Origin of the sequence: Paraburkholderia caffeinilytica (assembly GCF_003368325.1) — a bacterium.
GTDB classification, from domain to species: Bacteria; Pseudomonadota; Gammaproteobacteria; order Burkholderiales; family Burkholderiaceae; genus Paraburkholderia; species Paraburkholderia caffeinilytica.
In genome coordinates this window covers 1,202,758-1,317,313 of sequence record NZ_CP031466.1, presented here as the reverse complement: position 1 = coordinate 1,317,313, position 114,556 = coordinate 1,202,758, and the positions used below count along the sequence as shown (strand labels likewise).

Annotated in this window: 100 protein-coding genes and 1 pseudogene (2 of these 101 running past the window's edge); 40 read left to right on the top strand and 61 right to left on the bottom strand. The window is 63.3% G+C overall.

Annotated features, from left to right (window positions below; all coding sequences use genetic code 11):
* The 5 genes from DSC91_RS05950 to DSC91_RS05930 form a co-directional block, all read right to left on the bottom strand.
* Positions 1-1,999: the 5' portion of an ATP-dependent DNA helicase gene (locus DSC91_RS05950; protein WP_115777272.1), read on the bottom strand. Its footprint begins 278 nt before the window's first position; only the first 1,999 of its 2,277 coding nucleotides appear in the window; its start codon is at positions 1,997-1,999; its stop codon lies off the left edge, out of view.
* Entirely contained in the window at positions 1,996-3,924 is a 1,929-nt protein-coding gene (locus DSC91_RS05945; protein WP_115777271.1) for a VRR-NUC domain-containing protein, read from the bottom strand. The genes DSC91_RS05950 and DSC91_RS05945 overlap by 4 nt, the downstream gene beginning before the upstream one ends.
* A 164-nt stretch (positions 3,925-4,088) precedes the next feature.
* Entirely contained in the window at positions 4,089-5,897 is a 1,809-nt protein-coding gene (locus tag DSC91_RS05940) for a S10 family peptidase (protein WP_115777270.1), read from the bottom strand.
* Between the two features lie 258 nt (positions 5,898-6,155).
* Positions 6,156-7,343 carry a pyridoxal phosphate-dependent aminotransferase gene (locus tag DSC91_RS05935; protein ID WP_115777269.1) on the bottom strand — a complete coding sequence of 396 codons (1,188 nt, stop codon included), beginning with the start codon at positions 7,341-7,343 and terminating at the stop codon, positions 6,156-6,158.
* Positions 7,344-7,480: 137 nt separating this feature from the next.
* Complete coding sequence (locus DSC91_RS05930) at positions 7,481-8,959, bottom strand: RNA polymerase factor sigma-54 (protein WP_115777268.1); 1,479 nt, start codon at positions 8,957-8,959, stop codon at positions 7,481-7,483.
* A 412-nt stretch (positions 8,960-9,371) separates the two neighbouring features.
* Between DSC91_RS05930 and DSC91_RS05925 the strand changes: the two genes are divergently transcribed.
* Both DSC91_RS05925 and DSC91_RS05920 read left to right on the top strand, forming a co-directional pair.
* Positions 9,372-9,710 (top strand): BON domain-containing protein, encoded by a 339-nt coding sequence (locus tag DSC91_RS05925; protein WP_115777267.1) that lies wholly within the window; start codon positions 9,372-9,374, stop codon positions 9,708-9,710.
* A gap of 231 nt (positions 9,711-9,941) precedes the next feature.
* A complete protein-coding gene (locus DSC91_RS05920; RefSeq protein WP_115779711.1) occupies positions 9,942-10,511 on the top strand; it encodes an FUSC family protein in 570 nt (189 codons plus the stop codon).
* Here the strand turns inward: DSC91_RS05920 and DSC91_RS05915 are convergent.
* Positions 10,508-11,461 (bottom strand): cupin domain-containing protein, encoded by a 954-nt coding sequence (locus DSC91_RS05915; RefSeq protein ID WP_115777266.1) that lies wholly within the window; start codon positions 11,459-11,461, stop codon positions 10,508-10,510. The genes DSC91_RS05920 and DSC91_RS05915 overlap by 4 nt on opposite strands.
* A 118-nt stretch (positions 11,462-11,579) precedes the next feature.
* Here DSC91_RS05915 and DSC91_RS05910 point away from each other — a divergent pair, with 118 nt between their 5' ends.
* On the top strand, positions 11,580-11,936 hold the full coding sequence (locus DSC91_RS05910) for a carboxymuconolactone decarboxylase family protein (protein ID WP_115777265.1): 357 nt from the start codon (positions 11,580-11,582) through the stop codon (positions 11,934-11,936).
* 13 nt (positions 11,937-11,949) lie between these two features.
* Here DSC91_RS05910 and DSC91_RS05905 read toward each other — a convergent pair whose 3' ends face one another.
* Entirely contained in the window at positions 11,950-12,999 is a 1,050-nt protein-coding gene (locus tag DSC91_RS05905; protein WP_115777264.1) for an aldo/keto reductase, read from the bottom strand.
* Positions 13,000-13,217: 218 nt separating this feature from the next.
* On the opposite strand from DSC91_RS05905, the gene DSC91_RS05900 reads away from it, so the two are divergent.
* Together DSC91_RS05900 and pdeR are read left to right on the top strand one after the other, a co-directional pair.
* Positions 13,218-17,765: a DEAD/DEAH box helicase gene (locus DSC91_RS05900; RefSeq protein WP_229758246.1), complete on the top strand. Its 4,548-nt coding sequence runs from the start codon at positions 13,218-13,220 to the stop codon at positions 17,763-17,765.
* Positions 17,766-18,035: 270 nt separating this feature from the next.
* Positions 18,036-20,039 (top strand): cyclic di-GMP phosphodiesterase, encoded by a 2,004-nt coding sequence (pdeR, locus tag DSC91_RS05895; RefSeq protein WP_115777262.1) that lies wholly within the window; start codon positions 18,036-18,038, stop codon positions 20,037-20,039.
* 84 nt (positions 20,040-20,123) lie between these two features.
* On the opposite strand, the gene DSC91_RS05890 is transcribed toward pdeR, so the two are convergent.
* Together DSC91_RS05890 and DSC91_RS05885 are read right to left on the bottom strand one after the other, a co-directional pair.
* Complete coding sequence (locus DSC91_RS05890) at positions 20,124-21,011, bottom strand: crotonase/enoyl-CoA hydratase family protein (protein ID WP_115777261.1); 888 nt, start codon at positions 21,009-21,011, stop codon at positions 20,124-20,126.
* Between the two features lie 455 nt (positions 21,012-21,466).
* Positions 21,467-22,930 (bottom strand): M20 family metallopeptidase, encoded by a 1,464-nt coding sequence (locus DSC91_RS05885; protein WP_115777260.1) that lies wholly within the window; start codon positions 22,928-22,930, stop codon positions 21,467-21,469.
* A 163-nt stretch (positions 22,931-23,093) separates the two neighbouring features.
* Here DSC91_RS05885 and DSC91_RS05880 point away from each other — a divergent pair, with 163 nt between their 5' ends.
* A complete protein-coding gene (locus DSC91_RS05880; RefSeq protein WP_115777259.1) occupies positions 23,094-23,405 on the top strand; it encodes a superinfection immunity protein in 312 nt (103 codons plus the stop codon).
* A 138-nt stretch (positions 23,406-23,543) separates the two neighbouring features.
* Here DSC91_RS05880 and DSC91_RS05875 read toward each other — a convergent pair whose 3' ends face one another.
* The 9 genes from DSC91_RS05875 to DSC91_RS05835 all read right to left on the bottom strand — a co-directional run bounded on the left by DSC91_RS05875 (position 23,544) and on the right by DSC91_RS05835 (position 32,427).
* Positions 23,544-23,816 (bottom strand): YodC family protein, encoded by a 273-nt coding sequence (locus DSC91_RS05875; RefSeq protein WP_115777258.1) that lies wholly within the window; start codon positions 23,814-23,816, stop codon positions 23,544-23,546.
* A gap of 485 nt (positions 23,817-24,301) precedes the next feature.
* Complete coding sequence (locus DSC91_RS05870; RefSeq protein WP_115777257.1) at positions 24,302-25,858, bottom strand: MFS transporter; 1,557 nt, start codon at positions 25,856-25,858, stop codon at positions 24,302-24,304.
* Between the two features lie 29 nt (positions 25,859-25,887).
* On the bottom strand, positions 25,888-26,526 hold the full coding sequence (locus tag DSC91_RS05865; RefSeq protein ID WP_115777256.1) for a TetR/AcrR family transcriptional regulator: 639 nt from the start codon (positions 26,524-26,526) through the stop codon (positions 25,888-25,890).
* 155 nt (positions 26,527-26,681) lie between these two features.
* Positions 26,682-27,524, bottom strand: coding sequence for an isocitrate lyase/PEP mutase family protein (locus tag DSC91_RS05860; protein ID WP_115779710.1), 843 nt, complete (start codon positions 27,522-27,524; stop codon positions 26,682-26,684).
* 170 nt (positions 27,525-27,694) lie between these two features.
* Positions 27,695-28,120 (bottom strand): OsmC family protein, encoded by a 426-nt coding sequence (locus tag DSC91_RS05855; RefSeq protein ID WP_054035350.1) that lies wholly within the window; start codon positions 28,118-28,120, stop codon positions 27,695-27,697.
* A 308-nt stretch (positions 28,121-28,428) separates the two neighbouring features.
* On the bottom strand, positions 28,429-28,983 hold the full coding sequence (locus DSC91_RS05850; protein ID WP_115777255.1) for a carboxymuconolactone decarboxylase family protein: 555 nt from the start codon (positions 28,981-28,983) through the stop codon (positions 28,429-28,431).
* Positions 28,984-29,011: 28 nt separating this feature from the next.
* Complete coding sequence (locus DSC91_RS05845; protein ID WP_115777254.1) at positions 29,012-30,340, bottom strand: aspartate aminotransferase family protein; 1,329 nt, start codon at positions 30,338-30,340, stop codon at positions 29,012-29,014.
* Positions 30,341-30,381: 41 nt separating this feature from the next.
* Complete coding sequence (locus tag DSC91_RS05840) at positions 30,382-31,422, bottom strand: C45 family autoproteolytic acyltransferase/hydrolase (protein ID WP_115779709.1); 1,041 nt, start codon at positions 31,420-31,422, stop codon at positions 30,382-30,384.
* 150 nt (positions 31,423-31,572) lie between these two features.
* Complete coding sequence (locus DSC91_RS05835) at positions 31,573-32,427, bottom strand: MurR/RpiR family transcriptional regulator (protein ID WP_115777253.1); 855 nt, start codon at positions 32,425-32,427, stop codon at positions 31,573-31,575.
* Between the two features lie 354 nt (positions 32,428-32,781).
* On the opposite strand from DSC91_RS05835, the gene DSC91_RS05830 reads away from it, so the two are divergent.
* Complete coding sequence (locus DSC91_RS05830; RefSeq protein WP_115777252.1) at positions 32,782-35,064, top strand: amylo-alpha-1,6-glucosidase; 2,283 nt, start codon at positions 32,782-32,784, stop codon at positions 35,062-35,064.
* A gap of 163 nt (positions 35,065-35,227) precedes the next feature.
* Here the strand turns inward: DSC91_RS05830 and gltA are convergent, their stop codons facing one another.
* Positions 35,228-36,526: a citrate synthase gene (gene gltA, locus DSC91_RS05825; protein WP_115777251.1), complete on the bottom strand. Its 1,299-nt coding sequence runs from the start codon at positions 36,524-36,526 to the stop codon at positions 35,228-35,230.
* Positions 36,527-36,959: 433 nt separating this feature from the next.
* On the opposite strand from gltA, the gene DSC91_RS05820 reads away from it, so the two are divergent.
* Positions 36,960-37,361 (top strand): hypothetical protein, encoded by a 402-nt coding sequence (locus tag DSC91_RS05820; protein ID WP_115777250.1) that lies wholly within the window; start codon positions 36,960-36,962, stop codon positions 37,359-37,361.
* 14 nt (positions 37,362-37,375) lie between these two features.
* Here DSC91_RS05820 and DSC91_RS05815 read toward each other — a convergent pair whose 3' ends face one another.
* The 3 genes from DSC91_RS05815 to DSC91_RS05805 form a co-directional block, all read right to left on the bottom strand.
* Positions 37,376-38,161, bottom strand: coding sequence for an alpha/beta fold hydrolase (locus tag DSC91_RS05815; RefSeq protein WP_115777249.1), 786 nt, complete (start codon positions 38,159-38,161; stop codon positions 37,376-37,378).
* A gap of 277 nt (positions 38,162-38,438) precedes the next feature.
* On the bottom strand, positions 38,439-39,491 hold the full coding sequence (gene mreB / locus DSC91_RS05810; RefSeq protein ID WP_115777248.1) for a rod shape-determining protein: 1,053 nt from the start codon (positions 39,489-39,491) through the stop codon (positions 38,439-38,441).
* Positions 39,492-39,682: 191 nt separating this feature from the next.
* The gene (locus DSC91_RS05805) at positions 39,683-40,342 is read right to left on the bottom strand and encodes an alpha/beta hydrolase (protein ID WP_115777247.1); all 660 of its coding nucleotides are present in this window, start codon (positions 40,340-40,342) and stop codon (positions 39,683-39,685) included.
* Between the two features lie 275 nt (positions 40,343-40,617).
* On the opposite strand from DSC91_RS05805, the gene DSC91_RS05800 reads away from it, so the two are divergent.
* Positions 40,618-42,207 (top strand): DHA2 family efflux MFS transporter permease subunit, encoded by a 1,590-nt coding sequence (locus tag DSC91_RS05800; RefSeq protein WP_115779708.1) that lies wholly within the window; start codon positions 40,618-40,620, stop codon positions 42,205-42,207.
* 23 nt (positions 42,208-42,230) lie between these two features.
* Here DSC91_RS05800 and DSC91_RS05795 read toward each other — a convergent pair whose 3' ends face one another.
* Positions 42,231-42,983, bottom strand: coding sequence for an AraC family transcriptional regulator (locus tag DSC91_RS05795; RefSeq protein ID WP_115777246.1), 753 nt, complete (start codon positions 42,981-42,983; stop codon positions 42,231-42,233).
* Between the two features lie 146 nt (positions 42,984-43,129).
* Between DSC91_RS05795 and DSC91_RS05790 the strand changes: the two genes are divergently transcribed.
* On the top strand, positions 43,130-44,044 hold the full coding sequence (locus tag DSC91_RS05790; protein ID WP_115777245.1) for a glutaminase: 915 nt from the start codon (positions 43,130-43,132) through the stop codon (positions 44,042-44,044).
* Positions 44,045-44,092: 48 nt separating this feature from the next.
* Here the strand turns inward: DSC91_RS05790 and DSC91_RS05785 are convergent, their stop codons facing one another.
* Positions 44,093-44,629 (bottom strand): hypothetical protein, encoded by a 537-nt coding sequence (locus DSC91_RS05785; protein ID WP_115777244.1) that lies wholly within the window; start codon positions 44,627-44,629, stop codon positions 44,093-44,095.
* Positions 44,630-44,647: 18 nt separating this feature from the next.
* Positions 44,648-45,289, bottom strand: coding sequence for a cysteine hydrolase family protein (locus DSC91_RS05780; protein WP_115777243.1), 642 nt, complete (start codon positions 45,287-45,289; stop codon positions 44,648-44,650).
* 148 nt (positions 45,290-45,437) lie between these two features.
* On the opposite strand from DSC91_RS05780, the gene DSC91_RS05775 reads away from it, so the two are divergent.
* Positions 45,438-46,049, top strand: coding sequence for a winged helix-turn-helix transcriptional regulator (locus tag DSC91_RS05775; protein ID WP_115777242.1), 612 nt, complete (start codon positions 45,438-45,440; stop codon positions 46,047-46,049).
* A gap of 42 nt (positions 46,050-46,091) precedes the next feature.
* Here the strand turns inward: DSC91_RS05775 and DSC91_RS05770 are convergent, their stop codons facing one another.
* The 3 genes from DSC91_RS05770 to DSC91_RS05760 form a co-directional block, all read right to left on the bottom strand.
* On the bottom strand, positions 46,092-46,577 hold the full coding sequence (locus DSC91_RS05770) for a universal stress protein (RefSeq protein WP_115777241.1): 486 nt from the start codon (positions 46,575-46,577) through the stop codon (positions 46,092-46,094).
* A gap of 152 nt (positions 46,578-46,729) precedes the next feature.
* A complete protein-coding gene (locus DSC91_RS05765) occupies positions 46,730-46,915 on the bottom strand; it encodes a hypothetical protein (RefSeq protein WP_115777240.1) in 186 nt (61 codons plus the stop codon).
* A 582-nt stretch (positions 46,916-47,497) separates the two neighbouring features.
* Positions 47,498-48,448 carry a phosphatidylinositol-specific phospholipase C gene (locus DSC91_RS05760; protein WP_229758229.1) on the bottom strand — a complete coding sequence of 317 codons (951 nt, stop codon included), beginning with the start codon at positions 48,446-48,448 and terminating at the stop codon, positions 47,498-47,500.
* Positions 48,449-48,513: 65 nt separating this feature from the next.
* On the opposite strand from DSC91_RS05760, the gene DSC91_RS05755 reads away from it, so the two are divergent.
* Complete coding sequence (locus DSC91_RS05755; protein ID WP_115777238.1) at positions 48,514-49,542, top strand: LacI family DNA-binding transcriptional regulator; 1,029 nt, start codon at positions 48,514-48,516, stop codon at positions 49,540-49,542.
* Positions 49,543-49,557: 15 nt separating this feature from the next.
* On the opposite strand, the pseudogene DSC91_RS05750 reads toward DSC91_RS05755, so the two are convergent.
* The 4 genes and pseudogenes from DSC91_RS05750 to DSC91_RS05735 all read right to left on the bottom strand — a co-directional run.
* Positions 49,558-49,983, bottom strand: a pseudogene (locus DSC91_RS05750) (ATP-binding cassette domain-containing protein); the annotation flags it as partial.
* Positions 49,984-50,079: 96 nt separating this feature from the next.
* Positions 50,080-50,934 carry a carbohydrate ABC transporter permease gene (locus DSC91_RS05745; protein ID WP_115777236.1) on the bottom strand — a complete coding sequence of 285 codons (855 nt, stop codon included), beginning with the start codon at positions 50,932-50,934 and terminating at the stop codon, positions 50,080-50,082.
* A complete protein-coding gene (locus DSC91_RS05740; RefSeq protein ID WP_115777235.1) occupies positions 50,931-51,800 on the bottom strand; it encodes a carbohydrate ABC transporter permease in 870 nt (289 codons plus the stop codon). Before DSC91_RS05740 ends, DSC91_RS05745 begins: the two co-directional genes overlap by 4 nt.
* A 22-nt stretch (positions 51,801-51,822) precedes the next feature.
* Positions 51,823-53,061, bottom strand: coding sequence for an ABC transporter substrate-binding protein (locus DSC91_RS05735; RefSeq protein ID WP_115777234.1), 1,239 nt, complete (start codon positions 53,059-53,061; stop codon positions 51,823-51,825).
* A gap of 507 nt (positions 53,062-53,568) precedes the next feature.
* Here DSC91_RS05735 and DSC91_RS05730 point away from each other — a divergent pair.
* From DSC91_RS05730 to DSC91_RS05720, 3 genes are all read left to right on the top strand, one after another.
* The gene (locus DSC91_RS05730) at positions 53,569-54,552 is read left to right on the top strand and encodes a PadR family transcriptional regulator (RefSeq protein ID WP_115777233.1); all 984 of its coding nucleotides are present in this window, start codon (positions 53,569-53,571) and stop codon (positions 54,550-54,552) included.
* Positions 54,553-54,634: 82 nt separating this feature from the next.
* On the top strand, positions 54,635-55,459 hold the full coding sequence (locus tag DSC91_RS05725; protein WP_115777232.1) for a siderophore-interacting protein: 825 nt from the start codon (positions 54,635-54,637) through the stop codon (positions 55,457-55,459).
* Positions 55,460-55,635: 176 nt separating this feature from the next.
* Positions 55,636-56,892, top strand: a complete 1,257-nt coding sequence (locus DSC91_RS05720) for an MFS transporter (RefSeq protein WP_115777231.1) — start codon at positions 55,636-55,638, stop codon at positions 56,890-56,892.
* Between the two features lie 113 nt (positions 56,893-57,005).
* Here the strand turns inward: DSC91_RS05720 and DSC91_RS05715 are convergent, their stop codons facing one another.
* The 6 genes from DSC91_RS05715 to DSC91_RS05690 all read right to left on the bottom strand — a co-directional run bounded on the left by DSC91_RS05715 (position 57,006) and on the right by DSC91_RS05690 (position 64,421).
* Positions 57,006-58,163 (bottom strand): enoyl-CoA hydratase/isomerase family protein, encoded by a 1,158-nt coding sequence (locus DSC91_RS05715; protein ID WP_115777230.1) that lies wholly within the window; start codon positions 58,161-58,163, stop codon positions 57,006-57,008.
* Positions 58,160-58,978 carry an enoyl-CoA hydratase gene (locus tag DSC91_RS05710; RefSeq protein WP_115777229.1) on the bottom strand — a complete coding sequence of 273 codons (819 nt, stop codon included), beginning with the start codon at positions 58,976-58,978 and terminating at the stop codon, positions 58,160-58,162. The genes DSC91_RS05715 and DSC91_RS05710 overlap by 4 nt, the downstream gene beginning before the upstream one ends.
* Positions 58,975-59,880 carry a 3-hydroxyisobutyrate dehydrogenase gene (mmsB, locus tag DSC91_RS05705; RefSeq protein WP_115777228.1) on the bottom strand — a complete coding sequence of 302 codons (906 nt, stop codon included), beginning with the start codon at positions 59,878-59,880 and terminating at the stop codon, positions 58,975-58,977. Before mmsB ends, DSC91_RS05710 begins: the two co-directional genes overlap by 4 nt.
* Before the next feature lie 41 nt (positions 59,881-59,921).
* Positions 59,922-61,439 (bottom strand): CoA-acylating methylmalonate-semialdehyde dehydrogenase, encoded by a 1,518-nt coding sequence (locus DSC91_RS05700; RefSeq protein WP_115777227.1) that lies wholly within the window; start codon positions 61,437-61,439, stop codon positions 59,922-59,924.
* A gap of 59 nt (positions 61,440-61,498) precedes the next feature.
* On the bottom strand, positions 61,499-63,190 hold the full coding sequence (locus tag DSC91_RS05695; protein WP_115777226.1) for an AMP-binding protein: 1,692 nt from the start codon (positions 63,188-63,190) through the stop codon (positions 61,499-61,501).
* Positions 63,191-63,287: 97 nt separating this feature from the next.
* A complete protein-coding gene (locus DSC91_RS05690) occupies positions 63,288-64,421 on the bottom strand; it encodes an acyl-CoA dehydrogenase family protein (protein WP_115777225.1) in 1,134 nt (377 codons plus the stop codon).
* A 290-nt stretch (positions 64,422-64,711) separates the two neighbouring features.
* On the opposite strand from DSC91_RS05690, the gene DSC91_RS05685 reads away from it, so the two are divergent.
* The 4 genes from DSC91_RS05685 (at position 64,712) to DSC91_RS05670 (ending at position 68,787) form a co-directional block, all read left to right on the top strand.
* The gene (locus DSC91_RS05685; RefSeq protein WP_115779707.1) at positions 64,712-65,767 is read left to right on the top strand and encodes an AraC family transcriptional regulator; all 1,056 of its coding nucleotides are present in this window, start codon (positions 64,712-64,714) and stop codon (positions 65,765-65,767) included.
* Between the two features lie 82 nt (positions 65,768-65,849).
* A complete protein-coding gene (locus tag DSC91_RS05680; RefSeq protein ID WP_115777224.1) occupies positions 65,850-67,619 on the top strand; it encodes an NfeD family protein in 1,770 nt (589 codons plus the stop codon).
* Positions 67,616-68,389, top strand: a complete 774-nt coding sequence (locus DSC91_RS05675) for a slipin family protein (RefSeq protein WP_115777223.1) — start codon at positions 67,616-67,618, stop codon at positions 68,387-68,389. Before DSC91_RS05680 ends, DSC91_RS05675 begins: the two co-directional genes overlap by 4 nt.
* Positions 68,390-68,529: 140 nt before the next feature.
* Positions 68,530-68,787: a DUF4148 domain-containing protein gene (locus tag DSC91_RS05670; protein WP_115777222.1), complete on the top strand. Its 258-nt coding sequence runs from the start codon at positions 68,530-68,532 to the stop codon at positions 68,785-68,787.
* Between the two features lie 251 nt (positions 68,788-69,038).
* On the opposite strand, the gene DSC91_RS38170 is transcribed toward DSC91_RS05670, so the two are convergent.
* The 3 genes from DSC91_RS38170 to DSC91_RS05655 are packed head-to-tail and all read right to left on the bottom strand — an operon-like array spanning position 69,039 to position 70,540.
* Positions 69,039-69,362, bottom strand: coding sequence for a hypothetical protein (locus tag DSC91_RS38170; protein ID WP_229758230.1), 324 nt, complete (start codon positions 69,360-69,362; stop codon positions 69,039-69,041).
* On the bottom strand, positions 69,359-69,991 hold the full coding sequence (locus tag DSC91_RS05660) for a type VI secretion system amidase effector protein Tae4 (protein ID WP_115777220.1): 633 nt from the start codon (positions 69,989-69,991) through the stop codon (positions 69,359-69,361). The genes DSC91_RS38170 and DSC91_RS05660 overlap by 4 nt, the downstream gene beginning before the upstream one ends.
* A 3-nt stretch (positions 69,992-69,994) precedes the next feature.
* Positions 69,995-70,540 (bottom strand): PAAR domain-containing protein, encoded by a 546-nt coding sequence (locus DSC91_RS05655; RefSeq protein WP_115777219.1) that lies wholly within the window; start codon positions 70,538-70,540, stop codon positions 69,995-69,997.
* Between the two features lie 487 nt (positions 70,541-71,027).
* Here DSC91_RS05655 and DSC91_RS05650 point away from each other — a divergent pair, with 487 nt between their 5' ends.
* Positions 71,028-72,329, top strand: a complete 1,302-nt coding sequence (locus tag DSC91_RS05650; RefSeq protein ID WP_115777218.1) for an NCS2 family permease — start codon at positions 71,028-71,030, stop codon at positions 72,327-72,329.
* A 428-nt stretch (positions 72,330-72,757) separates the two neighbouring features.
* On the opposite strand, the gene DSC91_RS05645 is transcribed toward DSC91_RS05650, so the two are convergent.
* Entirely contained in the window at positions 72,758-73,048 is a 291-nt protein-coding gene (locus tag DSC91_RS05645; protein WP_007177602.1) for a DUF1488 family protein, read from the bottom strand.
* A gap of 419 nt (positions 73,049-73,467) precedes the next feature.
* Between DSC91_RS05645 and DSC91_RS05640 the strand changes: the two genes are divergently transcribed.
* Both DSC91_RS05640 and DSC91_RS05635 read left to right on the top strand, forming a co-directional pair.
* Positions 73,468-75,483, top strand: a complete 2,016-nt coding sequence (locus DSC91_RS05640) for a sigma-54-dependent Fis family transcriptional regulator (protein WP_175171833.1) — start codon at positions 73,468-73,470, stop codon at positions 75,481-75,483.
* A 172-nt stretch (positions 75,484-75,655) separates the two neighbouring features.
* On the top strand, positions 75,656-75,964 hold the full coding sequence (locus DSC91_RS05635) for a 2Fe-2S iron-sulfur cluster-binding protein (protein WP_115777216.1): 309 nt from the start codon (positions 75,656-75,658) through the stop codon (positions 75,962-75,964).
* A gap of 143 nt (positions 75,965-76,107) precedes the next feature.
* Here the strand turns inward: DSC91_RS05635 and DSC91_RS05630 are convergent, their stop codons facing one another.
* Both DSC91_RS05630 and DSC91_RS05625 read right to left on the bottom strand, forming a co-directional pair.
* Entirely contained in the window at positions 76,108-76,302 is a 195-nt protein-coding gene (locus DSC91_RS05630) for a YqaE/Pmp3 family membrane protein (protein WP_115777215.1), read from the bottom strand.
* Positions 76,303-76,388: 86 nt separating this feature from the next.
* Positions 76,389-76,583, bottom strand: coding sequence for a DUF1653 domain-containing protein (locus DSC91_RS05625; RefSeq protein WP_115777214.1), 195 nt, complete (start codon positions 76,581-76,583; stop codon positions 76,389-76,391).
* A gap of 48 nt (positions 76,584-76,631) precedes the next feature.
* Here DSC91_RS05625 and DSC91_RS05620 point away from each other — a divergent pair, with 48 nt between their 5' ends.
* On the top strand, positions 76,632-77,036 hold the full coding sequence (locus DSC91_RS05620) for an OsmC family protein (protein WP_115779706.1): 405 nt from the start codon (positions 76,632-76,634) through the stop codon (positions 77,034-77,036).
* Positions 77,037-77,120: 84 nt separating this feature from the next.
* Here DSC91_RS05620 and DSC91_RS05615 read toward each other — a convergent pair whose 3' ends face one another.
* Positions 77,121-77,765, bottom strand: coding sequence for a helix-turn-helix transcriptional regulator (locus tag DSC91_RS05615; protein WP_115777213.1), 645 nt, complete (start codon positions 77,763-77,765; stop codon positions 77,121-77,123).
* A gap of 349 nt (positions 77,766-78,114) precedes the next feature.
* Between DSC91_RS05615 and DSC91_RS05610 the strand changes: the two genes are divergently transcribed.
* The 3 genes from DSC91_RS05610 to infA all read left to right on the top strand — a co-directional run bounded on the left by DSC91_RS05610 (position 78,115) and on the right by infA (position 79,608).
* Positions 78,115-78,333, top strand: coding sequence for a hypothetical protein (locus DSC91_RS05610; protein WP_028194708.1), 219 nt, complete (start codon positions 78,115-78,117; stop codon positions 78,331-78,333).
* 583 nt (positions 78,334-78,916) lie between these two features.
* The gene (locus DSC91_RS05605) at positions 78,917-79,198 is read left to right on the top strand and encodes a hypothetical protein (protein ID WP_115777212.1); all 282 of its coding nucleotides are present in this window, start codon (positions 78,917-78,919) and stop codon (positions 79,196-79,198) included.
* A gap of 128 nt (positions 79,199-79,326) precedes the next feature.
* On the top strand, positions 79,327-79,608 hold the full coding sequence (gene infA, locus DSC91_RS05600) for a translation initiation factor IF-1 (protein WP_115777211.1): 282 nt from the start codon (positions 79,327-79,329) through the stop codon (positions 79,606-79,608).
* A 211-nt stretch (positions 79,609-79,819) separates the two neighbouring features.
* Here infA and DSC91_RS05595 read toward each other — a convergent pair whose 3' ends face one another.
* Positions 79,820-80,572: a GntR family transcriptional regulator gene (locus DSC91_RS05595; protein WP_175171830.1), complete on the bottom strand. Its 753-nt coding sequence runs from the start codon at positions 80,570-80,572 to the stop codon at positions 79,820-79,822.
* Between the two features lie 261 nt (positions 80,573-80,833).
* On the opposite strand from DSC91_RS05595, the gene DSC91_RS05590 reads away from it, so the two are divergent.
* Positions 80,834-82,072 (top strand): cyanate transporter, encoded by a 1,239-nt coding sequence (locus DSC91_RS05590; RefSeq protein WP_229758231.1) that lies wholly within the window; start codon positions 80,834-80,836, stop codon positions 82,070-82,072.
* Positions 82,073-82,508: 436 nt separating this feature from the next.
* Here the strand turns inward: DSC91_RS05590 and DSC91_RS38000 are convergent, their stop codons facing one another.
* On the bottom strand, positions 82,509-83,030 hold the full coding sequence (locus tag DSC91_RS38000) for a hypothetical protein (protein WP_208645733.1): 522 nt from the start codon (positions 83,028-83,030) through the stop codon (positions 82,509-82,511).
* Here DSC91_RS38000 and DSC91_RS05585 point away from each other — a divergent pair.
* From DSC91_RS05585 to DSC91_RS05570, 4 genes are all read left to right on the top strand, one after another.
* Positions 83,029-84,660, top strand: coding sequence for a S8 family serine peptidase (locus tag DSC91_RS05585; RefSeq protein ID WP_208645732.1), 1,632 nt, complete (start codon positions 83,029-83,031; stop codon positions 84,658-84,660). The genes DSC91_RS38000 and DSC91_RS05585 overlap by 2 nt on opposite strands.
* A gap of 78 nt (positions 84,661-84,738) precedes the next feature.
* Positions 84,739-86,553 carry a tetratricopeptide repeat protein gene (locus tag DSC91_RS05580; RefSeq protein WP_115777209.1) on the top strand — a complete coding sequence of 605 codons (1,815 nt, stop codon included), beginning with the start codon at positions 84,739-84,741 and terminating at the stop codon, positions 86,551-86,553.
* Positions 86,554-86,713: 160 nt separating this feature from the next.
* The gene (locus tag DSC91_RS05575) at positions 86,714-87,289 is read left to right on the top strand and encodes an ANTAR domain-containing response regulator (protein WP_115777208.1); all 576 of its coding nucleotides are present in this window, start codon (positions 86,714-86,716) and stop codon (positions 87,287-87,289) included.
* A 10-nt stretch (positions 87,290-87,299) separates the two neighbouring features.
* On the top strand, positions 87,300-88,457 hold the full coding sequence (locus DSC91_RS05570) for a CmpA/NrtA family ABC transporter substrate-binding protein (RefSeq protein WP_115777207.1): 1,158 nt from the start codon (positions 87,300-87,302) through the stop codon (positions 88,455-88,457).
* Positions 88,458-88,491: 34 nt separating this feature from the next.
* Here DSC91_RS05570 and DSC91_RS05565 read toward each other — a convergent pair whose 3' ends face one another.
* Together DSC91_RS05565 and DSC91_RS05560 are read right to left on the bottom strand one after the other, a co-directional pair.
* Positions 88,492-89,910, bottom strand: a complete 1,419-nt coding sequence (locus tag DSC91_RS05565; RefSeq protein ID WP_115777206.1) for a sensor histidine kinase — start codon at positions 89,908-89,910, stop codon at positions 88,492-88,494.
* Positions 89,907-90,602, bottom strand: coding sequence for a response regulator (locus tag DSC91_RS05560; protein WP_115777205.1), 696 nt, complete (start codon positions 90,600-90,602; stop codon positions 89,907-89,909). Before DSC91_RS05560 ends, DSC91_RS05565 begins: the two co-directional genes overlap by 4 nt.
* 115 nt (positions 90,603-90,717) lie before the next feature.
* Here DSC91_RS05560 and DSC91_RS05555 point away from each other — a divergent pair, with 115 nt between their 5' ends.
* The 7 genes from DSC91_RS05555 (at position 90,718) to DSC91_RS05530 (ending at position 98,386) form a co-directional block, all read left to right on the top strand.
* A complete protein-coding gene (locus DSC91_RS05555) occupies positions 90,718-91,806 on the top strand; it encodes an ABC transporter substrate-binding protein (protein ID WP_115777204.1) in 1,089 nt (362 codons plus the stop codon).
* A 100-nt stretch (positions 91,807-91,906) separates the two neighbouring features.
* On the top strand, positions 91,907-93,676 hold the full coding sequence (locus DSC91_RS05550) for an ABC transporter permease (protein WP_115777203.1): 1,770 nt from the start codon (positions 91,907-91,909) through the stop codon (positions 93,674-93,676).
* Positions 93,669-94,736 carry an ABC transporter ATP-binding protein gene (locus DSC91_RS05545; RefSeq protein WP_115777202.1) on the top strand — a complete coding sequence of 356 codons (1,068 nt, stop codon included), beginning with the start codon at positions 93,669-93,671 and terminating at the stop codon, positions 94,734-94,736. Before DSC91_RS05550 ends, DSC91_RS05545 begins: the two co-directional genes overlap by 8 nt.
* A gap of 110 nt (positions 94,737-94,846) precedes the next feature.
* Positions 94,847-95,923, top strand: a complete 1,077-nt coding sequence (locus DSC91_RS05540) for a porin (protein ID WP_115777201.1) — start codon at positions 94,847-94,849, stop codon at positions 95,921-95,923.
* Positions 95,924-96,192: 269 nt separating this feature from the next.
* Positions 96,193-96,336, top strand: a complete 144-nt coding sequence (locus DSC91_RS37815; RefSeq protein WP_167470489.1) for a hypothetical protein — start codon at positions 96,193-96,195, stop codon at positions 96,334-96,336.
* Positions 96,337-96,531: 195 nt separating this feature from the next.
* Positions 96,532-97,587, top strand: coding sequence for a Dyp-type peroxidase (locus DSC91_RS05535; RefSeq protein ID WP_115777200.1), 1,056 nt, complete (start codon positions 96,532-96,534; stop codon positions 97,585-97,587).
* Complete coding sequence (locus tag DSC91_RS05530) at positions 97,580-98,386, top strand: family 1 encapsulin nanocompartment shell protein (protein ID WP_115777199.1); 807 nt, start codon at positions 97,580-97,582, stop codon at positions 98,384-98,386. The genes DSC91_RS05535 and DSC91_RS05530 overlap by 8 nt, the downstream gene beginning before the upstream one ends.
* A gap of 69 nt (positions 98,387-98,455) precedes the next feature.
* Here DSC91_RS05530 and DSC91_RS05525 read toward each other — a convergent pair whose 3' ends face one another.
* Positions 98,456-99,445 carry a LysR family transcriptional regulator gene (locus tag DSC91_RS05525; protein ID WP_115777198.1) on the bottom strand — a complete coding sequence of 330 codons (990 nt, stop codon included), beginning with the start codon at positions 99,443-99,445 and terminating at the stop codon, positions 98,456-98,458.
* Between the two features lie 273 nt (positions 99,446-99,718).
* On the opposite strand from DSC91_RS05525, the gene DSC91_RS05520 reads away from it, so the two are divergent.
* Positions 99,719-101,146 carry an aminotransferase-like domain-containing protein gene (locus DSC91_RS05520; protein WP_115777197.1) on the top strand — a complete coding sequence of 476 codons (1,428 nt, stop codon included), beginning with the start codon at positions 99,719-99,721 and terminating at the stop codon, positions 101,144-101,146.
* A gap of 86 nt (positions 101,147-101,232) precedes the next feature.
* On the opposite strand, the gene moaD is transcribed toward DSC91_RS05520, so the two are convergent.
* The 9 genes from moaD to DSC91_RS05475 form a co-directional block, all read right to left on the bottom strand.
* A complete protein-coding gene (gene moaD, locus DSC91_RS05515; protein WP_115777196.1) occupies positions 101,233-101,490 on the bottom strand; it encodes a molybdopterin converting factor subunit 1 in 258 nt (85 codons plus the stop codon).
* Between the two features lie 55 nt (positions 101,491-101,545).
* Positions 101,546-102,097, bottom strand: a complete 552-nt coding sequence (locus DSC91_RS05510; RefSeq protein ID WP_115777195.1) for a molybdenum cofactor biosynthesis protein MoaE — start codon at positions 102,095-102,097, stop codon at positions 101,546-101,548.
* A 45-nt stretch (positions 102,098-102,142) separates the two neighbouring features.
* Positions 102,143-103,243, bottom strand: coding sequence for a GTP 3',8-cyclase MoaA (gene moaA, locus DSC91_RS05505; RefSeq protein WP_115777194.1), 1,101 nt, complete (start codon positions 103,241-103,243; stop codon positions 102,143-102,145).
* Positions 103,244-103,515: 272 nt separating this feature from the next.
* Positions 103,516-104,427, bottom strand: a complete 912-nt coding sequence (locus DSC91_RS05500; RefSeq protein ID WP_115777193.1) for a bestrophin family protein — start codon at positions 104,425-104,427, stop codon at positions 103,516-103,518.
* A gap of 59 nt (positions 104,428-104,486) precedes the next feature.
* Positions 104,487-105,494 carry a cytochrome d ubiquinol oxidase subunit II gene (cydB, locus tag DSC91_RS05495; RefSeq protein ID WP_115777192.1) on the bottom strand — a complete coding sequence of 336 codons (1,008 nt, stop codon included), beginning with the start codon at positions 105,492-105,494 and terminating at the stop codon, positions 104,487-104,489.
* 4 nt (positions 105,495-105,498) lie between these two features.
* On the bottom strand, positions 105,499-106,887 hold the full coding sequence (locus DSC91_RS05490) for a cytochrome ubiquinol oxidase subunit I (protein WP_115777191.1): 1,389 nt from the start codon (positions 106,885-106,887) through the stop codon (positions 105,499-105,501).
* 128 nt (positions 106,888-107,015) lie between these two features.
* A complete protein-coding gene (locus DSC91_RS05485; RefSeq protein ID WP_115777190.1) occupies positions 107,016-109,292 on the bottom strand; it encodes an FdhF/YdeP family oxidoreductase in 2,277 nt (758 codons plus the stop codon).
* A 253-nt stretch (positions 109,293-109,545) separates the two neighbouring features.
* The gene (locus tag DSC91_RS05480; RefSeq protein WP_115777189.1) at positions 109,546-112,356 is read right to left on the bottom strand and encodes an ATP-dependent Clp protease ATP-binding subunit; all 2,811 of its coding nucleotides are present in this window, start codon (positions 112,354-112,356) and stop codon (positions 109,546-109,548) included.
* Between the two features lie 454 nt (positions 112,357-112,810).
* Positions 112,811-113,194, bottom strand: coding sequence for a TraR/DksA family transcriptional regulator (locus tag DSC91_RS05475; RefSeq protein WP_115777188.1), 384 nt, complete (start codon positions 113,192-113,194; stop codon positions 112,811-112,813).
* 260 nt (positions 113,195-113,454) lie between these two features.
* Between DSC91_RS05475 and DSC91_RS05470 the strand changes: the two genes are divergently transcribed.
* Positions 113,455-113,769 (top strand): DUF6566 family protein, encoded by a 315-nt coding sequence (locus DSC91_RS05470; protein WP_115777187.1) that lies wholly within the window; start codon positions 113,455-113,457, stop codon positions 113,767-113,769.
* Positions 113,770-113,879: 110 nt separating this feature from the next.
* Here the strand turns inward: DSC91_RS05470 and DSC91_RS05465 are convergent, their stop codons facing one another.
* Together DSC91_RS05465 and rhaS are read right to left on the bottom strand one after the other, a co-directional pair.
* Positions 113,880-114,239, bottom strand: a complete 360-nt coding sequence (locus DSC91_RS05465; RefSeq protein WP_229758233.1) for a host attachment protein — start codon at positions 114,237-114,239, stop codon at positions 113,880-113,882.
* Positions 114,240-114,474: 235 nt separating this feature from the next.
* Positions 114,475-114,556, bottom strand: partial view of a rhamnose ABC transporter substrate-binding protein gene (gene rhaS / locus DSC91_RS05460; RefSeq protein ID WP_115777185.1) — the 3' end only. The gene runs 926 nt beyond the window's last position; the window shows 82 of its 1,008 coding nt (coding positions 927-1,008); the start codon falls outside the window, past its right edge; its stop codon occupies positions 114,475-114,477.

Here is a 114,556-nt window from a genome sequence, read left to right as displayed (position 1 = left end):
CACCCTCGGAGAATGCGCCGCCCAGCACCGCGAAGCCGACACCTTCGTTCATGGTGCGAAAGCGCGCGAGGAACGCATCGCGCGCGGCCTCGTCCATGCCCGGTTCCTGCACCCACACCGGGAGCGCCGGATGACGCTCGCGCATCATCGCCACCACCTGTTGCAGGTACTCGAAGCTGCTCAGGAACCCGAGATAATTGCCCGGTTGCCCGGCGTACTGTCGCGCGATCAGGTCGACGATGGGCACGAGCGAACGCTCGCGATCGCGCCAGCGCGTGGATACGTTGCCGGCCACCCGCACCTGCAATTGTTCGGCGCGGAACGGCCCTTCCACGTCGAGCCAGTTGGTCTGCTCCGGCAGACCCAGCGTGTCGCGATAGAAATGATGCGGATTGAGCGTGCCCGAAAACATCACCGTTGTGCGCGCGGCAGCGTAGCGCCCCGCGAGGAATGGCGCCGGGATGACGTTGCGCACGCACAGCGTGGCGCCCGTTTTGCCGCGCGGGGCGGTGCGATCCGCGGCAAGCGTGATGTCGAAAATCGAATGGTCGCCGAACTGCTCCGCCAGCGCGACGAAATGCATGGCGTCGAAGAAAAACCGCAGCGACGCTTCGTCGATTGAAAGCGGTGCTTCGGCGAGTTGATCCGTCACCGCGCCGATCAGATTCTGCGCGGCCGAGAGCAGGTTGGCGGGGACGTCGGCATAGACCTGATAGGTGTCGGTCTGTGCGCGCTTGACGCCGTTCCATGCGCGCTGAAGCCGTTCGAGCGGCCTCTTCAACGTCGCGGGCGCGGTTTTGCGGGCGAGCCGGAACGCCGCCTGATCGAGCGACGCGCTGTACATGCGCCGCGCCCGGTCGAGCAGGTTGTGCGCCTCGTCGACCAGCACGCCGACGCGCCACTGATTGATCTGCGTGAGCGCGTACAGCATCGCGCTGCTGTCGTAGTAGTAGTTGTAGTCGCCGACCACCACGTCGCACCAGCGCGCCAGTTCCTGCGCGAGATAGTACGGGCAGACGTCGTGCCGGAGCGCCGCTTCGCGCACCGACGCCCGGTCGAGCCGCGGCCCGGCCAACGCCGCGCTGCGGGCCGCGTCCAGCCGGTCGTAGAAGCCGCGGGCAAGCGGACAGGACTCGCCATTGCAAGCCTTGTCGGGATGCTCGCAGGACTTGTCGCGCGCAACCAGTTCCAGCGTTCTCAACGGCAAGCGCGCGGAGGACGGCGCGGCGCTCCGATGGAGCGTTTCGATCGCATCGAGGGCGAGCGCGCGGCCAGGCGTCTTCGCGGTGAGGAAGAACACGCGGTCGATCTGGTCCGATGCACACGCCTTGAGCAGCGGAAAAATCGTCGCCAGCGTCTTGCCGATGCCGGTCGGCGCCTGCGCCATCAAGGGCTTGCCGTCACGCGCCGCGCGATACACCGACACCGCCAGTTCACGCTGACCGCTGCGAAACCGGCCATGCGGAAATGGCAAGGCGCTGAGCGCGGCATTGCGCGCGGCGCGATGCGCCTCTTCCTGCACCGCCCAATCGAGAAAGCGCTCGCATTGCTCGACGAAGAAAATCTCCAACTCGCGCGCCGTGTGCGTTTCGGTCAGCAACGTCTCCTTCTGGCTGCCGATATCGAAGTACACCAGCGCGACCGTCAATTCGGCCAGCCCGCGGGCACGGCACAGCAGATGGCCGTACACCAGCGCCTGCGCCCAATGCAGAGCGCGATGATTGGCGGGGATCCGTTCAAGCGCGCCACGATGGGTCTTGACCTCTTCCAGCCGGTTCGACGCCGCGTCGTAGCCGTCGGCCCGGCCCCGCACGGTCAGGCCGCGATGCGTGCCGGTCAGCGTAATCTCGGTTTCGTAGCCGCTCGCGCGACGCCCGGCGACAGTCACGTGGCCGGCCATGCCTTCCAGCGAGGTGGGCGCGGGCGTGAAGCGCAGATCCAGATCGCCGCGCCTCGCGGTGAATTCGCACATCGCCCGCACGGCGACCACGTAGGTCATGTTGCGGCCTCTTTCGGAACCGCCGTCACGACCTCGGCCGCCGATCCGTTCGGAACCGCTGTTGTGCCCTCGGTTGTGCCCTCGGTTGTGCCCTCGGTTGTGCCCTCGGTCGTGCCCGCTGTCGCGCCCATTTCCGCGACCTCAGCCGCGCCCTCAGCCGTCAACCCCGCCGCGGCTTCCGCCGCCATGCCGGACGCGGCGACGTCGTCATCGGCCCATCGCACGTCGAGCACGCGCACCGGCATGCCGTGCTGCGCGCAGTACGCGAGCCAGCGGATCTGGTTGTCCTGCAGACGATCGCCGGGGCCTTTCACTTCGATCAGTTCATAGCGACGCTCGGCTGGCCAGAAACGAATCAGATCCGGCAGGCCGGAGCGGTTGCCGCGGATGTCGCGCAGCAGACGCTCGAACCATAGTTTCAGATGCGCGGCAGGCAGGCAATCGAGCGCCAGCGCGACCAGTTCCGGCGTCAGCAAGCCCCAGAATACGAATGGCGATTGCAGACCCGCCTTGCTTTGCAGATGCCGCTGAATCGTCTCGCGATAGGCACTGCTCTCGAGTTGCGCGAGACACGCGGCAAACTGTCCGGCGCGGCGCGCGTGAAAATCCGGCGCATGCAGATCAGCCGGCCCCCGCTGGAACGGATGGAAAAACGCGCCGGGCAGCGCCGCGAACACCGGCTCCCAGCACAGCAAGCCGAACAGCGAGTTGATCAGCGCGTTTTCGACGTAATGAACCGGCGCCGACTCGCAAGTCAAATAATCGCGCGCGACGTATTCGACCGGTTGCGGCGCGTGCGGCCTCGGCAGCACCAGCGTGCTGCGCTCGACCGGCCGTGCGGCAGACACACGCGCCACCGGCTCGCCACGCTTGCGCTGCAAACGCGGCAACATGCGCGCGACGCGCTGCGCTTCCTCTTCGCTTTCAGGTCCGGCAGCGGCTTGTGAAGCGAGGGTGAAGGCTTCGTCGAATCGTTCGCTGCGCTCAAGCACACGCAGGCGCCGATGACGCGCGCCGGGCCACGCGCAGCGCGCATAGACAGCGAGCGCAGCGGGCCAGTTCTGCCGACGCTCGCAATGCTGGCCGAGACGAAACAGCAGTTTCGCGCGACGCGTTTCGAGCCAGGGGTTCGAGGTTTCGATCGCGCCGATCGCGGCAACGAGTGCCTCGATCGCCCCGGACTCCGCGTCATCCGTGGGCAGCCATTCGAGCGCTTCGCGGCACGCATGCAACGCAAGATAGACGTCGACGTCCGCGCGTTGCTGGAATGCACGCGACGACGGCGCGAACGCAACCTTCTCGTACTGGAACACGCCGAGGTCGGCAAGCACGAACTCCGACCAGTCCTGTTGCAGATTGCCGAAGAACATCAGGCGCAGACGTTCGCAAAGAGGCGCGATGGCGACGTGGAAGACACGGTCGGCCGTTTGCGTGTGCCATGCGGACAATGGACGCGCAGTGGCGCCTTGTTCCTCGCCTTCGCTGTTGCCTTCGTAAAACGGCCTCAACGTTTCCAGCAGCTCAGGTTTGCGCAAACCCTTCGCGCCGGGGATCGACGCGATGGCGTCCGCAAAGATCTGCAGCAACTCGGGACGCGTGGTGAGCGCGAACAGCTCGTCGAGCGACAGGTCCGGTTCGGTATCGACCCAGCCGAGCGCGGCCAGCGGCGCCACTGCCTGGACGGGGCAGCCGATCTCGCCGTAAGAAAGACGGCTGGCGCGGAACAGCGCGCCCTTGCGCATCAGCATGCGAACCAGCAAGGTGCGCGACGGCTGCGGCAAAGCGGAAAAATCACGCAGGAAGCCGTGTTCGTGCGCGTCCAGCAAGTCGGCGTAACGCTCGGCGAGCCACGCCAACGCACGCTCGAAATTCAGCAGGTAATAAAGGGCATCAGAGCGGATGTCTGACGGAGCATCTGTCGCCACGGGGGTTTTCACGAAACCTGTATGTTTATACAGTCATGATATCAAAACCGGTGGAGGGGACGGCCGATCCGGAGGCAAAGTCACGGTTGACGGGGTGGTTGCCCCGATTTCTTAGGCGGCCACCCACACCACCAGATGCCGCACGCCGCACCCCAGCGCGCCGACTACCTACTCGCGCCCGCCGCATAGAAGCTCGCCAGGTCGCGCTTGAGCGCATGCAACGCGGCATCGTCGAGATAGATCATGTGGCCGGTCGGGTAATAGGCGATGTGCACGTTGGCGCGCAGCGGCGCATCGATGCCCAGATGCGCGAGCGCGTACTCGGTCGCATAGAACGGCGTGGCAAGGTCGAAATAGCCGTTCAGCGACAGCACGCGCAGGTGCGGATTCTGCCGCATCGCTTCGGCGAGATCGCCCGCCGCATACGGCACGGACAAGTGTTCTCCCCACCACGCACGGTGTTTCCAGTCCCACTGCGTCAACGCGTCGTCGTTGAAGACGCGATAGCGGTCAGCGGGCGTGAAGTGCAGGTCTTCCCCAAGATGCTGGTGAAGCGCCGCGTCGAAAGCGCTCGCCACGCTGCTCACCGAGGCGTCGTAATCGGGACGCTCGGACACGCCGTCGTACTCGAGTCCTTTGAAGCGTGCATCGAAACGGCCGATGCTGCGTGACTGATCGCGCAGCAATTGATCGCGAAAGCGCGATGGATAGAGACGCAGGCGGCTTCGCTTCACGTAGTCGACGTCGAGTCCGGTGAACTGCGCGACACGTGCGGCGATCTCGTCGCGCTCAGCGTCGGGCAACGCGTCGCCTTGCGCGAGTGCCTGCGCATAAGGCCCGCGTGCGAACGCGCGGGCCTCGTCGAGAAAGGCCGGCAGGCTGGCCGGTTTCGGCACGATCTTGTCGTGGTACCACGCGATGGCCGCGAAGCTCGGCAAGTAGCTTTCGCTCTTGAAATCGAAGCCGGGTGAGAACGCGGATGAATCGAGTACGGACGACATCAGGATCACGCCATTCAGCGCGATATTGTTTTGCCCAAGCTGATACGCGAGCATCGCGGCACGCGCGGTGCCGTACGATTCGCCGAGCAGGTACTTCGGCGAATTCCAGCGCTGGTTGATCGTCAGATAGCGGTCGATGAATTGCGAGAACGCGTCGAGGTCTTTATCGACACCCCAGAAGTCCTTCCCCGTGCCGTGTCCGACGACCCTCGACAGGCCCGCGCCGACGGCATCGATAAAGACCAGATCGGTGGTGTCGAGCAGACTGTCGGGGTTGTCGTCCAGCGCATACGGTGCGGGCGGTGTAATCGCGGGACTCGCCGTGCGTACCCGTTTCGGTCCGAAGGAGCCGATCATCAGGAACACGCTGCCCGAACCCGGTCCGCCGTTGAAGAGGAAGGTGACGGGGCGCGTCGACGGCGCTTTGGTGGCGACCGTGTAGGCGACATAGAAGACGCTCGCATTCGCCTGGCCGGTTCTGTCACGCAGCAGCAGGTTGCCCGCGGTCGCCGTGTAGTCGATCTTGCGGCCGTTGAGCCGGATCGAATGCTGCGTCACGGCAGCGCTTTCCGGCGGCACGGGAATCGCCACGGCGTCGGGTTTGGCGGCGTGCTGCGGGTTGTCTTGCGCATCGTTCTGGGCAGCCGCCGAAGCCCGCGGCGGATGACCGATACGCGATGGATTGGCGCGCGGCGTCTTGCTTGGCTGGCCGTTCGCATCGGTGGCCTGGCCGGCCGTCTCAGCCTGAGCCTCGGGTGCGCCGGGCAAGCCCGGCACGTTCACCGAGCTGGCCGGCGACGTGCCGGGTTCCGTGCTGGCGGTTGCAGCGGACGAGTCGTCCAGTTCGGCCGCCGCGCACATCTGACTGAACGTGGCGACAATAGCGAGGACAAGCGCCATCGCGACCAGAGCGGCCGCCATGGTCCCTGCCATCAGCGATCGGCGCAACGAGAGGTAGAAGTGAATGGCCATGGGGTTTCCGGCTGCGAGTCGATAGGCATCGATGTCCCGATTGCCCAGGTTAAGACGAATCAGGCGACCGATTCTTGACGCAGGCATCGAGGACCGTCAATCGAAAACTGGCTCTAATATGCGCGTTTCCCAAGACGCATCTTTTCACAGAGGGAAACGAAAGCAATACGAAATACATGAGAAAGCCGCGCCGCTTTTGCGATGCCAGCAGGACAACGCCTACGGTTCACGGTTCGGGCGGCCTTCCCTGTTCCGCGCCTACGCCGTCGCGCGCACCGGCAATCCGCCGACGAACGTAGCAATCCGTTCGCACGCGTCGATCAGGCTTGCTTCGTCGACCACGAAACCCAGCCGCACAAAGCCGTTCGCGGTCTCGCCGAATGCGCTGGCGTCGAGCAGCGACACGCCTTGCGCGCGAAACAGTTGCCAGGTGAAGTCGACCGTGTCGAGGCCCGTGCCGCTGACGTCGACCATCATGAACATGCCGGCTTCCGGCAACAGGCAACGCAAGCCCGGCACACGGTGCAAACGCTCGAACACGACGTCGCGGCGGCGCCGGTAAATCTCGCGCATCTCGGCGACGATCGGCGCCTTGTTCTGCAGCGCCGTCAACGCGGCCTGCTGGATGAAGCCCGGCAAGCCATACAGCATGGCCAGCGCCAGCCGCCCCATATGCTCGATCAGCGTGGCGGGCCCGATCGCCCAGCCCACGCGCCACCCCGCCATTGCATGCGATTTCGACAGACTGCCGAGCGTCACCGTGCGCGCCGCCATGCCTGGCAATGCGGCGATGCTCACGTGCCCGCGCTCGAATGTGAGATCCGCATAGACTTCGTCGGACAGCACCCACAGGTCGTGCTCGCAAGCAAGCCGCGCGATGCGTTCGAGGTCGGCGCGCGGCATCACCACGCCGGTCGGATTGCAGGGCGTGGCAAAGAAAATAGCCTGGGTGCGCGGCGTGATGGCCGCTTCGAGCGCATCGCAGTCGAGGTGAAACGCGCGCTCGGGATCGACCGGCACCGGCACGAGCGTGGCGCCCGCGGCGCGCACGCAGGCTTCGTAGGTGAGATACATCGGTTCGGGGACGATCACTTCGTCGCCCGCTTCCAGCAGGCATAGCGATGCGGCAAACACGCCGTTCTGCGCCCCCGCCGTCAGGATCACGTTGGCCGCGCTGACGACGCAACCGGTGCTGCGCGCATGGTCTTCGGCAATCGCGGCTCGCACCGGCTCACGCCCCGACACCGCGCTGTAGTGCGTATCGCCGCCGCGCAACGCCTCGATGGCGCGCTCGACGATCGGCGCGGGCGTCGCGAAATCGGGGTCGCCAACGCTCAACACGATCACGTCTTCGCCATTGGCGCGCGCCTGCTGAGCGACACGATGGATTTCCCAGGCCGACGTGCGCCGGCCTTGCAAACGCTCGACCAGATTCGAGTACTTCATTGACTCACCCCGTTTCGACTTGAGCCGCCAATGTAAAGGGGCGCAGGCGAAACGTCCAGATACGAGAAAGAGTCACGCGAGCCCTCAGTCTCGCGCGACGCTTCGATGAAGCCTCGTTTTGATGGGGCGAAGCGCGCCTACACCTGGCGGCGCAGTTCCGCCGGAGGCACCTTCATCAGATGGCGGTATTTCGCCACGGTGCGCCGCGCCACCAGCACCCCCATATCCGCGAGCATCCTGGCGAGCGTCACATCCGACAGTGGATCGTGCGTGTTCTCCGCGGCGATCATTTCCTTGAGCAGCGCGCGCACGGCCGCGGCGGAACAGGTGCCGCCGCTTTCCGTGCCGAGCTCGCGCGGGAAGAAATGCTTGAACTCGAAAATGCCGCGCGGCGTGGCCATATATTTATTGCCGGTCGCTCGCGAGATGGTGGACTCGTGCAGGCCGAGTTCGTCGGCCACGTCGCGCAGCACCATCGGCTTGAGCGCGATTTCACCGTACTGGAAGAAGGCCCGTTGATGCGCGACGATGCACTCGGCCACGCGTTGAATCGTATCGAAGCGCTGCTGCGCATTGCGGATCAGCCAGCGCGCTTCCTGCAGTTGCTGCGCGAGCGGCGAGCGGCTCGCACCGGCCGACTGCGCGAACAGCTCGGCATACATGCGATGGATGCGAGCGCGCGGCTGCACTGCCGGATTGATCGTCACCATCCATTTGTTGCGCACCTGACGCACGATCACGTCCGGCACCACGTAGTTGTCCTCGATACGGCCGTAGTTGTTGCCCGGTTTCGGATCGAGCTTGCGCACCAGCGCACAGGCCACCCGCAGTTCCCCGGCGCTGCAGCCGATCTGCTTTTGCAGTTCGGCCTGCTCGCGGCGCGCGAGCCGCTCAAGATGATGGTCGACGATTTGCCGCGCCACATCGCGTCCCGGCGTATCTGCGGCCAGGGCGTTAACTTGCAGCGACAGGCACTCCGACAGCGAGCGGGCACCGAGACCGGGACGATCGAGCGATTGCACGAGCCGCAGCGCCACCAGCAATTCTTCTTCGGTCAGCTCGGGTTCGAGGTCGACGCTGGCCGCGAGCTCGGAGAGTTCCTGGCGCAGATAGCCGTCGTCGTCGAGCGCCTCGATGATGAAGCGGGCTATCGCGCGGTCACGCTCGTCGAGTCGATATAGACGCAGCTGGTCGTGCAACTGCTCGCGCAAGGTCGGTTGAGCGCGCGCCCATTCAGCGGGATCGCGACTCTCGGATTCGTCGTTCCGGCGAATCGAACCGCGGCTGCTGTAGTCGCCCGAAAAATCGCCGGGTACGTCGTCCTGCCCCGCGCTTTCCATCGTGTCGGCGCCGGTGTCCGCCGCTGACGAGTCAGGTTCGGCCGCGGCGACCGTGTCGGTAGCGGACGTCGCGCCGGCGTCGCCGCCGGGGGTCGTGGTGGCAAGCGCCACGTCCTCCGTGTCCGTCGAGTCGTACTCGAGGAACGGATTGGTGTCGAGCGCGGTGCGCAACTCCTGCTGGAATTCAAGAGACGACAACTGCAGCAGACGCACCGATTGCTGCAGACGCGGCGTGAGTGCGAGGGACTGTCTTGCGCGTAGTTCGATTGACGGCATTGTAGTGAGGTCCCGTTGATGGCTGACAAAAAGTAGATGGGTAGACGGGGTAGATGGCCTCTGCGCAGCAACTGTCATACCAACTTGCCCAACACACTGTTTCTTTTAAGTTATGCGGTTTCAGGCCCGCCAATTGCGCAGTCGGCGGGCGCCATTTTTACAAGGACCCGGCAATTTCCGGTCGTGAGCCTTGCGGCCTGCCGCACAGCGCGTCGCACGCGGCCGCCCCGCTATTCATCAGCCTAAACGCAGGGGCCGAAACGGCTTTTTCGGCACTGGGCGTTCGTGCGGCGTGCCGGGCACACACCTTGCGGATCAACACGGCGACTCCACGCGAGTCATCAACGGTTTCGGCCGCGATCGACCGCGGGCAACAAGACCGCATTGTTCATCCACACCCGAAGGAGAAACCATGAAGACCGTCCAGCTTCTGAAGACCGCGGGCAGCATCGCCTGTGTCGCATTCGCACTGAACGCTACGGCGCAAACCAGCGGCTCGGCCCCGTCGGCAGCATCCGAAACCATCGGCCAGCACGTCGACGACGGCACCATCACCACCAAGGCCAAAGCCGAACTGCTCAGTGCGAAGAACGTCAAATCGACCCACATTCACGTGAAGACCCGCAAGGGCGTGGTGTGGCTCACGGGTTCGGTGCCGTCGGCTGACGACAAGGCCGCGGCGGGAGAAGTCGTCAAAGGCATCGATGGCGTCTCGAGCGTGAGGAACCATCTGAAGGTCGCAGCGGATTAAGCGCGGCGTTCCAGTTTGAAATGCAAAACGGCCCGACATATGTCGGGCCGTTTTGTCGTCTATCGCGCTTCGCTCAAACGAAGGCGATCGCCCCGCTCAAGCATGCCGTTCGGTGAATTCGCCGAGCGGCTCGGGCGTTCTGAGCGGGTCGAAGCCGGCCCAGCGCCCTTGCTGCCGGCGACCTCGCTAGAATACGAATCCCTCATGCTGCAACAAGCGCCTCCCCATCCGATGACCGCTCCCGACGAATCACGACGTGCCGCGCGGACGAACGCCGCCAACTCGCTGTTTGCTTTTCTCAAGGCGCTACCGCTGGGCGACCGGCTGGCTGAAGGCAGCGTGATGGCCGCGCAGGCGGTGGCCGGCGCGAGCCTCGCCTTCGTGATCGGCCGTTGGCTGCATACCGAGCAAGCCTTCTGGGCCGCGATCACGGCGATCGCGGTCAGCCAGCACAGTTATATCGACACCCGCAATCTCTCGCGCGATCAGTTCATCGGCGCGATGGTCGGAGCCGTTTGCGGGCTCGCCGGCGCAACTCTCGGCGGCGGCAATCTCGCCGCTTACGCGGCCACCGTTGCCGCGGCAATCGTGATTTGCTGGGTGGTCAACGTGGGCAGCGCCGCGCGTCTGGGCGGCATTACGGCGACCATCATGCTATTGGTGCCGGGCGTCGGTTCGCCGTGGGACAGGGCCTTGCTGCGCCTCGGCGAAGTCACGCTGGGCACGGTCTGCGCACTGCTGGTGACCTTCATCATGTCGCGGATAGAGAAGTACTGGTTCGGCAGACCCGGCAAAGCCTAGCCGGATTTCCGATCGTTCTCTTGCGGTTGACGCCGGTAACGTCCCGGCGTCACGCCGACGCTCTGCTGAAACGCCTTGCCGAAGGCGGCTTCCGATTGGTACCCCACTGCCTCACCGATTTCCGCGGCGCTGCGCTGCGTGCGCAGCAGCAGATCGCACGCGATCGTCATGCGGATCTGCGTGAGGAAGTCCATCACCGTCATGCCGGCGCGTTCGTTGAAGTGGCGTGCGTAAGTCGCGCGGGACATCGCCGCGAGTTCGCCGAGCTCGGCGATCGTCCACGCCCGCTCGGGTGTGCTCAACATACCTTGTACGGATGCACCCAGACGCGCATCGGCCAGCAGCGCCAGCACGCCGGAGCCCGAAACGTTCTGCTCGCCATGCACGCGCAAGGCCATCGCGAAGAGTGCGTGGCTCAATGCGGTGACGATCGCGAGCGCGCCGGGTTGACGCTGCTCGGCTTCGGTTCGCATCAATGCAATCACGGTCTGCAACGCGCCGAGCGTTTGCACGCCGCCGAGCGACACATGAAACGGGTCCGGCAACGCGTCGAGCAGCAGCGCGGAAGAACCGGGCGCGTAGACGAACCGGCCGCATAGCAGATCGAGATCGGCGCCGTCGTCGCGATCATCATTGCGCTCGTCGTTGCGGCGCAACGGCAACATGCCGTCATCGCTCAACGTCAGCGGCGCCGTGACCGCTGTCCGCTCGACATCGCGCACCCGATGCGCGGCGCCACGCGGGAACAGCATGAAATCTCCCGCGTGCAGCGCAACCTGCCCGCCACCCGCAGTCTCGACGACGCACGCGCCGTCCAGCACCAGATGAAACGGTGCGATGCCCGCCTCCATCGGCGCGTGATCGATGTCGAAGCCGCCCGTGAACAGGCAACGCAGATCGAGGCTGGCTTGCGGCCGGGCGAGGTCGATCAGTCGGCTGAGCGTATCCATGAGACGGGCGCGCTAAAAGTTGAGCGAATCGAGTATTCAGGATATCGCGGCTCAGCGCAATACTTTGCCTAACGACACCGGCACCCCGCCGGCGCGTGGCAAACAAAGGAGCACTGTCATGTTGAACTGGATCGATTACCGCAAGGAACTGTTCGGCCGCATCGGCGAAATCGCCAAACTGTCGCCGGATACCGTGAAGGCCTATCAAACGATGTCGAGCGCGGGCCAGAAGGCCGATCTGCTCGGCGCGAAAGCGCGCGAGCTGATTTCGCTGGCGGTGGCCGTGACCGTGCGATGCGACGGCTGTATCACCGTGCACACCGCCGAAGCACTGAAACACGGCGCGACACGCGAAGAGATCGCCGAAGCGCTCGGCGTGGCGGTCGCCGTGAACGCGGGCGCCGCCATGGTGTACTCGGCACGCACGATGGACGCCGTCGCCGCTTATGAAGTGGACAGCAAGCCGGCGGCGTGAGCGAAGTGGCGCGTTACGCCGGATGACGCGCCTCTTCAAGCTGCTTGCGGCGCACCTCGCCCTGGCGTTCCAGCATCCAGCCCGGATACTCGGCCGGCAGCGTGCTGACCCGATCGAGCTTTGCCAGCTCGTCGGCGGTCAACGTGACGCCGGTGGCGGCGATGTTGTCGTCGAGTTGCTCGATTTTCTTCGCACCGACGATCACCGAGGTCACCACGCGCTGATGCAACAGCCACGCAAGCGCGATCTGCGCCACCGACACTTTTTTCGCTTCCGCCATATCGCGCATCACGTCGATACAGTCGTAGGCGCGCTCGCGATTCACCGGTGGAAAATCGAAAGTCGTGCGGCGGCTGCCCGCTTCGCCCTGCTGCTCGCGTCCATACTTGCCGCTCAGCAAGCCGCCCGCGAGCGGACTCCACACCATCAGTCCAAGCCCTTCGCTGCGCAGCATCGGCACGAGTTCGCGTTCGAGATCGCGGCCCGCCAGCGTGTAATACGCCTGGAGCGTTTCAAAGCGCGCGAGACCGAGGCGCTCCGCGATCCCCAGCGCCTTCACGATCTGCCACGCGGCCCAGTTCGACACGCCGACGTAGCGCACGTGACCATGCTGAACCAGCGTATCGAGCGCGCGCACGGTTTCTTCGATCGGCGTGGCCGGATCGAAGCCGTGGATCTGATACAGATCGATATGATCGAGTTGCAGACGCTTCAGGCTCGCCTTCACTCCGTCGATGATGTGATAGCGCGAGGCCCCACGCGCGTTCGGAAACGCTGCCGTCTGACCGAAAACTTTGGTCGCGACGACAACCTTGTCGCGTGGCACCTGAAGGTTCTTGAGCGCCTGGCCCGTAATCTGTTCGGATAAGCCTTCGGCATAGACGTCGGCCGTGTCGATGAAATTGATACCCGCGTCGAGCGCCCGGCCGACCAGCCGCTCCGCGTCCTGCTGCTGCAAATCGCCGATCTGCCTCCAGATGCCCTCGCCACCACCGAAGGTCATCGTGCCCAGGCACAGCTCTGAAACAAACACACCGGTACGGCCTAATGGGTTGTATCGCATCGTCGAGACTCCATCGTGGGTTCGCGGGTCGGTAAGCCGTACAGAGTACCGCACCTGGAAAATTTCGACAGGACCCGGTGCGATACCGGGACCACCGCTCGGCACACGTCTGTTTCAAACACCTTGCGATTCGCGCGGCAACATCGGCAGAGCGGCTGAAAACCTGCCAGACTGATCGCTGACCTTCGAAACAGGCCGGCGCTTGCCGTCCTATGGATATGGCACGCCGCGTCCCCATTTATGCCAGCATGACTTCGGCCTCGACATCCGCCACCGAATTAGGTGTGCCCGCTGATTCTTCGGGCTTCGATCCGGCCTTGCCGACGGCTTCAGATGCCCCTTCGCGCCCCGCTTCGGGCGACGCTTCTGCCTGTGCTTCCGCCACCGCTTCTGCCCTTTTTACGGCCAGCGCGCTGGATGATTTTCATCCGGCGGTTGCCGGCTGGTTCCTGAAGACGTTTCCCGCCCCCACCGACGCCCAGGCCGCCGCGTGGCCGCAGATTCGCCTTGGGCGCTCGACCCTGGTGGCCGCGCCCACCGGTTCGGGCAAAACCCTCACCGCCTTCCTGTCCGCGCTCGACGAACTCGTCCAGCAAGGCCTCGCCAACGGCGGCGTCCTGCCCGACGAAACCCTGGTGGTCTACGTCTCGCCGCTGAAAGCGCTCTCCAACGACATCCGCATCAATCTCGAGGCGCCATTGCAAGGCATCGCCGCGGAACTCGATGCGCGCGGCCTGCCGCCGCTCGACATCCGCACCGCCGTGCGCACCGGCGACACCACGCAGCAGGAACGCAACACGCTGAAAAAACGCGCGCCGCATATTCTCGTGACCACGCCGGAATCGCTGTACGTGCTGCTCGGCTCGGATTCCGGCCGGCGCATGCTGTCGACGGTGCGCACGGTGATCGTCGATGAAATTCATGCGCTCGCCGGCAGCAAGCGCGGCAGTCATCTGGCGCTCAGCCTCGAACGGCTCGACGCGTTATGTCAGCGGCGCCTGCCACGGATTGGCCTGTCGGCGACGCAAAAACCGGTCGGCGCTGTCGCGCGCTTCCTGGTGGGCGGCGCGAGCATCGAAAGCGGCGCACCGGCGGACTGCGCGATCATCGACGTCGGCCACATCCGCGAGCGCGATCTCGCGCTGGAGATTCCGCCCGTGCCGCTCGAAGCGGTGATGCCGAACGAAGTGTGGGAGCGGGTCTACGACCGCCTCGCCGAACTGGTGGCGATGCATCGCACCACGCTGATTTTCGTCAACACGCGCCGCATGGCAGAACGCGCGGCACGCCATCTGACCGAGCGGCTCGGCAAGGACGTGGTCGCCGCACACCACGGCAGTCTCGCCAGGGAACATCGCTTCGACGCCGAACAACGTCTGAAACGCGGCGAATTGCGGGTGCTGATCGCGACCGCTTCGCTGGAACTGGGAATCGATATCGGCGATGTCGACCTGGTCTGCCAGATGGGTTCGCCACGCGCGATCGCGCCGTTCCTGCAACGTGTCGGGCGTTCGGGCCACCATGTCGGCGGCATGCCGAAGGGCCGGCTTTTCCCGGCCTCGCGCGACGATCTGATCGAATGCGCGGCGCTGCTCGATTGCGTGCGGCGTGGCGAACTCGACGCGTTGCGGATTCCGCGCGCGCCGCTCGATGTGCTTGCGCAACAGATCGTCGCCGAAGTATCGAGCGCCGAGTGGAGCGAAGACGCACTGTTCGAGATGCTGCGGCGCGCGGCCCCCTATGCCGGCCTCGAACGCGAGCAATACGACGCCGTGCTGCACATGCTGGCCGTTGGCTATACGAGCCGCCACGGCCCGCGCGGCGCCTATATTCATCGCGACGCGGTGAGCGGCACCTTGCGCGGCCGGCGCGGCGGCAAACTGGTCGCCGTGACGTCGGGCGGCACGATCCCCGAGAACGCCGACTATGCGGTGGTGCTCGAGCCGCAGGCGATCAATATCGGCACCGTCAACGAGGATTTCGCCGTCGAGAGTCTGGCCGGCGATGTGTTTCAACTCGGCAATGCGTCGTACCGGATTCTGCGGATCGAGAGCGGCCGCGTGCGGGTCGAGGACGCGCAGGGACAGCCGCCGAATATTCCGTTCTGGCTCGGCGAGGCGCCGGGGCGCAGCGATGAATTGTCGTTCGGCGTGGCGCGCCTGCGTGAGCAGATTGGGCGCCTGCTCGATGGGAATGAGGTCGCGACCGCGCGCCTCCAACACGCAATCGACTGGCTCGTCGACACGCTCGGTCTCGACGAAGCCGCCGCGCGGCAAATCGTCGACTATCTCGCGCGCGCACGTGCCGCGCTCGGCGTGCTGCCGACGCAAAACAGGCTCGTGATGGAGCGTTTCTTCGACGAATCCGGCGGCACGCAACTCGTGATCCATGCGCCGTTCGGCAGCCGCGTGAACCGCGCGTGGGGTCTCGCGTTGCGCAAGCGTTTCTGCCGGACCTTCAACTTCGAGCTGCAAGCCGCCGCCACCGAAGACGCGATCATCCTTTCGCTGACCGGCAGCCATTCCTTCATACTCGACGACGTGTGGCGTTATCTGCATTCGAACAGCGCCGAGCATCTGCTGATCCAGGCACTGCTCGACGCGCCGCTGTTCGGCGTGCGCTGGCGCTGGAACGCGACCACCTCGCTCGGCCTGCCGCGTTATACCGGCGGGCGCAAGACCCCGCCGCAAGTGCAGCGCATGCGCAGCGAAGATCTGCTGGCGAGCGTGTTTCCGGAACAGGCCGCGTGCCTGGAGAACATCGTCGGTGAACGCGAACTGCCGCGCCATCCCTTAGTGAACCAAACCGTCGACGACTGCCTGCACGACGCGATGGACAGCGAAAGCTGGCTAGCCTTGCTGCGCCGTATCGAACAGGGCGAGGTGCAACTGGTCGCCCGCGATCTGCCGGCGCCCTCGCCGCTTGCCGCCGAAATCCTCACCGCCAAGCCCTACGCCTATCTCGACGACGCGCCGATCGAAGAGCGCCGCACGCAAGCGGTGCAGAACCGCCGCTGGACGGATCCGTCCAGCGCCGACGATCTCGGCGCGCTCGACGCCGATGCGATCGACAGCGTGCGCGACGAAGCATGGCCGCAGGCGCGCAACGCCGACGAGATGCACGAAGCGCTTACCGGTCTCGCCTGCATCGCCGAAGCCGAAGCGCGCAACGGCGAAGGCTGGCCCGCATGGCTCGCTTCGCTTGCCGAATCCGGCCGCGCGACCCGCCTGCGCATTGCCGCCGACGACGCGCTGTGGCTGCCCGCCGAGCGCCTGACCTGTTTCCAGGCGCTTTACCCCGACGCCCCGTTTGAACCGCCGCTCAGCGCACCGAAGGGCTACACCGACACGTGGAGCGCCGACGACGCCCTGCTCGACGTGCTGCGCGCCCGGCTGACCGGCTTTGGCCCGCTGCCGGCGCACGCGATAGCGCAGACGCTGAGCTTGCCCGCGGCATCGGTCGAACACACGCTGACGCGCCTCGAAGCGGAAGGCTACGTGATGCGCGGCCGCTTCTCGCCAGGCGCAACCGAAGAGGAATGGTGCGAGCGCCATTTGCTTGCGCGGATACACCGCTACACGGTGAAACGCCTGCGTCGCGAGATCGAGCCGGTGGAGCGGCACGACTTCATGCGTTTTCTGTTCGAATGGCAGCATTTGACGCCGGACACGCGCAGCGAGGGACGCGACGCTTTGGCTGCCGTGCTCGACCAGATGGAGGGTTTTCAGGCTGCGGCGGGCGCATGGGAAGAAGATATTCTGCCGGCGCGCGTGCGGGCATACGCGAACGTTTCGCTCGACGAACTATGCCGTGCCGGCAAGATCGTGTGGACTCGCCTGACCGAACGGGCACGCAGCGCCGCGGGACCGGTGCGCAGCACGCCGATCGTGCTTTTGCCGCGCGCCCAGGTGCGTGCATGGCGCGCGCTGATCGACCCGTCGAAACAACCGGAGCTATCGGCGCGCGCACAGAGCGTCCACGACACCTTGTCGCAGCATGGCGCGATGTTCTTCGACGAATTGCTGGCCGAGGCAGGCGGTTTGCGCATGGAACTGGAAAACGCGCTGGGCGAGCTGGTTGCGGCGGGCCTCGTGAATTCCGACAGTTTCGCCGGCTTGCGTGCATTGTTGAAACCCGTTGCAAAACGCAGTGCTCATGGCGCCTACGCAAATGGCCGGCGAGTCAGGTCGAGTGCATTGATCGGAGGAATGGACGACGCGGGACGTTGGGCCCTGGTCAGCCGACCGCCCGTTGCTGCGGCTGGGGCAGTGGAAACATCGCCGGCGCGCCGTCAACAGTTCGCCCCCGAGGTACTCGAGCATGTCGCAATGACTCTGCTGCGCCGTTATGGCGTCGTATTCTGGCGTTTGCTCGAACGCGAGGCCGAGTGGTTGCCGCCGTGGCGCGATCTGTTGCGCATGTTTCAGCGGCTCGAAGCACGCGGCGTGATTCGCGGCGGGCGGTTCGTGAACGGCCTCGCCGGTGAGCAATTTGCTTTGCCTGAAGCGATTCCGGTACTGCGCGAGATCCGAAGGCATGCGAACGATGGTGCTTTTGTATGCGTGGCGGGAACGGATCCTCTGAATCTTGCCGGCACCTTGCTGGTCGGCGAACGCGTGCCTGCTGTTGCCGGAAATCGGGTCCTGTACCGGGATGGAATCGTTATCGCGACCCTTGTTGCGGGGGGTTTCTGGTTTGCCCCCTCGCTGGAAGCGACTCCCACAGAGCGGGAGCGCGCCCGAAGCATGCTGGCGCGGCGGTTTTGAGGCAGTCCTGAGGCAATATCAAGGCAGTTTCAATGCGGTTTCAATGCAATTTCAATGCGGTTTCGAGGCTTCACACCGGCTTCACACCGCTTCACACCAATACGCATGCCAAAACAAAAGCTTCAAGACAAAGGCCATCACGGCCGTTAATGTTTACAGTCCCGAACGCCAGCCGCTTCGCTACAATGGGGACAGTCTTTAAGTATGATGAAGACTGTTTGCCGCCCCCACCTTCATGGTTGGCTCATCGGCACACCGCTCGGGGATCTCATGAACGACGATCAACACGATCAGGTGCTTTTTGCCCAGTTCGGCACAAGCAGCCCTTGCTGGCGCCTGTCGAACGACAGCAACGCGCTGGAGCTCACGCCGGTCACCGGAGACGTGCCGGCCAACGTCGCCATTCCACTGAATCCCCAACAGGCCTCGCAAATCCGCTGCCTCACCGGCATTACCTCGCACCTCATCCTCGACGTACGGCTGTTCGGCGAGCCGCTGCGCCTGCACCTCGTCGGCAAAAAACTCGCCAGCAATACGTGGGCCGGCACAGCCTCGGCCTACGACGACACCGAATCCGTCGCGCGCGATCTGGTCCACGGGCTGTCTTTCGCCGAACAGGTCGTTTCCGAAGTCAACTCGGTCGTGGTCATCGTCGACAGGCACGGCCGTATACAGCGTTTCAACCGTCTCGCGGAGGAACTCACCGGCGTCAAGGAAGAGGACATCGTCGGCCGCAATGTTTGGGCGCTGTTCATGAGCACCGAATCCGGCGCGGCGTCGAGCCAGAACATCACGGGTTTCTTCAATCGCGGCGTCGCGTACGAAGTCGAGCGGCGCGTGAAGACCCTCCGCGGCGAACGGCTGTTCCTGTTTCGCAACAAGTTCGTTCACAGCGGCAGCGGCGTCGAAGAGCAGTTTCTGATCTGCTCGGGCACCGACATCACCGAAGAACGGCTCGCGCAGGAACGGCTCACCGAACTGGCCAACACCGATTCGCTCACCGGCCTCGCCAATCGCAATGCGATCCAGGACAAGATCAGTGCCGCGATCGAAGCAGCCGCCCCTGGCGAATCGGTCGGCGTACTGTTCCTCGATCTCGACAACTTCAAGAAGGTCAACGACCACTACGGCCATGTCTTCGGCGACCGGCTGATCCGCGATGTCTCGGCCACCATCAGCACCTGCCTGAACGAAGGCGACACGCTCGCGCGCCTCGGCGGCGACGAATTCATCGTGCTCGCCGCCCAAGGCACCGCACACGATCTCGAAGCCACCGCACAGCGCATTCTCGAACGCCTGCGCAGGCCGTTCAGCCTGGGACTCGTCGAGGTCTACACGGGCTGCTCGATCGGCATCGCGCGGTATCCGGAACACGGCAACGGCCTCGAATCGCTGATCCGTTCGGCGGATACCGCAATGTACGTTGCCAAAGACGAAGGCAAGCGCACCTATCGTGTGTTCTCGCCCGAGATGAACCGCAAGGTCGCCGAGTACATGTGGCTCGACACCAACCTGCGGCGCGGTCTCGAAGAGGGCCAGCTAACGCTGCACTATCAACCCAAACTCGTGCTCGCCACCGGCGTGGTGCAAGGTGCCGAGGCGCTGGTCCGCTGGAACTCGCCGGAGCGCGGACAGATCATGCCGACCGAGTTCATCCGTTATGCGGAAGAATCCGGGCTGATTGGCGTGCTCGGCCGCTGGGTCATGGAAACGGCCGCGAGGCAGGCGGCCAAATGGAAGGCGGACGGCTACGACCTGCGCATCGCGATCAACGTGTCCGCACGGCAACTTGTGGATACCGCCGTGGTCCGCCATTTCAACGACGCGCTGCAGCGCGCGAGTCTCGATCCGTGTCTGATCGACCTGGAGCTCACCGAGAGCTGCCTGATCGAGGACGAAGCGGCCGCGATCGATCTGATCAAGCAGTTCCGCCAGCTCGGCGCGCAGGTTCACCTGGACGACTTCGGCACCGGCTATTCGTCGCTCTCGCAGTTGGGCCGCATTCCGCTCGACGTCATCAAGCTCGACCGCAGTTTCGTCCGCTCGATCAATGCCGACACCAAAGCGCAGGCACTCGTGCGCTCCATGGTGGTGGTCGCGCAGGAGCTGAATTTCAAGGTGGTCGCCGAAGGCATCGAAACCGAATCGGAAGAGGTGTTCATGAGGGGGCTGGGCGTCGACTACGTGCAGGGCTTCCTGTACGGCCAGGCCATGCCGGTCGCGGAATTCGAACGCTGGTTGCAGGATAGGCAGAAGCTCAGACTGATCGCCTGAGCTTCCGCACGCTGCGAAGGATGTCCCGTTGGGGGGCTGAGGGACCGTTCGCCGCGGCTCGATAGGGTTGGGAGTCGGAGCGGTTCAGGCGAAATTGGCCGCGCTCGCGGCCGTCTGGCGCAGGTTCGAAGTACGGCGGTTCTGCAGCATCACCAGCCGCTCCATAAAGACGAGGTCCTTCTCCTCGATCGTGAACGCGGCGTCCACCCAGTCTTCGGTAATTTCCATCAGCTCGGCGCGCGAGAGTTGCAGCACTCGCTGGCGCGCCCGCAGCATCGCGCGGATCCCGTTTACCTTTGGCCGAAGCGTGTCGATGAAGGTGCGCGTCGCCATATAGGCGTCGCCAGGTTCGAACAGCTGATCGACCAGTCCCTTGCCGAAGTACCACTCGGCCGTGTGCGATTCGCCTAAGCCGATCAGCTCCTCGGCGAGACGCATCCCCGCTTTGCGCGAAACCAGCGAATAGCCGCCCATGCCCGGGAACAGATTGAACGCGATTTCCGGGAAGCCCATGCGTGCGTCGTTCTGCGCCAGCAGGAAATGATGCGCGAGCGCCGCCTCGAACCCGCCTCCAAGCGCCGTGCCCTCCACCATCGCGATCGAAATCGCCCCCGTATCGAAACCGCGCGCCGCCGCGTGCACGCAATCGACGCAGGCGCGCGCGTACGCCATCAGCGCGTGGCGCTTGCCGGAGCGGATCGCCTCGGCGAAGAAATCGAGGTCGCCCCCGACATTGAACATGGAAGGAATCAACGAGCCGGTCACCCAGAAGTCGATCGGCAAGCCGGACTCTCGTGCTGCCTGCGCGAGACCCAGAATGTCATGCACCAGATCGAGATTGAAACAGGGACGCGGCTGCGCCCGCAACATCATCCACATGATGTTGCGGCCTTCTTCGTAGTAAGCGGAGACTTGCGACAAATTGCCGGCTTCGAGAAACGGGCGGCAGGCGTGGTGATTTTGCAGATTCATTTTGAACGGTCCTTTTAAGGTTAAACACCGGTATTGCAATGCGAGCCTAAAACAGACCGGAATCGGATGGGAGCGGGGTAACCAACAGATGACCGCAATACGCGTGTGAAACCACAGCTGACGGCGCTCCGCGGCGCGGCGATCCGACTGGCCGAAGATGTCGCGCACGCAAACGCTTGCGCACCGAAGAAGGGCGAAATTAGCCTGCCAATGAACACCCGGCTCGCAATGAATTAGCGAGCGAACAAAGCTTGAATTTCCTGCCGGATTTGAAACAAAAAGAAATAGTCTTCGATTAGGTAATGCAATCGAAAATAGGACTTGCGGAGGTTAGTTTTTTTATTTGTGGGCCAACAGACGGACTATTCAATTCGCATATTAAAACGCGGGCGCACCAGAGCGCCCGCCGATTCGCCTGCAACGTCATTGCAGGAAAGGCTAAGGTGAAACGCTCGTCAAGGCGCGGCGGCGATCACCTGCGCAACGGCTGCCGTCAGCTTCTTGCCGTACGGCACGTGCAGGAACTCGTTCGGTCCGTGTGCGTTCGACTTCGGTCCGAGCACGCCGCACACCATGAACTGCGACTTCGGGAAGCCGGACTTCAGCACGTTCATCAAGGGGATCGTGCCGCCCTGCCCCATGTACGCAACGTCCGCGCCGTAGTGCGCGCGCGACGCGTCGTTCAGCGCGGTGGCGAGCCATGGCGCGAGATCGGGGGCGCTCCAGCCGCTCGCCGCGCCGGCGTCCGGTTTGAAGGTGACCTTGGCGTTGTACGGCGGATCGAATTCGAGCAGCGCCTTCAGTTCGGCGACGGCCTTGTCCGCTTCGATCAGCGGCGGCAGGCGCAGCGACAGCTTGAACGCCGTGCGCGGACGCAGCACGTTGCCGGCGTCGGCAAGCGCGGGCAAGCCGGCCGCGCCGGTTACCGACAGCGACGGACGCCAGGTCGAGTTAAGCAAGGCCTCTTGCGGATCGGTGGTGGTGGGCAGCACCTGACGGCCGTCCTGGCCGCAAGCCCACGGCAGTTTCTTCCAGACGTCGTCGCCGAGAATCCGGGCGGTTGCTTCCGCTTCGCGCAGACGGTCAGCCGGAATCGGAACGTGGAAACCCTTCGGCAATAGTGTGCCGTTGGCCGAGTCTTCGAGACGGTCGAAGAGTTGCCGCATGATGCGGAAGCTCGACGGCGCGATGCCGCCGTAGCCGCCCGAATGAATGCCTTCGTCGAGCACCTGGACTTCGAGGTCGCCGGCAACCAGCCCGCGCAATGACGTAGTGAGCCACAGTTGATCGTAATTGCCCGCGCCCGAGTCGAGGCACACCACGAGCCCGACTTTGCCGAGCCGTTCACGCAGTGCGTCGACGTAGGGCAGCAGATCGTAGCTGCCCGATTCCTCGCAGGTTTCGATCAGGCCGACGCAGCGCGGACGCTCGATGCCCTGCGCGTCCAGCGCGGCCAGTGCCGTGAGGCTCGCATAGATCGCGTAGCCGTCGTCGGCGCCGCCGCGGCCGTACAGCTTGTCGCCTTCGAGTTTCGGCGTCCAGGGGCCGAGGTCGTTGCGCCAGCCGTCGAATTCAGGCTGCTTGTCGAGGTGACCGTACAGCACGATGGTTTCGTCGCTGCCCGACCGGGTTGCGGCCGTTTCGAAGAAAATCACCGGCGTGCGGCCCGGCAAGCGAATCACTTCGAGCTTCAGACCACGCACGGGTTGCTGTTCCGCCCATTGCGCCGCGTCGGTGACCACGTGCTCGAGATAGCCGTGCTTGACCCACTCGGGATCGAACGCCGGACTCTTGGCGGGCACGGCGATGTAGTCCGTGAGCGCAGGGACGATCTCATCGTTCCATTTGCGGTCTACGAATTCGCGTAGCGTGTCCTGATTGATGCGCTGGGTCTGCTGGGTCGTATCGTCGGAGATCATGGTGGCGGTCCGTGGCGGCTCTGTTCAGTCGAAACGTCCATGATAGTCCTGATGCGCGACGCGCTGAACCCCTCGCCGCGCATGCACGGCTCGCGGCGAGGATGCGCCAGGCAAACAATCGCGCGACAATTGGGGCATACGTCGAGTCCTGAGGAGCGAGTCTATGAGTGGCAACGTCGTGGTTCAGGCCATCGCCGCAGTGCTCGCGCTGGCGCTGTATTTTCTGCCGAGCATTCTCGCGGACCGGCGCAAGCGTCATGACGTGCTGACGCTGGCGCTCTTCAATGCATGCATCGGTTGGACGGGTTTTGGCTGGCTGCTCGCACTCTACTGGTCGCTGCAGCCTAACCCGCCGAAGAACGTGGCCGGCGAAGTGGTAGCGACGCGGAAGATCGTGCGGATGCGGGCGTTTTCGTCGGCGCTGCTGATGCGCGTGCAAAGACGCGCCACGCTGCGTGACCGGGAAGAGAAATAATCAGGCGGAAAGAGTCAGGCGCACTAACCCTGCACAATAGGCCGGCGCAAAAGGCAGACGAAAAAACAGGCGCGATAAACCGGCGCAACAATCGGGCGCAATAATCGTGCGCAATAAGCAAGCCGAGCAGACGGCCGATCAAGCCGCCCGGCCCATTCTGCCCCACATCACCGAGCCGGCGGGAATCGAGCGCGGCTCGGCCCGCACGCTCTCGTGCGCGAACATTTCGCGGCGCAGTTCGCCATATTCGTCGAACCACTCGCAGATCAGCCAGTCGCCAGGATTGAGCGCCACCGGACCTGCATACGTCACGGTCATGCGCGAACCGCCTTCCTTCAGCGTGACAACATCGCCGACGTTGAAGCGTGCGGCTGGCGGTGTTTCGAATACCTCAATGGTAGCGGTCAGCATATTCAATCCCCTACGGAACCCGTTGAGCGGAATTAAGTCATCGCATCGTGCTTTGCAACATTGAACCCTGCCGAAGGAAAACTCTAAAAAGTTGGCCAAGATTAACAATCGAAATTAACCGCGGCAAGTGCTTTTTATTGATACCGTTTTCATTGGCATGGGAATAGTGTTTCCCAGCCCACACAGTGGACAAGGAGACCCGGGAAAACCCTTCATAACGACGCCAAGCCCCACCCGTGCGGCATTGCACGATGGCAAAACTTACGGTGGCAAACCTGCTCCGCAAGTAGAAAATGCGAACTTGATTTACCGCATCTAAACCACCCCGACAAACCCGATTCGGGTTTATTCCAATCACCCACAAGCGCAATTACCTATGAACCGAAAACTCATCGGTAAATGCATCCACTCCAAAACCGGTTTTGTTTAAAGTGCATAATAGTTTTTAGCGGCCACCGTTGAAAACGATCTCCCGCCCGCTATTTTCAAACCGCCTGTGCCGCCCGGCGCAGTGCGAGTTGCTGATGCCGCACCAGCAGCACGCTCAAGCCGATACACACGAACATCAGACAGGCGTTAATCGCGAGGCTGTACTGGAACGCATGCGCGTAGGCAGCCGGCGTCTCGCGGCCGCCGATCACGCCGAAAAACGCGCCGCTGATAGCCGCCGTGCCGAATGCCGAACCGATCTGCAAAGTCGACGACACCACGCCCGAGGCAAGCCCCGCCTTCTCCGGCGCGACCTCCAGCAGCACGATGCGCATGATCGACGGCAACAGCAAACCGTGACCGACGCCCGCGCATACCAGTCCGCAATAGAACAGCAGGTCAGGCGTAGCGGCATGGGTCGCGGACCAGCCGGTGACCGTGAAGCCGACCGTCATCATCGAGAAGCCCAGCGCCAGCACATGGCCGCCGATACGCTTGACCACTGCGGGCGACGTCAGCGGCCCGACCACGAAACCGATCGCGAACGGCATGATGGCCATGCCCGAGGCAAGCGGCGTCCAGTGCAGACCGGTTTGCAGAAAGATCCCGTAGGTCAGGAAAAACGCGCTGTTGCAGTAGAACAGGAACGCGAGTACGAGACCCAGTGCGAAGGCCGGATTGCGGAACAATTGCAGATCCACCAGGGGATGGCCGCCGCCGCGCTCGACGCGCCGCTCGGTTGCCACGAATAGCGCGAACGCCGGCACGGCAAGCGCGAACATCGCGAAGGTCCACGCAGGCCAGCCGGCTTCACGGCCGTGCGTCATTGGATAGATCACCAGCAGCAGCACGATCGAGAGCAGCGCGACGCCCTTCAGGTCGATGCCGGTGCGCGTGGCCGGCTGATTTTCCGGCACGAACTTCCAGGTGCCGATGAAGGCCACGATGCCGATCGGAATGTTGATCAGAAAAATGATGCGCCAGTCGAGCCCGAACGGGTGATAGGTGATCAGCGCGCCGCCGCCCAACTGGCCGACGATCGACGAAAGCCCGAAGACGAAACCGTAGAGGCTCATGACCTTGGTCTGCCGATGCAGCGGCACGACCGCGCGGATGGTCGCGAGCACTTGCGGCGCCATGACCGCGGCGGCGATGCCCTGCACGATCCGCGAGATCACCAGCATGTGGCCGCTGGTGGCGAAGCCGCACAGCGCGGAGGCGACCACGAACGCCGCCATCCCGGTCATGAACATGCGACGCCGGCCGAACAGATCGCCGAGACGCCCGCCCGTGATCAGCAACACCGCATAAACCGATGCGTAGGCGGACACCACGAGTTGCAATTGCGCGTTGGTCGCGTTCAGGCCGGTGTGAATCGACGGCAGCGCGAGGTTGACGATGAAATAGTCGAGCGGTGCGAGGAAGGCGCCGACGAACAGCACAGCGAGCGCGAGGCCCTGGCGCTCGAAGCCGGACGCAGCCTTCCCGCCACTGGCTGACGCAGTCTTCCCGGCGCCGGCGACCACGGCACCCACGCCTGGACAAACGGCGGCAGGTCCGCCTGCCGCTCCAGCAAATGCCGCCGGAGCGGGCTTGATGGCGTCTCTATTCATGACCGATCGTTCAAAAATTAGGTAAAAAATTAGACGAGCGCGCGCATGGCGACGTCGACGATTCCAATCAGCGCATCTTCCTTGTGGGCGACTCGCCCCAATACGCGCAGCCCTTGCATCACGCACAGGAGGAAATCGCCCACGGCTTTTTCGTCGAGCGTGGAATTGAAGGCGCCGCTCGCCTGCCCGCGAATCACCGACGCCGCCAGCAATGTCGCCATGCGGCGTTGAATAGCCGCGACGCGAGTGCGCAGTTCCTCGTCGCCGGGTTGCATCTCCAGCGTGGTGTTGGTGATGAAGCAGCTGCGCTCGCCGGTCAACGCGCAGGCGACCCGGGCGTAATGCAGCAAAGCGTTGCGCAGCGCCTCGTCCGCCGGCACCGGCGCGTTCAGCCGTTCGGCCAGCCGGGCGACCGACCCTTCCGCGTAGTGATCGAGCGCGGCGAGCATGATGCCGTGCTTGTCGCCGAACACGCCGTAGAGGCTGCCGCGCAACAGGCCGGTGGCCTTGCAGAGATCGTCGATCGAGGTGGCGTGGTAGCCGTGATTCCAGAAAACCTGGCTCGCGCTCGCCAAAACGGTGTCCGTGTCGAACTCGCGCGGACGCCCCCGAGAGCAGACCTCACCGTCTTTTTTCGCGAATTGCTTCGAATTGCCAGATTGCTTCATGTGACGGATATTATGACTAACCGTTCAACAAAGCAAGGCAAGATTGGAAATTGACGCTGCGTCCTCCCGGTAGGCTCACGCGCGCCTGCTTCCTGCGTCAGTGACTCGGCCGGCCCGGCCTTCACGGGCCGGGGCCGGACCACGGTCCACAACGTCTATTTACCCCACTTCTGCGCAGCGCTCGTGAAGAGCCGGTTAATCTCATTGCCGCTGGCGGCTTCCTTCGTATAGTTGAAGGTGCCGTGATCGCGCATTTCGTGCGCGGCACGCAGAAATGCGCCCAAGGCCGCACGCGCCAGCGAGCCGCCCACACTGACACGCCGCACACCCAGCGCGCGCAGATCCTCGAAACTGAGCAGGACGCCCTGCAAGCCCATCAGCACATTGACCGGCCGGTCGAGCGAACTGACCACGGCGGCGATCTCGTCGCGCGTCTTCAGGCCGGGCGCGTAAAGCACATCCGCCCCAGCCTCCTGGTAAGCCTGCAGACGCCGGATCGTATCGTCGAGATCGGGCCGGTCGACCAGGTAGTTCTCGGCGCGCGCCGTCAGCGTGAAGGGAAACGGCAGAGCCCGCGCCGCCTCGGCCGCCGCGCGCACGCGCTCCACAGCCGCTTCGAACGGGTAGATCGGTGCGTCGGCGCGACCGGTTGCATCCTCGATCGAACCGCCCACCACGCCCGCAGCCGCGGCCTGCACGATCGTTTCGGCGCAGTCTTCCGGGCTGTCGCCGAAACCATTTTCCAGATCGGCGCTGACCGGCAAATCGGTCGCACCGGCGATTTCGGCGAGATGCACCATCATCTGCGCGCGGCCGATGGCGTTATCCGGCAAGCCACGCGAAAACGCGTAGCCCGCGCTACTGGTGGCGAGCGCCTTGAAACCGGCCAGCGCCAACAGCCGTGCGGTGCCAATATCCCAGGGATTCGGGATGATGAAGGCCTCGCCCGCTGCGTGATATGACTGGAATTGCCGTGCTTTTTCGGTTTGCGTTGTCATCGACGGTCCCATTGAAGGCGGCGACCGGCGTAGTGCGCCCATGCGCTGCCGGATCGTCGTCGTGTGCGTTGAAGGGAAAGTGAGTGGAAAATGAACGGAACGTCGCGGCCGGCGGTGGGCTACGCCCGCCAGCCGAGCCTTCATGTGTCCGTAATCGACCAACCGCGCGCTCAGGTTTCGAGCTTCGCGTCCATCGTGATGGTGGCGTTCAGTACCTTGGAAACCGGGCAGCCGGCTTTGGCGTCCGCGGTGGCCTTCTCGAACGCGGCCTTGTCGCCACCGGGGATTTTCACGGCCACATCGAGATGCACCGCGGTGATCGAAAAGCCGCCGCCGTCCTTGTCGAGCGTGACGGTGGCCGTGGTGCCGATGCGTTCCGGCTTGATGCCGGCCTTGCTCAGTTCGGCCGATAGCGCCATCGAGAAACAACCCGCGTGCGCAGCCGCAATCAGCTCTTCCGGATTCGTGCCGATGCCGTCCGCGAAGCGTGTGGCAAACGAGTATTGCGTGTCCTTGAGGACACCGCTGTCAGTGGAAATCGAGCCCTTGCCGTCTTGCAGGCCGCCTTGCCAGACTGCCGATGCCTTGCGCTTCATCGCTCTCTCCTGTTTGTGCCCTGCTTCGCGCCGCTCCTCAACCTTACGTGATGCCGTCCACAACGGTCCAGCCCGGGTATTCGTAGTATCGGCATCGGTCGCGAGTGCCCCAAGGGGATGTCCTTCGGGATGTGCCGCGCGGCGCAAGAGGCGCGGGCGTGGACCGAACTTCATCATAGGCGCTTCCGTGTGCCAGTGTCATGACGACACCAGGCAGCGGTTCGCCGATGCGCGCGCACCGCGCGCCGGACTGGTTGCCGGACTGGTTGCCGGGCAAAAAGCGGGCCTCGCGCCAGGCGGCGCGGCCGCTACTCGGCGAACGGCAGGCTCTCCTGCCCCACCGCGCGCATGTCGAACACGTTCAGCGTCATCGCCACGAGGGCGTAGTAGCCGAGCAGGCCCACCAGGTTAATCACCACCTGGTGACCGAAGCGCCCGACCGCCTTTGCATAGGTGGCATCCGAGACCCGCTTCGTATCGTACAGTTCGCTCGCGAAGTCATGGATCAAGGCGTCGTCGGCGTCCGCGAAGGACGGGCGATGACCCTGGCGAATCGCCTCGGCATCCGCCTCGGCCACACCGGCCTCCAGGGCGATCGGATAATGGATGTACCACTCGGCCTGCGCCTGCCAGCGCGCCGCGGTCACCAGAATCGCCAGTTCCGACAGACGCAGCGGCAAGCCGGTGCGATAGCGGCAGAACGCACCGAGCCGCTGCGCCTGCTGCGCCAGTTCCGGACTATGAATCCAGCCCAGAAACGGGCCGTTCAGATTGCCGCGCGGACCGGACAAAATCTCGTCGAGTACGGCCTTTTGCTCGGGCGTGGCGTCGGGCAATTCGAAATGAGGCAAACGCTCGGTCATCGCGGATCTCGCAGGAAGGGAAAGGGTGTCAGATGGCGGTCAGCGCGCCTTCGATCGCATCCGACAAGCGGCTGACGATCTCGTCGATGTCGCGTGCGGTGCAGATGAACGGCGGCGCCAGCAGCACATGATCGCCGATCTTGCCGTCGACCGTGCCGCCCATCGGATACACCATCAAACCGCGCGCGAAGGCTTCGCGCCGGATCGCCGCGTGCAGTTTCAGTTGCGCGTCGAACGGCGTTTTGTTGGCTCGGTCCCGCACCAGTTCGACCCCGACAAAGAGCCCTCGCCCGCGCACGTCGCCGATATGCGGATGTTGCGCATAGTGCTCGCGAAGCCGGCCACGCAACTGTTCGCCGCGTGCCTGTACGTTCGGCAGCAGGTTGTCGTCGGCAATCACGCGTTGCACTTCGAGCGCCGCGGCGCAGGCGGTCGCGTGGCCGATATAGGTATGCCCGTGCTGAAAGAAGCCCGACCCGCCGACGATCGCCTGATAGATCCGGTCGCTGACCAGCGTCGCGCCGATCGGTTGATAGCCGGCGCCGAGCCCCTTGGCGATGGTCAGCATGTCCGGCGCGACGCCGTCTTCTTCGCACGCGTACAGGTAGCCCGTGCGGCCCATGCCCGACATGATCTCGTCGAGGATCAGGAGCACGCCATAGCGATCGCACACCGCGCGAATCTTGCGAAAATATTCGCGCACCGGCGGCACGGCGCCGGCCGTCGCGCCCACCACCGTCTCCGCAACGAACGCGGCCACCGTGTCGGCGCCGAATTCGAGAATCTTCTGTTCGAGTTCGTCGGCGAGACGCTGCGCGAACTGCTCTTCGGTTTCGTCGGCGCGCTGCTCGCGATACGCGAAACACGGGCTCACGTGATGCGCTTCGATCAGGATCGGCAGAAACGGCTCGCGCCGCCACGCATTGCCGCCGATCGCCAGCGCCCCCAGCGTGTTGCCGTGATAGCTCTGGCGCCGCGCGATGAAATGACGGCGCTGCAACTCGCCCTTCTCCACGAAATACTGGCGCGCGAGTTTCAGCGCCGCCTCGATCGCTTCCGAGCCGCCCGACACGAAGTACACGTGTTCGAGTCCTTGCGGCGCGCTCGCCACCAGACGGTCCGCGAGTTCCTCCGCGACCTGGGTCGTGAAAAACGACGTGTGCGCATACGGCAATTGCTGCGCCTGCCGCTTGATCGCGTCGATCACGCGCTGGTTGCTGTGGCCGAGGCACGAGACGGCTGCACCGCCCGAGGCGTCGATATAGCGCTTGCCGGTGGAATCGATGATTTCGATGCCGTCGCCGGCGACAGCTACCGGCAGTGACTGTTTCGGCGAGCGATGGAATACGGTGGACATGGCTTTCCCTTTCCTTTCTATTCTGTTGGCGGCGGCTCTGCTCAGGCGCCGGTCTGTGCCGGCGGCATGCGTGCAATGACGGTATCGAACGCGCATTGCCCCTGTCGATAGACTTTCATCGAGACACTGTCGCTGCCGATTTCGAAGAGCGCCGTGGCGAGCGTGTTTTCGTCGTCGGGATCGAGCGGATCGTCGCGGTAGATGGGCAGGCCGGCAGGTGCGCGGTCCTGCAGCACGTCGAGCAACGCAGCGGCGGTAATTGGACTGTTGGAGGTGCTCAGCAGATAGTCGACACGCGCCTGCCGGTCACGCGAAGAATCGGTGACGATTTGCGCTTCGGCTTCGCAGCCGGGATGAATCAGATGGTTTGCGTGGCCGGCGATCGTGGACACCGTTTGCACGGCGCATCGCTTTGCGCTTGCCTCGACGCTGAGGAGACGCTCGTCTCCCGCACAGCCGAGCGTGTGGTGAAAGCCGCTCGCAGCCGGCGTGTCGCGCAGGATGTGCAACGTCTCGTCGAGCGAGGCCGCATCGAGCACTGCGCGCGCGAGAATCATGCGCGGCACGCCGGCTGCGGGTACGCGGATGCGTAGATTGTTGATCGCCTGTACGAGACCGGCACGGTTGGCGGCGAAGGTGTGCCCCGGCAGCGATCCCGGATAATAGAAGCTCACGAAGCCAGGCTTGCCGGCAGGCTGCACCTCGACCAGCGAGCAACGCTCGCGCAGGAAGGGGTCGCCGTCTTCATTGTGCGCAATGAAACGCGCATGGCCTTCGACAGCGGCCAGCGTCGTGCAACCGTCCGGCGCGTTGTGAATCAACTCGCCGCGGCAATTCCACAAAAAGAGGTCGTCCGCCGCCCAGCCCAGTCCCGCCGCCATGCCGTCGAGTTCGGTCAGCAGCGCCGGAAAATGTGCCTGGGCCGCATCGCGCAGTTGCTGCACGAACGGATCGCCGCGCCAGCGCCGAACCGCTCGCCACGCGCTGCTCTGCTCCATGTACTCGGCGAACACCGGCCTCGCGAGTTCACCCAGCCGGTAGCCGATGTCATACGGCTCACCGCTCACCTGAAAAAGACTCAAATCCTGCTTCGACGCCACGGCTCGCACCCATTCAACAATCGGTACGCATTTATACTTCTAAACAACATTTGTTGTCAAACGATGTGTCGATGAAGCAAACGGAGCGCCGATGCTCCGCGACCGATGCCCGCGTGGCTCAAACGGAAAACATCAAGGCACGTACGCGCCCTTGTCATGCAGCGATTGCTCGGCGATGGCGAGCTGCTCGACTGCGCCCGCCCCTTCGAGCGCGAGCAGATGCGCGACCAGCGATTCGGAAATCGCCGCGGCCGCCACCAGCGAAGGAAAGAACGACGGGCTTTCGTGCGAAAAAATCAGCACTTTGTCGGCGTTCAACGCGATCGGCGAAACCGCGCTGTCCGTGATCGCGATCAGCTTGCTGCCCTTTTCCAGTGCGGCCTCGGCCACGCGCGCCGCTTCGACCGAATAGGGCGCGAAACTGATGACGATGGTGGCGCTGTCGCGCTCGACCGTGCGCAGTTGCATCTCGAGCGTGCCGGCTTCGCCGTTGAGCAGCGACACCGACGAACGGAACAGCCGGTAACCGTAGACAAGGCCGAATGCCACCGCATAGCAGGAGCGAAAGCCCGCGACATGCACATGCGGTGCGCGCCGCAACAGACGCGCCGCTTCCACGATCACGCGGCCGCTATGCGCGGCGGTGACCTCGAGATTGTGTTGTTGCGCGACCAGCAGGTCGTTAGCCAGCGCGTCTTTCGATTTGACGAGCGAACGGGCGCGGCTGGTGAGCGGCTCGGGCCTCGTGCGTACGCGCGCGACGAACAGATTGCGCAATTCGTTCCAGCCGGGAAAACCCAGTTGCTGCGACAGGCGTACCAGCGAAGCCGGCTGCACTTGCGCCCGCTCGGCCACTTTGCGCATCGACGAGACCGCGACTTCGTCGGGATGATCGAGCAGGAACCCTGCTCCCATCTGGAACTGCGGACTCAGTTCGGAGAAGCGCGCCCGGATCAGGGCGGCGAGCTGGTCAAAACTGTCTGGCATGCGATATACCGGGCGAACGGTCGATAAGAATGACAACAAATGTTACCACCCGGTGCATCGCATCCAACAGAACTTCGAGCGTGCGCGTCATACCCGGCAAAGAAAGCAAGTGCCGCCCCGCACAGGGAACATAACCTCATCCCACCTGCACATCCCATGCCAAACAAAAAAGCGGAAACTCCCACGTGATAAGTTCGTCTGACGCGGACAGACCCTCTACAATCGGAAGCGACCCGTCCGCACCCAACGGCGAAGGAAACGGGAAGTGAGCGCGAAAGCGAACACACCGGTCAACGCCCCGCAGAAACCGAACCTGAAAGTCACCGCGAAAGCGAACCCATAGGAGCGACCCTGATGCAGCAGCCAGAAGCCCTCGGCGGCCTGTCCCACTCGGGTGGAATCGACCACCGCGAACCCGAGCCGGACGGCGCATTCATCCCGACGGAAAATCTCAACGTCGCGAGCGCCACGCAGCATGTGCTGAAGTCTGGCGACACCTTTATCGTCAACGACCCCCTCGGCGATATCACAGGCCACGACGACGGCCTGTTCGTCAACGACACGCGCGTTCTCTCGAGCCTGCGCCTTACCTTCGGCGGCCGCGCGCCCTCGCTGCTGTCAGGCAGCGTCAGCAGCGACAACACTTCGTTTACCGCGCATCTGACCAACCGTCCCCTGCCGCCGCTCGGCGGCGACAGCACACCGGAAGGCGTGATCCACGTCGAACGCGTGCGCGTGCTCTCGGGCACGGTGCTCAACGAAGCCATCGAACTCACCAACTACGGCACGAGCGACGCCGTCGTGCCGCTGTCCATCTCCTTCGCCAGCGACTTTCGCGACATGTTCGAAGTGCGCGGCCTCAAGCGCGACAAACAGGGCCGTGTCGAAGCGGCGCGCATCGAGAACCGTGAAGTGCTGCTCGGCTATATCGGTCTCGACGACGTGGCGCGCAATGTGCAGATCGCCTTCTCGCCGGAGCCGGACAAGCTCTTCGCCGATCGCGCGGACTACACCGTCAAGCTGCCCGCGCAGGCATGCGTGTCGATCTATCTGTCTGTCTCGGTGCAAGTCGTCGCGCAATCCGGCAAGCCGTCCGCGGGCGTCGCACAACCCACGCACGCGGTGAGCGAAGCCCATCTGTCGCAAATCGATGCGAAGCGTCCGCGCGTCGGCCGCGCGGCCGTGCGCGCCGCACTGGTCGACGCCCACCTGGTGATGCGTGAACGGCGCCGAGTCACCGCGCGGGTGCGTTCGAGCAATCCGCTCTTCAACGCGTGGATCGACCGCTCGCTTGCCGACCTCGGTTTGCTGACCACCGATCTCGCCACCGGCCCCTATCCCTACGCCGGTATCCCGTGGTTTTCAACGCCGTTCGGCCGCGATGCGATCATCACATCGTTGCAGACGCTGTGGCTGCAACCGAATCTGGCCGCGGGCGTGCTGCGCTTTCTCGCCGAACATCAGGCACGCGAGAATTCGCCGTTTCGTGACGCGGCGCCCGGCAAGATCATGCACGAGATGCGCAAGGGCGAAATGGCCGCCACCGGCGAAGTGCCCTTCGCGTTGTACTACGGCGGCGTCGACAGCACGCCGCTCTTCATCGTGCTGGCCGGCGCCTACGCGGCACGCACGGGCGATCTCACGCTGGTCGACGAGTTGTGGCCGGCGCTGGAGCGTGCGGCGCAGTGGGTCGCGGGCGTGTGCGACAAGAATCGCCATGGTCTGCTGGACTATCAGCGCGAGTCCGACGGCGGTCTCGCCAATCAAGGCTGGAAGGACAGCCACGATTCGGTCTTCCACGCCGACGGCCGTTTCCCCGACGGTCCGATCGCGCTCGTCGAAGTGCAGGCATATGCGAGTGCCGCCTTCGATACGATGGCTCACTTCGCCAAGCTGCGCGGCCTGCACGATCAGGCAAAGCAATACAGCGAGCGCGCAAAGAAAATCCGTCAGTGCGTCGAAGAAAAGTACTGGATGGAAGAGTCCGGTTTCTATGGCATCGCGCTCGACGGCCATGGCGAACTGTGCCGCGTGATGGCGTCGAATGCGGGGCACTTGCTGGCCTTCGGTCTGCCGTCGCGCGAGCGCGGCGAAGCGGTGGTGCACGCACTCGACTCCACGCTGTTCCATACCGGCTGGGGCGTGCGCACGCTGGCCGCAAGCCAGGCGCGCTTCAACCCGATGGCATACCACAACGGCTCGGTCTGGCCGCATGACAACGCGCTCTGTGCACGCGGCTTGTCGCGCTACGGCGGCAAGGCGGCGGCCGTGCGGCTGTTGCAGGCGCTGTTTCAGGCGGCGGTCAATTTCGACATGCGCCTGCCCGAGCTGTTCTGCGGTTTTCCGCGGCGGCGAGGCGAGCCGCCCACCGCCTATCCGGTCGCTTGCCTGCCGCAAGCCTGGGCAGCGGGCTCGCCGTTCATGATGCTCGAAGCCTGTCTGGGCATCACGATCGACGCGGAGCGGCGCGAAGTCGTGATCGAGCAGCCCATGCTGCCCGAGGGCATCGACTGGCTCGAAGTCGGCGATCTGAAGGTGGGCGACTCGTCGGTGTCGATCACGTTCCGGCGGATCGGCGACAAGGTGGTCGCGTCGGCCGCCGAACAAGGCGACGTGCGGGTGGTCGCCCTTCTGTAGAACCTCGCCTTCGCGGCGGCAAGGAAAGTAAGCGCCGCCCCGCATAGGGGCGGCGCTCATGGACCACTAACAACTCAAGGAAAGCCCAGCGCCGCTGGCATACAGACTAAAAGCGAGACTAAAAGCGAGACTAAAAGCGCAGCAGAGGCAAAACCCCGCTTCTTTATCGCTTGCCAAGCGGCAAAGCCTCGCGCTGCGTCTCTCCGACAAACAACTGCCGCGGCCGGCCAATCTTCTGCTCGGGATCGGCGATCATTTCGTTCCACTGCGCAATCCAGCCAACCGTGCGCGCCATCGCGAAGATACACGTGAACATCGACGTCGGGATACCCAGCGCGCGCTGCACGATGCCCGAGTAGAAGTCGACGTTCGGGTACAGCTTGCGCGACACGAAGTATTCGTCTTCCAGCGCGATCTTTTCCAGCGCCATCGCGAGCTTGAACAGCGGGTCGTCGTGCAGGCCCAGCTCTTCCAGCACTTCATGGCAGGTTTCGCGCATCAGCTTCGCACGCGGATCGTAGTTCTTGTAGACGCGGTGACCGAAGCCCATCAGCTTCACGCCGGAGTTCTTGTCCTTCACTTTCGCAATGAACTCAGGAATGTTGTCGACCGAGCCGATTTCTTCCAGCATGTTCAGTGCGGCTTCGTTCGCACCACCGTGCGCCGGGCCCCACAGACACGCGATACCGGCCGCGATACACGCGAACGGATTGGCGCCCGACGAACCCGCCAGACGAACCGTCGAGGTCGACGCATTCTGTTCGTGGTCCGCATGCAGAATCAGAATGCGATCCAGCGCGCGCACCAGCACGTCGTTGACCTCGTACTCTTCCGCCGGATTGGCGAACATCATCCGCATGAAATTCGCACTGTACGACAGGTCGTTCTTCGGATAGACGAAGGGCTGGCCCACGGTGTACTTGTACGCCATCGCGACCAGCGTCGGCAGTTTCGCGATCATGCGGATCGCGGATACGTCGCGATGCTGCGGATTATTGATGTCGAGCGAGTCGTGATAGAACGCCGACAGTGCGCCAACCGCCGCGACCAGAATCGCCATCGGGTGCGCGTCGCGACGGAAACCGCGGAAAAAGAAATGCATCTGCTCATGCACCATCGTGTGCAGCGTGACGGTGTTGACGAATTCTTCCTTCTGCTGCGCATCCGGCAGCTCGCCCTTCAGCAGCAGGTAGCAGGTTTCGAGGAAGTCGGCGTTTTGCGCCAGATTGTCGATCGGATAACCGCGGTACAGCAGCTCGCCTTTGTCACCGTCGATATACGTGATTTCGGAATTGCATGCCGCCGTCGACATGAAACCCGGGTCGTACGTGAACTTGCCGGTCTGGCCGTACAGCTTGCGGATGTCGATGACATCCGGCCCGAGCGTGCCCTGATAAATGGGCAAATCAATCGTCTGATCGCTGTCGGAAAAGCTCAGCGTTGCGTGTGTCTTCGAGTTCATCTACACATTCCTTTTACTTTCACATCGCACACATGCCGGCATGCGCGATCGTCGGGTCGCCGCGTGGCATGCTCAGGCTCCGCTGCGCATTCTACGGTTCGAAAGCGCATTGATTGCGGCGATTGATCGCAACAATCCATCTCGGCTGGCGCAACATTCGTTGGCGGAAGAATCGGCGTAATCGCCAGAAACACGCGGAAACAAACGGAAGTACGCGGTACGGAACCACACGCAATCTACAAAGCGGTCTCGCCAACCAGATGAAAGTGAGTGCGCGTACTGCAACAATGTTTTGCTGTAGCCAGGCTGCGCAAGCAACGCCGCTCTGCGATACTGAATCCGTGTTTTGCTTCCCCTGCGAACACATCGCTGTCTTTGGCCCGCCGTCCTTCGGCGGGCCTTTTTAATCAGCCAGAAGAACAGGAAGGACCAGATGAATGCCTCTCTCGAAACGCTGTTTCCGGATCATGTCCACAACGAAGACAAGATCGTCACCGCGCTGAATCATCAGGACATCGTCGTGGCGTTGTCGGCGGCGCTGAAGACACAAGACGTGGCGGTGCTGCATATGCTCTACCCGCGTACCGACGCGCGTACCCATCGCAGCCTCGATACGCTAGTGGATGTGCTGCACGGCCACGGCCTGCATGAAGTCGCGGATCTGATCGCGCAGGAAGCGCACTATCTGCTGTTCAAGGACCCCGTGAAGGCATGGAAAGCCTTCCACGAAATTCGCAACGACTCGCTCGCGATCGGCGTGCATCTGTACTACCACGGCCTCGTTGGCGAAGCGGCGGAACTCGCGCTCGATAAAGACGCGCATCGCAAGGCTTGAACTGCACCGGTGATTCAAACGTCCACTGAACGAATGAACTCGTCGACGTAGCGATTGAACGCAGCCGGATGCGCGAGGTTCATCCCGTGCGAGGCGCCACGCACCGTTTCGCGGCGCGAATCCGGCAGCCACGTTTGCAGCGCCGCCGCCGTGCGGCGGAACATGTCGGGGCTTTTTTCGCCGTCGATCAACAGTACCGGGCAGCGCACTTCGGCCGCCTGCCCGGGTACGTAAGCCGGCAACGGGTCGCGAAATTGACGTGCGAGGGTGTGCGCGTTGTCGGTCGCCATCCTGCGAAAACCCGGCGTGCTCATCGCCCAGAAACCAGGGCGGCTCACCGAATCGACGAACAGTTGCAAGCCGGCTTCCACCTCGCCTGTTTCGATCAGTTGCGCGGCTTTTGCGCGCAACGCGTTCACGGTCTCCGGCAAACTCGCGGGCGCTCGCCCGGCGATCTGCAACGGACCGCCCGGGTCGGCGAGCGTCAACGTGCGCACGTACTGCGGATGGCGCCGCGCGAAATGAAATGCGACGCACCCGCCGCGCGAATGACCCACCACGTGCGCCGGCCCGGCGCCGAAACGATCGATGAATTCGGCCACGTCGTCCGCATGTTCGCTCCAGCTGAACGGCTGGCCAGGCTCGGTATCCGTCACCGGCCAGTAATGCGTGAGACTCACCGATACGCAGCGGTATTGCTTCGACAGACCCGCGAGTTGCGGCTGCCAATAGCGGTAGTCGCACAGCGAGCCATGCACGAACAGCAGCAACTCGCCCTCCCCGGCTTCCACATAGGGCATGCGCAGGCCGCTATGCAGTTCGATAAAGGACGGTGAAGCAGACGAGGACGAGGACGAAGCGGAAACGGATTGATTCACGGGTGGTCACGGACGGCACGGCAACGGCTAAAACCGTCGGCGGCGCCGGCTGGAAATGGATTCGACGAGGAAAGCGCGTTCACGTCCCGGAAATTGGGATGCGGAGCGTATTGTCACACAGGCATTCAACATGCGCCGAGGCTCGTTCGGCTCCCTGCTCCCTGCCCGCTACACGGCGCGCGGCACGTTCTCCGTCAAATCATTCGTAGGCACTGTCGTCGAGCAAACCTGCGGCGGCTGCCGCGCCCGCGCCACGTACCGCGCAAGTGAGCGGTTCATCGGCGACGCGGACCTCGAGCCCGAGTTCGTTGGTCAGGCGGCGGCCCAGATTGCCGAGCAGCGCGCCACCGCCGGTCAGCACGATGCCGCTGTGGGCAATATCGGTCACCAGTTCGGCCGGCGCCGTTTCAAGCGCGCGCTTCACAGCGCCGATCACCTGACGCAGCGGGCCCTCGATCGCATCGGCGACGTCGTGGTTGCTCAGTTGAACCGTGCGCGGCAAACCATCCTCGACGCTCCGCCCGGTCGCGTTCATATGTTCGACCGGCACGTCGCGTACGGCCGAGCCGATGCCTTTCTTGACGTGTTCGGCGGTTTGCTCGCCGAGCAGCACGCCGTACAGGTTGCGCACGTAGCTGACGATCGCCATGTCGAAACTGTCGCCGCCCACGCGAATCGCGCCGCTATACGCGAGGCCGCCGAGCGAGATCACGCCGACTTCGGTCGTGCCGCCGCCGATGTCGACCACCATCGAGCCAGTCGCCTCCGACACCGGCAGGCCCGCTCCGACCGCCGACGCCAGCGATTCGCCGATCAGACTGACCTTCCACGCGCCGGCCGCCACCGCGGCTTCCTTGATCGCGCGACGCTCGACCTGGGTTGCGCCCGCCGGCACGCACACGGTGAACGCGGCGCGCCGGCTGAACAGCGGCCGCGGGCGGGCCATGTCGACGAATTGCCGGATCATCTGCTCGGCGGCGGAAAAATTGGCGATCACGCCGTGCCGCATCGGCCGTATGGCTTCGACGTTACCCGGCGCGCGGCCGAGCAGCTGGCGCGCCTCGGTGCCCACGGCCGTCACGCGTTTTTGCCCGGCGGCGGACTCTTTCTGGAACGCCACGACGGACGGCTCGTTCAGCACGATGCCGCCGTTGTCGGTATAGATGAGGGTATTGGCCGTGCCGAGGTCCACCGCCACGGAATGACGGAACAGTCGATCGAAAAGCGGGTAATACGGCGTCGGTCTGGCCATAGGGAGGCTCTGATGTGTCGTTATCCGCCCTTTGCGGGCAGTCTGAAAAATGCGCCCCCGGTTACCCGAACCGCTTGGCACGCCTGGATGGGCGTTGCGCGATCCGCGCGGCGGGGGTGATTTTCATGCTAATGACTAGTTAACGGCAAGCAGATCAGAATCTTTAGGGCCACTTTTCAATTGGGACCGTGTCAGTCGCGCGACAAAGTGCCAAGCGCATGTTCCAGCGCCTGTTTGCCGAGCTCGACGCCGTCCGCGTCGATGGTGTGGCCGATGCCGGGCAAGGCGTAGGCGTCGACGGCATAGCCGGCGTTGCTGAAGGCATCCGCGGCGTATTCCAGTTCCCGGACCGGGATCACTTCGTCTGCTTCGCCGTGCACGAGCGTGAGCGGCGTGCCGTTTTGCGCGACGATCGACGAGGCGAGCCGCCCCGAATACGCGACGACGGCGGCCGCACCTTCCGCGCTGGTCGCCACGTGATGCATCGCCATGATCGAGCCTTGCGAGAAACCGACCAGTGCAAGGCGATCGAAAGAAAGACGCCAGTGCGCCAGTTCCGCCTCGAGCATGCGCCGCAATGCCGGATAGGCGGCCGCCACGCGCGCCTCGCGATTGCCCTCGCTGACGTCGCGCAGGCTGAACCACTGGCGTCCGCCAAAGCCGCCGTCGAACGCGTCGGTGCCGTCGAGCGATGTAAACGCCACGTCCGGCAGGCTCTCGCTCCAGATGTCCGCGAGCGGCATCAGATCGCGCGCGTTGCTGCCCACGCCGTGCATCAGCACCACCAGCGCCTTGGCCGGCGTTGTCGCCGGCGCGCGCCGCCAGCCGTGTTCGAATTGCTCCCAGGCCATATTCAATCCCTTTCTCTGTACTCGCTGTACGTGTGGTTCGTGTTTTCGCAGGCGCGGGCGGCCCCACGCCGCTTCGTGCCGCTCCATGCAGCCTCAGCCGGGAGCATACGCTGCCGGGCCGGTTTCTGCCGTCCGGCCTGCATGGATCGACGACGCCAAAACACGAATGCAGGTATGCTTTTTTGCGAGCATTCGATCGGCCGCCCGGCTCATTGCCCGGGTGGTGAATGGAACGCCGCGCCCAACGTTCGTCGCATCGCCATCCGGAGAATCGTTTGAGCCAGCCCGCTTCCGCGCCTGCCGCCCCACCTGCACCACCTGCACCGCCTGCGCCGCCCCCGCCGCTGCACGGCGGCAAACTGGTTCTGGCGACCATCGCCGTTGCGCTCGCCACTTTCATGAACGTGCTCGACACGTCGATTGCGAACGTCGCGATTCCGACCATTTCGGGCAACCTCGGCGTCTCGGTCGATGAAGGCACGTGGGTCATCACCGTGTTCGCCGCGGCCAATGCCGTCTCGATTCCGCTGACCGGCTGGCTCACGCAACGCATCGGCCAGGTCAAGCTGTTTGTCGGCGCGATTCTGATGTTCGTGCTGGCTTCGTGGTTGTGCGGCATTGCGCCTACGCTGCCGATCCTGCTGGTCGCACGGGTGTTCCAGGGCGCGGTGGCCGGCCCGCTGATTCCGCTCTCGCAAGCGATTCTGCTCGGCTCGTATCCCAAGGAGAAATCGTCGACCGCGCTCGCGCTATGGGCCATGACGGCCACCGTCGGCCCGATTGCGGGTCCCGCGCTCGGCGGCTGGATCACGGATAGCTACAGCTGGTCGTGGATCTTCTACATCAACATCCCGGTCGGCATTTTCGCGGCCGGCGTGACGTGGATGATCTATCGCACGCGCGAGTCGGCAACCCGCAAGCCACCCATCGACGTGGTCGGGCTCGGCCTGCTGATCACGTGGGTCGCCTCGCTGCAGATCATGCTCGACAAGGGCAAGGATCTCGACTGGTTTTCGTCGCCGGTGATCGTGATTCTCGGCATCACGGCGCTGATCAGTTTCGCGTTCTTCCTCGTGTGGGAATTGACCGAAGAAAATCCGATCGTCGATTTGCGTCTGTTCCAGCAGCGCAATTTTCTCGGCGGCACGATTGCGATTTCGGTCGCGTACGGCGTGTTCTTCGGCAATCTGGTGCTGCTGCCGCAATGGATGCAGGAATATCTGAACTACCGCTCCGTGGATGCCGGCCTCGTCACCGCGCCGCTCGGCGTCTTCGCGGTGCTGCTCGCGCCGGTCATGGGCCGCGTGCTGCCGCGCTCGGACGCGCGCATCATCGCGACCCTCGCGTTTATCGGCTTTGCGATCGTGTTTTATATGCGCTCGAAGTACGTGATCGAAATCGACACGTGGCACCTCGTGCTCCCCACGCTGCTGCAAGGCATTCCGATGGCGCTGTTTTTCGTGCCGCTGACGGCGATCATTCTGTCGGGCCAGCCGCCGCACAGGATTCCGGCGGCCGCCGGCCTGTCGAATTTCGTGCGGGTGTTTTGCGGCGCGGTGGGCACGTCGATCGCCGGCAACGAGTGGAACAACCGCACAGTGCTGCACCATGAACGGCTCACTGAACAGGCTACCGTGAACAACCCGCTGTTCAACCAGCAGATCGATTCGACCCAGTCGCTGCTGCAGCTGAATCCGCAATCGGCGCACGCGCTATTCGATTTCACGGTGAACACCCAGGCCGCGATGATGGGCCTGAACGACATCTTCTATGTGTCGGCGATCATTTTCATTCTGATCATTCCGCTGATCTGGATCACGAAGCCGGCCAGGGGTGGCGGCGCGGGCGCGGCGGGCGCGCACTGATTGCGGTATTTTTCGGCGCTGCGTCAGCGGAAATAGCGCGCGGGCGTATCGCCGAAGGCATCGCGAAATACCGCGATAAACGACGACACGTCGTTGTAGCCGACGTCGAGCGCCACCTGCGTGACGCTCGCCCCGCCGCCCAGGTGCTCCAGTGCAGCCAGCAACCGCAGTTGTTGCCGCCACTGGCCGAAGGTCTGCCCGGTTTCCTTGACGAAAAGCCGAGCCGCCGTGCGAGCGGTTACGCCGGCGGCCCCAGCCAGATCGTCGAGCACGGCCGGTTGCGCCGGGTTGGCGTTCAGTGCTTCGGCGATCCGCTGGATTCGTGGATCTTGCGGCCAGTGCAGTGCGAGAGGCGCTGTGGGCAACCCCGCCAGGCGATCCAGCAAGACTTGCAGAAGGCGCTCAGCGGGTTCGTCGAGCGGTTTGTCGTGCGGCAGATCGGCTGCGGCGCCCAGCAAGGCTTCCGCCAGACCGTCGAGCGCCAGCGCGACGCTTTGCGCGGGCAGCGGCGCGGCATCCGCATCGGCATACAGCGAATGCAGCCGCACCGGCTCGACAGCCGACAGGCAATGCTGCACGTTCGCCGTCAGCCAGAGCGCGTGACCCGGCGGCACGACCCATCGTCCGGTTTCGGTGCGTACCGTCAGCACGCCGGCGCTCACATGGATCAGCCGCGCGCGACGGTAGGCGCGCCACAGTTCGTCCAATGTGTCGGTACGCTCGTCGACCACGAATACCGGACGCTCAACACCGTCCGGGTCGAAGGCTTGCATCATCAATGTCTGTTTTGCCCTGTTGCAACAGAAAACACAGCAAGACTAACACAAGCTTCGCACAACGCTCCTCGAACCCGGCCGTGCCTTGCGTCATACAATTCGCGCCAGGTTGCCAGTAGAATCGCGGCTCCAACGGTCCGAGCCCCATGAACTACGCATCCATCCTCGAACAGATTCATCGCGATCTTCAGCCTTATCTGGGCACCGGCAAGGTCGCCGATTACATTCCCGAACTCGCGAATGTCCCCGCCGACAGTTTCGGCATGGCGATCGTCACGGCCTCCGGCGACGTGTTCCGCACCGGCGCCGCCGACACGCGCTTTTCCATCCAGAGTATTTCGAAGCTGTTTGCCTGCACCATGGCCTTCCGGCTGCTCGGCGACGCGCTGTGGCAGCGCGTGGGGCGCGAGCCGTCCGGCAATGCCTTCAATTCGCTGGTCCAACTCGAAGCCGAACACGGCAAGCCGCGCAATCCGTTCATCAACGCGGGGGCGCTGGTCGTCACCGACGTGCTGTGCCGGCGCTTCGTGCAGGCCGAAACGGCGCTGGTCGAATTCATGCGGCGTCTGACGGGCGAAATCAGCATCGACTACGATTTGCGCGTCGCGCAGTCGGAATTGCAGCACGCCCATCGCAACCGCGCGATGGCGCATTTCATGGCGAGCTTCGGCAACATGGAGATGCCGCCGGAAGTGGTCATCGACGCTTATTGCCGGCAGTGCGCGATTTCGATGAGCTGCGTGGAACTGGCGAAGGCGGCGCTATTTCTGACCAATCATGGGGTAGTGCCCGCCACCGGCGAACGGATTCTCGACACCAGTTCCGCCAAGCGGCTCTCCGCGCTGATGCTGACCTGCGGCACGTATGACGCGGCGGGCGATTTCGTCTACCGGGTCGGCTTGCCGGCGAAAAGCGGCGTGGGTGGCGGGATCGTTGCAGTGCTGCCAGGCGAGATGGCCGTGTGCGTGTGGTCGCCGGGGCTGGATGGCAACGGCAATTCGCTGGCAGGGGTCAAGGCATTGGAATGGCTGACCACACTCACCGGGCAATCGATCTTTTGATACCGCCGACGCGGCTCGCGTCACGACGGCGATCCCACTGGCGCTATCTCACCCCCACCGTCCGGCGAGAGCTTTGCGCTCGATGTCCTTCGCGAACAACGGTGTCTCTTCGGCATTGTGGGCGGTTAGGGCCTGCTGCGCGAGCTCGCTCGCTTTGGCGAAGGGCACGCCACGCTGCTCGAGCACCTGGAGATAGTCTGGCGTGGCGCGGACTTCCACGCTGTTGGTCAATCTAGTCGTGTCGGCATCGACAGCGTCGACGTTGAAAGACCAGATCACGACGATCTTGACGCGGCTGCCGATGTCCGGACCGATTGAGTCCGACAACGACACGAGACGGCAATGGCTGCGCCCCGCGATGTCTTCGACATAGTGCTGCACCATCAGATTGCCGACGTGCTCCACATTGATGGACATGCGCTTGCCTTCAGGCGTGAGCGTTGCGGCCGCGGCAATGTGATTCTTCGAACAGGCCTGATATTCGCTGTCGGTCAGCGTGAACACCCATTCGGTCAGATCGATGGGCGCAAGCGGCGCATGAATGGTGGCTTCGGCGGTCGAGCTGGCGATGACTTCATGGGTCATTTGTCGTTCTCCGGAATGTCAGACTGACAGCTGCGCAACGATTTCGTCGGTCGAAACAATGGCGTTCGCGTAAGCCGGCATATTGAACCGGAGCGAGGCGTCCATCTCGGCCTGACCGAAGCTGCCGATCGCATCCTTCACGAGCGTGACTTCGTAGCCGAGCTCGGCGGCAAAGCGCACGGTGGACTCGATGCACGTGTTGGCGCGCATGCCGATCACGATGAGCTTGCGCACGCCGTGCTTCTTGAGCTGGAGGTCGAGATCCGTATTGGCGAATCCGCTCGAGAGCCAATGTTCCTGCGCGACGACCTCGCCGGGACGCGGCTCGAAATCGGGGTGAAAGCTGCCGCCCCACGTGCCGTCGGCAAACACGCGCCCCTTGTCGGCGGAGGCCCCGATGGGCGGAATCGTCTTCCAGTGACTGTGCAGATCGCATTCGCGCCAACGGTGGTGAGGGGCGATGAAGACCTGCAAGCCCGCCGCCCGAGCTGTAGCGAGAACCTGCCGCATATGCTCGACGACGCGGTTCGCTTCGAGGGTCGAGCGGCTGAGTTCGTAAAGCTTGCCGCCCTCCGACAGAAAATCGTTGTAGGGATCGACGATCAACAGCCCCGTCAATTCAGACTCGTACGTCAGCTCGGACGTCGACTGGTTTGCCATATCCCATGCTCCTCTGCTTCGTTGATCGTGTCGCTACAATATTTGAAGTCACTAGATTTGTAAAGGACATCACGGCGATGCACGACGGTGGCGATCTTGGATTGCACAGCGGACAGGTTCACAATGCGGGGTTCAGTGAGAGACCGAGATGAAACAACAGACTACTGGCGAGACGCTTTGCCCCCTCGCCCGCGCGGCTGCCGTCATTGCGGACCGCTGGACGATCCTGATCCTGCGCGAGCTGAGAATGGGGAATGACCGCTTCGACGGCATTCAGGCACAGACCGGCATGTCGCCCAACCTGCTTACCCAGCGCCTCAAAACCATGGAGGACAACGGGCTCATCGAGCGCCGGCTCTATCAGGAGCGACCCAGGCGGCACGCTTACTGCATTACCGACAAGGCGCGCGAGCTCGACGCAATGATGCTGACCCTTCGCTTATGGGGGATGCGGCACTGCGGGCTGGATCCGCAGGCTGAAGGCGCTGTGACGATGAAGCATCGTCGGACCGGCGCGATCATCGGTAACGACTGGCAACCCGAAGAAGCGGATTTACCTTTCAGCTTCAGCCAGGTCGAAACCCGGATAAATGCAGCATGGGCCGCCGAACGCGCCGCTCGCGCGGACGCTTTCGCCGCAGGGCGGCGCATTCAGGTTGCCAACCGCACGCCGCGGAAAAAACGTGCCGAGGCCGCGTCGAAAACCGAAAGCGAAAAACGCGCTCCGCGAAAACGCAATGCTGTTTCCGCGAAGAACTGACCTTTACGCCGCCCCACGTGCAATCCTGCCCGCCTGCTGCATTCAGACAAGCGGTGCGTCGTCAGTCGCCTGTCGCCCGGTCTTCGCGTGGCCTTTTTTAATCGTCGCTGGATCGCGCACGATCGTAACGGCACACGGGGCATAGGCGAGAACCTGGCGGGCGACTGAGCCGATCAGCCAGCGATCGAACGGCGTATGGCCGCGATGCCCGACGACAAGATGATCGATCTCGTGCTGCTCCGCATAGAGCACGATCTCCTTCGCGGGCTGCCCTACCACGAGGTCGAACGCGGGACGTTCACCCCAGGAGGTGAGCTTCGCCTTGATGTCGTCGAGGATTTCGTTGGCGTGGCGCACCTCGTAGTCGACGATTTCCGTTCTTTCCAGTTCGATTGCGCCCCAATCCGGCGCGCGCGCCACCACAAGGACATGCAGCCGCGCATCGAAACGCTTCGCGAGGTCGACCGCGAAAGTGACAGCATGTCGCGCGGACGGCGACCCGTCATAACCCACCAGCACATTTTTCATGGTCTGCTCCCGTCCGGCTTAGACCGGAATACGCTTTGAGTGAGCCGCGACCGTTCTTCGACATCGCCGCGCCGACGCCACAGCGCGTGTCGTTACCTCGCGGGCATGCCGTGAAGATCATGGCGAACGACGTCGATACGCATGGCGTTCGATCAGTTGTCGTCGCTGCGGCTCGGAAGATGTTCGTGAGGAACGGGCTCTGCCGCGTTAGCGTCGGGAAGGTCGTCTTTCGCGGGTTTCGACGAGCCCGGCGAGCCGGTCTTGCGGGTCGTCTCCAGTGACGGCTGTGCGGGGTCGAGCGGCTTGTCGGTCGACCTGGGGGAAGGATCGGAGGGCATGGTTTGCTCCTACGCCGATGAGACTGTTTCTACCATGATAGACCCCATCGACACCGCGATGGGACTGGCGCGAAAGGCGTGGCATGGACCGCCGCGCCGCTCATTTGCCCTCTCACGCCGGCAATCGCATACATGTTCGTCGCTTCTGGCGTTCGGCCAACGCCGCTCCGGATGCGACTCTCAGCGTTCGCCACTGAGCTCGCGAAGGCATGAACGTCATAATGCCCGCGATTTTATTGTTGCAATGCACCGCCGAGGCAGAAGGCTCCAGGGCAAGTTTCTGTGAAGACGGGGAAGCGGGGGAGCCAAAAACAGGTGGCGCCCCTCCTCTACCGGCTTGCGGACAATCGCTGTTTCACCACGGCCCGCGGCGGTGATGGCGATATTGAGCATCGGATGCATAGACCTGAATCCTTTTGCGGACAGGCGTGGCGACCGTCCGGTAGCAAAGTTGACTGGAAACAATGGGGAAACAACGTGGCATCACGGGTTATCCGGACCCGCCCGAAACCTCTCCTTAGAGGTCTCGCAGTAGCGCCTGTTGCATATGACGCGTGACGTTCCGGATAAGTCGAGCTACGTCTACGTCGGAAGCCGGCTCACATTGCGTGCCACCAGCGCACGAACCAGCGCCCAGTCCGCGTACTCGCAGAAGTCGATCATCATGGTTCCGCACGGCCCCTCGTAAGTCACGAGGCGCTCAACCAGCATGTCATTGATACCGCGACGCCGGCCGCTTCCGCAGGCGACCCTGCGTGGGTTGGCGCCCATCCCCGTACCGCTGCAGAAATTGACGATCCAGCGATCCAGCGCGCTCTGCCCGGTGAGAACGAGCAGTGCCTCAATCGCACGATATTTGTAATCTATCGAGGCCTCGACCGGCACGCGGAATTCGTCCTGAATGGCAAAGAGCGCCCCCCGCCGGTCGAGTTCGAACGTGGCATTGTCAGGCCACATCGACAGATCAATCCCCAGCACGGATTCGCTTGCGAACCGTCGCAATAGCACGATCGAGCCGCGCACGTCGCCCAGACGAGGAATGGTGTCGCCCAAATACCAGCGTACCTCCGCATAGCGCTCAGTATACGACTCAAACGTCTGCGCGAAGCTGCGCGTGCAGTCCTGGTCGCCGCATTCGTCCTTCACCGACATCACGATGCATTCGCCGGGATGCAGCACCAGAAATTCCGCGCACACGGCGATGACATCGTCGAACATCAGGCCAAGCGGAATGCGCGCATGATTGATGTGAAATACATCGCCCTCATGCCGGCAGCGAATATCAAGCACCCGCACGCCATGCTTCAATTGCTCCGCCAGGGTTGCGCCCTGCGTCTTCGCGAGCGAATCTTCGACGGTATAGGCGCAGCTGTCGTGGCTGCCCGGCAAAGTCAATTGGCTCAATGCGGAATCGTCGGAAAGGGTCGACATCCAGCACGCCAGCGCCGGGGCGGCAATATCAGTGTTCATAGGGTGTAGTGGGTTGAGTGGCCTGTCATCACTTTCTTCCGTTGTATATTGTTTGACGGTCATCTTCTTGTCCTCTTGATCGGGCAAGCTGGGCGAAGCTTGCTTCGCGTCCCTTCACTCGTTAATACATGCCGAAGAAACAAACACTTTGGGTTACCGCCGCCGATGTTGCGCGCCGCGCCGGTGTGTCGCGTTCTGCCGTATCGCGCGCCTTCTCGCCGACCGCCAGCATCGCACCCGAGACACGGGAGCGCGTGATGGAAGCTGCCCGCACCCTCGGCTATCAGGTCAACCTGATCGCGCGGGAAATGATCATGCAGCGCAGCAGCCTGGTCGGCGTCGTCACCGCGGGTTTCGAAAACCCGTTTCGCGCGAAGCTGCTTTCCCAGATCATCGCGGCGCTCGGGCGCCACAAGCTCACACCGCTCGTGATGAACGCGGAAGATCCCGTGCAAATCAAGCACTCGCTCGACATGCTGCTGAGCTACCGGATCGCCGGCATCGTCATGACCTCCGCCTCTCCTCCGCTCGGCCTCGCTCGCCAGTATCTCGAAGGCGAGATTCCTGTGGTGATGATCAACCGCGCATCGAATCTGCCCGGTGCGGACGTCGTGGTGAGCGATAACATGGCGGGCTCCGCGCTGGCCGCGCAAATGCTGGTCGATGCCGGTGCTACTCGGCTTGCTTTCGTTGGCCCGACGAAGACCAGCTACAACGGAAAAGCGCGCGGCACCGGTTTTACTCGTGCAGTCCAGCGCATTGCGAAGCAAAACCCGCACGTCGCCCATCCGGTCGAGACGCACGTCACGGCGGCCGATACCTACGAATGCGGCATAGCGGCCGCTCATGCGCTGCTGAAACAGAAATCGCGGCCCGACGGCGTGTTCTGCTCGTCCGATTTGCTCGCACTGGGTTTTATCGATGCCGCACGCCAACACTTCGCGATACGTGTGCCTGAGGAACTTCGGGTAGTGGGTTTCGATGATATCCCCGCCGCCAGCTATGAAAACTACCAACTCACCACCATCCAGCAAGACACGCGCTATCTGGCGAATGCCGCGATCGACATGCTGGCCGACCGTATGGACGCGTTCTCCGGCGCCTCCCGCACCTGTGTGGTGCCGGTGGCAGGCGTGGTGCGAAAAAGCTGCGCCTGAACGCCGCTCAAGCTACGCGCCGGCAATGGAAATCCTCGGTCCATCGTTGACGTGGAAATGCAGCCGGTCATCAGACAGGCGGCCGTGCAGCAGATTCATCGCGGGCGCGCCCATAAAGCTGGCTACAAAGGTGCTCTGCGGGCGTTCGTAAATTTGCTCCGGAGTCCCGATCTGTTCGATGCAGTCTTGATTCAGCACGACGATGCGTTGCGCGAGCGTCATCGCCTCAACCTGATTCACGATGCGCGAGCCGATCCTGATGTCGCTGGACGTGATGCTCTCGAGTCCGGTCGTCATCCTCAACAAGGTCGATTTACCGCAACCCGACGGACCGACCAGCACGACAAATTCGCCGTCCGCCACATCGAGATCGATGTCGCGCAAAACCTGCTGCCGACCGTGCCGCGTCTTGCAGACCCCACGGAGTGTGAGTGTAGCCACCCTGTATTCCTTGTCGTATTACCGTCGATTCCCGCCACGGAGCAATGCCGCTGCGCATGGCGGCCTCCCCTGCCTCGTACGCGGCGATTATTCGATCTACTTCAGCCCGCCGGAAAAACCGCGCAACAGGTAACGCTGCACGTATCCCGCAACCGCCAGCGTCGGCAACGAGGCAATCATTCCGACGCTCATCAAATCGCCCCAATCGATTCCGTTTTCCGTGACATAGCCCGCCACGGCGAGCGGCAGTGTGAAGCGGCTCGGCGTGGAGAGAAACAGCAGTGCAAGCAGAAATTCATTCCAGGCGGCAATCAGCACGAAAATCGCCGTGGCGACCAGCCCAGGCGCGCACAGCGGCAGCACGATATGCACGAGCCGCCGGGTGAGGCCGGCGCCATCGAGGCAGGCCGCCTCTTCATACTCGATGGGCACTTCGCGCACGAACGAAAGCAGCATCCAGATCGATAGCGGCAGCGTGTACACCTGGTAGGCGAGCATCAGTCCGAGCTCGGAATCGAGCAGATGCAGGTTTTTTGCGAGCGTGAACAACGGCACCGCCACCGTAATCGGCGGCATCAGCTTGACCGCGAGCACCAGCATCAGGAACAGCAGGTCGAGGCGGCCCGGAAACCGCAGGCGTACGAGTGCGTAGGCGGCTGGAAACGCGAGCGTCACCGATAGCAGCGTGGTGCCGCAACTGACGAGCAGCGAATTCAGCAACGGGCGGCCGATGCCACTTGCCCAGACCGACTCGAAGTGCTGCAGGGTCGGCACGCGCGGCCACAGTGCAAGCGGATGATCGAGACGCTCGAGGGTCGGCGTGAACGCGGCCCCGAGCATCCAGATGCAGGGCAGCAGCAATGGCACCAGTGCGGCGGCCCGCAGCAGCCAAAGCACCGCATGCCGGCCCGTCGGACGAAAAGCACGCGATGACGCAGCGGAATTCATCATGCGCCTGCCTTGCGGATCGACAACCATACGTTGGCCGCGACCAGCACAGCCGAGACCAGCAGCATCATCACCGAAGCCGCGCTGGCCGGCCCCATATTGAAGAAGCGGAAGCCTGTGTCATAGATGTAGGTCGACAGCGTCTGGGTCGCGTTCCCTGGTCCGCCGCCCGTGAGCGCGTAGACCTTGTCGAACAGCTTGAAGGTGTCGATCGAGCGCAGCAGCATCGCCAGCACGATCTGCGGAACGATAAGCGGCAGCGTGATGTGGCGCAGGCATTGCCACTCGCTCGCACCATCGGTACGGGCCGCTTCATACAGCTCGGGGGCGATGGACTGCAAGCCAGCGAGAATGATCAGGAATGCCATCGGTGTCCATTGCCAGACGTCCACCAGAACGAGCGACCAGATCGCCAGGTTCGGATCGGACAGCCATTGCACGCCCGGCAAACCGAACACCGCGAGCAAGGCATTCAGGAACCCGCTGTAGTTCAGCCAGTTGCGCCAGATTGCCGAACACACTAGCGTCGACAGCATCATCGGCAGAATGAGGAGCGGTATGACGAAGCGGCGGCCACGAAACGCACGAAAAAACAGCAGCGCCAAAGCGCCGCCCAGCACAACCTCGCTAACCGATGCCACGACCGTGAACTGCAGCGTATTGAAGAAACTGGCCGCAAATTCACTGTCCGCGAGCACCGCACGATAATTTTCCAGCCCGGTAAATGTGCGCTGCCCCGACGCGTAGTCGACGTTGAAGAATGAATCGGCCAGCACTCGCAGAATCGGGTACAGCGCCAGTACGCCGAGTACCAGCACAGACGGCCCTACCAGCAAGACCAGTGGCAAAAAACGGCGCACGGCGTTCATGGGATGGTTCAATGTAGCGTCGTTATCTGGCTACCGCGGCCATCGCCGGCGTGATCTTTTGGGCTGCCTGATGCAATGCTGCGTCAGGCGCGAGCTGCCCTGTCAGCACAAGTTGCAAGGCGTCTCCCAGAATGCTCTCGATCTGCTGCCAGTCCTTCACGCGCGGGCGGGCACGGCCTGCCTCGAGCGCCTTGAGCTGATCCGGATACCAGCGGAATTGCTGCACGAGTGCCGGGTCCTCGAAAACGCTCTTGCGGGTCGGCGGAATGCCCATCGCGGCGAGGCGCGTCTGCGTGTCGCGCGCGGTCAGATAGGTGAGGAATTCCTGTGCAAGCGGTGCATGCGGCGCGTCTTTCGGAATGGCCATCTGCCAGATGCCTAACATCGGCGACGGCCCTTTGACTTGTCCGGGCGGCGCCTGCAGCGCAACCTCGCCGACCACGCGAGACTGCTTCGGATCGTCGAGCGCCGGAATCCATGCCGGCCACACCTCGAGCGCTTGCGCCGCCGCACCCTTTTGCAAGGCGTCGCGCACTTCGGCTGCGCCGTAAACCGCGACGTCCTTCGGCGCATAGGCTTTCAGCGCAATGAACATCTTCAATGCCGCCAATGCTTGCGGGGAATCGATCGTCACCTTGCCGCCCTGGTCGATCACGTCGCCACCGTACGCCCACAGAATCGGCATGAAACCCGTCACGATCGGGTTACCCTTGGTGCCGCGAAACACCACCCCGGATACGCTCGCATCCGCGCCACCCGTGACCTGCGCGATCTTCAGCACCTCGTCCCAGTTGCGCGGCGGCTGCAGCTTGTATTTCGCGAGCAGGTCGCGACGGTAGGCGAACATCTCAACGTTGCCGACCACCGGCAACGCATACAGGCCGCCCGACGGCGCACGGCCGAGCGCGACAGTCGACGCGAGCATATCCGTATCGGCCAGCGTGGCCGGCAGTGGCTTCAGCCATCCGTTCGCGATGAATTCGGGCGACCAGGTGTCGTCCATCATAACGAGGTCGTATGCGCCGGTTCCTTCACGCATCGACAACTTCAGCTTCTGATAGAGGTTCGCATTCGGCAGCTTCAGCAGCTCGATGTCGGCGCCGGGATGCAGCTTCGTGAAGCCGGCGACGGCCTCCGCCAGGCCACGGCCATAGATGTCGTCGCGGCCCGCGATCACGAGATCGGCTGCGCTGACGCTCAAGGTCACGACAGATAGAGCGACCGCCACGGATACGGCGCGCAGGCTACTGAACAGTTTCATGCGATATCTCATTGAATTTGCGGAGTCGTCACGGCGTTTTGCACACGTGTGCAAAACGGGCTGAAAAAAATGCCCCCGAGGCACGAGCGTCATTCTCGCTGTGGATCGTTAAAGATTTGTGGCAAGCAAACGGAAAGCTTCGATAGTGGGTGAGCCGCCCGGGAATCATGTAACCCGGCCGGTACGGCGCGGTACCTTCCGGCACCGACCGCGCACTCGCGATCACCGCGGCCCGCTTCAATGCGCCCGAACCGGCGGACGGTCGATTGAAGCAAACCGACCACCCACGCGCTATCGAATTCAGAAAACAGCAGGTAACACCACCTTTAAATTGTGCAGCGCACAACGGTTCTTTGGAAAGTAGCAGACTTTGTTGTACACGAACGACCAACCTTACGTTCCTGCAGACGTTGCTGTGCGCCGATAAATACAAAAAATAGATTTGACAAACTATCTTTAGATATATATCTTATGACACATCTTAAGACACAAATGGGAGTACCCAACATGCGTCATCAACATCGTTTTTCCCGTTCGCGTGGCGCGGATGAAGGTTTCTTCTCTGGGCATGACCGCCCGTCGCTGCATGCGCTTTGGCATGCGTTCGCCCGTCATTACGCGTTCCGCGGCGAGCGCCTCGGCGAACAGCGCGGCGGCTGGCACGAGTTTCATGGCGACGAACGCCGCCACGGCGGCCGACACGAGTTCCAGGGCAATGAAACCCGCCACGGCGAACGCAGTGAGCGCGACAGCTTCGGTCACGGCCACCGCTTCGGCCATCATGGTCACGGCCGTTTTGCCCTGCACGCACTGTGGCACGCCATCGGCCGCCATCACGAGTATCGCGGCGGCGGCCCCGGCGGGCGTTTCGGCGGCGGCGGTCCGGGCGGCTTCGGCGGCGACGGCGACGGTTTTCCGCGCGGCCGCAAATTCAGCTCCGACGATCTGCAATTGCTGCTGCTCTCGATGATCGACGCGCAGCCGAGCCACGGCTACGAGCTGATCAAGGCGCTCGAAACGCGCTCGAACGGCTTCTACAGCCCGAGCCCGGGCATGGTCTATCCGGCGCTCACGTATCTGGAAGAACTCGGCTACGTGACCGTGCAACTCGAAGGCAACCGCAAGCGTTACGAACTGTCGGAAGCCGGCCGCGAATACCTGGCCGCCAACCGCGAGCGCGTCGAATTGATGCTCGCCAAACTGACCCATATCGCCCGCAAGATGGATTCCGTACGCCGCGCGTTTGCCGGCGAGGAACCGGCCGACATCAGCGAAGGCGGCTGGCTGCCCGAACTGAGCGAAGCACGCCGGGCGCTGAAGCATGCGCTCCTGCGCCGCGACAATGTGCCCGCTGCCGAGCAGCGCCGCATCGCCGCGATCCTGAAGCGCGCGGCGAATGAAATCGAAGGCGAAGGCAATCCCGGTGGCGAACAAGGCGGCGACCAAGGCGGCAATCCCGGCGGCGATCAAGGCGGCGAACCGGCGGCTTGAGATCGCGCTACCCGACACCCGCGTTCGAAGGTGCCCGTGAGCACCTTCGCGCGCCAATCAAACCAACAGGAATAGCACCCTTATGTTGACAAACGACAACCGAGCCGACCTGGCCGTCCATCGCGTACGGCATCCGCTGAAATTCAGTCTGTTGCAGGTGAAAGAGGTGCGCGCGCTGACGCCGCATCTGATTCGCGTCACCTTGACGGGCGAGGATCTGCACGACTTCGTCTCCGCTTCTTTCGACGACCATATCAAAGTGTTCTTCCCCGAGCCCGGCGCCGACAAACCCGTGCTGCCGGAAGCCGGCCCTGACGGTCCCGTCTTTCCCGCAGGCCAGCGGCCGACGGCCCGCGATTTCACGCCACGCCGCTTCGACGCCGAGGCGCGCGAACTGGACATCGAGTTCGCCCTGCACGAGGCCGGCCCGGCTGCAACGTGGGCGGCGCAAGCCAAAGTGGGCCAGTATCTCGGCATTGGCGGCCCGCGCGGCTCGCTGGTGATACCGACTGGCTTCGACTGGCATCTGCTGATCGGCGACGACACCGCGTTGCCGGCCATTGCTCGCCGCCTCGAAGAACTGCCCGCCGGCACACGCGTCGCGGCGGTGATCGAAGTGGCCGATCCGTCGGCGCAGATCGAATTCGCAACACGGGCCGAACTGCACCTGATCTGGCGCCATCGCAACGAATCGGGCTATCGCGGCGAGGCCTTGCTGCAAGCAGTACGCGAAATCTACTTGCCCGAAGACGGTGAAGGCTACGTATGGGCCGCCGGCGAATCCGCGACGATGCGCGCGGTGCGCTACCACCTGTGCACGGAACGTGGCGTCGACAAGTCGCGCATTCGCGCGGCCAGCTACTGGAAACAAGGCGCCGTAGCGGTACATGAAACGCTCGACGACTGACCATTCGAAGGCTGTGCGGAAGGAACTGCGTACGTTGATGCGTTGCGCGGACTGTCTGGGCCGCGCGAAATGCGGCGCTCACGCGGAGATGCGCGAAGCGCACCGGCCGCGCGAGTCCCGCAAGATGCGTTAGCCGGACAAACCGCGTGCTTCGAACAAAAACAGGGAATTTGCCAATGTATTCAATCAGCACAAAGCACGAGCGCCGTTTGCTGTGGCTGCTTGCGCTGACGCAGTTCACGATCATCATGGACTTCATGGTGATGATGCCGCTCGGCCCGCAGATCATGCACGCGTTCAGCATCACGCCGGCCGCGTTTGCAACAGCCGTATCGGCGTACTCATGGTGTTCGGGGCTGTCGGGCCTATTCGCGGCGACCTATATCGACCGCTTCGACCGGCGTCGTTTGCTGCTGAGCGTCTATGCGCTGTTCGCGCTGTCGAACCTGGCGTGCGCGCTGGCGAGCAGCTTCCCCCTTCTGCTTGTCGCGCGCGCCTTTGCGGGCATTACGGGTGGCGTGCTGGGTTCGGTGATCATGGCGATCGTCGGCGACGTGATCCCGGTTCAACGCCGCGGCGCCGCGACGGGCACGATCATGACCGCCTTTTCGTTGGCGGCGATTGCCGGCGTGCCGGCCGGCGTGATGCTGGGCGCGCACTTTACCTGGGCGGCCCCGTTCTATTTGCTGGTGGCGCTGTCGTTGCTCGTCTGGGTTGTGGGGTGGCAACTGGTGCCGTCGCTTGCGGAGCATTTGAGCCGCCGCCAGCCGGCGCTCGGCGAAGTGCTGCCCGATTTGTGGCGGCTGTTGAGCAACCCGCGGCATATGAACGCGTTTGCGCTGACTTTCATGATGATGGTCGCGCACATGCTGGTGATCCCCTTTATCTCACCGGTATTGGTCGCCAATCATGGCGTGGCTCCCGCGCAGCTGTCGTGGCTGTACATGGCAGGCGGCGCGGCGACGTTCTTCACGTCGCGCCGGGTGGGCCGGCTTGCCGATCGGTTCGGCGCCTCGCGCGTATTCCGGATTGCAGCGGCATTATCGTTTCTGCCCGTCCTGTTCGTGACGCATCTGCCGAATCTGCCGTTCTACGCGCTGGTGATGTTTTTCCCGTTTTTCATGGTGCTGATGTCAGGGCGGATGGTGCCGATGCAGGCACTGCTGACAACCGTGCCGGAGCCCGCCCGCCGGGGTGCTTTTCTGAGCGCCAACAGCGCGCTGCAGGCATTGGGCACGGGGTGTGGCGCGTGGATCGGCGGCTTGATGCTGAGCAGTTCGCCGACGGGACAAATCGTGGGATACGGAACCGTTGGATGGGTCGCAGTCGCCGTCGCGCTGATCGGGGTGTTCTGGATTTCCCGGGTTCAGGGCGTGCAAGGCGCATTGCCGCCGACCGGCGTATTGAGGGGCGACACGGTCGGCGAAGGTTGAGGATCAGGCACGCCGGTGCAGTCTGAAACGCCGCGCCGGCGCGCGCAGCGCCGCCGGAAGAATGACTGCCTTCTCGCGCAGAATGCGCAGGGAGGCACATTCCGGATGCGCCACTACCCCGTTCGATCTTCTTCAATCCCTAAGGCAACCAGCGGATGCGCTTCCCGCTTCCACGGCGACGCCAGAAAATGCCGCACGCGTTCCGGCCGCACTTCCGCGAGCGTCGCGGGCGCCCAGCGGCTCTTGCGATCCTTGTCGATCAACTGCGCCCTCACGCCCTCGCAAAAATCGCCTTCCTCGATGACCCGTTTGACGATGCCCAGTTCCATCCGGAAGCACTCCGCCAGCGTCATCTGACGCCCGCGCAGCAATGCCTCGCGCGTGACATACAGCATCGTGGGCGAGTGCCCGGTCATCGCGTCATACGCAGACTGCAGCCACTGCTTCACCTCACGCGCAGGCTCGCGCTCCAGATCGTGGCGCAGCGTCGCGACGATCCGCTCGATGCTCGAACGCCGGTCGAAATGGCGCAGGATCAACTGGGTAAACGGCCCCAACGCGGCATGCGGGATGATGTTGCAAGGCGGCTCGAATACCCCGCGCAATGCCGGCATCAAGTCCCCCGCGTGCGACATGCGCTGCAGGCGCTCTTCGAAAGTGCCAAGCCACTCCGACGGCACGCACAGATCCGCCAGTTGCAGGCGCAACGCGTCGGCGCCGGATAACGTCACCCCGGTGAGCCCGACATACAGTTCGACCTCCGTCGGCATCACACTCAGGAAACGCGTCGCGCCGACGTCGGGCAGGAAGCCGATGCGCGTCTCCGGCATCGCGATCTTGCTGCGCTCCGTGACGATGCGCAGCCGCGCCGCCTGGCCGAGCCCCATGCCGCCGCCCATCGAAATACCGTCGAGCAAGGCGACCACCGGCTTCGGAAACGTGTGCAGCGCGTAGTCGAGCCGGTATTCGTCGACGAAGAACGCAAGCCACCGGCTATCGCCGTTCTTCGCGAGCCGCTGCACCTCGCGCACGTCGCCGCCAGCGCAAAAACCCTTGGTGCCCGCGCCTTTCAGCACGAGGGCCACGATGCCGTCGTCGGTGCGGCAATGTTCGACCAGCACGGCAAGCTCGCGCACCATCGCGTGCGATAGCGCATTGAGCGCGGCCGGCCGGTTCAGCGTGATGATCGCCACACGGTTGACGACGCGAAACAGAATCTCGCGCTCCGCTTCGACGCCCGTATCGGGCACGGCGCTTTGCAAGGCGCTCATCGATGGGTCTCCGGCCCGGCGTTTGCAGTCTGCTCGGCCTGCGCCACCTGCCAGCGTGGCGCGCGCTTCTCGAAGAATGCATTGACGCCTTCGCGCTGATCGGCGCCGTCGAACAGATCGACAAAGCGTTCCCGCTCCACCGCCAGCGCCGCAGCACGCGGCACGCCGTTGCGGCCCTGGTGAATCAGCGTCTTGCTGAAGCCGACCGCTTGCGGGCTGAGGCTCGCGACACGCGCCGCCATCGTCAGCGCGGCTTCGCGCGCGGCGCCCTTTTCCACCACTTCCTCGACCAGGCCGATGCGCAATGCGGTCGCTGAGTCGACGCGTTCGCCGGTCAGGATCATCCGTTTGGCCCAGCCTTCGCCGACCAGCCACGGCAGCGTCTGCGTACCGCAGCCGCACGGCAGCAAGCCCACCGCCGTTTCGGGCAAGGCCATCACCGCGTGTTGTTCGGCGATACGGATATCGCAGGCCAGCGCGCATTCCAGGCCGCCGCCCATCGCGTAGCCGTTGATCGCGGCGATCACCACCGGCCGCGCATTCTGCAACGCCTCGAATGCCGAACCGAAACGCGTCGCCGCCGCGCGCGCGACTTCGCGATTGCCGTCGGCGAACGTGTTCAGGTCGGCGCCTGCGCTGAAGAACCTGGGGCCATCGCCCGTGATCACGACGGCCCGCACGCGCGCTTCGCTGTTCAGGCGCTCGACCGTTCGTTGCAACAGCAGCAGGCCATCCGGCGTGAACGCGTTCGCGGGCGGCCGTTTGAGCGTCAGCAGCGCGACGGCGCCGTCGTGTGCGTAGTCGAGTTCGATCATGACGCGTCTCCGTCCTTGCTGTCCTTGCGATAGAGCTTGATCACCGCCGAGAAGTCCAGACGTCCCGCGCCCTTCGTGCTCATCGTCTGGTAAAGCTGTTGAGCCAATGCGCCGAGATACACCGGTTGACGCGCGAATTTCGCGGCGTCGGTGGCGAGGCCCAGATCCTTCAACATCAGATCGGTGCCGAAGCCGCCGGTATAACCGCGCGTGGACGGCGCGGTCTCGATCACGCCGGGCATCGGGTTATACGTGTCCGAGCTCCAGCAGCGGCCCGTCGAGGTATTGATGATGCCGCCCAGCACCTTCGGGTCGATGCCAAGCGCCTCGCCCAGCGACATCGCCTCGGCGACGCCCGCCATGGTGATGCCGAGCACGAGGTTGTTGCAGATCTTCGCGACCTGGCCGGTGCCTGTCTCGCCGCAATGCACGATGTTCTTGCCCATCGCCGACAACACGGGCTTGACCTGCTCGTACGCGCGCGCGCTGCCGCCGACCATGAAGGTCAGCGTACCCGCCGCCGCGCCGCCGGTGCCGCCCGAGACCGGCGCGTCGACGAAGGTATTGCCGCGTTGCTCGGCAAGTTCGGCAAACGCCTTCACACTCGCCGGGTCGATCGTGCTCGAATCGATGATCGTCACACCTTCCGGGATGCCGGCGAAAACGCCGTCGTCCGCCATCAGCACGCTGCGCACGTGACTGGCAGCGGGCAGCATCGTCACCACACACTCGGCGTCAGTCACCGCCGCTTTCGGCGAACTTGCAGCTTTGGCGCCCGCATCGACGAGTGCTTGCACGGCCTGCGCGTTGAGATCGAATACGTTGACCGTGTGGCCCGCCTTCAGCAGGTTGAGCGCCATCGGCGCACCCATGTTGCCGAGTCCGATAAAGCCTATTTTCATGATGTCTTCTCCAGTCTCCAGTCTCCAGTCGCCGCATCGACTCAGCGCAAGCTGATGGTCGTGTTGACGCCGTCGTTGACGGTATCGTCGTCGAACCAGCGGGCCGTGACGGTTTTGGTCTGCGTGTAGAACTGCACGACCTGCTTGCCATAAGGCCCGAGGTCGCCGAGCTTCGAGCCGCGCGAGCCGGTAAAGCTGAAGAACGGCACGGGCACCGGAATCGGAATGTTGATCCCGACCTGGCCGATATCGATCTCGCTCTGGAATTTGCGCGCCGCCGCGCCGCTTTGCGTGAAGAGGCCCACGCCGTTGCCGAACGGATTGGCGTTGACGAGCGCGATCGCGTCATCGAGCGTCGCTGCGCTCAGCACCACCAGCACCGGGCCGAAAATTTCCTGGCGATAGATTTCCATCTCGGTGGTGACGTCGGTAAAGATCGTCGGGCCGATGAAATTGCCTTGCGCGTAGCCCGGAACCTTCACGTCGCGACCGTCGAGCGCCAGCGTCGCGCCCTCTTTCACGCCCGTTTCGATCAGGCCGAGAATGCGTTGCTTCGCGGCGCGCGAGACCACCGGACCGATGTCCGTATTCGGCTCGTTGCCCGCGTTGACCTTCAGCGTCTTCGCCTTCGCGACCAGATCCGGCAGCCATTGCTGCGCCGCGCCGACCAGCACGACCACCGAGGTCGCCATGCAACGCTGTCCCGCTGCGCCGAACCCCGCGCCTGCCAGCGCATTCAAGGTCTGCTCGCGATTCGCATCGGGCAGCACGACCGCGTGATTCTTTGCGCCCATCATCGATTGCACGCGCTTGCCGTGTTCGCTGCCGAGGCGATAGACATGCGTGCCCACCGCGGTCGAGCCGACGAACGAAATCGCTTTCACCAGTTCATGCGTGCACAGTGCATCGACCACCTCCTTGCCGCCGTGCACGACATTCAGCACGCCCTTCGGCACACCGGCTTCAAGCGCCAGTTCGACCAGTTGCATCGTCGACAACGGATCCTGTTCCGACGGCTTCAACACGAAGGTATTGCCGCAGACAATCGCCATCGGAAACATCCACAACGGGATCATCGCGGGGAAATTGAACGGCGTGATGCCGGCGCATACGCCGATTGGCTGACGCAACGTGTAGGTATCCACACCGCCCGCCACGTTCTCGGCAAATTCGCCCTGCTGCAAGGTGCCGATCGAGCAGGCATGCTCGACCACTTCAAGCCCGCGGAAGATGTCGCCTTCCGCGTCCGGAATCGTCTTGCCCTGCTCCGCGCTCAGGGTCCTGGCGACGCGCGGCGAATGCTCGCGAATCAGCGCCTGGAACTTCAGCATGATGCGCATGCGCGCACCGACCGGCGTGTCCTTCCACGTCTTGAACGCGGCATGCGCGGAGCGGATTGCTTCGTTCACTTCATCGGCGGTGGCGAACGGCACGCGTGCGAGCACCTCCTGCGTGGCCGGGTTGACGATGTCGCGCCATTCGGTGGTTTTGGATTCGACGAACTCGCCGTTGATCAGCAGTTTGACGGTGGCGGCCTGGTTCGAAGCAATTGCGCTCATGCTGGAACTCCTGTGCAGTGGCCGCGTGGCGGCCGGACAGTGATGTGGAATAAAAATAATCAACGCAGATCCGGGAAGTCCTCTTCCCAATACTCGCCCGGCAGGCGCGCGGGTTCGGCTTCGCGCTCCATTTCGCGGCGCCGCAATTCGACGCGGCGGATCTTGCCGGAGATGGTTTTCGGCAATTCGCTGAATTGCAGGCGGCGAATCCGCTTGTACGGCGCGAGTTTTTCGCGCGAGAACGCGAAGACCGCGCGTGCCAGTTCAGGGCTGGCTTCATAGCCCTGACGCACGGTGACGAACGCTTTGGGAACCGACAAACGCAGCGCGTCGGCGCTCGGCACCACGGCTGCTTCGCCGATCGCCTCGTGTTCGATCAGCACGCTTTCGAGTTCGAACGGGCTCAGCCGGTAGTCGGACGATTTGAAAACGTCATCGGCCCGGCCGACGTAGACGTAGTAGCCGTCATCACGCCGCAGTGCGACGTCGGAGGTGTGATAGAAGCCGTTGCGCATGGCTTGCGCGGTGGCGTTGGCGTTGTTCGCGTAGCCGGTCATCAAACCCAGCGGACGTTCGGCCAGGGGCAGCGAAATTTCGCCCTCGGTGACGGGTTGATCGTCCGCATCGAGGAGCTCGATCCTGTAGCCCGGCAGCGGACGGCCCATCGAACCCGGCACCACCGCTTGCCCCGGCGGGTTGCCGATCTGGCAGGTCGTTTCGGTCTGGCCGAAACCGTCGCGTATCGTGATACCCCACGCGTGCCTGACGCGTTCGATGATCTCCGGATTCAACGGCTCGCCCGCGCCGACGATCTCGCGCAGCTTGACCGGATAGTCGGCGAGATGCTCCTGCACCAGCATGCGCCAGACCGTCGGCGGCGCGCACAACGTGGTGACGTTGAAACGCACCAGCACGTCGAGCGTGTCTTTCGGCACGAAGCGCGGAAAGTTGAAAACGAACACGCAGGCCTGCGCATTCCACGGCGCGTAGAAGCAGCTCCACGCGTGCTTGGCCCAGCCCGGCGAGCTGATATTCCAATGGATGTCGTTCGGCTGCAGGCCGATCCAGTACATGGTCGACAGATGACCGATCGGATAACTCTGGTGCGTATGCTCGACGAGTTTCGGCTTGGACGTGGTACCTGAAGTGAAGTACAGCAGCAACGGATCGGTGGCGTGCGTGATGCCGTCGGGCGCGAATTGCGGCGATGCGTCGTAGGCCGCGGCAAGATCGATCCAGCCGTCGCGCGGCGTGCCGACCGAGATGCGCGTGAGCGGCGCGTCGAGTGCTTCGAACTTGGCCAGTTCCGCGCTATCGACCACCACGAACTGGGCGCCGCCGATCTGCACACGGTCGCGCACGTCGTCGGCGGAAAGCTGGGTGGTGGCCGGCAATACGATCGCGCCGAGCTTCATGGCCGCGAGCATCACGTCCCACAGTTCGACGCGATTCGGCAGCATCAGCAGCACGCGGTCGCCGCGCCCCACCCCGAGGCCGCGCAGGAAGTTCGCCATGCGCGACGAGCGCTCCGACATCTGCGCGTAGGAGAGACGCAGGCCGTCGCTTGCCGGATCGTCGACGATCCACAACGCCGGGTTGTCGTTATCTCGCGCGATCACGTCGAAGTAGTCGAGCGCCCAGTTGAACTCGCCTGGCGTCGGCCACGCAAATTCACTGTAGGCGCGGTCGTAGTCGGTTCGATGGCGCAATAGCAGGTCGCGCGCGTCGAGAAAGCCCTTCGCTGCAGTCATCGTCGTCTCCAAGTGGCGCGATATGCGCTCTGATTTTTGCCTGTGCATTTGCGCTGCCGGCAGGCTATTTTGCGCTCAAACGCCGTCTAACTTGCGTTTAAACATGCCGCGCGATAACCATCCGCTGCACTTCGCTGGTTCCTTCGTAAATCTGTGTGATGCGGGCGTCGCGATAGTGGCGCTCCACCGCATAGTCCTCCAGATAACCGTAGCCGCCATGAATCTGGATCGCATTCGAACAGATTTCCTCGGCGAGTTCCGATGCAAACAGCTTGGCCTGCGACGCCTCGGACAAACACGGCTTGCCCGCCGTGCGCAGCCGCGCCGCGTGATGCACGAGCAGACGCGCGGCGTTCAGGCGGGTCGCCATGTCGGCGAGCATGTTGGCGATGGTCTGGTGGTCCTTCAGCGCCTTGCCGAACTGGATGCGTTCGTTCGCATAGCGGCGTGCGGCATCGAACGCGGCCCGCGCGATGCCGACCGCCTGCGCCGCAATGCCGATGCGCCCGCCCTCGAGATTCGACAACGCGATGCGCAGGCCCTCACCCGGTTCGCCGAGCAGATTGGCTTCGGGCACCGCGCAATCGTCGAACGAGATCGGGCAGGTGTCCGAGGCGCGGATGCCGAGCTTGTGCTCGGGCTTGCCCACGTTGAAGCCCGGCGTATCGGTCGGCACGATGAAGGCGGACAGGCCGCGCTTGCCGCGGTCGGGATCGGTGACGGCGAACACGATCGCGAGGTTCGCGCGCGCCCCATTGGTCACGAACTGCTTGTTGCCGTTGAGAATCCATTTGCCGTCGCGCAGCACCGCGCGGGTGCGCAGATTGTTCGCCTCGGAGCCGGCTTGCGGCTCGGTCAGGCAGAACGCGCCGAGGCGGCGTCCGGTGGCGAGGTCGTGCAGATAGCGGTCTTTTTGCGCGTCCGTGCCGAAGTTCAGGATCGGCCCGCAGCCGACCGAGTTGTGCACGCTCATCAGCGTGGCGCAGGCGGCGCAGCCCGCGGCGATCTCTTCGAGGGCGAGCGCATAAGCTACGTAGTCCGTATAGGAACCTCCCCACTCGGACGGCACGATCATGCCGAGAAAACCCAGCTCGCCCATTTGCGTCACGACTTCCGCCGGCAGTGCCGCGTCGCGGTCCCACTGCCCGGCGTGCGGCGCGAGGCGCTCGGTGGCGAAGTCGCGGGCGGCGTCGCGGATCATCCGCTGTTCGTCGGTGTAGAAGCTGTCCATGGGTTCGGTCCTGTCATGTGCGTCGAGCCGCGGCGGCGAGGTGCTGCCTTGTTGCCCGCGACTCATCGCGGGCGGTGGCCGGCCTCGCCGTGGCATCGCCGGCCAAGGCGTTCCCGCGATGGGTTCAGGCCCAGTGTAAGGAAGCTGCTGGACAGGTTCGATGCTCAGCCCGATCATTCTGGTTGAGCGCATTTGCCATACCGGTATTGCGCAAACCCGATTCAGGCCGCATTTTCAAGGGCTTAGCGAATCGCCACAAGGAAAATGCTGAGCGCGTTTGCCAGATGACCATGAAAAACCCCAAAAACGCAAAGAACGACAAGGGCACGATTTCCGTCAGTCTCGTCGAAGAAGCGCTGGCGCTGGCGCGAGCGCGCGGTTTCGAAGCGCTGCCGCTCGCCGAAGCCGCCGGCATCGCGGCGCCGATGCTGGCGTCGCCGAAAAGCCGGGTCTCGTCGGCGCAGTACGGCGCGCTGTGGGCCGGCATCGCCCGCGCGCTGGACGACGAGTTCTTCGGGCAGGACTCGCACCGTATGAAAAGCGGCAGCTTCATCGCGATGACCCAATCCACGCTAAGCGCGCGCAATGGCGCGCAAGCGCTTGCGCGGGCGGTCGGCTTCATGCGGCTCGTGCTGGACGACCTTGGCGCGCAGATCGAAACGGATGCGCAGCGTGTGCGGTTGCGGTTTGTCGAACGCGAGGGCGCGAGGCCGCCCGCCATGTTCGCTTATGCGACCTACTTCATCGTCGTCTACGGCCTGCTGTGCTGGCTGGTCGGGCGGCGCATTCCGTTGCTCGAGGCGCGCTTTCGCTGCGCCGAGCCGCCTGCCGCCCATGAATACCGTCTGATGTTCTGCGACGACATGATGTTCGACCAGGCCGGCTCGTACGTCGATCTGTCGCCGGCATTTCTCGACCTGCCGGTGATCCAGACCACCAAGTCGGTCAAGCCGTTCCTGCGCGATGCGCCCGGCAGCTTCATCGTCAAGTACCGCAATCCCGGCTCGCTTGCCGCACGCGTGCGCAAGATGCTGCGCGCGCTGCCGATGTCAGGATGGCCGGCCGCCGACCAGATGGCGCTGCGCCTGCACGTCGCGGAGGCCACCATGCGGCGGCGTTTGAAACAGGAAGGCTATACGTATCAGTCGATCAAGGACGACTTGCGGCGCGATATCGCAATCGGCGAACTGCAGGACACCGATCGCACGATCGCGGACATCGCCGCCGCCGTGGGTTTTGCCGAGCCGAGCGCGTTTCATCGCGCGTTTCGCAAGTGGACCGGCATGCGGCCGACCGATTACCGGCCGGCGCGTGCGGATTTCACGCACCGCACGGAATCGGACTAAGCTGTAAGAAGCAGGCCAGCCTTTTTGGGGTATCGGCCCGCGCCGGTCGATACCCGTCGGCACGGCGCGGCAGCCGTCAGCGATGAGCACGTATCCGCGCCTCCCGTTCCGGCAGTCTGGTCCGCGCTTTGCGCTTATCCGTGGCGGAGTCGTGGGCCGGTTGATGCGCGGCATGACCGCGCTCGGCGTACTTTTGGCATTTGGATTCGCATTGTGCGAAAGCGCACCGCGAGTTGGGGTCGCCGAGGCCGCCATGGCGCCGAATAGCGTTGTCGTGATCCCGGTGAACGGCGCGATCAGTCCGGCAAGCGCCGACTTCATCGTGCGCAGCCTGCAGCGCGCCGACGACGAGCACGCGCAACTCGCCGTGCTGCAACTCGACACGCCCGGCGGACTGGATACCTCGATGCGGCAGATCATCAAGGCGATCCTCGGCTCGCCGGTGCCGGTCGCGACCTTTATCGCCCCGAGCGGCGCGCGAGCGGCGAGCGCCGGCACCTATATCGTCTACGCCAGCCATATTGCGGCGATGGCGCCGGGCACCAATCTCGGCGCGGCGACACCGATTCAGATGGGCATCGGCGGCGCGGAACCGCCCGCGGGCGGCGGCGGCATGCCTGGCTTGCCCGGCACGGGCGCGGGATCCGGCTCCGGTGCGCCGAAGAACGGGCCTGGCATGCCGGCGTCGGCGGATTCCGCGAACCCGGGTAACCCAGGTAACGCGGCTAATTCGGCTAATTCGGCTAATTCGGCTAATTCGGCTAATTCGGCTAATTCGGCTAACTCGGCTAACTCGGCTAACGCCGCAGCTGCCGCAAACGCCGCCAACTCGGCCAGTTCAACGCCCCCCGCGAACGCCGGCAACTCCGCCAGCGGCGCCCTGCCGCTCGACACCCAATCCACCGAACTGCGCAAGCAGGTCCACGACGCGGCCGCCTACATCCGCGGCCTCGCGCAAATGCGCGGACGCAACGCCGACTGGGCCGAGCGCGCCGTGCGCGAAGCCGTCAGCCTGTCGGCCAGCGAAGCGCTCGCGCAGCACGTAGTCGATCTGAATGCGCGCGACATTCCCGACCTGTTGCGCCAGGTGAACGGCCGCACGATCGGCACAAGCCGTGGCGACGTCAAGCTCAGCACCGCCAACGCCCCCGTCGTCACCCTCGAGGCCGACTGGCGCAGCCAGTTCCTCGCGGTGATCACCGATCCGAACGTCGCGCTGGTGCTGTTGATGATCGGCATGTATGGCCTCTTCTTCGAATTCGCCAATCCGGGCTTCGTGCTGCCTGGCGTGGTCGGCGCCATCAGTCTGCTGATGGGACTCTTCGCGATGCAGATGCTGCCGGTCAATTACGTCGGACTCGGCCTGATCTTTCTCGGCATCGCATTCCTGATCGGCGAGGCGTTTCTGCCGACCTTCGGCTCGCTCGGCTTCGGCGGCATAGTCGCGTTCGTCATCGGCTCGCTGATGCTGATCGATACCGACGTACCCGGCTACGGCATTCCGCTGCCCCTGATCGCGGCCGTGGCCGTGTTCAGCGTCGCGTTCGTGTTCGGGGTGTCGAGGCTCGCCCTGCGGGCACGCCGCCGGCCCGTGGTGACGGGCGCGGAAGGGCTGATCGGCAGTCTCGGCGTCGTGCTCGACGGCGGTCTGTCACCGGATGGCGGCCTGCCGCCTGGGGACGCGGCGGCGGGCGGCACGCTGGCCGGCTGGGCGCAGGTGCATGGTGAACGCTGGCGGGTGTCCAGCACGGCCCCGGTCGCGGCCGGTCACGCGGTGCGCGTCACGGCGCGGCGCGGACTGACGCTGACCGTGGTGCCCGCGGAAGCAGAACAACAAGGAGAACGCTCATGATCGGTTTCACATTCGGCTTCAGCAGCATTCTGATTCTGCTGGCGGCCGCGCTGATTGCTTCATCGATACGGATTTTTCGCGAGTACGAACGCGGCGTGGTGTTCATGCTCGGGCGCTTCTGGAAGGTCAAGGGGCCGGGCCTCGTGTTGATCATTCCGATCGTGCAACAGGTGGTGCGCATCGATTTGCGCACCGTCGTGTTCGACGTGCCGCCGCAAGACGTGATCACGCGCGACAACGTGTCGGTGAAGGTCAACGCCGTCGTGTATTTCCGCGTCGTCGATCCGGAGAAGGCCGTCATTCAGGTGGCGCGCTATTTCGAGGCGACCAGCCAGCTATCGCAAACCACGCTGCGCGCGGTGCTCGGCAAGCACGAACTCGATGAATTGCTGGCGGATCGCGAGCAACTCAACGCCGACATCCAGAAGGTGCTCGACGCACAGACCGACGCGTGGGGCATCAAGGTGGCGATCGTCGAGATCAAGCATGTGGACATCAACGAAACGATGATCCGCGCCATCGCCCGCCAGGCTGAAGCCGAACGCGAGCGGCGTGCCAAGGTGATTCATGCGGAAGGCGAATTGCAGGCCTCGCAGCATCTGCTGGAGGCGGCGCAGACGTTGGCGAGACAGCCGCAGGCCATGCAGTTGCGTTATCTGCAAACTCTCACGACGATCGCCGCCGACAAGAATTCGACGATCGTTTTTCCGTTGCCGATCGATCTGTTGAGCGCCGTGCTGGATCGCTTCAGCAAGCCGTCGGCCTCCTGAACCGGGGGGGCGCGCCGCTTCACTTTGGCCCGCTTTGGATCGCGGGGTGAAATGGTGCATTGCCTTTAATCGACTTACTCGGAATGCCCATCAAAATTAAGATTGTGGGGTCGCTTTTAACCGCTCCTTAGGAGCCGATCATGAAAATCGTTTCTCTGGTTGGACTCGGCGCGCTGTTGGCCGCCGTGAGTATGAGCAGTGCGTTCGCGCAGACTTCGCGTGCCTACGACCCGGCGGCACCGCTGACGCGTGCCCAGGTCAAGGCCGATCTGGCCGACTGGCGCGCGGCCGGCTACGATCCGCTCGACTGGATCGACTATCCGGACAACGCGCAGCGCGCGGGCCGCATCGTCGCCGCGCGGCGGGCGCAGCAGATGGGTGGGCGCATGACGCAGTAGTCGGTCTCAGGTCTCATCCGGGCCTTGAAGCGGCAGGCCGGGTCGCAGCCGACTGCAAGGGTCGCTGACGACGCCGGCCCTGGATGCTCTACCCATCCTGAAGCCGCGCGCGATAAATGCGGGTCGGCGGCCAGATAATCGCTGCTCGCCATTAGTTTGGTAGGTTGCAAAAGAATTGCAGGTTTTCATGAGCCGCGCCGACTTCCGGTTACCGGAGGTCCGGGAGCAGACGCCGATAACTCATAAGCCCCCTAAAAGCGAGGCATGGCGAAGCCCGCAAGATAGAACAAAACCACAAGAATGCTTCCAACCCCGAAACTGATGGTCCATTTTCGCGTCGACCAGCGCCTATACGCTACCGCATTGAGGATCGCGAAGCTCAGCGCCGGCGTGGACAGCGTCCCTAAAAGTGCCGAAATCACGACGACGCGCGGGCTGCAATGCTCCATGTCAGAGCAGCCGGAAGCTTTTGCGTGTGCTGCCGGCCAATCGAGATGGCTGAGTGTGTAAAGGGAAAGCCACGTCAATAGTAATCCCCAGAGGAAGCCCGATAAGGCGACCAGGAAACGTCTCACCTGACCTCCCAAAACAGGATTTGCCTAGAGTCTGAGAGGTTCGAGTATATGTTGTCTCTTCGCCCGCTCAACCAAGACAAGGGGTTGGGAATTTCCGGCATTCCGATCCGAAACCGCAGAAACGACTCCGCCGAAGGTGTAAGCGTGTCTTTGTTCCAGAGGTCAATGTGCCCGCCCGTTAGCTCGGGTCCCGAATCCCCATCCTGTCGCCAGTAGCCATAGAAGAAAATAATGCCAGTCCGGCCTTTCACCTTGCCTTGCCAGTCCGGGCCAGTTACGTCTTCGGCTGCTGGGACGCCGGCAAACGGCCTCAGTTGCAGCCATTCAGCCAGCTCGTATGCTCTCGTCGCGGTCGGTTTTTCATCGATCAGGATTCGACCCAAGCTGGACTTACCGGGCATTGGGTGGACGAGCTTCTGCGAGAATGACTTCATTTCGCTACCCACGCGATGGAATGTCACGCTCAAGCGAATCGCGCATTGGTTCGTGTAGTTGCCGTTGGGATCGTCGTAAGGATCGCTTGACGGGTAAGCGCTCCAGAGCTCCTGGAACGTCACGGCCTTCAGCGGTACCTCCTTGATCGAATTGGGCGTCGAGTTAGTCCGGACGACGGTTTTCTTGTTCGGCATACGTCAGGCACCATCCTGCATTACAAGGGCTTCGTCGCCCCAACACACGTTGTAGTTGTCCTGGAGGTCGGTGTAGACGCGCGGCAATTGGCCGTTGCGGTCAAGGCGACCCGAAAACATTCGGCCGTCCGCTGTCTCGATGAAATAGGGATAGCCTTCCGATGCGCCATGTCCGATCGCCCTGATCTGCTCATCGAACGCGCCAGATTCCTTTGGCATGGGACTGCCATCTGGCCGAAAGCCCATTGCCGCGAGTTCGTCGGACTCAAAGAACATCGAGGCGTTGTTCTGCGAAGCAATCAGCCGGGGCGCCGGGCTGCATTCGCAGATGCAAATGTCGTTTTCTAGTGCTGCCTGATTGCCCATGAGGAGCATCGTCCGGTAGGGCGGCACATTGCAGATGTAGCCCGTGGTCTTGCACGCGTGGCAGTATATCTGCGCTCCGTGATATGACAACGGTTTTCCATGATTCCGACAGGACTCTTCGGGCTGGACCACTACACCACCCGCCGTCGTTTGATCGCCCAGCACAATGAAGTAACGTTTCACGTCAAACGCCTCCGTTAGTCAAATTACCTTTCTAACCAACGAAAGTGATTTGCACAATATTCGAGATGGCGGCCCGACTATCCCTGACATGTGTCGCGCTTGCATGCCGCTGCAGCCTCCATGGAGCCTTCTAGAAGAAGACGACGTTTTTTCACGGCTGGCTTCCGTCCGAATCTTCGCAATTCACGCCGTCCCACCAGGCTCCGCCTGTCCCCGTGCCCCCGCAAGCCCACCGTCTCCGGCCACAACGTCGTAAATTCGCTTGCCGCGCCGCCGCGCGCGCTGGCAAGGTATCATCTCGCCCCTTCGGCAAGGCCGCAGTCGCGCAAACCGGTCCGGCGCCGCCAATCGTGATTACAATCCGCCCGTAGGCGTGGGCCACGTGGCGCATCGGTGGCGTGCCGGACGGCACGGTCGCCCGCTGATCGCCACGCATTGCCCGTATCAACCACAAGAAACGCTTTTTGAACAACGAGAGACCCGCCTCATGGACTCCATAAAACGATACTTCGGCTTCGACGCCGCCGGCACCAACCTGCGCACCGAAGTGCTCGCCGGGCTGACCACCTTCCTGACAATGGCCTACATCATCTTCGTCAACCCGGCGATTCTCGGCGACGCCGGCATGCCGAAGGACGCGGTGTTCGTCGCGACCTGCATCGTGGCCGCGCTGGCCTCGCTGATCATGGGTCTCTACGCCAACTACCCGATCGCGCTCGCGCCCGGCATGGGCCTGAATGCGTACTTCGCGTACACGGTCGTGAAGGGCATGGGCTTCACGTGGCAAGCGGCGCTCGGCGCGGTGTTCGTCTCCGGCTGCCTGTTCCTGATCGTCACGCTGTTTCGGGTGCGGGAGGTGATCGTCAACGGGATTCCGCATTCCATCCGCATTGCCATCACCGGCGGCATTGGCCTCTTTCTCGCGATCATTTCGCTGAAATCGGCCGGTGTCGTGGTCGGCAATCCGGCCACGCTCGTCACGCTCGGCGATCTGCATAACCCGCATGTGATTCTCGCGGTGATCGGCTTCTTTGCGATCGTCACACTCGACTATCTGCGGGTGCGCGGCGCGATCCTGATCGGCATTGTCGGCGTGACGGTGCTGAGCTTTTTCTTCGGCGGCAATCAGTTCCACGGCATCGTCTCCGCGCCGCCGTCGATTGCTCCGACGCTGTTCCAGCTCGACATTCGCGGCGCGCTCTCGGGCGGCGTGCTGAACGTGATCCTGGTGTTTTTCCTCGTCGAACTGTTCGACGCGACCGGCACGCTGATGGGCGTGGCCAATCGCGCCGGGCTGCTGGTCGAAGGCAAGATGTTCCGACTGAACCGCGCTCTGCTCGCCGACAGCACGGCGATTCTGGCCGGCTCGATGCTGGGCACCTCGTCGACCACCGCGTATATCGAGAGCGCCTCGGGCGTGCAAGCCGGCGGCCGCACGGGGGTGACGGCGCTCACCGTCGCCGTGCTGTTCCTTGCGGCACTGTTTTTCGCGCCGCTGGCGGGCGTGGTGCCAGGCTACGCGACGGCGCCGGCCCTGCTGTACGTCTCGTGCCTGATGCTGCGCGAAATGCTCGATCTGCCGTGGGACGACGCCACCGAAGTCGTGCCGGCCGCATTGACCGCGCTGCTGATGCCATTCACCTACTCGATCGCCAACGGCGTCGCGTTCGGTTTCATCTCGTATGCCGGCCTGAAACTACTGACTGGCCAGGCGCGCAAAGTGAAACTGGTGGTGTGGATCATCGCTGCGATTTTCCTGTTCCGCTATTTCTACCTCGGCAGCGAATGAGCGCGCCGGCCACGCCTAAGGCGAAGGCACGGGACACGGCTTGGCTTGGCTTGGCTTGGCTTGGCTTGGCTTGGCTTGGCTTGGCTTGGCTTGGCTTGGCTTGGCGCTGCACGATGCCACACCGCGCAACGCGTCGCAGCCTGACTGAAAACACTGCGGCATCGTCGCGGTGTCTGACCACGATGCCGCCTGGTTCAACAATCATTTTTACAGCCGCGCGAGTGCGGACCTGGGCGGCGCGAAGGGCCGCGGCCAGTGGACTATCCGTCTGAGGATCCGTTGAAGTGCGGACGCCGCGCCTGGGTTTGCGTCTCGTGTTGCTCTTGCGCGGCTGGTTCTGCTTTTCTGCTCTGCCCGCTCAGTGGGCCTACCTTTGAGCTTGCTGCCGGGCCTGTTTTCGGGCGGGTTCCCGCCAGGCGCCGATTCGCTCAGTTGCGCCAGTTCGCTTCATAGAAGCGCACGTAGCCGCTCCTCAGCACCAGACATTGCGCCCGCGTTTCCGATAGCAAACGGCGCGTGGCCGCTTCGATGCGGGCCCGGTGCGTGTCGAATGCGCCGACCATGTCCTCCAGACGCGGCGATGCGGCACCGAAGTGATCTTCCAGCGCTTCAGCGGTGATCATGCACTCCACCCTTTGCCCATCAACCATCGCCGGGAACGCCAAGGTAAGTTCGCGACCTGAATATTCAGGAGTTTCGTTCGGGAATAGGATCTGCATGGGAGTCACCTGAGAGGTTGGGTGCTGCGCATGGGTCGATTGGTACTGCGCACGCTGGTTGAGTCTGGTCGCACCTGCAGCGCTTTTTCCTCCTTGTCGAATGCCGGTGGCGCGGGTCCGTCACCCCACGATTGCGAGGGCGCCGTACTTCGCGCCCTGTGGAGGTGATTGGATTTACTGTAGACGAGTTCGGGCGCGGTGCAAGTTTTCCTTTTCGTTTGCTCGAATTCTGGTGCCTGACCGGGTGTTTTGAGCAGATGATTCTCCATTGCGCGACCCGGTTTTTTCCTGCCGCGCGGCTTGCGCCTGGGCCGCGCTTCGTCCTGTAATATCGGTGTTCGGCCGCAGTCGCGTATGTTGCACTGCGGAACGCAACCGCGGGCAACGCACCCGCCGGATCCGATAACCGGAGACATGCTTTGAGCCATCGTCCTGCCACGCCGCCCGCCATGGGCCGACCCGATGTCATCGCGCAAGCTCATGCCCGCTCGCTCGAAGTCGGCCTGCGCGCATCGGAAACGCCGGACTTCCATCCGCTGCGCCGGCTCGCGCTGCGTGAGCTCGTCGATCGCAATCAGTCGCTCTATACGCACGCGCTCCCCGTCATGGAGACGCTGCACGCGCAGATCGTCGACACGCAAAGCATGGTGCTGCTCACCGACAGCCACGGCGTGATCCTCCACAGTCTCGGTGACAGCGACTTTGTCGAAAAAGCCAATCGCGTCGCGTTGTGCCCGGGCGTGTCATGGGCCGAAGCGGATCGCGGCACGAACGCGATCGGCACCGCCCTGATCGACGGCCAGCCGACCGTCGTGCACGCCGGCGAACACTTCCTGCACGCGAACCGGATTCTCACCTGTTCGTGCGCGCCCATCGCGGATCCGTTCGGGCGCACCATCGGCGCGCTCGACGTCAGCGGCGACACGCGCGGCTTCCACAAGCACACACTCGCGCTCGTGCGGATGTCGGCGCAGATGATCGAAAATCATCTGTTCTCCAATCAATTCGTCGACGCCATTCGCATTCACTTTCATGCGCGCGCGGAATTCATCGGCACGCTGTATGAAGGGCTCGCCGCGTTCGCGCCGGACGGCACGTTCCTGTCCGCGAATCGCAGCGCGCTGTTTCAATTCGGGCAGCCGCTCGCCGAGCTGCTACGGCAGCCGTTCGACGCGCTGTTCGGCGTCGCCCTCGCCAGAGTGCTGCAGCAGATCGCGCGCGCGCCAGGCGAAAATATCGAACTGACGCTGCCGAGCGGCGTGCGCGTGGTCGCGCGCGGCGAATTTGCGGCGCCGCGTTATGTTGCTTCGGCAGAGGGCTTTCCTGACACAGCGCGTGCTGCCGCGTCCAGCAGCGCGCGTGCCGCGGCTCAGCCCTGCGAAACGGCGCCGCTCGCCACACTCGAAACGCTCGATACCGGCGATGCAACGGTCTCGGCGATCCTGCGGAGAGTCGCCAAGCTGCGCGGACGCGATATTCCCATTCTCGTACTCGGCAAAACCGGCACCGGCAAGGAGTGGCTCGCCCGCGCGATCCATCACGATTCGCCACGGCGGGCCGCACCCTTCGTCGCGCTGAATTGCGCATCGCTGCCCGATACGCTGATCGAGGCAGAGTTGTTCGGTTACGAAGACGGCGCGTTCACCGGCGCCAAGAAACGCGGCAGCGTCGGCAAGATCGTGCAGGCCGACGGCGGTACGCTGTTTCTCGACGAAATCGGCGATATGCCGCTCGCCCAGCAAGTGCGGCTGATGCGCGTGCTGCAGGAGCGCACCGTCGTGCCGCTTGGCGGCACACGGGCGATTCCGGTCGATCTGCGCATCGTCTGCGCGACCCACCGCAATCTGCGCGCGATGATCGAGGCCGGCACTTTCCGCGAAGACCTGTATTACCGGATCAACGGCCTTGTCGTCACCTTGCCGGCGTTGCGCGAGCGCAGCGATCTGGCGGCGCTCGTCGAGCGCATGCTGGCATTGCAGCCGGATGGCGAGCGGTTGCCGCGCCGCGTCTCCGATGAGGTGCTGGAGCGGTTTGCGCAATGCCGCTGGCCCGGCAATCTGCGGCAATTGGCCAACGTGCTGCGCACCGCAAGCATCATGGCCGAAGGCGCGGAGCAGATCGAACTCGAGGATTTGCCGGATGATTTTCTGCAGGACTGCGGGGGGGCGCCGGCCGACGCCGGCATCCAGACGCCCGTGGCGCTGTCGAGCAACGGCAACGGCAATGGCGGTGGCGACGGCAATGGCGGCGACGGACGCGAGAAGCCGGGTGCACCCGTGAATGCGTCGCCCGCGCGGATGGAAGATTGGCAGGCCACGCTGATCGCGCAAACGCTCGCGCGACTCGACGGCAATGTATCGGCTGCGGCGCGCGAGTTGGGGCTTGCGCGAAATACGGTGTATCGATATCTGCGGCGGAGCAACACGACTCATTGAAACGGCGACGCGAGAGCCTGGTGTTCGGTGTTCGTGGGACCTGGTGCTCCCGGGCCTCGTGGGAAGCGAGGTGTGCGACGTTAAGCGTGCAAAGCGTGCGCCAGGAACGTGTGTGCTGTAGGCACTCTGCGCTGCGTGTAAAGTGTGGCGCAATCCGTCACCGATTCACACGATGTCCGACTCTATCCGCCCGCCTCTCGTTCGCGTCGAGCCGCTCGGCCAAAGCTTCGAAGCGCCCGATTCGCTCACGATCCTCGAAGCCGCCGGCTTTGCGAATCTGCGTCTGCCGCGTTCGTGCCGCAACGGCACCTGCCGCACATGTCTATGCAAAATGACGGCGGGACGCGTGCGCTACACGATCGAGTGGCCGGGTCTGAGCCGGGAAGAAAAAGCGGAAGGCTACATCCTGCCGTGTGTGGCGATCGCGGAAACCGATGCGGTGATCGAAGCGCCGGACGCTATTGAATTACAGCAGCGCTAATCCAGGCGATATGCGCGGCCGGCCGGCCATCGGCGCCCCACCCAGGCCGCCTGAGTCCGGCGAAAGCGGGAAGCGGGAGGCAGCCCTCTCGCATGCCCTTCGCCGCCAGCCGGCGCGGCGCACGACGTACGCCGCATTCGGCCTTACCGCCCGTTGCCCATCGCCCGGGCGATTTTCTTGTCGGTGTTGTACTGGCTCAACGCATATACCGACCAGATCGCGGCCGGAATCCAGCCGATCAGCGTGATCTGCAGGATCAGACAGATGATGCCGGCAAACGGCCGGCCGATCGTGAAGAACTGGAACCACGGCAGAATGAGGGCAAGCAAAAGACGCATTCAGATTTCCTGTGTGTGTTTATATTGGCCTCGCCGCACACGTTCTTCGAGCACAATCGTGATGACGATTGCCTGAACGAGGCAGACTAGTTGATCGGTGCGAAGCGCGGCACCCTGGTGCCGTCGATTTCGACCAGCTCGAAAAACACCGAAGCCGGACGCGTCCAGATCGTACCATTGCCGGCTTTGTAGACGATCATCGTGATCGTCGGATCGGACTCCAGCGTGGCCTCGCAAACCAGCTCGTAAATACCGCCTTTGTAGTGTCGATAACGCACCATGCAGCTACTCCTGTTCGGGTCAACGGAATCTTACCAGTGAGGACAATGATGACGCTCGCCATCGCAACCGCCATCTCGGACGCAGACTCACCCAACTATCTCCTCAAAGTCGATGCGGGCACCCACAGCCTGCTCGGCGATGAAGGGCCTCGCGAAGGGGGGCAGGACAGCGGCCCGGCTCCCTTCGAATTCGTGCTCTCGGGTCTCGCGGCATGCACCGCCGCCACGCTCAGAATGTACATGCAGAGGAAAGCATGGCCGGGCGGCCGGATCAAAGTCGGCACGGAATTGCACGTCGAGCGCGACGGCGGTCAGTACATTCGGCGCACCGTATCCGTCGATGGTCCCCTCGACGACAGCCAGCGGACCCGCCTTGCCGAAATCTGCGAGAAGACACCCGTCACCCTGTTCGTCAAACGGGGCACACGGATCGACACGACAATGGAGCGGTGATAGTCGCTGTGTCTCGTTACGTCGGCATGGAGAGCGGCTCGCGGCCGGCAGAGGCAGTGCCATCCCACTGCGTGTCGAGAACCCTCAGCCGCCCTCTTTCATCTGCTTCAGAATCTTATAGACGGTGGCGCGCCCCATCGTCAGCACGGCGGCCACGTAGTTCGCCGAACTGCGGCCGCGAAACGCGCCCTGCGCGTGCAGCGCCTCGACGATCTCCCGCTTGTGTTCGCGCGTGAGCGCATTGATGCCGATTTGCCGCTCGCGCAGCCAGGTGTGCAGGAACGTGTTGATGCGGTCCTGCCAGTCGTCGCGGAACAGTTCCTCCGCGGGCGCGTCCGTCAGATTGCCGCCTTTGATGAACAGATCGAGCGTGGCGCGCACATCTTCGAACACAGCGATGTTGAAGTTGACGCACAGCATGCCGGCCGGCTTACCCTCGTCGTCGAACAGGATGTTGCTCACGCAACGCATGCGGCGGCCGTCCCAGTTGAGCTTCTCGTACGGTCCGATCGTCCGGCCGCGCGCCGCGTAGTGGACTTCGTCGAGCACCGAAGGGCCACCGACCTCGAGCTTCGACAGGTTGTTCACGAGATACGCGATGGTCTGATCGCGCAGGTCGTGAATCACGACTTCGGCACACGGATAGAACAGCGCCGCGATGCCGTCGGCAATGGGTGCGTAGCGGTCCAGCAGCAGGTCTTTCACAGGAGAGACGGTCGTCTTGCGCATCGAGAAATCGCAGTGTTCCAGAAATGCGGCACCGCTTTCGTCTCAATGAGCCAAAAGGGACGCCGAGGTTATGGCCGGCAGGCAATGCAAACCCAGCGATGCCGGGCGGCCAGGCGCTGCAACTCGCCATTGTAACGACCCCAATCGCCGGCGACGACCGTGACCGCATGGAGACACCGCGGCGCCTGTTTTATTGCGGGGCCGCATCACACGCCAGGCCTTGACAGGCGCTCGACAACCTGTTGCCCGGGGATTCCGGTTGTTGCATCCGCACGCGACGATTTTTGTTCGCTTGGCGAGCCATTTTTTTTCGTGCGATAAAAGAGCCATCTATCTCACGGAGCAACAGATGGCCACGCTCGAAGCGTTTCGCGCCGTGCTCGATGACGAAGGCACGCCGGAAATCATCCGCAATCACATCATCGATTCGCTGCAATACACGCTGCGCAATCACGGGCAGATTTTTACCTCGAAGGAAGTCGAATGGCTGGCCGGCTGGGATGATGCGCGTATTCCGCTCGCCGCTTCACGCGAGCTGCAAAAGCGGGTCGCCGAAACCACCCGCTGAAGCTCACCCGCCCTCCTCTCCCTGGCGGTCCGGCCCCATACACGGCGCGCCGGTCGTCACCAGGGCGCGCCGTTCGCGGCAGCCCTTTCTTGCCCAAAGCCCCGCCGGCTGGGCGGTTTGTCCGCACGCGGAACTTTTTGCTATCCAATTAGACCCATTTAGTGCATCATATTGGAATAGCTGTATTCCGCATCCGCACGGCCAGCCTTAAAAAGCAGCCATACGCGCGGTAATACAAGCGGCAAGTATCAAGCACAGTATCAATTGGCGTCCCCGCACCACCCCCGACTGTTCGACCGCTGCCTGTCAGCGATCCCGTCACTCCGGCAATGCGCCGCCTGCATTCGCCGCCGCGAGTTGTGCAGCTGAGTGGTTCATTTACGCGCCCGGTGTCTGCGCGACATCAGCGTGTTTCTTCTCCATCGAATCCGCGATTTTGCGCGGCCGCGCTCATGCCCTCGCCATCGGGCCTGTGCCAACCTTTTTCCATGGCGGCGCGCCCTTGGGTGCTGCGCTGCCGGGTCCGTTGTGGCGCGCGTAACACGCGTGACACGGGGGCCACGTAATACAGGACACGTGTTTCATGAATTCAGTTGTCAAGACGTACAAGGGTTACGAAATTCACCCGCTCGTCTATCCGCGCCGCCCGGCGGACGGTCAGACGAGCCGTGATCCGGGCGCGGGCTACGACGCGTCGGTGCGCATCTGCCGCGTGGGCGCCAATCCGGCGGCCGACGGGCGTGTGTTCCGTCTGCAGTACCTGTTTCCGTTCGACGGCACGGGCAAGGCGCGCATTGCGTGCATGGCTCATGCCGAGCAGCTGATCGACGGCCGCGTAGACGGCCAGTCCGTCGCCGATCTTTGAGCGGTACTATCAGCGAATCCGCTGGTGCCGCAGCAGCTGGCCTGAAAGCCAACTGTCAACCGTATCAGATGTTGCACCGGGCTCATGCCCGGCCAACACCCACTTATCCCATCGACCAGGAGTTATGCATGGCGAAAGAAGAACTGCTTGAACTTGACGGTATCGTCGACGAAGTACTTCCGGATAGTCGTTACCGCGTGACGCTCGACAACGGCGTCGTGGTTGGCGCCTACGCGTCCGGACGCATGCGCAAGAACCATATCCGTATTCTCGCGGGCGACCGCGTGACGCTGGAACTGTCGGTTTACGATCTGACCAAAGGCCGGATCAACTTCCGTCACAAAGACGAACGCGCGGGCGGCGGCGGTGGCGCGGCCGGCGCACGCAACACGCAATTCCGTCGCCGCTAAGGCTGATGACGGCACGCTGACCGCTCGTTAGCGGTTGTTGCGTGGCCCTTGCGTGTGGCTCGTGCGCGGCTCGTGCTCGGCCTGTGTGCCGCTGATTGCTACTGATTGCTGCCGTTGTTCCCGAAGCCTTTCGCGCGCCCCACTCCGGCCTGACTCGCTGATTCGAGCCTGAGCGGCGCGCCGCGGCGTCGCACGCGTTACCCCTCCTCTTTTACCCTCCGAACACCGCTCCAAGACTCTCTCCGGCGGCGCTTTTGCGCACCTGCTCGACGACCCGCTCCTCCAACTCCGACAGGTGTTCGCGCATTGCCGCGAGGGCCGCATGCAGGTCTCCCGCGTCGAGCGCCTCGATGATCTCCATGTGCTCGTCCGCGGAGCAGGTCGAACCCTTCGACGGGTCGAATAACGCCTTGTACAACTCCGTTTTCGCGACGAGTTGCCCGACCAGGCCAAGCAATTCCGTACCGCCCGCCAGCTCCGTCAACAACACGTGAAACTGACCCGCAAGCCGCACGGATTCCTCGACCGCGCCGGCGCGTGAGGCCTTCTCTTCGCTGCGCACGTGAGCGCGCAGGCGTCGCTTGTGAGCCGCACTCAAACTCCCGCATAAAGCCGCGACGATGCCCGCCTCGACAATCTGCCGGGCGCGATACACCTGACGAATGTCCTCTTCCGATGGCGACGGCACAAACGCGCCGCGATTCGCCGCGAGCACCAGCTTGCCCTCGAAGCCAAGCCGCGCGAGCACCTTGCGCAACGCGCCGCGCGTGCAACCGAACGCGGCAGCGAGATCGCGCTCGACCAGTTGCGCGCCCGGGCGCAAGCGGCCTTGCAATAACGCCGCGGTGATCGACGCGTAAATACGCTCGTCGACGCTGATCGCGTCGTCGCCGGACGCGCTGCGGACGGACAAGTCGGCGCCGGTGGACGGCGTATGCGAGGAACGCGAGGAGCGGGAGGCCATGAATTCAGTGACGGAAAACGGAGCGATATCGCCCGGCATTGTAGCGACGCGGGATGACGGACGCCATCCGCCGGCGCTCGGACTTATACCGGACATCAGAAAAATGGTTAACCATTTTAAGTTATTATGGTTGACCAAAAATGGCCTCGGGCGATCTTTTTCCACCCTGCCCGAGGCGCGTTGCCCGTCTTGCCGCCGCCGGTTGTGCAGCCTCCTCTTCCCGCTCGCAAGGCGCCGCCCACTCACGCATCCAGGTCCATCGTGAATTCGCACTCCAGCGCCAGCTCGCCCCAAACCCATGCCAACGACGCATCCCAAGCGCTCACGTGGCGGGACACGTTATGGTTGTGCGCGATCGTCTTGATCGGCGTCAATCTGCGTCCGTTGCTGACGTCGATCAGCCCGTTGATGACGACGATCCGCGACGCAACGGGGTTGAGCTTTTACGGCGCGTCGTTGCTGACCAGCCTGCCGGTCGTCGCGATGGGCATCGGCGCATTCGGCGCCGATGCGCTAAACCGCTCGATCGGTGAAACGCGCGGCGTTGCGCTCGGTTTGCTGGCCATCGCGCTTGCCTGCGGCACACGCTGGACGGCCACCGGCGGCGCCGTGCTCCTTGCAACGGCGGCACTCGCGGGCGCCGGTGTCGCCGCGATCCAGGCGCTGCTGCCCGCCGTCATGAAGCAGCGCTTCCCGGCGCACGTGCCGCTGGCGATGGGCGTTTTTTCGGCATCGATCATGGGCGGCGGCGGCCTCGGGGCGCGCTTGAGTCCGTGGGTGAGCGCCGCCACGGGATCGTGGCATGCGGGGCTTGCTGTCTGGGCTACTCCCGCTGTCGCCGCGTTGCTGTGCTGGCTGGGGTTGAACCGCCGGTCGTCGCATGGCGCCGAGGCGCAGTCCGCTCCGGCAGACGCGATGTCTCGCCCGCTGTGGCGCAAGCGGCGCGCGTGGACGCTTGGGTTGTACTTCGGCATCGTCAACGGCGGATATACGACGCTCATCGCGTGGTTGCCGGCGTTCTACCAGCAGCGTGGCGTGAGTGTCGCGGATAGCGGTTCGCTGCTTGCCGGCATGACGGTGTTTCAGGCTGCGTCGGCTTTGTTGCTTCCGCTGGCCGCAGCGGCGTTCCGGGATCGACGGCCGTGGCTGGTTATAGGGTTGTCGGCTCAATTCGCCGGGTTGCTCGGGTTGATCCTGTGGCCCGATGCGGCGCCGCTGGTCTGGGTCGGCGTTGCCGGCGCGGGACTTGGCGGGACGTTCTCGCTGACGCTCGTCACGGCCATGGATCATTCGGCCGATCATCGCGTCGCGGGCAAACTGGTCGCGTTTACTCAGGGCGTCGGATTTATTGTGGCCGCCGTCACGCCCGTTCTGGCAGCGATCGTTCGGGGCTGGAGCGGCGGGTTCTGGGCCGTCTGGGTCATGCTGGCGGTCAGCGCGGCTCTCATGATTGCCGTCAGCGGTTTGTTTTCGCCCCGGAGCTACGGGAGATGGTATTGATCTGGGGCGCTTCTTTCCTCCCGCTTCTTTGTCTGGCGAGGCGTAGTCCCGCTCTCGGTCAGACAACCTGAGTCGATCCGTTAGCCTGCCCGACTTACGCGATTTACCCGATTTGCACGACCCCGCGACTATCCCGCGCCAGCGGTCCTACACGCTCGGCAAACTATCCGACGAACAAATAGAAAAGCCCGATAGCTTATATCGATCAAGCTATTTATTATCCTGCTCACGCCATTCAACGAGCGCAACCACAACAAATCAGAGAGCTAACTGACAACGGCGGAAGATGGGCGCATAGCACAAGACGCCACCCACGGTGATTAGTCAGGAATCTTAAAACAGTCGAAACATAGCCGGTGCGAGAAGCGCAACGATAGGCGCGCGCTCGTGGCTCCGGGGTTATGTCCGCAGTACGACTACTCAAAAACAGGGGCAATCATTTCCATGTCGTACGAGGTAGGAAAGAGATGCACAAAGAGAAACACGAGGGCGCGCGGAACGGCGCCCTCAACGCCGTAACAGGTATCGGCACGCTGTGGTCAAACATAAAAACGCGCCGCTTGCCGATCGGTGCGGCCTGTTTATCCTTTTCGCTGGCACTCACAGCGTGTGGCGGCAACAACGGCAGCGACAACCACAACGATACGGCTGCCGCCACGACAACACCGACACTCGAGCAAACCGCGGCGTTGGCGGCTTCGTCCGACAGCGTTCCCCTACCGATGTCGTTGAAGATGAACACGAGCGGTTTGTCATCGGAAGCGTCTAACGACCGCTTCATTATCAAATATAAAACCGGCACCGCAGAAGACAGATCAGCCTCGGCCGTCCAGGCGAAACTGGACCGGCTGGAGAACGCATTTCCTGCGAGAGCACGCCATTTGCGCCGCATGGGCATCGGTTCGGACGTGGTGACAACCGGGAGAAAACTGAACGGCAAGGATGCGAGGGCGTTCATGCGCGCCATTGCCTCGGACCCAAACGTCGAATACATCGAAGCCGATACGGAAATGTCCACGACGATGGTTCCGAACGATCCGGAATACAGCAGGCAATGGGGTTTGACTTCCAACCAGAAACCCGGCATCACGACAGCGGGCATACGGGCAGAGAGCGCATGGGATATGGCAAACGGCGCGGGCGCCGTGATCGCGGTGGTGGACAACGGCGTCACCAGTCACAGCGATCTGAACGCCAACGTCCTGCCCGGTTACGACTTCACCGCGAACAACCGCGGCGGCAACGGCACCAACCCCGGCGTCACGACGGAAAATTGTTCGGTCCAGTGGCATGGCACGCACGTGGCGGGCATCGCCGCTGCGCTGACCAACAACGGCAGCGGCATAGCCGGCGTTGCACCCGCGGCGAAGGTCGTCCCGGTCCGGGTCATGAATGCGTGCGGAATTGGTTTTACCTCTGACATCACTGACGGCATTGTGTGGGCAGCCGGTGGGAGTGTCGCGGGAGTCCCTGGCAACGCTTACCCGGCGAAGGTGATCAATGTGAGTCTTGGCGGCAGCGGCGCCTGCGGCACGACGTTTCAGAACGCCATCGACTACGCCACCAGTCGAGGCGCGGTAGTCGTCGCGGCAGCCGGCAATAATAGTTCTAGCGCGACGAATTTCTCGCCCGCGAACTGTCGGAACGCGATCAGTGTCGGTGCGATTAACCGGCCGGGCTTGAGGTACGTCGTGTCGAACTTCGGGCCGGCCGTGGATCTTGCTGCGCCTGGCGACTCGATCTGGTCGACGTATAACAACGGAAACGCCGCCCCAGGCACTGAAGGGTATGGATACAGTTCCGGCACGTCGATGGCGGCGCCGATGGTCAGCGGCGTTGCGGCACTTGTCCAGTCCGTCGCGCCTGCACCCTTGACGCCGGTGGAAATACGAACCCTGCTCACACAGAGCGTGCAACCGTTTCCCACGGGCAAGCCGGATCAGCCGATCGGAGCGGGCATTCTGGATGCGGCCGCAACCGTCATGGCCGCCAGGTCCGGGAAAATTCCAGCGGCAGCGGACTTCACATGCTCGCAATCGCGCGTGATCATGCAGGTGACGTGTAAAGACCTGTCCACTGCCAGAGGCGCACCGATCAAGTCATGGATCTGGAATTTCGGCATGGGTGGTCCCGATATGGTACGCACCCAATCGGTCACGCCGTATGCGAACTATGACTATCCTGGCACTTACGAAATCACGTTCACCGTGACGGATAGCACCGGAGCGGCAAGTACGCTGACGCGTCCGTTCCAGGTGCTGCCGCCGAATGTCACGGACCTGAGCGTGAATATCCCGCTGAAGCTCTCGGCCAGCGTCGACGAAATGCTGCACTATGGCCTGGTCGTACCCGCGGGCGTCAAGAGCCTGACCTTTACGCTGACGCCAGGGACATCCAGCCAAACCGCCGGTCTGTACATACGGGCGGGCACGCCCTCCTTCCTCCACCCGGACTGCCAGTCAGCCATGGTGAGAGGCGGCGCGGCCACCTGCACGATCTCCAATCCGGCGCCTGGCACCTACTACGCTATTGTCAGCGCCAGCACACAGTTGAGCGGCGTTTCTCTCCTCGCGACCAACACGCAATAAGCCGGTCGCGCCAGAATCAAGCCCCTGCGTCGCGACTGCGGATCGCAGGGGCGTATTGCGACAATCCCCGAGCAAGCGATGAATCACGATGACGCTGACGTGGCCGCTCTCGTCGCGCGTGCAAATGCGCATTTTTCCGCGCGTCGAATGACGGAGGCGATGATCGCTTATCGGCAGGTGCTAGCCGTGCGCCCACGCGACGCTCACGCGTTGCACCGTCTGGGACTCATCTGTGTTCACACGAACGAAATAGATCGGGCGCGCGACTACGTGGAGCAGGCACTGCACGCCGCTCCCGAGCGGGCCGAGTTGTGGGAGCACGCCGGGCTACTGGCCGCATTGAAGCGCGACCCTGCATCGGCTGAAGCGTTCTATCGCCGCGCGCTGCATTTGACCGGCGACACCGCGAGTCTTCGCAGGAACCTGGCCGACTGTCTGCGCTCGACCGGCCGCCTCGATGAGGCAATCCTCCACTATCGGACATCCCTTGAAATCGACCCGCGGCTGCATCATGCGGCTCGCGCCCTGGCCCGGATCGCTGCGCAAATCGGGCGGATCGACGAGGCCGCGAACTACTGGCTCCGGGCGTGGGCACTCGATGCCGCCAGCCTGCAAGACGCGCTGGAGCTGGTCGCGGCTCTGGCAATCGCCAGCCGTAGTCGCGAACTCAATGAAGTGCTCGACCAGATCAGAGTCCGCTTTGCCAACGACGCCGAAGCACTCAAGTCACTCGCTTTCGTATTGAACACCAACGGCCGTTTCGACGATGCGCTCAGTGTCGCGAGGCAAGGTCTTTCAATCGATCCACACCACCCGCTCCTGCATCACAACGCGGCTCGCGCACTCAGCATACAAGGCAAGCTCGCGGAAAGCCGGCCGCACAGCATGGAAGCGGCACGCCTCCTGCCGGACAATCCATACCTGCAATTTCAGCTTGCGGGCGTGCTGCTTGGGCTAGGCGAATTTGCAGAAGGCTGGAAGCGGTACCGATGGTTCTACGCCCTACCCGGCAAAGCGGAAGAACAGTGTCGACCGGCCTTCCCTGAGTGGAACGGCGAATCTGTTGCCGGGTGCCGGTTCCTGCTGGTCGGCGAGCAGGGACACGGCGATGAAATCCAGTGCCTCAGATTCGCAACGTGGTTGCATCGGCAGGGAGCAGCGGTTGATGTGCGGGTTAGCCAGCCAATTGCGGAACTCGCTACCGGTATGGAAGGCGTGCAGTCGGTATTTACCACGCCACCATCCGGTCCTTACGACTACTGGTGCCATATGTTAAGGATGCCGGAGCATATGAAACTCGATCTATCCATGCTCCCTGTTGCGATGCCGTACCTCGCGGCCACGCCGCAAAAGGTGCGGCACTGGCGAGATCAGATCGAAACCCGCTCGCGAGGCAAAACGCAGGGAAAAACCAAACGCATCGGTATCGTCTGGGCAGGCAGCCCTCGTCACGCGCTCGACCGTTTCCGTTCAGTTCGGATCGATGCGTTAAAACCCCTGTTCGCACTTGCGGGAACAAGCTGGTATTCGGTACAGAAAGGCCCCCGCGAGAACGAGAGCAGAGACCTCGCACGTGACTACCGCTTGCACACGCTGGGACCCGCAATCGACGACTTTACCGACACGCTGGCGATCCTGCAGACACTCGATCTTCTGGTTACCGTCGACACGTCGGCCGCCCATCTTGCCGGTGCGGCGGGGCTTCCCGTTTGGGTGCTCTTGCCCGCCTATGCCGAGTGGCGATGGTTGACCGGCAGAACCGATAGCCCATGGTATCCGTCGATGCGCCTGTTCCGGCAGCGGGAACTGGGCGAGTGGGACCCCGTTGTCGAAGAAGTGTGGACTGCGCTGCAACTGTGGCGCGACGCCCCGGCAGCCAACCTTCAGACCTGATGCGCCGCTTCGGTGCATTCCCCTCGCATGCCCCGTTCGGGTGCAGCCCCCATTAGCCGCACGGTCTGTAAGTCCGTGATTGCGCTACTTTCGTCGCGGCTTTCGTCTTCTGGCATACAGGTTGCTTTATAAGTGGCTAGCCGTCGATAAGCCATTCCCCATGCTGCGTGTTCTCCTCGTCACCGATACCGATAAGCCCATTGGCGATCTGCGCGACGCCCTCGCACGACTCGGCTACGAGATGCTGGCCAGCACAGCAACGCCGCAAGCGCTGCATCGTGTGGTTCAGAGCGAACGGCCGGACGTCATCATCATCGATACGGAATCGCCGTCGCGCGACACGCTCGAACAACTTGCCGTGATGAACGCCACCGCGCCGCGCCCGGTGCTCATGTTCAGTCACGACGCCAACCAGCAATTGATCCGCGACGCGGTGGGCGCGGGCGTCACCGCCTACCTCGTCGAAGGTCTCGCCACGGAACGGCTCGCGCCGATTCTCGAAGTCGCGCTCGCGCGGTTTGCACAGGAGTCTGAATTGCGCGAACGCCTCGCGCAAGTCGAAAACGAACTCGCCGAACGCAAGCTGATCGACCGCGCCAAACGCATCCTGATGGATCAGCAGAAAATCACCGAACATGCCGCATACGCCACGCTGCGCAAACGCGCGATGAACCAGGGCGTCAAACTCGCCGAAGTCGCGCGCGCCGTGGTCGCAGCCGCAGACTCGCTCAAATGAAGCGCCGCTCATGAACCCTTCCGCCCCGCTCACCTCTTCGTCCACGCCCGCGCCCGCGCCGCTCGAGAAAACTCATCTGAGACTCGGTTTCGTGGCGCTGTCCGATGTCGCGCCGCTCGTTGCCGCGAAGCTGCTCGAATTCGGCCACGCGCATGGTTTGACGCTGGAACTGTGCCGGCAGCCGTCATGGGCCGCCGTGCGCGACAAGCTCCTGTCAGGCGATCTCGATGCGGCGCATGTGCTCTACGGTCTCGTCTACGGCGTGCAGCTGGGCCTCGGCGGTCCGCAAACGGATATGGCCGTGCTGATGGTGCTCAATCGCAACGGCCAGGCGATCACGCTGTCGAACCGTCTCGCCGATGCCTTGGCCGAACACGGCACGCTGCCCAAGGCTCTGGCCACGCTCGACCGCAAGCCGGTGTTCGCGCAGACTTTCCCTACCGGCACGCACGCGATGTGGCTGTACTACTGGCTCGCGTCGCAAGGCGTGCATCCGTTGCGCGATATCGAAAGCGTCGCGATTCCGCCGCCGCAAATGGTCGCCGCGCTCGCGGAAGAGCGGCTCGATGGCTTCTGTGTCGGCGAGCCGTGGAATGCAATGGCCGAAGCAGAAGGTGTGGGCCGCACGGTCGCTTATACGAGCGAGGTGTGGCCCGATCATCCGGAGAAGGTGCTGGCATGCCGGCGCGATTTCGTTCAGGCCAATCCGAATGCGGCGCAGGCGCTGGTGCGCACGATGCTCGAAGCATGCCGATGGCTCGACGGCGCGGGGCACCGCGAGGAGATTGCGCGCTGGCTCGCACGACCCGAATTCATCGGCATCGATGAAGCGTTGATTGCCGCGCGGCTCGGCAACGAGATCGCGGCCTCGGCGCCGCGCGGCCTGCCCATGCGCTTCTTCGACAACGGCACGGTGAACTACCCGCGCGCCGCCGACGGCGCCTGGTTCCTCACGCAGTTCGAACGCTGGGGCATGATCGACGCACGCGCGGACTACGCGGAGATCGCGGCGCATATCAATCAGACTCAGTTGTATCGTGAAGCGGCCGCACGCGTGGGCATCGCGGTGCCGGGCGACGAGGGTTCTCAAGCGCTGATCGACGGCAAGGTGTGGGGTAGCGACACGGTATCCAACGCTTACGCGCAGCGTTTCCCTATCCGCGCATAACGTTAAGGTAACGGTTGCGGTTGCGGCGTGCTCGTCACGCGAACCTGAACGTCGGAAACAGCACGCTGACCACAAGTCCGCCCCCGGGCGCATCGCTCAACGCAATCAGCGCGCCATGCACGCGCGCGATTTCCCGCACGATCGACAAACCCAGTCCGCTGCCCTCCACAGCCTGAGTCGCCTCGCTACGATAGAAGCGCTCAAACACCGCATCGCGCTCACCCACGGCGATCCCCGGCCCGTTATCGGTCACCTGCAGCAACGGTTGCCCGCCTTCACATGCCACGCACACGGTGATCACCGATCCATCGCCCGCATAACGAATCGCGTTGTCAATCAGATTGCCGACCAGTTCCGCCAGCAGGTCGGTCTGCCCCATCACGTCGATACGCACGTCCTGTTCGAAGCCGAGATCGATGCCACGCGAGCGCGCCACCGGCGACCAGTCGAGCGTCACGCTGCGCGCCACTTTATGCAGCGGGACAGCGGCGTGCCTGACCGTATAACCGCTGTCCGCATCGAGCCGCGAGAGCGACAGCAATTGCTGCACGATGCGCACCGCCTGCTGCACCGCGCGATTCAGCCTCCGCAAATGCACCCCTTCGCGGCGATCGCCGTTCGAGGTCCCGTCACCACCGTCGATATCGCGCAATGCCAGCTCCGACTCCGCCTGAATGACCGCAAGCGGTGTCTTCAACTGATGCGCCGCGTCGTTGAAAAATCGCCGGCGCGACAACTGCATCAACTGCGTGCGGCCAATGTACTGATTGATCGAATCGACCAGCGGTGCGACCTCGCTCGGCAGACCGACCGTGTCGAGCGGCGTCGGATCGTCTTCGGCACGCGCCGCAACTTTCGCCGACAGCCGGTTCAGCGGCCGCAAGCCGCGCGCTACCCCGAGCCACACGATGCCGAGCGCGAGCACCACCAGCAGGAATTCCTGCTGCAGCGAGCCGGTCAGGATCTCGCGCGCCAACGCCTGGCGCTGCTCGATCGTTTCGCCGACCCGCACCAGCACCACGCGCGTCTGCGCCGACGGCACATCGTGGACCGGCAAGCGCAGCATGGCGATGCGCAGCGGCCTTCCGCGAAACACGTCGTCATAAAACTGCACGCTGTAGGGCTCGGCAAGCGCCTTCGTGCCTGACGGCAGATCCGGATAGCCGGTCACCACCCGGCCGCCCTCCTCGCGAATCTGGTAGTAGATGTTGCCGCCCCCGTTCGATTCGAACATCTCCAGCGCGAGATACGGCAGATCGACTTCGATCTGCGCGTCGCGCAAGCGGATGCCGTCGCGTATCGAGCGCAGCGAAAACTCCAACGTGCGATCGAAGGCCGCGTGCGCCGCGTTCATCGCGCGTTGATACGTGAGCCATGCATCGAAGGCGAGCAACGCGAGCAGCGGCAGCAACAACCACAGCGCGACCCGTACGCGCAGATTCGGCCGCGTCATGCGCCCTTCGCTTCCAGCAGATAGCCAAGTCCGCGCAGCGTCACGATACCGACCGAACTGCGTTCGAGCTTCTTGCGCAGCCGATGCACGTAGATTTCGATGGCATCGGCATTCACCGATTCATCGAGCCCGAAGATTTTTTCCGAGAGCGTGTCCTTGTTGATCGCGCGGCCGTTGCGCAGGATCAGCACCTCGAGCACCGACCGTTCGCGCGGTGTCAATGCGAGCGGCTCGCCGTCGAGCGTGAAGCCGCGATCGACGCTGTCGTAGAGCAGCGTGCCGCATTGCGCGTGCAACGGTTCCTGACCGTGACTGCGGCGCAGCAGCGCCCGCGCACGCGCCTCGAGTTCGGTAAGGGCAAAGGGCTTGGCGAGGTAGTCGTCGGCGCCGAGATCGAGGCCGCGCACGCGCTCCTCCACCGACCCATGCGCGGTCAGCATCAACACCGGCACCGCGTTGCGGCGTGCACGCAAGCGGCGCAGGACTTCGAGGCCGTCGAGCTTCGGCAAGCCGATGTCGAGAATCACCAGCGCGTAGTCTTGCGTGCGCAAAACATGGTCGGCGGATTCGCCGTCGTGCATGCAATCGACAGTGAGTTTCGCACCGGTCAGCGCGTCGGTTAGCGAGCGGGAAAGGATCGGATTGTCTTCGACGAGCAGCACACGCATAAACAGAATCCCAGGGAAATCCATGAGGCGAATTCGGCCATTGTGACGCATTTTCCCCGAAAAATGAAAGCATTCAGAAAGCATGTTTCTCTTACCATTTGCCTACACAAAACCAACACGAAGTTTTCTGGAGGAAGACGTGCACATCTCTTTGAAGTCTCTCGCCGTAGCCGCTGCATTCGCCGCAAACTCAGCATGGTCGGCCTTTCCGGCCGGTTATCCCGGCGACTACCAGGCCACCGTGGACGGCGCAAGAAAGGAAGGCAAGCTGATCGTGTATTCGGTCACGGACACCGCTCTCGTGCGCCCGCTCATCAAGGATTTTGAAAGCCTGTACGGCATCAAGGTCGAATACAACGACATGAACAGCACCGAGCTGTACAACCGCTACATCAGCGAAAACGCGGCCAGCAGCACCAGCGCCGACGTGCTGTGGAGCTCGGCGATGGACTTGCAGGTCAAGCTCGTCAACGACGGTCTGATGGCCAGTTACGAATCGCCGGAAGCGAAGCAGTTGCCGCAATGGGCGCAATACCAGAAGCAGGCGTACGGCACCACGTACGAACCCCTTGCCATCGTCTACAACAAGCGTCTCCTCGCCGCCGGCGACGTGCCGCAAACCCGCGCCGATCTGATCAAGCTGCTGCAAGCCCGGCCGGATCAGTTCAAAGGCAAGGTCACCACCTACGACATCGAAAAGTCCGGCGTCGGCTTCAACTATCTGACGCAAGACGCGCGCGTCAATCCGCAAATCACGTGGGATCTCGTGAAGGCAATGGGCGCCACCGGCCCGAAACTGCAATCGAGTACCGGCGCGATGATGGAGCGCATTTCCTCGGGCGAAAACCTGATCGGCTACAACATTCTCGGCTCGTACGCGCTCACCAAGGCGAAGAAAGACCCGTCGATCGGCTACGTCTATCCGAAGGACTACACGCTGGTGGTGAGCCGCCTCGTGACGATTTCAAAGAAGGCGCAAAGCCCCAACGCCGCGAAGCTGTGGGTCGACTACCTGCTGTCGCAACGCGGTCAGACCTTGCTCGCGAACCAGGCGAGCCTGTTCTCGATCCGCTCGGACGTCGACGGCGAAACGTCGATGGCGGGCCTCTCGAAACAACTCGGCGACTCGCTCAAGCCGATCCCGATCGGCGCCGGCCTGCTGGTCTATCTCGACCAGTCCAAGCGGCTCGAATTCCTCAAGCAATGGCAACAGTCGATCAAGCGCTAAGCCTCGGCTGACCTGACGGCGTCCGCGCTGAAACGCGCGAACGCCGCGCCTTCCTTCACTACCTGTCGATATGCGGCTTTCACGCTGCAGGGGGACACTCATGCTTTCCACTAGCGCAACCGGACACCGCGACGCATCACCTCGCGCGGCCGACGGCGGCACGATAGGCGCGCTGCCGCGCGGCGGCCTGCAGCCGTTGGCAGGGCTGCTGCGCTGGCTCGTCGTCGCGGTGCTGACCGTCGCGGTGGCGCTGCCGCTCGGCTTCATTCTGTTTCAGAGCGTGCTGAACGCGCCGTTCTTCGACGCCAGACGCACGCTCGGTCTTGCCGGCTTCGAATTCATTTTCAGCGACCCGGACTTCTGGTCCGCGCTGAAGAACTCATTCGTCATCGCGGCCGGCATGCTGTTCATTTCGATCCCGCTCGGCGGCATTCTCGCGTTCCTGATGGTGCGCACCGATCTGCCTGGCCGCCGCTGGCTCGAACCGCTGCTGCTCACCCCCGTGTTCGTTTCGCCGATGGTGCTCGCATTCGGCTATGTCGTCGCGGCCGGCCCAGTCGGCTTCTATTCGGTCTGGTGGAAGGAACTGTTCGGCACCGCCGAAGCGCCATGGAGCGTGTATTCGATTTTCGCGATCACGGTGATCGTCGGGCTCACGCATGTGCCCCACGTGTACCTGTATTCGTCGGCAGCGCTGCGCAATCTCGGCTCGGACGTCGAAGAAGCGGCACGCGTCGCGGGTGCGCGGCCGTTCCGTGTCGCGCTCGACGTCAGCCTGCCGATGACGCTCCCTGCCCTGCTGTTCGCGGGCGTGCTGGTGTTCTTCCTCGGCTTCGAAGTGTTTGGCCTGCCGCTCGTGCTCGGCGACCCTGAAGGACACCTCGTGCTGGCGACGTATCTGTACAAGCTCACCAACAAGCTCGGTGTGCCCTCGTATCACCTGATGGCCGCGGTCGCCGTGTGCATCGTCGCGATCACATTCCCGCTGGTGCTGCTGCAACGACGCTTGCTGAAGAGCGCAAACCGCTTCGTCACGGTCAAGGGCAAAGCGGGACGCCAGACCGTGCTGCCGCTCGGCGCATGGCGCTGGGTCGCGCTGGCGATCGTCGCGCTATGGTTGCTGCTCACGGTGTTCGTGCCGCTCTCCGGCATCACGCTGCGCGCGTTCGTCACCAACTGGGGCGAAGGGGTGAATCTCGCCGACGTGCTGACGCTCGCCAACTTCACCGAACTGTTCGAACAGGACAACCTGGTCCGCGCGATCCTCAATACGCTCGGCATCGGCGTGATCGGCGGCGCGCTGGCAGTGGGTTTCTATTCGCTGGTCGCATTTGCCGGCCATCGCCGCAACGACTGGGCCACGCGCCTGCTCGACTACCTCGTGCTGCTGCCGCGCGCGGTGCCCGGCCTGCTCGCCGGTCTCGCGTTCCTGTGGATCTTCCTCTTCGTGCCAGGCCTGAAGGAACTGAAGAACTCCATGTGGAGCATCTGGATCGCCTACACGGTCGTGTGGCTCGCGTACGGCATGCGCCTGATTCAAAGCGCGCTGCTGCAAGTCGGGCCCGAGCTCGAAGAAGCGGGCCGCAGCGTCGGCGGCACCCGCGCGCGCGTCAGTCTCGACGTAACGCTGCCGCTCGTGCGTTTCGGCCTGCTCGCGGCATGGCTGCTGATCTTCATGATCTTCGAGCGCGAATACTCGACCGCCGTCTATCTACTCTCGCCCGGCACGGAAGTGATCGGCGCGCTGCTGGTGTCGCTGTGGGCGACGGGCGCGGTCGATCAGGTCGCGGCGCTTTCTGTCATCAACATCGCGATGGTCGGCGTCGGACTCGGCGTCGCCCTGCGCTTCGGAGTGAAATTGCATGGATAAGCTCTCGGTCGACAACCTGTTTCTCAGCTATGGCGACAACCCGATCCTGAAGGGCGTGTCGTTCGAACTGAACCCCGGCGAAGTGGTGTGCCTGCTGGGTGCATCGGGCAGCGGCAAGACCACCCTGCTGCGCGCGGTCGCAGGACTCGAACAGCCCTCCTCGGGCCGGATCGAACTGGACGGCAAGGTGTTCTTCGACGGCGCATCCAAAGTCGATCTGCCGGTCGAACAACGCTCGCTCGGGCTGGTGTTTCAGTCATATGCGCTGTGGCCGCATCGCACGGTGGCGGACAACGTCGGCTATGGATTGAAGTTGCGGCGCGTGTCGGGTACCGAGCAAAAAAAACGCGTGCAGTCTGCGCTCGACCAGCTCGGCCTCGGCCATCTCGCCGCGCGCTATCCGTATCAGCTTTCCGGCGGCCAGCAACAGCGTGTGGCGATTGCACGCGCGCTGGTCTACAACCCGCCCGTCATTCTGCTCGACGAACCACTGTCGAATCTCGACGCCAAGCTGCGTGAAGAAGCGCGCGCCTGGCTGCGCGAACTGATCGTCTCGCTGGGCCTGTCCGCCTTGTGCGTCACGCACGACCAGACCGAAGCGATGGCGATGTCCGATCGCATCCTGCTGCTGCGTAACGGTCGCATTGAACAGGAAGGCACGCCCGCCGAACTGTATGGCGCGCCTCGTTCGCTTTACACCGCCGAATTCATGGGCAGCAATAACCGGATCGACGCGCGCGTTGCCGCGGTCGACGGCGAACGCGTCACGCTGGCCGGCGACGGTTGGCAATTGCAGGCCCAGGCGCGCGAAGCGCTCAGCACCGGGCAAAACGCGCAGGCCGTGATCCGCCTCGAACGCGTGCAGGTCGCCGATGGCCCTGGCGCAAACCGCCTCGAGGCCGACCTCGTCACGTCGATGTATCTCGGCGACCGCTGGGAATACCTGTTCCATTGCGGCGAGCTGCGCCTGCGCGCCTTCGGCCACGTGCCGCGTGCGGCCGGCCGTCACTGGATCGAATTCCCCGCCAACGACTGCTGGGCGTTCGCGCAGGCGAGCTGAAGCGAGTTGCAGCGAGTTGCAGCGAGTTGCAGTCAATCGATGTGAGCGGGTGGCCCCAGCCGCACCGTATCCCCAACCGAAGTGAATAAACCAACCACAGGAGACTGTTGATGAAGTGGAGCATGACAAAGGCGACCCTCGGCGTGACGTGCGCCGGCCTCGCCGGAATGGCAGCAACGGCACATGCGCAATCGAGCGTGACCTTGTACGGCATCGTCGACGCAGGCGTCGAATACGTGAATCACGCGAGCAAGGACGGCGGCGCCGCGCGTCTCGTCTCGGGCGGCAAGAACACCTCGCGCTGGGGCCTGCGTGGCGTCGAGGACCTCGGTGGCGGATTGAAGGCGGTCTTCCAGTTGGAGAGCGGCATCAACATCGCGAACGGCCAGTTCGACGACAGCACCGGCGCGATCTTCGACCGCCGCGCCACGATCGGCCTGAAGAACCGCTTCGGGCAGATCACGCTCGGCCGCAATTTCACCACCACCTACGACTACATGTTGCAGTTCGACCCGATGGGTTACGCACCGAACTACTCGTGGGCGACGTCCTCCACCGCTACCGGTGGTCGCAAGGACGGTTTGTTCTCGCGTTCGTCGAATGCCGTTCGCTATGACGGAACATTTTCCGGCTTCAAGTTCGGCGCGATGTACGGTTTCGGCAACGTGCCGGGCAGCCTGAAGTCGAGTTCCAAGTACGACTTCGGTCTGGGTTACGAGAACGGTCCGTTCGCCGTGGTCGCCACCTTCGACCGGCAGAACGGCGCCAACGACAGCGTGACGCCCGCGGACACCACCAACTACATTCAGGGCATTCACGCAGGCTTGAGCTATGACTTCGGCACCGTGAAGGCCATGGCCGGCTATCGCAACTATCGGCGCACCTTCCACACTGCCGCGCCGACCTTGCGCAGCGATATGTACTGGGTCGGCGGTCAATACGATGTGACGCCGTTCTTCTCGCTGTTTGCCGCCGTCTACCATCAGGACATCAAGGACGCGAGCGACGCCGATCCGACGCTGTTCTCGCTGCGCGCGCAGTACGCATTGTCGAAGCGCACGGTGCTGTACATGGCGGGCGGCTACGCGATGGCCAAGCATGACAACGCGGTCAGCCTGTCGCGCGATCTGACCGGCGCGGCGGATACGCAAGCCGGTGTGACGGCAGGGATTCAGCATCGGTTCTGAAGCGTCCGGAACGGATAAAGCACTGCAACGCCCAGGCATCCAAAGCGGAGCGAGGCGCGGCGAAGGTTGGTCCTTCGGCGCGCCTCGCTCGTTTTCTTTTGGATAGATCAGGGCGATGCAGTAGCCTAGAATGATTCAAACACGCAGAACAACGGCCGGCGTCATCGTCAAACTGATGCCTATGCAGACATGCGTACGGGTGCGGGTGAGGGAGATTTCAAGCGAAGGCGATCGGGGGGCCTGCATCACAAGCCCACAGGAGGAATGCCATGTCACAAACAAGCCGTGGGTCCGGAAAGACGTTTCGCCGGGGCCTGATATGGTTCGTTGCACTGTGGCTGCTCGGCGTCATCGGGACGGGACTGCTCGTACTGCCGTTTCATCTTCTCGTCACGGCAGCCATGCGTCACTAGCATTCACTCGCGTGAAAGCGCCTCGCAGGGAGCAGAATCAACGAGGTATCGATTTACGTGTGTCCGCGGCGACAGCAAACCTGCTTCAGTCATCCGGACGAAAAATTTGCACCCACCCCAGGCAATCGACCACCAAGGCGGCAAGACATTCGCGCCATTCCCGCAATCACTAACGGTTCTTCACTATTCAATCCGATGCCCAAAGACATCCCAGAATCGCAAGCCGTTTGTAATGACATTACGCGTAGCGCGATCTTCATGGTCGCGACCGTCGCGGAGGGCGAGGAGCCCGCCGAACAGGTGCGCGCATGGTGCGGGGACGTTGCCGCCCTGGTGCGCTCGGTCGGCAAGCGCGTCCCCTCCGGCAACCTGTCGTGCGTTGTCGGCTTCGGCTCCGACGTGTGGGACACGCTGTTCGGCGCGCCGCGCCCCGCGTGCCTGCATCCGTTTCGCGAATTCGGCGAAGGCGAACGTCGCGCCGTGCGCACGCCGGGCGATATCCTGCTGCACATTCGCGCGGATCAGATGGATCTCTGCTTCGAGCTCGCCACGCAGCTTATAGGGCGGCTCGGCGCTGCAGTTACGGTGGTTGACGAAGTACACGGCTTTCGCAACTTCGACCTGCGCAGCATGGTGGGTTTCGTTGACGGCACCGAGAATCCGGTGGGCCGCGAGGCCGTCGATTTCACTCGCATCGGCGACGAGGATGCCGGGTTCGAAGCCGGCAGTTATGTCATCGTGCAGAAGTATCTACACGACATGACCGGCTGGAACGCGCTGTCCGTCGAGACCCAGGAGCGCATTATCGGCCGCACGAAACTATCCGATATCGAACTCGACGAAGCGGTCAAACCGTCGTGCTCGCACAGCTCGCTCACCACGATCACCGGCAACGGCGAGGAGGTGAAAATCCTCCGCGACAACATGCCGTTCGGCCGCCCCGGCATGGGCGAGTTCGGCACCTATTTCATCGGTTATGCGCGTTCGCCCGAGCCTATCGAGCAGATGATGGAAAACATGTTCGTCGGGCGGCCGCCGGGCAACTACGACCGCTTGCTCGACTATAGCCGCGCGGTCACGGGCGGCCTCTTCTTCGTCCCGTCGGCCACTTTGCTCGAGGCACTCGCGGATCGCGATCCGCAAGCTGCCGCCGTTGTCGAGCAACGGCCCGAAGCGCCTTCATCCGCCGAGCCGCGTCTCGACGGCTCACTGAATATCGGCTCTCTCAAGGGAATCTCTCAACATGAATAACCTGCATCGCGAGCTTGCCCCGATCTCCCGCGCCGCCTGGTCGCAGATCGAAGACGAAGTGGCGCGCACGTTCAGGCGCAGCGTCGCCGGCCGTCGTGTGGTCGACGTCAAGGGTCCGGGTGGAACGGAGCTATCCGGCGTCGGCACGGGGCATCAGATCGCGATCGCCGCGCCGCAGCAGGGCGTCGTGGCGAAACTGGCCGAGGTCAGGAGCCTCGTGCAGTTGACCGTGCCGTTCGAGTTGCAGCGCGAAGCGATCGACAGCGTGGTGCGCGGCGCGAAAGACGCCGACTGGCAGCCCGCGAAGGAAGCCGCCAAACAGCTCGCCTATGCCGAAGATCGCGCGATCTTCGATGGCTATAAGGCTGCGGGCATAGGCGGGCTTCGCGAAGGTTCGTCGAATCCGCCGCTGCCGCTGCCGGCCGATATCAGCGATTATCCGAACACGATTAGCAACGCGCTCGAAGAACTGCGCCTTGCCGGTGTCGACGGGCCCTATTCCGTGCTGCTCGGCGCCGATGCGTACACGGCGCTCGGCGAGGCACGCGATCAGGGTTATCCGGTGCTCGAACACATCAAGCGCATCGTGAATGGCGACATCATCTGGGCACCGGCGCTGGCAGGCGGCAGCGTGCTATCCACGCGCGGCGGCGACTTCGAGTTGCACCTGGGCGAGGACCTGTCGATCGGATACGTGAGCCATACCGACACGGCAGTGCGCCTCTATCTGCGCGAAACGCTGACATTCCTGATGCTGACGAGCGAAGCATCGGTGTCGCTAATGCAAGCCGATAGTTAGTATCGGAACGCATCGGGATGCGTCGGATTGGCGAATTGCCGATAATCCAATAGAAGTGGACTTGCGGGCTCAAGCCCGCAACGACGGCGTCAGAAGCGCGGACACCTCATCGTCGGGTAGTTCTTCAAGGCGGCTGGTCACTTCACCACAGTCAACGTGCACTCTCTCCAGAATATCCGACGTGCACTTTCTCAGCATCGCCACGATCATCCGTACCCGTGGCGGCACCGGACGTTGCGCCTGAGTCAGGATATTCAGATCGAAGGGCAGCACCTCGAATGCCGGCAGTATCCGCACGAGCCGGCCCGCTGCGAGCGCCTCCACGCACGCCGGCTCTTCCAGCACGCCGATGCCGGCGCCCGAGAGGATCATTTCATACATGGGCCGCCAATGACTGGTCCTGACCGCGGTGCGGATCGGCGCGCTCTCCACGACGGCCTCCATGTACCTGAGCGGCAACTGTTCCGCGCCGAACATGCCCTGCACCCGGATGAACGGGTGGTTGACCAGGTCGGCCGGCCCGGTGATCGGACCGTGCCGGCTCAGATAGTCCGGCGCGGCAACGAGAACGCGCCCAACCTGACCCAGCTGACGGGCAATGAACGCCCCTTCGCCAAGTTGCCCAAGACGAAACGAAATATCGACGCCCTCGGTCACAAGGTCGACGATCCTGTCGTTCAGGACCAGTTCCAGATCCAGTTGAGGATAGGCTGCGCGCACCCGCGTCAACGCCTCCGGCACGACCGTCTCGCCAAAGCAGTGGGGCGCGGCGATGCGAATCGTTCCCTTGAGATCCTGCCGGTCGCTCGACACCTCGGCGACCGCCTGCTCCACGGCATGCAGAATCCGTTTGCTGCGCTCGTAGAACGTGAGGCCTTCGGGCGTGCAATTGAAAGCGCGTGCGCTACGGAGCAGGAGCCGGCAGCCAAGATACTTCTCCAGCCGCTCGATACGCTCGCTTGCGGCCGGCTGCCCGATATTGAGGTCCCGTGCCGCGCCGGAGATACTCTCGCGCTCAACCACCCTGACATAAATCCGCATGGCTTCTAGCAGATTCATCGTGCTCAACCTCCCTGTGTGCCGATCCCGTGTCATTCAAACCCGCTCTTGCGCATCGACAGGCTCCAGCGGAGCGGCCTGGCCATGCGCTTTCGATGGAGAACAGGTTAAGGCCGGGCCATCCATCGCTGAGTGCACACATCGGGCCGACTCGAATCAGTACAGTTCTGCTACGCTCATCGCACCGGGCGGCGACATGGCGAGACGGGCGCGTGCAAGCCAGGGGAGCGGCCGGTACAGCTTGCCGCTGCGAAACGCTGAGGAAATCGTCCGATGAATCTCTACGAGAAGCTGGCAGACGACATTGAAAAGCTGATCCGGCAAGGCGTGTACGGGCATGGCGAGCGCCTGCCTTCGGTACGGCAGACCAGCCAGCAACATCGGCTCAGCGTGACGACTGTCATCCGCGCCTACTTGCTGCTCGAAAGCCGTGGCTTGCTGACGGCGAGGCCTCAATCAGGCTATTTCGTCAACTTCCGGGGCGACGGGCGTGAACGGAAGACGCTCGAACTCCGGCCATCGAAACCGATCCCGATTTCGTCGCCGGTCGACGTCAGCCGGCTGGTGCTGTCCACCTTGCGCTCGATCGGTGTCGACGATGCCGTGCCGCTCGGTTCGCCCTACCCCGACCCGGGTCTCTTTCCCTTCGAAAGGATCAACCGCTACGCTTACGACGCGGGACGCGGCAAGACGCGCTGGGGCGTGACGGACGCGCTGCCGCCCGGCAATGCGGCGCTCGTGCGCCAGATCGCGCGCCGCTACCTCGAGAACGGCATGGCCGTCGATCCGAACGAGATCATCATCACGGTCGGCGCGACCGAGGCGATCAATCTGTGCCTTCAGGCGGTTGCGAAACCCGGCGACGTGATCGCGGTCGAATCGCCGACGTTCTACGCGATGCTCCATGCGATCGAGCGGATGGGCATGAAAGCGATCGAGGTGTCGACTCATCCGGAGCATGGCATCGATATCGAGGCGCTCGCCGCCATCGTGGAATCGCAGACCATCACAGCCTGCATGGTCATGCCGAACTTCCAGAATCCGCTGGGTTTTCTGATGCCCGACGAACGCAAGCGCGAACTCGTGCAATTTCTGACGAAGCGGGACATTCCGGTCATCGAGAACGGGGTCTACAACGAGCTTCACTACGACAGCACGCACCCCAGCACGTTGAAGTCCTTCGACACGAAGGGGCTGGTGCTTCACTGCGGGTCGTTCTCGAAGACCCTCACGGCGGCCTACCGGATCGGTTGGGCGCTGCCGGGCCGATACCGTGACCAGGTCGAGAAACTCAAGTTTCTGAACACGCTGACCTCGCCGTCGATTCCGCAAATGGCGATTGCGGAATTCCTCGAGCGCGATGGCTACGAGCATCACCTGCGCCGGGTTCGCAGAGCCTATGCGCAGCAGGCCAATCTGATGAAGGCGACTGTCTCGCGCTTTTTTCCCGACGGTACGCGCATGTCCAACCCCGCGGGCGGATACGTGCTGTGGATCGAACTGCCGCCCAAGGTCGACGCCATGCGGCTCTACAACCTCGCACTCGATCAGGGCATCACCATCGGGCCGGGCTACATGTTTTCGGTCTCGGAAACGACCTATCGGAACTTCATCCGCCTCAATTACAGCAGCCCCTGGTCGAGCGAAATCGAACAGGCGGTGATTACCGTCGGCAAGCTCGTCGCGATGTGCGCCCGTTAGCAACACGGTGGCGCACAGGCCGCGGCCTGTGCGTGTGTGGACACGGATGAACCCCGTGCGGCTCGATCCTGATCTTCCGGGCGGCCTCAGCCCCCCGTGACGGGCGGAAAGAACGCGACTTCGCTGTCCTCGCGCACCACGAACGTGTCGGCGACCATCTCGTGATTGACTGCGGTACGGAGCGGCCGGCCCGCGCGCAGCGCCTCGGCCATCCGTTCGTTTCGGGATGCGAGCCTGCCCCGCAGACAGTCGACAGCGAGTTCGGGCGCGTCGATATGCACGATCTCCTGCGAGATGCCGAGTTGTTCACGAACGCTGGCGAAATATCTAATGGTGAGTTTCATTCGTCTGTTCCTGTTGCCGGCACGATGCGGGCGCACGATGTGGGCGAATCGCGCCTCAACCCCACCGCAGCATCGACTGCTCGTCGCGCGTTTTGGCTTCGACCCATCTGAGCGCCCCGTCGCGGCGGATTTCCTTTTTCCAGAGCGGCGCATGGGCCTTGAGGAAGTCCATCAGGAATTCGCAGGCGTCGAATGCCGCCCTTCGATGCGGCGCGGCGACCACGACGAGGACCACCGCCTCGCCGAGCGCCACGCGGCCAACCCGATGCACGATCTTCACCGCCTCGAGACGCCATCGTGCGATGGCCTCTTCGACGATGCTGCCGAACGACTGTTCGGTCATCCCCGGGTAGTGTTCGAGCTCGAGCGCGACGACGTCGTCGAGATCGCCGCAACGACGCACCACGCCGAGAAAATTCACGATGGCGCCCACCTCGGGATTGCGCGTGACCGGCATGATCTCCGACTGGATGTCGATCGGCTGCTGCTGAACCCTCACCTCGAAGCCCGACGCGAGGGTGGCCTCGAGCAGCGCCGGATCGCTTGTACGCGCGTCGGCGTGCGCTGCATCAGGTTGTGCGGGATCGCCTGGTGACGGTGTTGTCATGGCGGAGCTCCGGTCTGTGTCTGCTTCGCAAGGATTCGCCAGGCGTCAGCCGCCGACCAGCGACATGCGGACGGTCGGATAGGTTTTTCCCGATCCTGGCCTGCGCGGCGTCGAGCGAAGTTCGGAATAGCGATCGTCGCGTTGGCTCCACCGCCCGCGGATGGTCCCTGCCAGTTGCTCGACTGAGGCGGCCTCGGTGAGCCAGGGCCTGAGGTCCGTGCCCTGTGTGGCGAAAAGACATGCATACAGTTGACCGTCGGCCGACACGCGGGCGCGCGAACACGAACCGCAGAACGGCTGCGATACGCTTGCGATAAAGCCGACTTCGCCGGTGCCGTCGGCATGGCGATAGTTGACGGCGGTGCCCGTCTGTTCACGCCCTATGACAGGGACGAGCGGAAACGCCGATTCGACGATGTCGCGGGTCCCGCGCGCCGTGATCACCTTCGTGTTCGACCAGCCGCCCGCGCCGCCGACGTCCATATACTCGATGAAGCGCACGGCGACGCCGGTGCCTTTGAACAAGCGCACGAGCGGCAGGATCTGGCTGTCGTTGACGCCCCGTTCGATCACGGCGTTGACCTTGACCGGCGCGAGTCCGACTGCGCTCGCGGCCTCGATCCCGTCCAGGATCCGCGCCACGGGCATGTCGACGTCGCTCATCCGGCGGAATACGGCGTCGTCCACCGCGTCGAGGCTCACCGTCACGCGGCCGAGGCCGGCATCGCGCAGCGAGCGCGCCTTCGCGGCGAGCAGGGAGCCGTTTGTCGTCAGCGCGAGCTCCATCGGTTTGCCGCCCGCCGTGGTGAGTTTCGCGAGCTGTTCGATCAGGGATTCGAGCCCGCGCCGCAGGAGCGGCTCCCCGCCGGTGATCCGTATCTTCTCCACCCCGAGCAGCGCGAACGCTTTCGCGAGCTTGAGGATCTGTTCGAACGACAGACGTTCCGAAGACGGCAGGAAACGGTAGTCCGCGCCGAAAGTGTCCCTTGGCATGCAGTACGTACAGCGGAAATTGCATTGATCGATGACGGACAGACGCAAATCCCGCAGCGGACGATTGAGCGTGTCGAGCGTCGTCACGGCACCGGCTGATACGCCAAGGCGCGATGCTGTATCGGCAAGTACGGGCGGGTGGATGAGGTTCACGATCTATCCGAAGGTGGGCAGCATGCGGTGGAATGCGGGATACGGTGGAATGCGGCATGCGGCACGCAGCATGAGCGCAGTCGATCTGTCTGAGCGGAAAAGCCGCCGGTCTGTCTATGGCCTGTTGGCAGGATAGTGCGCCGGCTCTGCTTGCGGGACGCACAGTCCGCGCCGAATTTCAGGAGTACAGTTCGTGCGCCGTATCGGGCGCGGCGGCGAGACTGAAGTACGCCCTGCCGGACAGGCAGGCCGGATCTACCGAAGCGCGCCGCCTAAGTCAACTGGTACGCGCGCACCGGCACAACCTCCTCGGGGAGTTCGCAGCCGCACAGTTCGAGAACCGATCGTTCGATGTTGCGGGTCATGGCGTCAAGCGCCAGCGCATTCGGCGCAACTGAAAACGGTTCGGCGACTTCGCTGGCGATCGCTTCGAGCGCAATGAGCGTGTAGGAAATGAAAACGCAGAGAAGCGGCGTGAAGAACTCCGTCGAATCGACAAGGCCGAACGGCAGCAAGACGCAGTAGGCGTAGACGGTACGGTGAAGCAATACGCTGTAGGCAAATGGAATGGGCGTGGAGGCGATCCGCTCACACCCGCCCACGGTCCGTCCCAGTTCGTTGATCTGCGCATCCAGCATCCAGAGTGTGGTATCCGGGATCGGTGCCCGAACCCGCAGGTCGGCGAAGTCGCGACGAATGTCGTTGAGCAGCGCAGCCGGTTTGTAGCAGGTGTGCTGCAATGCCTCGGTTCGGGTGCGCCCGAGCAGGCGAATGAGATCGGGCGTCGGATCGGTCCCACGCAGTTGGTGCTTCAACGCGTACACCGTCGCAATCAGTGTATGGGCCATCCGAACGTTGTGATCGCCCTGCGGTACGTAACACAGCATCTGCGACGTCAGCGCGCGCGCGGAGATCAACATGGTGCCCCATAGATGGCGCGCCTCATTGAAACGCTCGTAACTCGCGTTATTGCGGAACGCAAGGAAGATCGCAAGCGCAAGGCCGAACAAGGTGAACGGCGCCGTATTCAGCGGGATCTTCTCGCCGAAAATGCGCCCTTGCGTCACCACGGCAAGACTGCTGACAGCCGCCATGAAAACCAGTTGGGGAATAATCGACTGCAACACGGAACCGTTCCAGATAAACAGCAGCCGGAACCAGTTCTGCCCTGGCCTGACAATCATGATGTGCTCTTGTAGTGGTTTGAATGGTATGACTGCGTGGACTGACGGCGCCGTCACCCTCAGTGGTAACCGGCGTCCCCTTCGCGTACCTTGCCGCGGAATACGCGGTACTGCATCGCGTTGTAAATGAGGATGACCGGCAGCACGATCACAGTGCCGACCAGCGCGAACAGCTGGCTCGAATGACTCGACGACGCCTCCCAGATCGTCAGGGACGGCGGAACGATGTTCGGCCAGATGCTGATGAGCAAGCCGCTGTAGCCGAGAAAGCACAGCGCGAGCGTGAGAAGGAACGGGGTCGCTTCGTGCTTCGATCGCAACGTGCGGAAGATGCCCCACACGCAGGCAACGACAAGAACCGGCACCGGCAGGAACCAGCCGAGATTGCCGCTTCCGAACCAGCGATGCGCAACCGCCGGCAAGCCGATCACCGTCCACAGACTCACGACGATCATCGCCCCGAGCAGGACGCTCACGAGCGGGCGCATCACCTCGCGCATCTTGCGCTGCAATTCGCCGTCGGTCTTCAGGATGAGCCAGCCGCAGCCGAGCGTCGCATACGTGGCGAGCACGCCGATCCCGCAGAACAGGCTGAACGGCGAGAGCCAGTCGAACGGCTCGCCGGCGAAGCGGCCATCGACGATCTTGATGCCTTGCAGCAGCGACCCCAGCACGATACCCTGACAGAGCCCTGCGAGCGCGGAGCCGCCCATGAAGGCGAGGTCCCACGCATGCTGGGTCCTGACCGCCTTGGCGCGCAGTTCGAAGGCCGCTCCGCGAAAGATCAGGCCCACCACCATCAGGATCAGCGGAAGATAGTTCGCCGGCAGCAGCGTGGAATAGACCACCGGGAACGCGCCGTAAAGCCCGGCGCCGCCAAGCACGAGGAACGTCTCGTTACCGTCCCACACCGGTGCGATGGTATTGAGCATCACTTGCCGGTCGCCTTTCTCCTCGAAGAACGGAAACAGCAAGCCGATGCCCAGATCGAAGCCGTCCAGCATCACGTAGATGAAAACGCCGAGTCCGATGATCGCGGCCCACACAACAGGAAGATCGATTTGCATGGTGTCACTCTCCTTCCAGCGCGTCCAACGGGCGATTACGCAAGACCGGATGCCGGCGGGATTCGCGGCGCTCGGCGTGCTCCTCAGGCCCGCGCTTCATCATCTTCATCATGTAGTAGAACCCCATGCCGAACACGACGAAATACACCAGTACGAAGATCAGCAAGGAAACGCCGACTTGCTGGGAACTGACCGGCGAGACGGAGTCCGCTGTCCGCAGGACACCGTAGACCGTCCACGGTTGACGGCCGACCTCGGTCGTTATCCACCCCGCCAGTAGCGCCACGATGCCGGAAGGGCCCATGCACAGGACGAAGCCCTGATACCAGCGTGTCTCGTAGAGTCGGCCGCGCAGTCTGAGCAGCAAGCCGAGCAGCGCCGTCAACAGCATCAGCATGCCGAGACCCGCCATGACCCGGAAGGTCCAGAACACGATCGGCGAGTACGGACGGTCCTGTGGCGGGAATTCTTTCAGGCCGCGAATCTCGCCGCCCCAGCTGTGAGTCAGGATCAGGCTGCCCAGATGCGGTATCTGGATCGCGTATCGCGTCACTTCCGCATCCATGTCGGGCAGGCCGACCAGGTTGAGCGCGGTGCCGCCGTGTTCGGTTTCCCACAGGCCTTCGATTGCCGCGATCTTGGCCGGCTGGTATTGGCGCGTGTTGAGGCCGTGCGCGTCGCCAACGAAAATCTGCACCGGCGTCAGGAAAAGCAGGATCCACAGCGCCATCGAAAAACTGCGCTTGACGGGTTTGTCGCGCCGGCCCTGCAACAGATGCCACGCACCACAAGCAGCAACGATGAAACCCGCGACGATGAACGCGGCAATGGTCATATGCGCGAGGCGATACGGAAACGACGGATTGAAGATCACCTTCATCCAGTCGACCGGTACGATGCGGCCATGCTCGATGACGAAGCCTTGCGGCGTCTGCATGAAGCTATTCGACGCGAGAATCCAGAATGTGGAAATGAGCGTGCCCACCGCAACCATGAGCGTGGCGAAGAAGTGCGCGCGTGGACTGACACGTTGCCAGCCAAACAGCATGACGCCGAGAAAGCCGGCCTCCAGAAAGAACGCCGTCAGCACTTCGTAGGTCAGGAGCGGCCCCGTGACGTTGCCGGCCACGCTGGAAAATCCACTCCAGTTGGTGCCGAACTCGTAGGCCATCACCACGCCCGAGACCACGCCCATTCCAAAGCCGACTGCAAAGATCTTCGACCAGAACTGGAACATGTCCTTGTAGGCAACGTCGCCGGTGAGCAGCCAGCGCCATTCCAGCACGGCGAGGAAACTCGCCATGCCGATGCTGATCGCGGGAAAAATAATATGAAACGACACCGTGAACGCAAACTGCAGCCTGGCAAGGTGGAATGCATCGAAGATTTCCATGATCGGTCAATGGCTCCAGGTGATAACGGCGTTTGCGTAAGAACGGCGTTCACGCGTGGCATCTCGCGGGCCGATCAACTATACGCGCAAGTCCGGCTGATCGCTCCATAAGCTCGGTCGAGTCGAGTCTATGCCGACCGCACGACATGAACAGGAACGGACTTGTACGAAGGCGTGCCGCTCTCCTTGTCGATGAAGTCGAGCGGCACCAGCACGTTGGCTTCCGGATAATAGGCCGCCACCGAACCCGGCGCGATGTTGTAAGCGATGGCAGTGACCTTCCTCAGGCTACGCTGCCTGCCCGCTGAAATCGTTTCAATGTCGACCAGATCGCCGTGCTCGAGTCCACGCGCGGCAAGATCGTCCTCGTTCATGAACAGCACGTCGCGCCGGCCGAACACGCCCCGGTAACGATCGTCCATCGCGTAGATGGTGGTGTTGTACTGGTCGTGGCTGCGGATCGTGATGAGACGCAGCACATTTTCGGCGCCGAGAACGTCCGCATCTTCCCTCACGCCGCCGTACACCGAGAACATCGCCTTGCCTGACGGCGTGGGCCACACGCGTTCGGTCGGAGGAAGCGGCATGCGGAATCCGCCCGGCACTCTGATTCGTGCATTGAACGCCTCGAATCCCGGCACGGTTTGCTCGATCAGGTCCCGGATCCTGTCGTAGTCGGCAACCAGTTCCGACCATGCCACCTTGCTGTTCGGCAAGGCGGCCCTGGCAATGCCGGCGACGATCGCCGGTTCGGACAGCAGATGCCCGGACGCCGGCGTCAGCTTGCCCGACGAAGCGTGGACCATCGACATGGAATCCTCGACCGTAATGGATTGCCGGCCGGTCGCCTGGATATCGAGTTCCGTGCGCCCCACAACAGGCAGCACATACGTTTCCTTTGCCACCAGCAGATGCGAACGATTGAGCTTGGTGCCGAGGTGGACGCTCAGATCGAGCTTGCCCATTGCCGGGAAGGACTGCTCCGAATCGGGTAACGCAACGGCAAAGTTTCCACCCAGACAGATCAGGGCCTTGGCCGTGCCGGCGATCATCGCCTGCATGGCCTGGACCGCATCGTGCCCGTGCGCCGCGGGCGGCTTGAAGCCGAATACCTCCTCGATACGCTGGAGGAAGGCGGCGGACGGCTTTTCGGTGATGCCGACCGTGCGGTTCCCCTGCACGTTGGAATGGCCGCGCAAAGGACAGATGCCCGCGCCGGGCTTGCCGATATTGCCGCGCAATAACAACAGGTCAGCAATCAGACGGACATTGGCCGTGCCCTTGTTATGCTGGGTAATGCCCATGCCATACGTGACAATCGTCGCATTCGACTTTGCATAGGCAATCGCCACTTCTTCGAGATCTTCACGGGTGAGTCCGCTGGCCTTTTCGATGTCGTCCCACGACGTTGCTTCCAGATCGGCCGCAAACGCGTCGAAACCCTCGGTATGCGTTGCGATGAACGCGTGGTCGAGGACCGTGTTGCCCTGCTCCGCGTCCATCTGCAGGAGCGACTTCATGATGCCTTTCAGGGCAGCCGCGTCTCCGCCGGCGTCGAGCTGGAAATAGGTGGACGCAATTCGTGTCGACGCGAACGTCGCCATTTCGATCACGCTCTGCGGATCGGCGAAGCGCTCGAGCGCCCGCTCGCGCAGCGGATTGAACACGATGATCGGGACATTGCGCCGCGAGCATTCGTGGAGCGTCCCCATCATGCGCGGGTGATTCGTGCCGGGATTGTGGCCGATCGAGAGGATGAGCTCGGTCTTGTCGAAATCCTCCAGCGATACCGTGCCTTTGCCGATTCCGATCGACTGCGGCAACCCAACGCTGGTCGGCTCGTGGCACATGTTCGAGCAATCCGGGAAATTGTTGGTGCCGTATTCTCGCGCGAGCAACTGAAAGAGGTAGGCAGCCTCGTTCGACGCTCTGCCCGAGGTGTAGAACTCGGCTTCGTCGGGCGAGGACAATCCGCGCAGCACTTCACCGATGCGAGCGAATGCGTCCTCCCATTCGACCGCCCGGAATTTGTCCGTTGCGCGGTCGTAGACGAGGGGATGCGTCAGTCGGCCGAGGTCCTCCAGTTCGAAATCCGTTCGTTGCAGCAACGACGACACCGTGTTGTTCTCGAAAAATTCCGGCGTCACCCGCTTGGTCGTCGCTTCCCACGTGACCGCTTTGGCGCCGTTCTCGCAGAACTGGAAGGTGGATTTGTGTTCCTTGTCCGGCCACGCGCAACCCGGACAATCGAAGCCGTCGGGCTGATTGGTCCGCATCAGCGTGATCGGCGCCTCGATGTTTTCCATCTGGGTTCGGACGGCTTGAGCTGTCGCCCGGAGCGCCCCCCATCCTCCGGCGGGTGCGTCGTACGGTCGGATTCCAGGAACTTCGCGTCGTGTGGTCATTTTGAAACTCCATGGCCTTCATTAGGATGCCTGACATCAATCCGGATTGAACTTACGCCGCGTCCCGGCATGAAGCGCGGATACGGCTTTAGTCTAGTTGGGTTGATGCATGGCGAAAGAGTACAGATCGGCCAGTGGCGGACGTGCACAGTACACACGGTGCACGTCCACCCACATGGCCCGTATCGCTCACGCCGGGAGCCCGCGCATCGTCGGCGATGACGCAGCGGCGTCTCCCAGCGGGTTGCCCACGTCATGCCTTCGAGTGGGCGCTTTCAGTTGGCTCGGGGCTGCCGGCCTCTTTGGACAGCTTCTTCTTCGCACGGCCGTTGCTACCCTTCGCGGCCGTCGCCTTCGGCGCGAAAGCAGATGCAGAAGCAGGCGGCGCCTCGCTCTTGCTGAACTTCACTTCGCCGCTTTCCTTGTCGTAACTGACCTCGACGCTGTCGCCCGACTTCAGGGCGTCGCTGAGAATCTCCTTCGCAAGCCGCGTTTCCAGTTCCTGGCGAATCTGCCGCTTCAACTCGCGCGCCCCGAACTCCGGCCGATAGCCGGCATCGGCGAGGCGATCGATAACCGACCCATCTATCCTGAGGGTAATGTCCTGCGCGGCGGCGGTGCGCACGACCCGGTCGACCTGGATCTGCACGATCGAGCGGATGTTGTCGCGCGAGAGTCCGTGGAAGACGATGATCTCGTCGATCCGGTTCAGGAATTCAGGACGGAAGTGACCCTTGAGCACGCCCATCAACGCCTCGCGAATCGCTTTCTCAGCCAGGCGATCCGCCTCGGGCTTTTCGAGGTTGTCCATGATGATCGACGCGCCGAGGTTGCTCGTCGCAATGATGATCGTGTTGCTGAAGTCGACCACGCGGCCCTTGCCGTCGGTCAGCCGCCCGTCGTCGAACACCTGCAGCAGCACGTTGTTCACGTCGGGGTGGGCCTTCTCGATCTCATCGAGCAGGATCACGCTGTAGGGGCGCCGCCGGACGCGCTCGGTCAGTTGCCCGCCCTCGTCGTAACCGACGTAGCCCGGAGGCGCGCCGATCAGCCGTGCGACCGCGTGACGCTCCATGTACTCGGACATGTCGATGCGGATCACCGCCGACTCGTCGCCGAACACCGTTTCCGCCAGCGCCTTCGCGAGCTCGGTCTTGCCGACGCCCGTGGGCCCGAGGAACAGGAAGGTCGCGATCGGCCGGTTCGCCTGGCCGAGTCCGGCACGCGACAGACGCACGGCATCGCTCACGGCGGTCACTGCGTCGTCCTGGCCGACCACGCGTTCGCGCAGCTTCTTCTCCATATCCAGCAGCTTCTGGCGCTCTTCCTGCGTGAGCTCCGTGACCGGAATGCCGGTAAGACGCGACACCACTTCGGCGATCGACTGCACGGTCACTTCGAGCGTCTCCGAGCCGGTCTTGCGCTGCCATGCCTCCATCTGCTCGTCGAGTTTCGCCTGCTTCTCACCAATACGTGCCTCGAAAGCTTTCGCCTCATCGAAGCGCTTGCGCGACGATGCATAATCCTGCTCGCGCTTGAGCTGGGCGATTTCCGCTTCGAGTTCCTGGATGGCCGCGGGACGCGAGGTCGCGCCGATGCGCACGCGCGCCGCCGCCTGGTCGATCAGGTCGATGGCCTTGTCGGGCAAGAAGCGCGACGTGATGTAGCGATCCGACAGTTCGGCGGCGGCAACGAACGCATCGTCGGCGAAGGTCACCTGGTGGTGCGCCTCGAGCTTGTCGCGAAGGCCGCGCAGGATGACGATGGTCTGCTCGACTGTCGGTTCCGGCACCAACACCGGCTGGAAGCGCCGCTCGAGCGCCGCATCCTTTTCGATGTACTTCTGATATTCGTTGAGCGTCGTCGCGCCGATCAGGCTAAGCTCGCCGCGCGCAAGCGCGGGCTTGAGCACGTTCGCGATATCGAGGCCGCCTTCTCCCCCGCCTTGCCCCGCGCCCACGATCGTGTGCAGTTCGTCGATGAGCAGAATCAGTTCGTCCTGCTTCGCCGTGACCTCGTCGATCAGCTGCTTGGCGCGTTCCTCGAATTCGCCGCGATACTTCGCGCCCGCCACCATCGAATTGATGTTGACCTCGACGAGCCGCTTGCCGCGCAGCACTTCAGGCACGTCGCCGTTAACGATGCGCTGCGCCAGCCCTTCGACGATCGCCGTCTTGCCGACACCCGGCTCGCCGATCAGCACGGGGTTGTTCTTCTTGCGCCGCGCGAGCACCTCGATCGTGCTTTCGATTTCCTGCGCGCGTCCGAGTACCGGGTCGAGCTTGCCCTGACGCGCCATGGCCGTGAGATCGCGCCCGAACTTGTCGAGCGTGGGCGTGCCGGTCGGCGTATCGACGCGGCCGTCCTCCGCCCCTTTACCCACGACCTTCACGACTTTCTGCCGCAACGCCTCCGGCGTCACGCCATATTTCCTCAGCAGCGTGCCCGCGATACTGTCCGGCACGGCTGCAAGCCCGATGAGCAGGTGTTCCGGGCCGACGTACGAGTGCCCCAGATCGCGCGACGCCTGAAACGCATACTGGAACGCCTTTTTCAGACGAGGCGACACGGTCATCTTCTCGATCGGCGAGCCAGGATCGCCGCGTCCCTTTTGCGCATGCTGATCGATGTATCCCTTGATGTCCTGCGGCGAGAGCTTGAGCTCCTTGAGCAACGCCGCGCACACGTCGGTGTCGGCGAGCACGTACAGCAGGTGCTCGGTATCGAGTTCATTGCGGCCCAGCTCGTGTGCCTTCTCCGCGGCGCGCTGCAGTAATTCGAGCGTCTGCTCGCTGAAAGCATCGGTGGCATCGACCGATTCGCGCGGCACCTCGGCGGCGAGCCCAATGTCGTCGTCCTCGGCCCCCTGCTCCATGCCGCCGAAGAAGCGCGACAGGCCGCCACCGCCCAGCAGCGAATCGAACGGGTTGAGCATGCTTTGGTGCCGCATCAGTTGACGGTAGTCGTAGTCGCAGATCGATAAGGATTTCCGCTCCCCATTTTGCACAACGGTTACACGGGCAACAGCGGGACGGGCGTTACAGATTTCGCAGAGGGCTGGCATCGAGAGTCACCTTTTCGGTTAAGGCATCCGGCTATTTAAAAAGGCTATGGGACGCGTTCATGTGAGTGGCGAAGTCTCGGCTGGCTTCGCCAACATGTCTCCTGGCGTCGCTCTTCACGGTTGGCTGGTTTGACTCAATAACGGGGGACCCGTGATAGCGATGACTCATCGAGCGCGGTGGATGCGTCGGCGCGGAGCAACTGTTCGTGCTCAACGAGCGCTGTCTGAACAATACGGATGGGTTACGACGTCGATATCGACATGATTAGCATAACGAATCCCTGAATCCGCCCTTGGATTCTATGAGGGGCGTGTGGATAAGGGAATATTGCTTTTTCCGATGATAGGCATCGGCGCAATCCGCCAAAGGCGCCTCATGGAACGGGATTCCGCTGCCTGAAATTGACGGTCGGGAGGCGCTGCGTTTGGGATTGCTGGGCGACAGTTACCGCATCTAAGATCTGCCAGCCTCGCGACGGCTCTGCTCTTCGACGGTCAGGATCGCCTCGGGGGCAACTTCCAGCCGGGCCTTCGGTATCGGCTCGCCGCTCGCGTCGGAGAAACCGTAGGTACCCTCGTCGATCTTCCGCAGCGCGCGCTCGATATCCTTGATGCGCTGGTCGAATACGTCGTGCAGCGCCTGGTTGACCTCATTCTGCGCCATGCCCTGCGCCTCGTCCTCGAGCTCTTCCGCCTCGTCGCCATGCTGCTCATCGGCCGTCCGCTCGTCCGCGATCGTCTTCTCCTCTCCGCCCAACAGTTCCTGCCGTAATGCGAGGAGGCGCTTGCGCTGCTGCGCGATGAACTCGTCACTCAATGTACCCTGCTGCTTCGACATGGTGCTCTCCCTCGCCCGATATCCTGCGACAGCGCGCTTTCAGCGAGCCTAAGGCAAGGATAGTACGCATTTGTGGAAATCGAATTCCTGCTGCATGGCAACACCTCATGCCCGATACGGATAATCAACTATCGTCAACGTTGTCCGCATAGTGGTCGATAGCCGGACTGCCATAGTTGCGGCATGATGACACTTGGAGAGACGTTCGCGCGCCGCGTTGCGGGCGTCTATCCATCATGAACGCTGCAAAGGAGGGAGCAATGCCGACACGCACTGTTTCTTACGGCGAATTCGAGATCGCCGTGCGCCCCGAGCGCAACAAACTCGGCGCCTGGATCGCAAATGTGAGCGTGAGTCGCGGCACCCGAACAGTCGTCGATATTCGCCCCATGACCGTTCAACCCGAGTGGCTAACCGAAGAAGAAGCGATAAGAGACGGGGTCGAATGGGGACGCCTGTTCATCGACCGCGAGTTCAACACGCCGCAGTCTCGCTCGTGGGTTGCCGAGCGGTCTCATGCGGAAATCTGGTTCCGTGATGCCGAGGAATCCGGTCGCCCGGAAACTCGCGGCTGAACAACACACAAACCCGCCCTGGCCACGATCCGTGGCCAAGGCGGCTTCGCCGAGCGAATAGTGATGGTGAGTCAGGGCGGTGACTCAGTGTGGTGAGTCAGGGCAGCAGTTCAGTGCCGCCGCAGGCGCGCCTCGATTTCCCGGGCATTGAGCGTCGACCAATCCTCGCTGGTTTGCTCGAATATCAATCGACGGGTTTCCTCGCTGAGATCCGCTTTGACCATGCCGAGAAATTTTGGCTCGATGGCAAGTCTTAGCCGATTGTAGAGTTGATGGAGCCGGCCTGCCTCCAGATGCTGGGCCACGCGCTTTGCGAATTTCTCGCGGCCCTTTTCGGTCAGCATCGTGCCGGTATATTCGGTGTTGATAAGACTGTCTTTTTCTAGCAAGTCGATCGTGAGCCCCGGCGTCTGGAAAACACGTGCACGGCCTCCGTCTGCCACAACAAGCCACGTCATTCCGATCATCATGCACCTCCAAGCAGGGATTTGTTTGCGTGTACGGCATCCGTTCCGACTGCTCGCCTTCGTTCTCGCCGAAAACGGCGACCGTCAACTGCCGACGTCAATGACCGTCCGCTGTCCGGACGGCGCTCACTCACGATAGCCGTTCGGACTCGCCACGCCCACGGTCGATTTACCGATTCATAGTATAGGTCGTAAAGCTCGCGCCGTACGCCGTGCCTGGCGGCATGCGGCTCCCTGGCTAGAAATTGAAGCTGTCGATATTGCTCGCGTCGAACGTGGTCGGCGGTCCGAGAATGATTTCGCCTTGCGGGCCGATCGTG

Coding starts and splice junctions, on each gene's coding strand:
- DSC91_RS05760 (WP_229758229.1), bottom strand. CDS start 48,448: ATGACCGTCAAACAATATACAACGGAAGAAAGTGATGACAGGCCACTC.
- DSC91_RS05650 (WP_115777218.1), top strand. CDS start 71,028: ATGGACTCCATAAAACGATACTTCGGCTTCGACGCCGCCGGCACCAAC.
- DSC91_RS05695 (WP_115777226.1), bottom strand. CDS start 63,190: ATGACTGCAGCGAAGGGCTTTCTCGACGCGCGCGACCTGCTATTGCGC.
- DSC91_RS05730 (WP_115777233.1), top strand. CDS start 53,569: ATGCGTCATCAACATCGTTTTTCCCGTTCGCGTGGCGCGGATGAAGGT.
- infA (WP_115777211.1), top strand. CDS start 79,327: ATGGCGAAAGAAGAACTGCTTGAACTTGACGGTATCGTCGACGAAGTA.
- DSC91_RS05540 (WP_115777201.1), top strand. CDS start 94,847: ATGAAGTGGAGCATGACAAAGGCGACCCTCGGCGTGACGTGCGCCGGC.
- DSC91_RS05565 (WP_115777206.1), bottom strand. CDS start 89,910: ATGACGCGGCCGAATCTGCGCGTACGGGTCGCGCTGTGGTTGTTGCTG.
- gltA (WP_115777251.1), bottom strand. CDS start 36,526: ATGAACTCGAAGACACACGCAACGCTGAGCTTTTCCGACAGCGATCAG.
- DSC91_RS05485 (WP_115777190.1), bottom strand. CDS start 109,292: ATGACCACACGACGCGAAGTTCCTGGAATCCGACCGTACGACGCACCC.
- DSC91_RS05525 (WP_115777198.1), bottom strand. CDS start 99,445: ATGAATCTGCTAGAAGCCATGCGGATTTATGTCAGGGTGGTTGAGCGC.
- DSC91_RS37815 (WP_167470489.1), top strand. CDS start 96,193: ATGTCACAAACAAGCCGTGGGTCCGGAAAGACGTTTCGCCGGGGCCTG.
- DSC91_RS05920 (WP_115779711.1), top strand. CDS start 9,942: ATGACCGCTCCCGACGAATCACGACGTGCCGCGCGGACGAACGCCGCC.
- DSC91_RS05790 (WP_115777245.1), top strand. CDS start 43,130: ATGAACTACGCATCCATCCTCGAACAGATTCATCGCGATCTTCAGCCT.
- pdeR (WP_115777262.1), top strand. CDS start 18,036: ATGAACGACGATCAACACGATCAGGTGCTTTTTGCCCAGTTCGGCACA.
- DSC91_RS05875 (WP_115777258.1), bottom strand. CDS start 23,816: ATGCTGACCGCTACCATTGAGGTATTCGAAACACCGCCAGCCGCACGC.
- DSC91_RS05910 (WP_115777265.1), top strand. CDS start 11,580: ATGTTGAACTGGATCGATTACCGCAAGGAACTGTTCGGCCGCATCGGC.
- DSC91_RS05740 (WP_115777235.1), bottom strand. CDS start 51,800: ATGAACGCCGTGCGCCGTTTTTTGCCACTGGTCTTGCTGGTAGGGCCG.
- DSC91_RS05845 (WP_115777254.1), bottom strand. CDS start 30,340: ATGTCCACCGTATTCCATCGCTCGCCGAAACAGTCACTGCCGGTAGCT.
- DSC91_RS05725 (WP_115777232.1), top strand. CDS start 54,635: ATGTTGACAAACGACAACCGAGCCGACCTGGCCGTCCATCGCGTACGG.
- DSC91_RS05690 (WP_115777225.1), bottom strand. CDS start 64,421: ATGGACAGCTTCTACACCGACGAACAGCGGATGATCCGCGACGCCGCC.
- DSC91_RS05625 (WP_115777214.1), bottom strand. CDS start 76,583: ATGGTGCGTTATCGACACTACAAAGGCGGTATTTACGAGCTGGTTTGC.
- DSC91_RS05935 (WP_115777269.1), bottom strand. CDS start 7,343: ATGAAGTACTCGAATCTGGTCGAGCGTTTGCAAGGCCGGCGCACGTCG.
- DSC91_RS05670 (WP_115777222.1), top strand. CDS start 68,530: ATGAAAATCGTTTCTCTGGTTGGACTCGGCGCGCTGTTGGCCGCCGTG.
- DSC91_RS05890 (WP_115777261.1), bottom strand. CDS start 21,011: ATGAATCTGCAAAATCACCACGCCTGCCGCCCGTTTCTCGAAGCCGGC.
- DSC91_RS05605 (WP_115777212.1), top strand. CDS start 78,917: ATGAATTCAGTTGTCAAGACGTACAAGGGTTACGAAATTCACCCGCTC.
- DSC91_RS05720 (WP_115777231.1), top strand. CDS start 55,636: ATGTATTCAATCAGCACAAAGCACGAGCGCCGTTTGCTGTGGCTGCTT.
- DSC91_RS05465 (WP_229758233.1), bottom strand. CDS start 114,239: ATGATGATCGGAATGACGTGGCTTGTTGTGGCAGACGGAGGCCGTGCA.
- DSC91_RS05860 (WP_115779710.1), bottom strand. CDS start 27,524: ATGACAACGCAAACCGAAAAAGCACGGCAATTCCAGTCATATCACGCA.
- DSC91_RS05880 (WP_115777259.1), top strand. CDS start 23,094: ATGAGTGGCAACGTCGTGGTTCAGGCCATCGCCGCAGTGCTCGCGCTG.
- DSC91_RS05885 (WP_115777260.1), bottom strand. CDS start 22,930: ATGATCTCCGACGATACGACCCAGCAGACCCAGCGCATCAATCAGGAC.
- DSC91_RS05510 (WP_115777195.1), bottom strand. CDS start 102,097: ATGACAACACCGTCACCAGGCGATCCCGCACAACCTGATGCAGCGCAC.
- DSC91_RS05780 (WP_115777243.1), bottom strand. CDS start 45,289: ATGGCAAACCAGTCGACGTCCGAGCTGACGTACGAGTCTGAATTGACG.
- DSC91_RS05770 (WP_115777241.1), bottom strand. CDS start 46,577: ATGAAAAATGTGCTGGTGGGTTATGACGGGTCGCCGTCCGCGCGACAT.
- DSC91_RS05560 (WP_115777205.1), bottom strand. CDS start 90,602: ATGGATTTCCCTGGGATTCTGTTTATGCGTGTGCTGCTCGTCGAAGAC.
- DSC91_RS05635 (WP_115777216.1), top strand. CDS start 75,656: ATGTCCGACTCTATCCGCCCGCCTCTCGTTCGCGTCGAGCCGCTCGGC.
- DSC91_RS05765 (WP_115777240.1), bottom strand. CDS start 46,915: ATGCCCTCCGATCCTTCCCCCAGGTCGACCGACAAGCCGCTCGACCCC.
- DSC91_RS05865 (WP_115777256.1), bottom strand. CDS start 26,526: ATGAAGCAATCTGGCAATTCGAAGCAATTCGCGAAAAAAGACGGTGAG.
- DSC91_RS05835 (WP_115777253.1), bottom strand. CDS start 32,427: ATGCCAGACAGTTTTGACCAGCTCGCCGCCCTGATCCGGGCGCGCTTC.
- DSC91_RS05870 (WP_115777257.1), bottom strand. CDS start 25,858: ATGAATAGAGACGCCATCAAGCCCGCTCCGGCGGCATTTGCTGGAGCG.
- mreB (WP_115777248.1), bottom strand. CDS start 39,491: ATGGCCAGACCGACGCCGTATTACCCGCTTTTCGATCGACTGTTCCGT.
- DSC91_RS05925 (WP_115777267.1), top strand. CDS start 9,372: ATGAAGACCGTCCAGCTTCTGAAGACCGCGGGCAGCATCGCCTGTGTC.
- DSC91_RS05490 (WP_115777191.1), bottom strand. CDS start 106,887: ATGGAAATCTTCGATGCATTCCACCTTGCCAGGCTGCAGTTTGCGTTC.
- DSC91_RS05475 (WP_115777188.1), bottom strand. CDS start 113,194: ATGTCGAAGCAGCAGGGTACATTGAGTGACGAGTTCATCGCGCAGCAG.
- DSC91_RS05550 (WP_115777203.1), top strand. CDS start 91,907: ATGCTTTCCACTAGCGCAACCGGACACCGCGACGCATCACCTCGCGCG.
- DSC91_RS05615 (WP_115777213.1), bottom strand. CDS start 77,765: ATGCGCAAGACGACCGTCTCTCCTGTGAAAGACCTGCTGCTGGACCGC.
- DSC91_RS05930 (WP_115777268.1), bottom strand. CDS start 8,959: ATGCCGTCAATCGAACTACGCGCAAGACAGTCCCTCGCACTCACGCCG.
- DSC91_RS05660 (WP_115777220.1), bottom strand. CDS start 69,991: ATGCCGAACAAGAAAACCGTCGTCCGGACTAACTCGACGCCCAATTCG.
- DSC91_RS05570 (WP_115777207.1), top strand. CDS start 87,300: ATGAACCCTTCCGCCCCGCTCACCTCTTCGTCCACGCCCGCGCCCGCG.
- DSC91_RS05685 (WP_115779707.1), top strand. CDS start 64,712: ATGAAAAACCCCAAAAACGCAAAGAACGACAAGGGCACGATTTCCGTC.
- DSC91_RS05585 (WP_208645732.1), top strand. CDS start 83,029: ATGCGCGCCATTGCCTCGGACCCAAACGTCGAATACATCGAAGCCGAT.
- DSC91_RS05820 (WP_115777250.1), top strand. CDS start 36,960: ATGAATGCCTCTCTCGAAACGCTGTTTCCGGATCATGTCCACAACGAA.
- DSC91_RS05915 (WP_115777266.1), bottom strand. CDS start 11,461: ATGGATACGCTCAGCCGACTGATCGACCTCGCCCGGCCGCAAGCCAGC.
- DSC91_RS05900 (WP_229758246.1), top strand. CDS start 13,218: ATGGCACGCCGCGTCCCCATTTATGCCAGCATGACTTCGGCCTCGACA.
- DSC91_RS05710 (WP_115777229.1), bottom strand. CDS start 58,978: ATGATCGAACTCGACTACGCACACGACGGCGCCGTCGCGCTGCTGACG.
- mmsB (WP_115777228.1), bottom strand. CDS start 59,880: ATGAAAATAGGCTTTATCGGACTCGGCAACATGGGTGCGCCGATGGCG.
- DSC91_RS05645 (WP_007177602.1), bottom strand. CDS start 73,048: ATGCAGATCCTATTCCCGAACGAAACTCCTGAATATTCAGGTCGCGAA.
- DSC91_RS38000 (WP_208645733.1), bottom strand. CDS start 83,030: ATGAACGCCCTCGCATCCTTGCCGTTCAGTTTTCTCCCGGTTGTCACC.
- DSC91_RS05575 (WP_115777208.1), top strand. CDS start 86,714: ATGCTGCGTGTTCTCCTCGTCACCGATACCGATAAGCCCATTGGCGAT.
- DSC91_RS05470 (WP_115777187.1), top strand. CDS start 113,455: ATGCCGACACGCACTGTTTCTTACGGCGAATTCGAGATCGCCGTGCGC.
- DSC91_RS05620 (WP_115779706.1), top strand. CDS start 76,632: ATGACGCTCGCCATCGCAACCGCCATCTCGGACGCAGACTCACCCAAC.
- DSC91_RS05795 (WP_115777246.1), bottom strand. CDS start 42,983: ATGATGCAAGCCTTCGACCCGGACGGTGTTGAGCGTCCGGTATTCGTG.
- DSC91_RS05530 (WP_115777199.1), top strand. CDS start 97,580: ATGAATAACCTGCATCGCGAGCTTGCCCCGATCTCCCGCGCCGCCTGG.
- DSC91_RS05745 (WP_115777236.1), bottom strand. CDS start 50,934: ATGATGAATTCCGCTGCGTCATCGCGTGCTTTTCGTCCGACGGGCCGG.
- DSC91_RS05805 (WP_115777247.1), bottom strand. CDS start 40,342: ATGGCCTGGGAGCAATTCGAACACGGCTGGCGGCGCGCGCCGGCGACA.
- DSC91_RS05545 (WP_115777202.1), top strand. CDS start 93,669: ATGGATAAGCTCTCGGTCGACAACCTGTTTCTCAGCTATGGCGACAAC.
- DSC91_RS05680 (WP_115777224.1), top strand. CDS start 65,850: ATGAGCACGTATCCGCGCCTCCCGTTCCGGCAGTCTGGTCCGCGCTTT.
- DSC91_RS05715 (WP_115777230.1), bottom strand. CDS start 58,163: ATGAGCGCCTTGCAAAGCGCCGTGCCCGATACGGGCGTCGAAGCGGAG.
- DSC91_RS05830 (WP_115777252.1), top strand. CDS start 32,782: ATGCAGCAGCCAGAAGCCCTCGGCGGCCTGTCCCACTCGGGTGGAATC.
- DSC91_RS05855 (WP_054035350.1), bottom strand. CDS start 28,120: ATGAAGCGCAAGGCATCGGCAGTCTGGCAAGGCGGCCTGCAAGACGGC.
- DSC91_RS05905 (WP_115777264.1), bottom strand. CDS start 12,999: ATGCGATACAACCCATTAGGCCGTACCGGTGTGTTTGTTTCAGAGCTG.
- moaD (WP_115777196.1), bottom strand. CDS start 101,490: ATGAAACTCACCATTAGATATTTCGCCAGCGTTCGTGAACAACTCGGC.
- DSC91_RS05700 (WP_115777227.1), bottom strand. CDS start 61,439: ATGAGCGCAATTGCTTCGAACCAGGCCGCCACCGTCAAACTGCTGATC.
- DSC91_RS05785 (WP_115777244.1), bottom strand. CDS start 44,629: ATGACCCATGAAGTCATCGCCAGCTCGACCGCCGAAGCCACCATTCAT.
- DSC91_RS05535 (WP_115777200.1), top strand. CDS start 96,532: ATGCCCAAAGACATCCCAGAATCGCAAGCCGTTTGTAATGACATTACG.
- DSC91_RS05940 (WP_115777270.1), bottom strand. CDS start 5,897: ATGGCCATTCACTTCTACCTCTCGTTGCGCCGATCGCTGATGGCAGGG.
- DSC91_RS05775 (WP_115777242.1), top strand. CDS start 45,438: ATGAAACAACAGACTACTGGCGAGACGCTTTGCCCCCTCGCCCGCGCG.
- cydB (WP_115777192.1), bottom strand. CDS start 105,494: ATGCAAATCGATCTTCCTGTTGTGTGGGCCGCGATCATCGGACTCGGC.
- DSC91_RS05675 (WP_115777223.1), top strand. CDS start 67,616: ATGATCGGTTTCACATTCGGCTTCAGCAGCATTCTGATTCTGCTGGCG.
- DSC91_RS05595 (WP_175171830.1), bottom strand. CDS start 80,572: ATGGCCTCCCGCTCCTCGCGTTCCTCGCATACGCCGTCCACCGGCGCC.
- DSC91_RS05630 (WP_115777215.1), bottom strand. CDS start 76,302: ATGCGTCTTTTGCTTGCCCTCATTCTGCCGTGGTTCCAGTTCTTCACG.
- DSC91_RS05850 (WP_115777255.1), bottom strand. CDS start 28,983: ATGACCGAGCGTTTGCCTCATTTCGAATTGCCCGACGCCACGCCCGAG.
- DSC91_RS05480 (WP_115777189.1), bottom strand. CDS start 112,356: ATGCCAGCCCTCTGCGAAATCTGTAACGCCCGTCCCGCTGTTGCCCGT.
- DSC91_RS05500 (WP_115777193.1), bottom strand. CDS start 104,427: ATGATTGTCAGGCCAGGGCAGAACTGGTTCCGGCTGCTGTTTATCTGG.
- DSC91_RS05755 (WP_115777238.1), top strand. CDS start 48,514: ATGCCGAAGAAACAAACACTTTGGGTTACCGCCGCCGATGTTGCGCGC.
- DSC91_RS05520 (WP_115777197.1), top strand. CDS start 99,719: ATGAATCTCTACGAGAAGCTGGCAGACGACATTGAAAAGCTGATCCGG.
- DSC91_RS05580 (WP_115777209.1), top strand. CDS start 84,739: ATGAATCACGATGACGCTGACGTGGCCGCTCTCGTCGCGCGTGCAAAT.
- DSC91_RS05610 (WP_028194708.1), top strand. CDS start 78,115: ATGGCCACGCTCGAAGCGTTTCGCGCCGTGCTCGATGACGAAGGCACG.
- DSC91_RS05735 (WP_115777234.1), bottom strand. CDS start 53,061: ATGAAACTGTTCAGTAGCCTGCGCGCCGTATCCGTGGCGGTCGCTCTA.
- DSC91_RS05815 (WP_115777249.1), bottom strand. CDS start 38,161: ATGCCCTATGTGGAAGCCGGGGAGGGCGAGTTGCTGCTGTTCGTGCAT.